This window comes from Fimbriimonadales bacterium (genome assembly GCA_035559795.1).
Taxonomy (GTDB): Bacteria; Armatimonadota; Fimbriimonadia; order Fimbriimonadales; family ATM1; genus DATMAR01.
In genome coordinates this window covers 1-101,860 of sequence record DATMAR010000011.1, presented here as the reverse complement: position 1 = coordinate 101,860, position 101,860 = coordinate 1, and the positions used below count along the sequence as shown (strand labels likewise).

Below are 101,860 nucleotides of genomic sequence, written 5' to 3'. Positions count from 1 at the left end.
GACTCCGCCCGGCCTTACAGCCGGGCGTGGGTGTGCCGCCGTGTCGCGCGGTCCCTCCCGCGGAAACCACCCCGCCCCCCGCCCGCACAAAGGGAAACCCTCGCGCGAACCGGGATGTGGGCGGTACCAGCCGGGTGGCAGCCACCCGATGCCGACTAACCAGTGCTCCACTGGTGAGCAGCCCCGCGGGAGACCCTCGCTCCCGACCGGGACAATCCCTGGACCGGCACGCCACCAGGGGCGCATCCGGCCGGTGCTCCTTAGAAAGGAGGTGATCCAGCCGCACCTTCCGGTACGGCTACCTTGTTACGACTTCGTCCCAATCGCCAGCCCCACCTTCGACCGCTCCCCCCCACAAGGGGTTGGGCCACGGGCTTCGGGTGTTGCCGACTTTCGTGACGTGACGGGCGGTGTGTACAAGGCCCGGGAACGTATTCACCGCAGCGTTGCTGATCTGCGATTACTAGCGACTCCGACTTCATGGGGTCGAGTTGCAGACCCCAATCCGAACTGAGACCGGCTTTTTGGGATTAGCTCCACCTCACAGTATCGCAACCCTTTGTACCGGCCATTGTAGCATGCGTGAAGCCCAAGACATAAGGGGCATGATGATTTGACGTCGTCCCCACCTTCCTCCGAGTTGACCCCGGCAGTCTCCTATGAGTCCCCACCATCACGTGCTGGCAACATAGGACGAGGGTTGCGCTCGTTGCGGGACTTAACCCAACATCTCACGACACGAGCTGACGACAGCCATGCACCACCTGTACACCGGCCTTGCGGAGGCCGTGTCTCCACGGCTTTCCGGTGTATGTCAAACCCAGGTAAGGTTCTTCGCGTTGCATCGAATTAATCCGCATGCTCCGCCGCTTGTGCGGGCCCCCGTCAATTCCTTTGAGTTTTAGCCTTGCGGCCGTACTCCCCAGGCGGGGCGCTTAATGCGTTAGCTTCGGCACGGACGGGGTCGATATCCGCCCACACCTAGCGCCCAACGTTTACGGCTAGGACTACCAGGGTATCTACAGCGCTGTTACTTTCCCCCACCCTGGTCCGGGTGAGGTACCGACCACGACCGAGCCGTCGTGGCGGGCCGCCATCTCTGACGACCTCTCACCGTTACCGGTGAGCTCGGACTGTGTCATCACCCTCCGTGATCGGAGGGGCCGGCGTACAGTCTCTACGGGGTCAAGGATCCCCGTGGTCGCCCATCTTGTACCGCAGCTCGGGGATGAGGAGCGAGCCGATGCATCCTCGGAGCCGTCCCATGCTCGAGCTCGGCACATAGAGGATCCATCGTCCCTTGTTCATCCTTCGAGTCGCGGCGATCTCGAACCTCTCTCTCAACACCGTCCGGAGCAGCTCCACCTCCTCGACCTGGAAACCGTGCGTCTGGAAGGTCGCGCCTCGATGGTCGGCTGCACCGTCGTCCATGAACCAAACGGCGAGAGCCGTCGGCGTCATCCAGCGACCGATCTCCGCCGGGACGATCTTCCGACCGCCGCGGTAGAACCGCCCATGCCACCACGAGAGCTCCGGATGCGTCCGCGTCGCGAACTGCACGGCTGGATACCGGCGGCCCGCGACGACCTGGTCGAACCCGTGGAGCGGCATCGTGACAAGGGCACCGAACGCCCACCGTTTGAACTCAGCGAGAGCCCGGTGCGCGGCCTTGTGCTTCACGTGCAACCGGTGCCACCGCCCATGCTGAGCGAGACACCCGTCCCCCAGCAGGGTCCCTACGAGGATCGATCGCTGCCAGTGCGAGAGGTTCGGGCGACGGGGATCCCGACTTCCCTCGGCGTCGTCCTGCCGCATGCCCTCACCCTACTTCGAGGGTCTGACACAGGATGTTCGCCGATACAGCCGGTTTAGGCACCGGGGTCTCCCCCGGAGAGGACCGATACCGATCCTGTTCGCTCCCCTAGCTTTCGCGCCTGAGCGTCAGGACAGGCCCAGGAGGCCGCCTTCGCCACCGGTGTTCCTCCCGATATCTGCGCATTTCACCGCTACACCGGGAATTCCACCTCCCCCTACCTGCCTCGAGCCACGCAGTATCGAGTGCGGTTCCACGGTTGAGCCGTGGGATTTCACACCCGACTTGCGCGGCCGCCTACGCGCGCTTTACGCCCAGTGAATCCGGACAACGCTCGCCCCCTACGTCTTACCGCGGCTGCTGGCACGTAGTTAGCCGGGGCTTATTCGCCAGGTACCGTCAGGTTTCTTTCCTGGCAAAAGGAGTTTACATCCCGAAGGACTTCGTCCTCCACGCGGCGTCACTGCGTCAGGCTTTCGCCCATTGCGCAAGATTCCCAACTGCTGCCTCCCGTAGGAGTCTGGGCCGTGTCTCAGTCCCAGTCGGGCTGATCATCCTCTCAGACCAGCTACCCGTCGTAGGCTTGGTGGGCCGTTACCTCACCAACTACCTGATAGGCCATAAGCCCCTCTCGAAGCCGCTTGCGCGTTTTAATCACCGAAAGATGTCTTTCGATGACCACATTTGGTATTAATCCCAGTTTCCCGGGGTTATCCCAATCTTCGAGGCAGGTTGCTTATGTATTACTCCGCCGTTCGCCGCTATCTTCCGACCGAAGTCAGAAGACCGCTCGACTTGCATGTTTTAGGTGCGCCGCCAGCGTTCGTCCTGAGCCATGATCAAACTCTCCGTGAAGAATCGTCTGATCTTGGTTTGCCTGTGTTTCAGGCATGAAAACTCGATCTATTGACCGAGGGATTTTTGAACTGCGCTCGAACCGAATCCGATTTTCAAGGAACAATAAGCGCCTTCATTGAAGGCAAGGTTCATTATAGACCACTTCGGGGCGATTGTCAAGGGGGATTTTTTATTTAGCCGCCCTTTATCCCTCTGTTTCAGAGGCTCCCCTCGGTTGGTCTCCGCATAGTAAAAACAAAAGTTGGTTTTTTACAGTTCCAATTTTTATATATGTATGTTCCCAAACAGAGTTCGGGAACGAGGGAAACAAAACAGAGTTTGGGAACGAGGGAAAATGAGAGAAGAAAGAATATGAATGTGTTTTTGTGGCAAAAGGGTCGAGATTTCTACAATTTCGATAACAACTCGAGCCAGCGTTTCCATGCGTCTAGGCGTGCCTTTTTGTTCGCTTCGTTTGCATCGGGAGCCTCGCCTGCGCGCATGAACCCGTGTCCTGCGCCGGAGTAAATCACGGGTTCGTATACCTTCTTCGCTTCTTTCATTTTCTTTTCGGTTTCGGCAATCGTTGCGTTGATACGATTGTCGTTTTCTCCGTAAAAGCCGTAAACAGGACATCGTATCCGCGCGATCGCACTATCATCTTTAGGTCCCGAGCCATAAAAGACGAAAGCGGCGGAGAGGTCGGAGCGTTCGGTCGCAAAAAGGAACGATTGTGTCCCCCCCCAGCAAAATCCTGCGACTGCGATTTTTCCGTTGCAACTCGGCAATTTTTTCGCATAATCGCTCACGGCGTTCAAATCGCTCGTAATTTGTGTTTGCGGCAATGCGCTAATCGCTTCGCGCACTTTGTTCACGTCGGGAAAATCAATGCTTCGACCGCCCCCCGGAGCCATTCCCGAAAGAAGATCAGGTGCTATGGCAATATATCCGTTTTCCGCCAAATGATCTGCGACGGACATCACCCAATCCGTGAGTCCCATGATTTCGTGAATGACGATGATCGCCGGTGTTTTCGCTTTGTGCTCGGGATAGACGACGAAACATTTGACCGTGCGATTTCCATGTTTTACGTCCACCCATTCCTGATGGCGCGGCGATTGCTCGAGCCTTTTCTTCGCCCAATCCTGAGCGAATGCAAAAGGAAGCAATGAGAGAAGGATTATTATTGCGACAAGTTTCATAGTTTTTCCTTACAGTTTTCTTATTCTACGTTAAGAAAGCATATAAAAATTCCTGATAAGCATTTTTCGCAGAAAAATTTTATTTCCCCTTTTTCGCCAACACTTCGACTGCTTTTTTTAGCATAGGGTCTTCGCCTTTCGCGACGGATGCAGGGTCATAAGGGACGGGGAAGTCGGGTTTTCTACCGTTGCCTTCTAAATTTTCTCCATCGATTGTGTATGCGCCGACGACAGGCGTGCGAAGACTACCGCCATCGAAAAGTGACCAACTTCCTGTTCCGATAACCCCCCCTGCCGTTTCGACGCCTACGATAGGACCAATCTTCAAACGGCGAAATCCTTCCGCAAAGATTTCTGCATTACTGAAACTGCGCGCATTGATTACCAAAGCGCTCGGCAATTCGATCGCGTCACCTCGATAAAGGTTTTCGCTAATTCGAATGTTTTCTAATCGGGATGATCGAATCAGCCATGGAGTTTTAATCAGCATTCCGAGCGCCAAATGCGCTGTGTTCCCCCCACCGTTGTAGCGAACGTCTATAACGAGCGCCTTCTTCCCTTGGGGCAGTGTGCGCACCTGTCTCCGAAAGAGGTCATGACTCGAAGAACTCATTGCGCGAATATGAACATAAGCGATTTCTCCATTGCTATATTTATCCACGAGTTCACGAGAATGGGCTACGAATTCCTGGTAAACCAACTCGTCTTGTTGCGCGAAGGAAATCGGTTTAATGGCGACCTTTCTCATCGCCCCCCCAGAGTCTTTGACATCCAAAAAGACTCGCTTCCCTTCTTTGCGAATCAGGAGTTTGTCTATAGGGTTTTGCCTGTCGAGTTTCGTTCCATCTATTGAAACAATCGTATCGCCGATTTGCAAGCGTGTTTCTGGATGGTCTGCGGGAGAGCCCGGATAGATGTGCGCGATTTTATATTCCCCGGTTTTTTCCAAATGTTTCCAATCAGGTTCTACACCCATAATTGCAGGGGGAGCGTCCGTGGAAACGGGAGGCTGAGGGGGGGCTGAGACTCCGACGTGGGATGATTTCAATTCTCCCATCATTTCGCTCATCAGATCGTAGAATTCTGTTCTATCGTAAGCGAAGGGAATCAAGTTTTCGTATTTTTGCTTGATGGCTTTCCAATCTATTCCATGATGGGTGGGGTCGTAAAATGTTCTATCCATCACCCACCAGATTTCTTCGAAAAGTGCGCGCGCCTCGTCAGGGAAATAAAAATCCATTTCGGCACGTATCGTTTTCGCACTCGGTGTTCCTCCCGTCGTGGGAAGAGAGGCGATTCTGGAGGATTCGATGAAATAGATTGTTTTGCCATCCGCAGATAGCGATAAATCCGAGCGAGAGGCGGATGCTGTGGTGAGCGGAGCGAGACTCCCTCCCGTCGCAGGAATTCGATAAATTTGCGAACCCATATCGTCGCGCTTAATCAGGTAAATCGTTTTGGAATCTGCAGAAGGAATTGCGTCGACGACTCCGCCCCCCCTCGTTAGTGCGCGCATACGCTCGAATATTCTTCTCGTGTCGATGGTTATCGTTGCGGGTTTCGATTTTTCAGGCTCTTTCGCCGGTTCGGTTTTTTCGAGCGCTTCCTCTTCGAATTGCACAGGTTCGGGGACTAAATCCACGACAAATAAATCCGACTCGTTCCATTCGAATTCATTAGCGATGAAGAGCACACGTTTTCCATCGGGGGTGAATCGGAGGTTCGAGGCATCACGCGCGACCATTGCGATGCGAGTGGTTTTTCCGCTCTGTGTATCCACGATTTCGACGTTGCTGCCGCCGCGCTCCGTTGCAGTAGCGTAAACGATATGGCGGCTATCGGGTGCCCAAGAATAAGCGCGATTTCCGAATAATGCTCCGGCGAAATGCCCAGTCGCTACGACTTTGGCTTCCCCCCCTTCGACCGGAATCACGCATATTTCATTCGTTCCACGATGAAACGCGAGCGTTTTTCTATCCGGGCTCAAAGAGATTCCGTTTTCGTCTTGCGGAGAGGATACGAATGGTTTTGCGTTTCCTGAGAAATCCAAAGAATAAATGTCGAGATTGCCTTCACGCGAGGTGATGAAAAATAAATTCTCGTCGTCTTTCCATATCGGTTGCGCATCTCTACCAGCGTAATTCGTCATGCGTTTCGTGTAGCCGCCGGCTTCCGGAATAAGAAAAATTTCTCCTCGTAAAGCAAACGCGATTCGTTTCCCATTCGGAGAAATCGCATATTCGGTAACTCCGCTCGTAAGACTCATTTGTTGATAAGGATTCGAGCGTTGATCTGCAGGAACTTGTATTTCTACCTTGCGTGTTTTATTGGTTCGAACATCGTAAATCCAAATCTCGCTATCGTATTCGTATGTAATCGAGTTTCCATCTGCGCTCATGCTGGGATAGCGCACACGGTCGCCTACGTGATTCGTTAGTTTTCTTTTTCCTGAACCATCGGCATTCATTTTCCAGAGGTTCGGTGTTCCGTCGTCGCCCACGTAATAAATCGTTTTATTATCCGAGGACCACATAGGCCACATTTGAGGGGTATCGTCTCGCGTAACGTTTTTTGCGGTTGTCGGGTCAGAGAAATCGGCAATCCATATGTCGGCTGTCGAAGAACCTTTAAGGCCGATTCTTCTCCAGTTCCCCGGAGAGCCGCCGTGGCAATACGCGATTTTGCTTCCGTCTCTCGAAACGGAAGGGAAGTATTCCCATTCCATATCGTCTATCGTAAATCGCAGAGGCTCCCCCCCGTTTGCCGAGACTTTGTGAATATCCATGCCCCCCCATCGTGTCGCTTGGAAGAGGATCCATTTCGAATCGGGCGTCCATCCCATCACATATTCGTCCCCCGGCATGTAAGTAATTCTTTCGAGAGCGCTGCCATCCGCGCGCATTCGGAAAACGTCCGGTGTTCCGTAGCGATTCGAACTGAATGCTATCCATTTTCCATCCGGGCTGAATTGGGGTAGGGCGTCATTTGCAGGGTGAACGGTGAGGCGTTCCGCTTTTCCACCTTCGGCGCTGCATATCCAAATGTCACCTTGGTAGGAAAACGCTAATTTTTTGGAATCCGGCGAAAGAGATGGATAGCGTACACGTTTGACCGGCGAATCCTGCAACGGGGCTTGAGAGAGGGAGAAAAGGACGAAAGTGAGCAGGAAGAGATGCATGGCTATTTATAGCACTCTATCCATTCCATTTTCATTCTTTCGGGGGTTTCTATCGGATAGCGATGACGCTCTCGTAGGCATATGGCTCGAAATATCGAAGAAGGAACAAGAAGAATGTTTTCGGGGGGGCTTTTTCGCAGGGAAAACCCATTCCTTGCCGGCGGGCAGCGTATCGAAGTCTTATTTCGACGCTCTGCGTATAATAAGATTTGGTGGTTATCGATGGTTCTTTCGGGGAAGGAGGAGGACAAATCCTCCGGAGCGCGCTCGCGCTCTCCGTGCTCACGGGTAAGGCTTTCGAGATGGTGAATGTTCGCGCAAAGCGAACAAAGCCGGGTCTTATGCCGCAGCATCTCAAGTCGGTCGAAGCATCGCAACGAATTTGCAGAGCGAAGGTCGAAGGGGCTTCCATAGGTTCAATGCATTTGATTTTCGAGCCTCGAGAGGTGCGCCCGGGCGAATATGTATTCGATATCGGCACAGCGGGGGCGTCCTCTTTGGTGTTGCAGACAATTTTTTTTCCTCTCGCGTTCGCTAAAGAACCTTCGAAGGTCAGCATCATAGGGGGGACGCACGTACCTTGGAGCCCCCCCTATCATTATTTAGAATGGCAGTGGGGATGGTTATTGAAAAAGATAAACGTTTCTTCGACGCTTCGGCTCGAGAGAGCGGGTTTTTATCCTAAAGGTGGGGGAAAAATTACAGCGAATATCGAACCAGTGACTTCTCTCGCTCCTTTTTCTTGTGTGGATAGGGGGGGCTTGAAAAAAATAACCGGCGTTTCGGGCGTAGGGAAGTTGCCGATTTCCATCGCAGAGCGTCAACGGTCGAGCGCTCTTGCGGTTTTGCAGAATATAGATGCCGAGAAAGATATTTCTCTTCTCGAAGTAGAATCGTTTTCCCCGGGGACGTTTATCGTTCTTGTTCTCGAGTTCGAAAACAGCCGCGCATGCTTTTCTGCATTGGGCGCAAGAGGGAAATCTGCGGAGCGCGTCGGTGAAGAAGCGGCACAACTTGCGAAGAATTTTCTCGATACGGACGGAACTATAGACGCACATTTGGCAGACCAAGCCTTGCTCCCGCTCGCCCTCGCAGAAGGAAAAAGTTCGTTTATAACCCCAGAAGTAACGAATCATCTCACTACGAACGCATGGCTCATTACACATTTTTTGCCTGCTTCTTTCGAGATTATGAAGAAAGAGAAGGGTTCCGTTGTAGAAATTGTCGGTTACCCTCTTCACAAGGTTTAATATTCTGAGCGACTCCCCCTAATCATCGAAAGCGTGCCTTTTATTGTTTTCGAATAGTCGTTTTGATCTCCATCTCTATTTCGCCTTCCAATTTGCGAGTATCTTCTAAACGAACAAGCATGCCGGTATTTACGTCCAACCAAACTTTTCCGGATGCAACCGGACTTTCGCTTTCGTACGATATCAATACTTTTCCATTTTCGCTTTTGTCTAACCGGTATCGAAATCGAGTGCCCCATTTTTCGCCGATATGAATTTCTTTATCCTGAAATACAATCACAGGCTCACCAGGGAGAATAGCCCCCCCAGGCAGGCCGAGTGCTTCGAATCCGGAAATAGAAAGCACGTTTCCGTAAATATCGGTCCGAATTTTTCCGGTAGAACGTTTTATCGCTCTTCCGTCCGGAGGAACTGCAAACGGAATATTCGTTTCGAATTCTAAGTTTCCGAATTGCACTTCCCATTCGATTTCTTTTTTTCCCATGCGCGCTACTTTTAGCAGGTAGGGAATTTTATAGAGCATTTTCGGCTTGCCAGGAATAGTTTCCAAATCCATCTTATTCTTGAAGACAGGAAATAGTTCGATATTCGCAACATAACTCGTTATATCTCCTTCTTTTATATTCCACGAATGGCGATAGGAGGCTCTCTCTTTTTCTTCTTTTCTATTTTCCTCCTTGCAATTAATTCCGCAAAGGAGCGTAATAAAAAGTAAGAGAAAAACATTTCGCTTGCCCATTGAAATCGTCATGTTAGGAATTATAGAGTAATATCTTGCGCGACTATGAGAATTACGTATGAACTCTTAGGAAGACCTGAGGTACCCGGATGGGTCGAAGTTCGAGGGGTTGGCAGAATATTAGTTTTAGATGAGCAATTGGAGGAAGCGCTCGAATACGACGGTCAAGTCGCGTGGGAACTCGTCAAAATGACTCCCGAGTTGGAGGAAATCACCGGATGGGAGTTCGAACCGATTCCGCACTATGCTTTAGGCGATGCCATTCCTCTTCCCGAACCTCCTCCTCCGGACGTCGTTCCGGCTTCGAAAACCCCGCCGATTCATTACCCTCATAAAACGGAAGATTTTGCCCCTTGGTTGAAGGAGTTTCTCGCGAATCTTCCTTCCGCAGACCGTTTGCTCAACTTGCCTGAAGAGCAAGTCGAGGCAGTTAAGGAATCCGGGAACATCTTCATCGAGCTTTACGAGAACTCGGACGACGAGCAAAAAATCGAGGAGGCTAAGAAGGCGGCGTTACAGGACCTTCGTAGATTATTGAGAACGATAGACCATCATCCCGAATATTCCGAGACCATTGCTCTTTCGCTCGGGCTCATGGGCAAAAGGCAAGTCACCCCGAAATAAGGGATTAGGTTGCGTCCCCTCGAGATCGGTATTGCGTTAGCGTTATTCTCATCGTACGTAAAAAACTGACCATCAAAAAGGATGTTCTGATTTTGGCTTTCGAAGGGAATAAATTTCATTCGGGGTAATGTTTAAAGCATGGGACTACTTACGATTGGGATTCTTTTTCTTTGCTTAGGCTCACCGCAAGAAACTCCGAAGAACCTCACTTTCGAAGCGAAATTGCGAAGAGTCGCGGTTTTTCGAGATGGTTACGGGTTTTATGTACGCGAAGGAAAGGTCAAATTGGAGAATGGATGGGTAACGACGAATTTCGTGCCCAATGCGATTCGAGGAACCGTTTGGGTTTATCCTTTGGATGCTAATGACCGAATAGATACCGTCATCGTTACGCGCGATAACAAGATCGCATTCGGTTCTCCCGCAGAGATCAAACAGCGACTCTCCGACAAAATCGGACTGAACTTCAGTGTGGTTTTGAAAAATAATCAACGTTTCGAAGGCGCGCTGAGTCGTCTGCTCGACGACATGCTTTTATTACAGGTGGGGGCGGCGTTTACCGCCATTCCTTATGAGCAAATTGCTTCGGTTAGTCTCGTCGGTTTTCCCATTCGCGTAAAGTTCGAAACGAAAGACCCGAACAAGGTTACGGAGGTGGGTATTGCGTATTTGCAAGAAGGAATTCGTTGGGAACCGAGTTATGTATTGACGATTAAAAACGGACAGGCCATTTTGAACCTTCGCGCGACGATGCAAAACACCACGGAAAGGTTAGAAAATACGGATGTGTTGTTCGTCGTCGGTTCTCCTTTCGTGGTGAACCGTGGTCTTCAGGATATGATTGCGTTGCTTCCTCCAGGCGCACAGAAAGAAATTCTCGAAGACAAAGCGCCTGAAGCAGAGAAAGGGGGGGACGCAGGAAGATTGCAAGAGACGAAATCCGCAGCTCCTCTTTCAGGAGAAGAGGCAGGGGAATTGTATTACTATCTGAAACCGAAATTCTCTCTCGCAACGAACGATATAGCTATGGTTTCCATCTTTTCCGAACGCGTAGAAATCTCGCCGCGTTTCGAATGGAATGCAGACGGGGAAGATGTGTTTTATCTTCTCAATATTAAAAATCCCACTCAGCAACCCCTCACGACGGGAAGTGTATTCGTAATCGAGAATGAAAAGCCTCTCGGGCAAGAGACGATAAAATACACCCCCCCGGGAGCGTTTGCGGAGGTTCGGCTTTCGCGCGGAATCGGGCTTCGCGTGAAAAAGCAGGAAGCGGAAATCAAACGAGGCGCTGCGGTAAAGGTTGGAGATTCCATGTTCATTCCAGTTACCATCAAGGGAACGCTTACGGTTTCCAACTTCCGAGAAGACAAAGCCATCGTGAAAATAACGAAAACGGCAAGAGGAAGAGTGTTGGAACTTTCTGACAATGGAATCGTTCGCGAAACGCAGGTATTGCGAGGAGAAGTCAATCCCATCAACGACATGGAATGGACGATCGAGGTTTCTCCTAAAGGGACGAAAGAAGTTACGTATTCCGTAGAAACTTTGATTTATGCGGATCGCGGCGCACCGCCTGTTCCGATAGGCTCGGGCGGATAATTTCATATTGCTATAGATTCGAATGAAAGGAAAGGATTTCAAACTTCCGTTTTTCTTTACCGGGGGGCGCTTTTCCTTTTGTTCTTTGAACGATAAGTTTTTTAGAGCGGGTTATGCGTTCCTCTTATTCGTCGTTGGTCTTTGTTCTTCATTTGCGCAAAACGACGTATTCATTCCATCTCCTTTTCGCGAGGGTGAAACGTCACAGCAACTCCCTCAAGCGAGTTTATACGCACCGTTTTTCGTGAAGAGGATGCCCGAATGGCGCAATCCTGCGGGTGACGTTCCTCGATGGCAAGAAATCGGACCTCTAGTGATCAAAAACGGATGGGGGGGTATGGACAATGCAGGACGAATGACTGGGATAGCGGTTCATCCTCACAATTCTAACATTATTTATGCCGCCGCAGCATCGGGGGGGCTTTGGAAAAGTACGGATCGAGCGAAATCATGGAAGCCTATCGCAGACTTCGAAGCCTCCTTGAGTTACGGAGCGATTGCAATAGACCCTTTCAACCCGAATATTATTTATGCGGGAACCGGTGAGCCTCATTATAGTTTGGACAGTTTCCATGGGACGGGTTTTCTGAAATCACGCGATGGTGGCGAAACATGGGAGTCGCTCGGCGTAGAAACTTTCATCGGACAACGTTTCACCCGCATTATTCCCCACCCGAGACGCAAAGACATCGTTTTCGCCTCGACTACGGGGGGGCTTTATCGGAGCATTGATGGCGGATACCATTGGTCGAAATTGATGAACGGACCGGTAAGTGACTTCATCGTTCATCCATGGAATCCCAATGCGATGATTGCTGCCATCGGCTATCCGTGGGGTTTTGCGCGAAACGGACTTTATAAAAGCACGGATGGGGGGGATACATGGAAAAAACTCACCCGGGATTTGCCGTATCGCGGCGAAGAATTGGGAAGGCTCCATCTCGAACTCTGCCAGGCTTTTCCCAATGTGGTTTACGCTTCGATGTACGGTTCTTCGAGAGGATTGAGGGGTTTGCATAAATCCACCGATTTCGGGGAAACCTGGGTGCGTTTGCCATCTGCGCCGAGTTACGCGGGAGATACCGCATGGTATTACAACTGCATCGCCGTAAGCCCCACCAATCCGAACGTGATTTTTTTGGGAGGCTATTCTACCTTTCGCTCACTCGACGGGGGGGTTACATGGGAGGATAACACTCGTTCCTATGCAGGCGGTCCTATTCATCCCGACCATCATGCCTATGGATTCGACCCGAACGATTCGAACACGCTTTATCTCTGCACGGATGGCGGAATCTTTCGAACGCGTGATTTGGGAAATACCTGGGAATCCGTTTCCTATGGGCTCGGAACGGTGCAATTTCAATACGTGGACGTGCATCCGACAGACCCAAAAATTGCCTATGGCGGAACGCAAGACAACGGCACGAACAAATATATCGGAACTCCCGAATGGCTGCATATTTTCACGGGTGACGGAGGAACGACACGCGTGAATTGGGAAAACCCGAACATCGTCTATACGGAATATATCAATCTTACGATTTGTAAATCTTACGACGGAGGAAATTCCTGGCAGTGGGATGTTACGAGAGGGATAGACAAAAGCGAGGGGACGCTCTTTTACGCTCCTTTTAATCTCGACCCGAGTAATCCCGATGTTTTGGTGGCGGGTACATCGAGAGTGTATCGTAGCGAGGATGGCGCAGGGAGTTGGAAACCGATAAGCCCCCCCTTAGGAGGTCTCGTTTCTGCGGTTACCATCGCTCCGAGTGTTTCTTCGGTGATTTATGCCGGGACGACTAGTGGTAAAGTTTGGGTTACACCGAATTTAGGGGGGGAGTGGTACGACATATCTCGCAACCTTCCTCGTTCGTACGTTTCAGATATTGCGATTCACCCTCGAAATGCACGAATCGTTATCGTGGCATTTTTGGGATGGGAAAAGTCGCGAATTTGGAAAAGCACAGATGCGGGGGGGTCATGGACGGATATAAGCGATAACTTGCCTCAAGCCCCTGTCCGTATGATTGCTTTTCATCCCGAACGTCCTGAGATGATTTTCATCGCTACGGAAGTCGGTGTTTTCGTTTCGACTAAGGGTGGGGGAAAATGGATGCGCTTCGGAAGAGGTTTGCCGAACACACCTGTCTTCACGATTGTTGCGAATTCAAGAACAAGATGGATTACGGCAGGAACGCACGGGCGCGGAGCCTGGAGAATCGAATTGCCGGAATAGAAATTTTTCGGACATGGAAAGTTTTTCGACAGTCTAACCTTGCTGTTCTAACCCCACCCTTTCTCTTTTCTCCACTTGCGATATTTTGCTTCCATCTCCTTTATTTTTTTGATGGTTTCCTCGGGCAACGAACTGAGTTTTACGAAAGGGGCTTTCGGGTCGGAAAGAGAGGTATCAATTACAACCCCCCCTGCGAAGCCGGGCTGCAATTGGAATGTGAAAAAATATTTATTGATAACCGCCGGACGCACCATTTCGGATCGGATAAGATTATATTCCTGGCTTTCTTCTTCGAATTGCGCCAGAAAAGAACTGAAGTTACCTAACGATGAGGTACCTCCGTACAACTCTGTTAATCCCTCCCGAACTATAACCTTTAAGTCGAGAGTCGAGTCGAAAAGAGGTCCTTGTGGAAAGCGTTGCGTGATTTCCCTATCTTCCGCTTGTGTCTCGTCATATCCCCAGCGTTCCTTCTGAAATTGCATTTCTTCTACCACTTCGGGGTCGGGGGAATCTATAAAGAAAAAAAAGTCGAATGCACCTAAGCGAAAAACAACCTCGGAATAATATCTGCGAGCCTGTGGCGGCAACTGAGCGAATGCTATGACCTCTCCACCTAAGAGTGCTTTCCTCGAAATGTTGTTCAACGAATTCCACAATCGCAGTACATAGAGTGCTTGTTCACCAGATGGCCAATGCCATTTCGTAGCGTATCGAATGACTTTAGATTCAGCTTGGCGGTCATTCAATTGAGCAGCAATTGCGGCGAGGTCATCAAGCGCGAGACCGCCTTTCGTGAGCATTGTATCCCGCGATGCAAAAAGAATATTTCGAGGAACGGTAGAAAATCGCGCTAACGCCCATTTTTTATGACGAAGTTTCACCCACTCTCCTTCGAGTCTCCATGTTTGTCCAGAGATGGATGTAAGTTCATCGAGCATCATGCCGGCGTTGTTTTTCGTAGGCTTGAACCAATATCCGGTATCCCAAGCAAGGTCCCCACCTAAGTCATAAAGGTCGCCGATGAGGTTGATTCTTGCGGCGGCGGCAATTTCGCAAAAAGTGTGCGCCCACGGAGCGAGCGGGTCGCGTTTGTTCCCGATAGTGAAAAATTCTTTTCTTATTTCTAATTTGTCACGCTCGCTTGGATGTCTCAAATCTTCCGATTCGATTCGCAGTTCGTCCAAACGGTTCTTTTCGCGAGCTTTGGCTTCGATGGAAGGAGCGTATTTCAGAAACACCTCGTTGAGATAGGCGTTGGCTCGATGAAGGATATATCCTTCGGAATCGAGTAGCGTGATGCGCATATAAGGAAATCTCTCCTCATTCATTTCTCGTTCTCGAAAAATCTCTATCCTTATATTTGCCACATCCTTTTGCGAATAGGAACGCACGCTTCTTTCTTGTAAACGGAGCTCTTGCATTCTCTCTTTCAATAGTTTTCGAATCCCCTCACGCCATTCGATTAAATGTTGAACTGCTGCTTCGATTTCCTTTTGAACATCTCGCAGTGGATGTTGAGCCGGTGACGGACGAAGCGCAAGTACGATGCGAGAACGAGAATCTAATTCGAGAAGTTGCTGTTCCGAAAGGGAACTGAATGCTTTCAACGTTAAATGATTCAAAGGATATAAAAGTTGATATATTCTTTCATATTCATGCCAAACGGAAAGATACGCATTTCGATCCCCTTCGTTGCGAAGAGTTTGCATCCGTTCGTCGAGCAGCTTCAATTCATTCTCTAATTTTTCCTTATCCGCTTTCGCCACTTGTTCTAAATATTTCTTTGCAGCTTGTTGAGCGAGTTTGTAGGGTTCTAAAATTTGTTCTTTTAATAATCTCTGTTCCTTTGCCCGAGACTCCGTGGGCTGAAACAACCTATAGCCATCTCCCTCTTTTTCCCATTTCCATCCGAAATGCTCTGCAATCGTCGAGAGAATTTCTGAAGCGGGTCGCTGTTTTACATAGAGAATGACGAGGTCTCCCCGTAGCGAACCCTCCACGTAAAGTTTCACGTTCACATCATTGGAAATTCGTTCGATTACAGTGCCCAATTGTTCCGCCTCGGCGCGGACATCGAGAGGCTTTTCTAAGCGCGAATCCCCCTGAAATTGCGCCTGGCTCACCGTAAACAAGAACAGCGCGAGCGACAAAACTGCGAGTCGCATATTTCTATTATATAGCGGTTATCTCGCTGTATATCCGCCGTCTATGACTAATTCCGAACCCGTTACGAATTTCGCTTCGTCCGATGCGAGGTAAACGATTCCCCAAGCGATGTCATCCGGCTCTCCCATGTGACCGATAGGGTGCAGTGCGTCTATGGCTTTGCGTCCTTCTTCCACATCCCCCACCGAGCGCAAGTAATTTTCGACCATCGGCGTCCAAATAAACCCGGGATGCACAGAGTTGACTCGAATGTTGTCTTTTGCGTAAAGGAGCGCGTCTGTTTTCGTCATCAAACGAACAGCGCCTTTAGAAGCATGATAGGAAGGAACGTCGGGAGCACTGATAATGCCATAAATCGAAGATAAATTGATGATGCTCCCCCCACCGGACTGTTTCATATAAGGAATGGCGTGTTTCGTGCAAAAGAAGACTCCTTTCGTGTTAACGTTTTGCACTTTGTCCCATTCCTCTTCTGTAAGTTCGTGTGTAGGTTTGTTATCCCCAGCGATGCCAGCGTTATTGACTAAAACATTCAGTTTGCCGTAGTGTTTAAAGATTTCTGCAAACGTTGTCTTCACTTCATTTTCCTTGCTTACATCCATATGCCAATAAGCAGCTTCTCCTCCGTTGGAAGTAATTGCCCTTGCTAATGCTTCTCCCTCTTTGTCGAGAATGTCTGTTATAGCGACCTTAGCACCTTCTTCTGCCATTCGAATCGCCGTCGCTTTGCCGATTCCCAGCGAGCCACCCGTTACGATTGCTACTTTCCCTTCGAGCCTTTTCATGACTTTATAATACTATAACGCAGATGACATCAACTCCCGAGACCGAGTTTTGCTAAAAAGCGTCCTACTGCAAACGCGACCGCGCCAGCTATCCCCCCCACGAACAGCATTTCAAGCCCCGAACGCCATAAACTAAATCCCGTAATCAAAGTCCTAGCCCCCCCAAGTAAAAATAGAGCAATCCCGGAAAGGATGGTCGTCCATAGGAATTCTGTATCCATAGAAAGCGGTACGAACAATCCAACCACGTAGGCAAGCAATGGCACAAAACCTGCTACGTTAAACGCAATGAACGTAGCCAGACCGATCATCAAAGGGTTTCGAATGTCCGGTATCATGCCCAGTTCGTCTACCATCATTGCCTCCACCCATCGCTTTGCGCTTTTCGTATAGATATCCGCAAGGGTTTGAGATTCTTCCTCTGTAAATCCACGCGCTTTGTATGCCTGCACCAACTCTTCTCGCTCTGCTTCCGGAAAATGCTCTACCTCGTGGGCTTCGCGTTTCATTTCCATTTCGTAAAGTTGTCTTTGACTTCTGGCAGAAAGATAAGAGCCTGTCGCCATAGAAAACCCATCTGCAAGTAAATTCGCAACACCCAAGATAATCACAACGTCCGCGCTGAGTCTCGCCCCTGCCACTCCGCTTACCACAGCGAAAGTCGTGATGATGCCATCCAATCCCCCGTAAACCATCTCCCCTACATAGCTCGACGAAGATGCTCCATGGGGTTCTCGTTCGGGGTGTCGGATGCGCTCGATATCGTGCGCGAGTTCCAATGCGCTTAGGTCCTTTCGCCGGTATGCTTTTCTTGCTTCGTCAATCCTTTTGCTGAAACTCATGATAGTCAAAAGTTTCGAAAGTCCTCAATAAAATACCTGATAATCGCTTTTTTCCGAAATCGTTTTTACCTTGAAAATTATTCTCGAGAGATTTCGATATAATAATAAAGCCATGTTTATTGGGCTTGCATTTATATTTAGCATTTCTATATTTCCTGCGCAATTCTCTTCGTTACCCACCGTAAAAAATCCCATCCATCCGACTCGACTTCTGGTCAAACCGAAACCTGGTATTTCTTGGGAATTTACGGAAAAAGTGCACCGAAAAATAGGTGCGAAAATTCTTTTCTCTCTGCCGCAAATCGGATGGCAAATTGTCGAAGTTCCGAAAGGCACACTTCAGCGTTCACGACAAACTTATTTGCAAAGCGGACTCTTCTCTCGTGTGGATTTCGATAAAGCCAAGCGCCTCGCCTATGACCCGAATGACGAATTTTGGCCTTATATGTGGAATTTGAAAGACATCAAAGCGAACCTCGCTTGGGACATCGAGCGCGGAAAACCCTCCGTAAAAGTCGCTGTAATGGACACGGGGGTGCTCGTAACGCATCCCGATTTAGCGGACAACATTTGGGTCAATCCAAACGAAATTCCGAAAAATAAAATAGACGACGATAACAATGGATACGTGGACGATGTGAACGGCTACGATTTTGCGTACAACGATTCTAATCCCGACGACGTTTATGGGCACGGAACTGCATGCGCAGGAATCGTTGCCGCTGTACAAGATAATGCAATCGGAGTTACAGGAGTAGCGCCGTTTTGTGAAATCGTTGCAGTAAAAGCCGCACGAGACGATGGATATTTTTTTGAATCCGCGAACGTTCCGGCGCTCGTGTATTGCGCGGATATGGGATTCAAAGTGATTTCGATGAGTTTTTTTAGCGATGAAGTTACGGCAGCGGAGCGGGATGCAATCAACTATTGTTTCGAAAAAGGAACCCTGCCGGTAGCCGCGGCAGGAAATTCGTCGAGCGTTCTCCCTTATTATCCGGCGGCTTATGATAACACTCTCGCTGTCGCCGCGAACGATAGTTCCTCTACGAAAGCGTGGTTTTCGAATTTCGGTACGTGGGTAGATGTGGCAGCTCCTGGCGTAAGCATTCCCACGACGACGATTGATTATTATTACACGTTCGGTTTTGCAGGCACGTCTGCGGCTTGTCCTCATGCGGCAGGTCTTGCAGCATTGTTATTTTCCGCAAAACAAGACGCGACCCCCCTGGAAGTGCGTGCGGCAATAGAAGACACAGCGATAACGGTAAATCAATATCCTTTCGGCGAATACGTGGCGTACGGATATCTCGATTGTTTTGCGGCGGTACAACGAATTCTCGGACAAAGTTCCGGTTCCAAGCCTGGAAAAATTCTTTTTACTTCACCTGTTGCAGGACGTTTGCTCGCGACGGGGGGGACGAGGACGTTAGGAGTTCCGATAACGATTTATGGGATTGGATTCGAGCCGCCGAACGACGTGAGAGCATTCGTGAACGGGAAAGAAATGAAGATTACGAAGCAAACGCGTTACCAAGTTAATGTCCTCGTCACTGTGCCGGGTGAGTTAGTGCTGAAGGTCAACGATAACGCCATTGGTTCGATATTTATAGATTCGGAGCAAGCGAGGACGTATGCTCCGAGCGATGCGAGTACGCTCGGTGCAATCTGCTCGGGAGGTTTCTTTCAACTTTATCGAAACGATGGAAACTTTTTGGAATGCACGCGTAGAGAAGAAGACGGAATCATTTATCTCGAAATCCCCGTGCGAAAAGTGAACGTATCACGAATAAAAGAACTAGAAATCGACTTCACGAGAAAATACGTAAACACGAACGGAACGGAATACATCGAACTCTACGATTGGAGTACATGGAGTTATCCTTATGGGAGTTTCGTGACGATAGCGACTACCCCTGTCAATTCGTCCGAAAGTTCGACGGTAAAAATCAACCTCACGAATAATCCGCAACGCTTTTTCGATGACGAGGGGACGCTGTATTTCCGAATCACCACATACGGAGCAGGCGCGAATGCGAAAATTTTTGCAGATAGTTTTAGGGTGAAGGTGAAGACGTAGTTTTTTATCTATCGTTGGCAAGAATAGAAAACCCCCTCCATTTAAAGTTCCTCCTCTTCGCTTCGCTCGAAGAAGAAACATATGCGTTCCCAAACAGAGTTTGGGAAGGAGAAAAAAAACATTGATTAGGAACGAGAGAAAATAGTAAAGCATAGAAGGAGCGCCGTAAGGCGCGATAACCGGACTGCTTATAGATTTATATAAGTTGAACTTATTTACATATTTCTTCCGCATGCGAAATATTCGAAAAATATAAAACCGGTTCCCCTTGCGCAAGCAGGGGGAACCTTACGGAGGGGGTCTAAAAAAAACAAATCCAAAAAAATCTAATCTTGACAAAAGCGGAGAACCCCCTCCTTAAAGGTTCCCCCGCTTCGCTTCGCTCAGAAGGGGAACCGGATTATTTATCGATTCACACCAATTTATTTTTACCGAGTTATTTTTACCGAGTTCTTTTTACCGAGTTATTTTTTACAGAGTTTATTCCTACTTGGCATTCCCATAAACAAAAAACGGTTGCGTAAGCAAAGGGAACCTTAAGGAAGGGTCAATCAATAAAAATAAAGGGTTTTAATCACCAAAAGAGAATTCTACAAAGCAGTTTTCTGCATTATCGGTTCATGCAGAAGCGAGGAAAAAAATAAATGCAACCCTAAATTGTTATAAAGTCTTGTTATAAGTCGTTATTAAGACGACTAAAAGATTTCCTCAATCTCTCCACAAAGTCCGGTGCTTCATCTGTATATAACTCCCAGTATTTCATGGCCGCTACGTTCGGAGGGGGGCCATGATGTAAGCTTAGCTTTGCTCTTTGGATAGAACCGTCTTTTCGCAAGCGGAGCAGCAGTCCTTCGAACATAAATCCACTGGCGTCGCAAAAATTAGCAATGCCATCTGCGTAGAACTCCGTTTTTGCTCCATGTACACGACAGACTACGATTCCATGGTTTGGATCTATTTCGGATAAAACCGCTTTCAAGTTTTCAGACCAATCTAACATCGTCTCATATGTATTCGGAATTATTACTTTCTTTTTAGAACATTCGAAATAGTGTTTTGATGCAAAACCTTCAACCGGGTCTGATGGACATAAATGCACGGATTTAGGTGTCAACCCAACTGTGTAAAGTGTTTCTATTCGGAGTGGAAAATGACCATCCGATGTTTCTCGATACAACTCTAAAGCGACACGAAGATTCCGTAAATTGCCAGTGCAAGACACCGTATGAGCACCTTTTTTGCCGGATAAAACTACAGAAAGGATGAGCGCGGTCAATGAAAGAGTAATGAACGCAACTAGAATGATCTCTAAAAGCGTCCAGCCGTTATTTCGATTTTCACAGTTTTTCATAGTTTTTCGTGTTGTGCATATGAATTAGCAAGAAAATATCCTAAGCCTGCTGTCAATAAACCTTGTGCAATGAGACCCAGAATTATCGTTACAATTTCAGTATAGTGAGAGACGTCAATACTGTTGCTGGTTTTAAGTACGAGCACATAACTCCAGAAAAAAATAGCTTCACCCGCCAGCCCTACAATAGAGCACCACTTCGCTTTTGATTCGTCGAGCCAGCGGATGACCAGTAATGCAATGACAAAACTAATTACCGCAGGTAATAAATGCGACATGAAACGAATACGACCTCCCCAGATTCCAACGTAGACAGCAACATTAAAGAACCGAAAAACAGCGGCTGCAATAGATCCCACAACCATACCCAGCAGTAACTGGGTCATACTCGGCCTAATGTTCGTTTCGACTATGGGCAATCTCCTTGCTGGCTGCAAATGTAATCAGGAGCTCCTGGGTCGGAACAAGGAGGTTCTGAAGATGACCAGTTGCAACAATCGACAAACTGCCACCACCCACAGCATTCTGCAAGAATGGTGTTTCCGGGTCTTGCACACTCGTATAAATTCACTATTCTTCTCTTCTCATGTAGAAGTTGTCATCGAACCAGCCTGGGTCACATTCCGTGTTTGGTGCACGTAGTTTGCACCAATACTGATAAGTTGATAATATTTTTCTACAACTTTGGCAGTCAACGGCCGTGTCTCGTGTGGAAGCATAAGCATCTTCTCCTCCCCCGCAGGGTCCACTATTACAACCTCTACTCAAAATAGAAACATCCGGCGGAATTAGAGAAGCCCAAACCCATGCATTGGCTAATAGGAGCACTATGGACAATGTACCGAGGAACTTGATTCTGTCCATTCTCAACCTCCTCAACAAGAGTTCTAAACCTAATTGTACTTTTTTTTTTCAGATAACAACAGTATATTTACCAGGTTTTGAAAATTTAACAATTTTTTGGAAGTGAGGGATAGTGAGGATTCTCTCGGCGTCTCTTTACCCCTCCCGGTTCTCCTTGCGCAAGCAGGGGGAACCTTAGGAGGGGGTCAAAAATAAAGCATTATGAAGAAAATTTGCTCTTCGTTTGGTCACGTGAGTTTGAAAAATTACTTCGTCGTATTCTTTTAACCTTTAGGTGGCTTCACGATTGGAGAGGCTGCGTATGCTGGCATATGCACGAAAACATCACTGAAACCATTCGTGTCATTCGAAACGAGAGCATATGCGTAAGAGGAAAACGCTATATACCTTCCTTTTGCGCTGATTGAAGGTGATACACTGTCACCGTAACTTTCTTTGCCTGAAGAAGATATCGACACTCGGATGGTTAACCCCGTTTGTCTGTCGTGCACAAAGGCATCTGTGGAGTAGTTCGTATCTCCTGAAACGAGGTTGGATGCTTCAGAAGAAAAAGCGACGTATCTTCCATTAGCGCTGATGGAAGGCGCCCAACTAAAATCATTCCCTTGTGCACCCGATGAAGAGATAGATACACGGGTGGTTTGTCCTGTCTGTATGTCGTGGATGAATACGTCTTCCTTACCGTTCGTATCTCCTGAAACGAGATTGGATGCGAGGGATGAAAATGCCACATATCTACCATCTGCACTAATAGAAGGCAAAAAGCTACCCTCATTTCCTTGTTCGCCTGAAGAGGAAACGGATACTCGTGTGGTCTGTCCTGTTTGTCTATCGTGCACGAAGACATCCGAAAATCCATTAGTGTCTCCCGAAACCAGGTTGGACGCATAAGACGTAAACGCTACGTATCTCCCATCCGCACTTATAGAAGACAGCCAGCTAATTCCGTTTCCTTGTTCTCCGGAAGATGAGACGGATACTCGTGTAGTCTGCCCTGTATTTCTGTCATGCACGAATACGTCACCTACATTGTTTGTATCTCCCGAAACTAAGTTAGGTGCGTAAGATGTAAACGCCACGTACCTCCCGTCGCCGCTTAGAGAAGGGTAAACACTCGAATCATTCGCGGGTGTACCTGACGAGGAGACTGAGACCAAGGTAGTGACACCCGTTTGCGTGTCGTGCACGAATACTTTATCGAATAAGCCTGTAGATTCAGAAACGAGGTTAGTTGAGGTAGAAGTGAATGCTACATATCTTCCGTCATCATTGATAGAACACTGCCAACTAAAGTTGTTCGCTTGGGCACCTGCAGAAGAGACAGAAACCCGTATCGTCACCCCCGCTTGTCTGTCGTGCACGAAAATGTCAGCAACATCGTTCGTGTCCTCTGGAACAAGATTCGGCGCAGCAGAGACGAACGCAACATAGTTTCCATCTGCACTAATTGAAGGCTCAAAGCTATCGCCATATCCTTCCTCTCCAGAGGAGGAAAGCGATACTCGCTCGGTCGTTCCTATTTGAACAGCCAACAGACTAGAAGTAGCGAATAAAAAGCTCAATCTCCAAAAATATTTCATCATTTTGTCCTTCTAAAAAATGATACAGAAAAATATCGATTTTATTTTTGAGAGAACAACAATAAATTTACCAGTTTTTGGAGCGAAACGAAGTTTCACAAATTCTCTTTGTTGCCTCCTTGTAAAGGAAGTGACTGTGCTCATAGTCCTTATGTATGCTAAATTAAATCCATGAGACTCTTCGGGTCTGTCCTGCTTCTTTCCATCTTCTCATTTGCCTTAGCCGACGAACTCATTTGGTCGAACATCCAAACAACTCCAGACGACCTTATGAATACCCAAGATGCATGGACGGCGAGCAGAGTGAACGATGATGATTTCGTTTCCTATCGCTGCGCCGCGGACGACTTTTTCCTGAAAGACCCTGTACAAATTACGCGCATTGTCTACTACAGCGTGCCGATTTCCGACCCAGATGTTCTCGGTGGCGATTGGTACATTTTCGATGCAACCTACCCGGAAGGTCCTCCTGGAACCGTGATAACAGGCGAATATGGCCTTAAACTGCTCTTCGAGGACACGGGTTGGTACAACAGCAACTTCGGTACGAACGTTTATCGAAATACTTTGTTTCCGACGAATCTCGTTTTAAGCCCCGGACAGTATTTTCTCGGCTTTCGCACGTGGCAGACCTTCGAGAATGGGGGAGGGAAGAATGGCATTTTGACAACGCGCTGGGCGAATGGCGCTGCTCGAGCCTACTGGAACTTCGGAATCTTGGAAGATGGCACAGCGAATCAAGATTGGGTGGAAATGGAAATCTTCAACGGAATCAAAGACCAGGAGTGGGCATTCGAGGTGTATGGGAACGTCGTCCCTGAGCCGAGTACCCTCGTTCTCGTCGGGTTCGGGGTTTTGAATGTTTTTGTAAAGCGTAAGAAACGTTTCCGGATTGCGAACGAAGAATAGCTTCATCCTCGTCAAAAAGATGCTGCGCCTTATCTACCAGGCGCATGCCACTTGTTCATATTTATTATGCTTGCAGGAGGAATGCAACACATGAAAATTGCTTATCGTAATCATCTCTTACATGTTCTCCCCTTCGCTCTTTCCTTCACTCTAACGTCTCTTTGCTTTGCGCAGGCGGTGGAAGTGGAGACCAAATTCACGAGTGGGAAATCGCTCGCTCGTGCTGTTCTCGACACTCGAACCATCCCGCAGTTCAGCGATTTCCATATGAACATGCTGATGGCGCCTCCGGAAAACCCCTTGATTTGGAAAAAAAGCGTAAATAACGTCCCGCCTTCTAACATCGTCCCAGGCGGAATGCTCTCCGACCCCAGAGCCAGATTAGAAGGGCTTTGGCCCGGAATTCAAATGGACGGCTGGTATCCACCCGACCTCACCCTCGCCGTTGGTCCGGATTACATCGTCGCTACCGTCAACATGAAAATCGCTTTCTTCAAAAAATCGGACGGCACGAAGGTTTTCGAAGTCTGGCTCGGGAATCAAGCGACGAATGGATTTTTCAAATCCGTCGGCGCTTTGGATTTCACTTTCGACCCCAGATGCCTTTATGACAAGAACACTGGCAGGTTCTTCGTCATGTGCGCAGAGGTTTATTCGAGTACTGCATTTTTGGACATCGCCGTTTCCGACGACAGCGACCCGAATGGAGTCTGGTATCTCTACCGAACGAATGCGAAAACCGGCAACAGTTGGGTGGACTATCCGGGTTTAGGGATCAATAGCGAAGCCCTCTTCGTCACCGGCAACCTTTTCGGATTTAGCAGTGGTTTCAACGGTGTCCTTTTCCGCGCATATAATTTGAGCGAACTCCTATCCGGCGCTGCGACCGTAACTTACAAAGATATCGTGAAAAGCAGTGGAACATGGAGCGTCCAACCCGCTGAAAGCAAGTCACCTACGAATATAGAATACTTTGCGCAGGACGGCAGTACCTCCTCCATGAAAATCCATGCGATGGTGAATGCGACAACCTCTCCTGTTCTCTATACCACTACAGTTTCCGTCCCGTCCTTTTCCTATCCGAACAGCAGTGCTCCACAAAAAGGAACTACAGCAGATTTGGATGTTCTGGATGGAAGGGTTTTCAACACTTGGTATCAGAACGGACGACTCCTCACCTCGCACGCTGTTCGCAAAAACAGTTCAACTTCTTATACTGTCGGGCGTTGGTACGACTTCAACCTCGGCGATTGGCCTAACTCCGGAACGGTCACTTTGGTGCAGTCCGGAAACGTTGAAGCCGGAAGTGGAATCTATGTTTTCTTCCCAGCAGTCGCATTCAACGACTTCATGGATATCGGGATGGTCGTTGCAAGGTCATCCGCGAATGAGTATCCGAGCGTTTGGGCGACGGGAAGAAAATCCACCGACCCATCCGGAACTATGGGTTCGTTGATAGAACTCAAAACGGGTGCTACCTACTGGAACGGATACCGCTGGGGTGACTATTTCGGAATCCAAGTAGACCCATCCGATGGCTTGACTTTCTGGGGAGTCGGAGAATATGCCGACTCGCCAAGCGCATGGAAATCGTGGATTGCGAGTTGGAAGGTCGCCGAATACCGCAAACTCACCGTCGAGGCGAAACTGCGAGACGGAACGCAACTCAATATCCCCATTCAGTGCACTACCGACGGGTATGGAAACGGTGACGGAACGACACCCTTCACGCGCACCTATTACGACGGAACGAACGTTACTCTCACCGCACCTTCCTCGTATGGCGGCTATAAGTTCTTGGGATGGAAAGGCACCCTCGGACCTGCAGTGGGTACTCCGAATCCCAACTTCAATGTAACGATGAATGCCGACAAAACTGTAACGGCGCTTTATCGCTGAGTTTAGGTCATGCCGTTATCTCGAACCCCCCTCTAAAGGGGGGGTTTTGTTATTCGAAAGTAAAAACGCCGTTTCTCTTTCGCAAGCAGGGAGAACCTTTAAGGGGGGGTCTATAGCTCAACAGCAGGAGCTGTTGAGGCATCAAATTTATTCATTTTTGCAAAAGGCTACATATAAGTTCACTATTCAAAATCGGTTCCCCTTGCGAAGCAGGGGGAACCTTACGGAGGGGGTCTTTCTATGTAGCCTCAACAGCAGGAGTGTTGAGGCATATAAAAGAATTAAAAAAATTGACACCTCAAAAAGAAGTGCCAATTAGTTGCAACTTACTTAAACGGCTTAGATTACTTGCGTCGCAGACTAGCGGCAAGCGCGGCGAGACCAGCACCCATAGCGAACAATGTGGCGGGCTCGGGGACGGCACAGCCTTCTATCTTGAAGGACATGTCGAAAGCGTCGCCAGCCCATTGACTGGAGTAGCCAAAGCCATCCACGTATGCTTCGGAGCCGTTCGGATTACGGAAGTTAGCGTTGTACCAGGCGTAATTATGTTCGCTGTAGTCGGTAGCCCGGAAGAGCAGCCAGTACGTTCCTTGTGGAAGCTTGAGCCCTACACCATCGCAACCGGGTGAAGGGTCGAACTGAAAGCCTACTGCCCAAGTATTAATGCCATAAGGACCCATCGGTCCTTCGCTGATATCGGTGTATTTGAAAGTAATTATCCTCGAGCCACCGAGGTCTTCAGGAGCGGTCCAGATATCCACATAGTATTCATCTTCCCATTGCTTGGCGTCGCCAAAGCGCTCATAAGTTTCGATTCTATCGATTTCCCAATACGGGTCAGGAATCGTAAAGTCGTCATAGAAAGATAAAAGATCTATCCAGCCCCAAGCGCTATTGCCGGTGCCTGGGTCTTGGTAAACGAGTTGCGCATTGGCTACAGTACCAAGTGCAGCAATTGCAAAGAGAAGGATGGGTTTTCTCATTTCTCCACTCCTTTTCATTAGATTAGATTTCTTTAGATCTCCAACCGCCTGCGGAGCAGGTCTATGGCAATTAATTTGCTAATTATACAACGAGTTTCTCAAAATGCAACCCGAAAAAACGAAAATTTTTTTAAACTTCGTAAAAATCAGTATTTTTTACTGTGATTAATTTTACTCTCGTTCCCATACTTGTATTTTTTTATGCCTCAACAGCTCCCGCTGTTGAGGCTTTTTTACCCACGTGTAATGGGAACTGATTTGTTTTGAATGTATCGCTTATATGGAAGTAAAACTATCGTGAATCTATGAATAATTATCGCGCCTTACGGCGCTCCTATACTATGGAACGATCGTTACGGAGGGCTCGGTGTCGTTCGAAAAATGATTCGTCAAATTCGTAACTTGATTCGTCAACGGGTCCAATAACGCGATATCGAAAATTCCGGGTTTCACTTCCATAGCGAAAACGATGAACAAACCATCCGGTGTAAAAACGGGGTCGTCTTCCAAATCTGCGGTGAACGTATGGCGCTTTACGTTCGTCCCATCGCTGTTCATCGTGTAAAGGTCTACCGGTCCGTTTCTATCGGAAATGAATGCGATCGTGTTTCCACTCGGGCTGAAGTCGGGCGAATAATCGTTCTTGTCGTTGTCCGTCAATTTGCTCGGGTTCGTGCCGTTTACGTTCATCTGCCAAATTTCGAAATCCCCGTCTAAATCGTTTTCGTAAATGATTTTCGTGCCGTCAGGGCTGAATTGTGGTCCGGTTTTATTTCCCTCGTTCGTCGTCAATTGGAGAAATCCGCCGCTGTTTATCGTGTACGTGAAAATCTGCCACGTCCCCCCCACATTTCTGGAAAACACGATTTTATCACCCCCCGGACTGAAGGAAGGATCCATCTCAGGTTCGGGAGTGAAGGTGATTTGCGTGAGTCCCGTCCCATCTGCATTCATCATGTAGACGTCTTCCGGTCCATTGATATCTGCAACGAAAACGAGTTTCGTTCCGTCAGCGCTTAAAGCGGGAGTGGAATAAAACGCTTCTTCCGTCGTGATTTTTCGCAAATTGTTCCCATCGGAAAACATCGCATAAATCGCATTGATTCCGTATCCATACAAATCGTCTCTATCCGTCAAAAAGTACACATCGTATAAAGTATTCGAAATGACAGAAACATTGGCTTGAACGGTTTTATTCGCTTCGGGTTCCGCAAGACGCACGACGGCGACTCCGGCGGCAATTCCCGTGAATAGCCCATCCACAGTAATATCGCCGTATTGCCCCCCCGAAACTAAAGACCATTTCAAAACACCGTCCGGCAAAAGAATCGTTTTCCCCGCGCTGTCTTCCGCATGACCCGTCAGTTGTTTCTGCTCACCGACATCAACGATGAGCGGCTGACCGTCAATTTCCAAATGATGAATCGTCGTATTCAAGTCTGCCGTGACATTTTCCGTCGTGGTTTCGTTGACGAGGATTTGCACGCCGATGTTTGCGCTCGCTACTTTCGAACCTTGCGCGTTTTGTTCTGTAAATGCCTCCACGATTAATGTGTGTTGGCCAGCGGGAATTTGTTCTGCGAAAGCGGCAGAACCTGTGTAGGCATCGTCGCTCGTTCGGTTGATAACCAGTACTTCTGCGCCGCTCTTGAGATTGAGGGTCGCTTTTAAACTTTCCGCGTAAGTCGGGACGAAACGCATATTTTTCGCAGGCCAATCCACCTCGATGGTAAGCATTCCGAACCCAGCGCTGTCTCCAGAACTTCCAGAACTCGTCCCCCCTCCTCCGCAACCTGCAAGGAACATGGAAATGCACGATACGAAACAGACGGTCTTGCGCGAAAAGAAGGGCATCCCTATCAGAAATCGGCAGTAACGGTATTTTCTTCAGGGAAAGTTTTCGGAGAACACAAATGTTGGCATCATTGCGGTTTCTTTACATCGCAGAGAACGTGGGATAAAAAATAAACCGGTTTGCGTAAGCAGGGGGAACCTTACGGAGGGGGTCTAAAAAGTCTCTTCCTAGTTAGGAAACGAGAAAAGGACTGACTTCCGGTAATGCTTCATGGAATTGACATCCGTGAGATGGAATTAAAAAATTGACACCCCTCGGGAGGGGTGTCAATGAACTGCTAATTACTTAGCGCTAAGACTACTTGCGTCGCAGACGAGCAGCGAGCGCAGCGAGACCAGCACCCATAGCGAGCAATGTGGCGGGCTCAGGAACGACAGAACCTTCCATCTTGAAGGACATGTCGAAGGACTGACCAGCCCAAGACTCGGAATAGCCGAAGCCATCCACGTATGCGCTGGAGCCGTTCGGGTCGCCGACATTCGCGTTGTACCAGAAGTAGCCAACGCCAGAGTCGCCAGCCCAGAAGCGAAGCCAGTAGGTTCCAGGTCCTAGCTCGAGCGGAACCGGGAGATCAAAGCCGACTGCGAATGTCTCAAAGCCGTATCCACCAATCGGGCCAACACTGACGTCGGTGTGAGTGTAGGTACCACCTACCATGACGCCGCCAAGATCCGATGGAGCTGTCCAGATGTCTGCACGATAGGTGTCGCCGAAGGACTCCGCATCGCCATAGTACTCGTAGGCTTCGATTCTCGTAATTATCCAACCCGGGCCGGTGTTGAAGTCATCATAGAAACTAAAAGCGTCTATGACGCCCCATGCGTTGTCACCAGTACCGGGGTCTTGATAGATGAGTTGCGCATTGGCTGCTGCGCTAAGTGTAGCAATTGCACAGAGAAGGATGAGTTTTCTCATTTCTCCACTCCTTTTCATAAGTTTAGATTTCCTAAGATTTCCAGCCGCCTGCGCAGGTTATTGGCAATTAAGCCCGCATGCCAGCTGGCTATCTACATTATACATGAGATAACACAAAATGCAAGCCAAAACATGAAAAATTTTTAAAACCTAGTAACTGTACTATTTTGGCTTATGCTTCATTTTCTTTTCGACTGAGAGTTGCGAAGCCACCTTAAAAAATTAGGAATGCCCCAAAAAGGGGCATTCCAACTATAAGTGCTACCTTAGCGCAGAAACTTACTTGCGTCGCAGACGAGCAGCGAGCGCAGCGAGACCAGCACCCATAGCGAGCAATGTGGCGGGCTCAGGAACGACACAGCCTTCCATCTTGAAGGACATGTCGAAAGACTGACCAGCCCAGGATTCGGAATAACCGAAACCATCCACGTATGCGCTGGAGCCGTTCGGGGCACCGACATTCGCGTTGTACCAGAAGTAGCCAACGCCAGAGTCGCCAGCCCAGAAGCGAAGCCAATACGTTCCAGGCTTAAGGACGAGCCCTTGGCCATCGCAACCAGGTGTCGCATCGAGTTGGAAGCCGACTGCGAATGTCTCGAAGCCGTAACCGCCAATCGGACCTACACTGACGTCGGTGTGGGTATAAGTCCCAGCGACTATTGAGCCACCTAAGTCCGAGGGAGCAGTCCAGATGTCCACTCGATAGGTGTCACCGAAGGAATCTGCATCGCCGTAGTATTCGTAAGTTTCGATTCTGTCAATTTCCCAACCAGGGCTGCCAACGGTGAAATCATCATAGAAACTAAAAGCGTCTATGACGCCCCAAGCGTTGTCGCCGGTGCCGGGATCTTGATAGATGAGTTGCGCATTAGCTGCAACACCAAGTGTAGCCAGTGCACAGAGAAGCGTGAGTTTCCTCATTCTCCACTCCTTTTCTTTAGATTAGATTTCCAGCCGCCTGCGCAGGAATTTGGCAATCAAGCCCGCATGCCAGCTGGCTGAGTACATTATACATAAAATATTCGAGAATGCAAGCAAAACTGAAAAAAACTTTTAAAACCTAGTAACTATACTGTAATCCAGGTTCTATTCAGTAAAAGAGGAAAAGAAAACTTTCAAAAGAGAAAAAATTCTTCTTAGTTTTATATTTAACACACTATGCTTATTTGATGAACTCGCATGGATCAGTAAAAAAGATGGAAATAGAACCTGCGAACAACGATGGAAGCTAATAAATCCGATTTCCCCTTCGGGGGAGCAAGAAGGGAAACCTCAAGGGGAAGGAGCTTATATTAGGGGAGCAAGAAGGGAAACCTCAAGGGGAAGAAGCCTGTATTGAAGATAGTATCAGCCCGGAGAGAAACCAGGTCGTCCACAAGGCGATGTATGCCAGGGAGCCGGCGGTTGCAATGCGGTTTACGAATTCTTCGTCAGTTCTCCTGTACCACTGAAGCACCAAATAAGCAACAGCCACAGTAAAGAACTTCACGAGGGCAAAAACCCATGTGCTGTGCTCTAAAAGGGGACGCATTAAGGGATTCAACTCGACAATCGACCCGGTTTGATAAAGAAGCGCTGTAACGATAAGGTCAACAAGCGCTATTGATGCTAAAACCGCCATCGGCTTGGTAGGCGCTCGCAGCATATATACATTCTTAGCAAATTTCATTCCAAGAGTAGGTCCTCCATATTCCCGAAGGAATCCAAACGATGATCGTTTTATAATGCGCAACCGCCTAATTCCAGCACCGCCTCCGCAACATCTTCGCCCACTTTCCAATCCCCATGCGGCTCGAGATGTTCATTAGTCCCCAATCGCGAGTTCAATTCGATGATTCGACTCTGCGCCCAGGCATCGCTCAAAGCGATAAAGTATTCTCCTGCCATTCGTAAAAAGTTCGGGACCTCATTCTTCAATCTTGCATTCACCGCCTGCTGAGCATAAAGAAGGAGAATCAAATCCGCCATCGCCCCTTTGATTTCTTGTGTATCCTTACGCTCGCTCGGTGTCCCTTTATCGTCCGAAAAGACCTCTGCCACGGCGCGCTGAAGAAGGTTCGAAACGACACCACTCAATGTTTCTCTAACTCTGCCGCCGCTCGCGTAAAGCCCTTTTCGGAAAACCCGGTCGAAAACGAATAAACGGTTGATTTCGTTCGTACCTTCGTAAATGCGCATTACTCGCGCGTCTCGATACAATCGTGCAACAGGAAACTCCTCTGTAAATCCGTATCCGCCGTGAATTTGCAAAGCCTCGTCCACACAAAAATCCAAAACCTCTGTGGAGAGAACTTTCACCAACGAACACTCGATTTGATACTCCTCAGCAGCCTGGCGGTATTGCTCTACTCCTTTGGGTGAATCTACGACAACTTGGGCGAACACGTCATCGAGCAACCCGGTTGTGCGGTAAAGAGCGCTTTCTACCCCGAAAATCAACGCAGTCATCCTTGCCAACTTGTCCCTCACCAGTCCGAAACTGCTGATGCTTTTCCCGAATTGCTTTCTTTCTTTTGAATAATTCACCGCTTGCCGAAGGGCTTCTCGGCACTGTCCCAGCGCCATCCCCGCCAACTTACATCTGCCGATGTTCAAGACATTGAAAGCGACTTTATGCCCTTCGCCCTCTTTATAAAGAAGATTTTCTGCGGGCACTTTGGCGTCGTCGAGCACGAGTCTCGCCGTCGAACTTCCTTTCAAGCCCATTTTGTGCTCTTCACGGCTCACCGAAACTCCCGGAAAGTCTCTTTCCACTAAAAAGCACGAAAACTTTTCTCCGTTTATTTTCGCGAAAGTCATGAATAAATTCGCCCATTTCGCATTGGAAATCCACATCTTCGTTCCATTGAGCGAGTAAATGTTCCCTTCACGAACCGCCTTCGCACTCAGGCTCAAGGCGTCTGAACCGCTGTTCGGCTCACTCAAGGCATATGCCCCCATCCAATCCCCATTTACAATGGGTGGAAGATATTTCTGCTTCTGCTCTTCGTTTCCGAACATCACTAAAGGCGCTTGACCAACACCCGTGTGAACCCCGATCGTTGTACTGAAACTCCCGTTCACGCTGAGGGCTTCTAAAATGCGAACGGCGACGGATTTGTTCAATCCCAATCCGCCGTACTTTTCGGGAACGTCTACCCCTCCGAACCCGAGTTCGCATGCATTTCGCACCAAACTGGGCATAAGCCCCTCTTCTTGCTTGTCTAATCTCTCCAATAAGGGCAAAACCTCGTTCTCTGCAAAAGCCTTCGCCGTATCGAACATCATTCGCGCCGAATAGTCGAATTTCTCAGGTGAAAACACCTCCTCTGGCGAGTCATGCAGAAATGACCCTCCTGGCACTAAAGGGTTGATTCCTTCTCGAACTACTTCTTTATTCGATGACATCGAGGTGCTAATTATAGAACTCGCTTTACGCTTCGCATGTGGCGAAACGATATAAGGGATACAATTTCTCTAAATGGAGCGAAATTATTGGCTTTTCAAATCGGAGCCATCGACGTATTCCTTCGATGATTTATTGAAGGAGGGCTCGGCTACTTGGGACGGGGTGAGGAATTACAAAGCGCGCAATTACATGAAGAACGAGATGAAGGTAGGAGACCTTGTTTTTTACTACCACAGCAGTTGTGAAGAACCCGGCATTGTGGGGATTGCAGAGGTGATCAAAGAGGCGATACCGGATGACAGCCAATTCGACCCCAAATCCGAATACTACGACCCTGGTTCTAACCCTGAAAATCCGCGCTGGTGGATGGTCACCATTCGCGCAGTCGAAAAGTTCCCACGTCTCGTTTCCTTGAAAGAACTTCGTAATACCCCCGGACTCGAGGAAATGGTGATTTTGCAAAAGGGGAACCGTTTGAGCATAACTCCTGTGAAAAGAAAGGAATGGGAGATTATTCGAAGTCTTGCAACGAAAAAGTTTTGAAAAACATAGTTCACTCTCGATAAGGAAGCATTTGCCCACTTCCTAATCTGCATGTTTTCGCCAAAAAATCGGTTTCCCTCGCACAAGCAGGGGGGAACCTTTCGGAGGAGGTCTATAAAAGAGCATAATTTTTGATAAGAAAAGAATTTCACTTCCAAAACGGTACTCTCTTCGTTCCGCTCGAAGGGAACTGGCTGAGAGTCGAGCGAAAGGTGATAACTTCGTCCCTTATCCTTGTAAACTGGCGTCAATGGTTTTCGGAGATGCAGTTTTCTCGCTCTTGGTGGCGGCTTACGCAACTGGAGGGGTCATTCATCAAGAAGAAAGTTTTCAACAGCGTCCGCGTTTAGTCATCGGAGGAGTTGCACTGGAAGCGGATGTCATAGATTGGACGAGTGAACCACCCATCCGGCGATTTTCTGGAAATGTCGTGGCGACATACGAGGTAACGAAAATGACAGCAGAAGAAGCGGAGGTGAACGAAGAGACCAGAACCGTTACGTTTCGCAAAGGTGTGCGGTTGACAGATCCTGTCGGGGAAGCATCGGCTGAACGAATCGTTATGGAATTCGACGAACATCCAGAAGGTGGGGGCAGAGAGAGATGGATTATGAAGCGAGCGATAGCGACAGGCATTACTCTTCACGCACATGAGGCGAGGCTGAGTGCAGAGGAAATCGAAATCCTTCCGAATGTTTGGAAAATGAAAAACGCTTGGGCAACTTTATGTCCGGGGAAAAAACCCGATTTTTCGTTTTGGTTCAAAGAAGTCGTTTTGCGTCCTGGGAAAAGCATCGAATCGAAGCAGACGAAAGTTTATTTAGGAGATCTTTTCTCTTCTTATTTACCTGCGTTTCGTGTCGGATTAGACCCTTCGCAAACGGGCATTCAAGCACCGACGCCTGTATTTACGGAAGGGTTTGAATTGGGCTATCGCTGGAGAAATGTTTTTGCGATAGGTAATCAGGCGTCGTTTATTTACGAACAAAATTCGAGAACTTTCGACCATGTTCCCTCTATCAACACGCAAGTCGCTTTCAACTCACGCCCGAGGCCTGAAAACGAATTGGACACGATGATTTCGATTTACAATCCCGATAGTGAAAGGTTTTACGATGGATATTTCGACCACATTGGCGTTCCGAATCCTGAACGTGAAGAAAGAGTTATCGGACGCGAAGAAGTGGCGTTTTTTGCGGGGAGAACAACGAATTTTTTCACCGTTGCAAGACCTGGTGCTTCTCCTGCATTGGACCGCGATTGGTATTTCGGCATAGATGCATCAGGGCGAGTGGGGGGTTTTCCGATTCAGGGCCAAATTCGTTATGGAGAGGTGCATCCTCGTTTGAGCAATGAAAGGCACGAAAGAGTGGAAGCTTATACGACGATTTTGTCTCCAAAAATCGAATTGGGTTCGAGATTGAAATTTGGAATTCGTGCGGATTTCGCCGGATATTGGGGAGAGGGTAATCATTATGTTTGGGTTCGACCTTTGGGGGGATTCACCTATCGCTGGAATGAGCAGGTGCAAACATCTGTTGGATATTTTTCTGCGTGGGATACAGGTACTGCGTTATTCGATGCCGATAGGCTTTATTCGACGAGTGGCTTGCATCTTCGCTTCGATTTCGATTTTCCGGCGACGGATTTTTCCGTGCTTTTGAAATACGATTTCGACCGAAAGAGTTGGTATGACGTGGAATTTACATTAGGGCAAGTGGCGCACTGCATCCGTCCGTTCGTGAATTATCGTAAGTTCCCCGGTCTTTTGACGTTCGGATTCCAAATTCGCGCTGAGAAGTTATTCGAATCTCTTAGGCGAAGGCGTCCGATACGTGAAACTGAAAGAGCGTCATCACAAAATTAAGAAAAAAAACCGGCATGGAAAAATCTTGCCGGTTTGAAAACAACAAAAAGCCCGAGCCGCTGCCTTTATGGATCAGGAAAGGCAAGCGGCTCGGCGCACGAATCAGAATCCTCCCATTGGAGGCATTTCCGGCATCACAGGAGCCTTGCGGGCTCTTTTTCGTCTTCCTTTGGCCGCACCTTTTTTAGCAGCCTTCTTTCGGCCGCCTTTTTTGGCTTTGCCGGCTTTTTTCGCTCGCTTTCGCGCTTTTTTCGCGCCGCCACGAGCCTTTTTGCGGCCACCTGCGCGCCGAGCCCTTGCAGAAGACTTACGTGCACGTCCCGCTGATGGTCGTCGTGCGCGAGTTGTCCGTTTTCGGGCTCGAGCGGATGAGCGTTTTCGTCGAGCAGCGCTCTTGCGCTTCTTCCCGCGCGATTTCGTCGCTCGGGATTTGCCCGCTTTCTTTCTGCTTGCAGCAGCCTTTCGCGAGCGTTTTACTTTGCGTGCCATGTTTTCATTCTCCTATTTTCAAACCCGTTTGGGTTTTTGATTCAGAGCATGGTGCTCCGATTCGATAAAGACGATGTAGATGCACAAAAAGATGCATGTTTCGTCTTCATCATCATTATTTTTCCAGATTTTTTCGAATTTTTTATTGCGAAAGGTCATTTTGGGAAAAAAATCACGCGAAAAACCACAAATTGTGGTTTGAAAACACATTGAAATCGCTTAGAACTGCGATGTGTGCTTTGCGAAAAGGGTTCTTATACTTTCGAGAAGATACAAAGAACGTCTCGAAACGGGGGGATGGCAGTGAATCGCAACACTGAACCATCCGATTTTCGGGTTTCTTCTTTGATTTTTTCCCCCGTTTCGGGGTTGATCCATTGACAACGGACGTTTCCGAGGTGTTTGAATCGAATCGAAACCTGTTGAGTCGTTACATCGGGGGGCGTTGAGATGTATGCAAATCCGCCGGATTCGTCGGCGATTGACCAAATTATCGCTTCCGATTCGTTACTCATCGAAGATTCCCATTTTCGAGTAGACCAATTCGTTTCTCGGATGAGCGACGAAAAGGGCACGATTGCCTTCTTGAGCAATTCTTCGTTGCGGATTTCATTTTCAGGGATGACGATTCCTCCGAACGCGCCTGATAAAAATGAAGACCATATGAAAGTTCGCAATGCGAGAGGTTCTTTCGGAAGGGAATTTGCAAAGACGAGGGTGGGCTTTCGCGCTATTTTGTTGGCGTCGGCAATCTGTGTATAAATTTGTCTTCCGGCTTGGATTGCATCCTTATCCGACTCGATAATAAAGGAACGGAAACCGAGTTGTTTCAATTTTCTCGCCTCTTGGGATTCCGGAAAGGTCGTGAGTGGTAACCCGAAGGTGTGAATTCCGATAATTTCGTTGCCGATTTCGCGAAGCCAATACGCCGGTGCTTCTATGCCGTCGAAGATTTGGAAACCCAAAATATTTTGATGGTGCTGGAGAAGATTGATTTGATATCGAAGACGACGTTTGAATTGGACTCTCGCTTTGACATCTGTCCAGAAGTCGTCTACCGAATTGCAGGGACCTCCATTTTTCTTGTTGTAGGGATTTTGTTCCCATCTGTTCGTCCATTCGTCACCGGTGGAAAGGGTTATGAGTAGATAGATTTTGTGTTTTTGAGCGATTTCGCAAAGACGATCCAGCCGCCAAGCATTTTTCAGATTGTAGATTCCGAGGCCTCGATAATCTGGCATTGCCGAGGTGGGGGTCCATTCCAACCCGAGATTTTCTGGCGTGAGGATGACTCGACAACAATTAAATCCTTTTTCTGCTAACTGTGCGAATCTTTCTTCGATGTCGGTGAGCCCCTTTTTGCCGAGCGGATTTAATGTAACCCCTATGGGGATGAAGGTTTGTTTTTCGAGCATAAAGGTCAAACTTTTTTCGGGAATGGAAATGAAAGGCGGAGCGTTCTTTCTTGCGACTTTTATTCCGATTTTCGGGGCTTCGATGGCACGAGTCATGTCGGATACTTTGATAAAAATGTCAAAGGAGCCGGTGCGCCATGGGGCAAACCGAATTCTCCAAGTGGGTTCGCCAATCGGTTTGAGAATCTCCTCGTCGTTTTGGATTTGGGCTTCGTATTCTTGAAAGAAAATGCCGTTGACTATGGAATAGGTATCGTTCTCGGCGATGATTGTGGCTGTGACATCTGCTTGCGTAGGGTCGAAGGGGTTTGACCATGTTCCGGAGAGTTCGAAGCGAATTTCGATAGGTTGATAGAGGGTGTGTTGCGAGGGGGGGTTAATAGTCAGATTGCGTATTTCGAGAGCACTTTGCTGCGGGAAAAAGAGGATTAAGGGTGAAAGAAGAAATGCAAGCATAACAACCTCCGAATTTTGGATTACGCTTCGACCGGCTCTCCTAAATAAGCCTCGATGACTTTGGGATTATTTTGAATCTCTTTCGGCGAACCATATGCGATTTCAGTGCCATGGTCGAGTACGACGATTTTTTCGCAAATGCCCATGACGACTTTCATGTCGTGTTCGATAAGAAGAATAGTTTGTTGGAATTCATCGCGAAGTCGTCGAATTTGCTCCATGAGCGTGCTTGTTTCATAAGGATTCATTCCTGCTGCTGGTTCGTCGAGGAGCAAAAGAGTGGGGCGAGTCGCCATCGCTCGCGCGATTTCCAATCTTCTTTGATCCCCATAGGGCAGATCTTGGCTGCGCACATTCGCTCGATGTTCGAGATTGAATGTTTTTAGAAGGGACATCGAATATTCGACGAGTTCTTGTGTTTCTTGAATTGCGCTCGGAAGATAGGCGATGGCTTCGAGTAGGTTCGTCTTGTGCCGAAGATGAGCAGCGACGACGACGTTTTCCAAAGCCGTCAACGCGCCGAAAAGACGGATATTTTGGAAGGTACGGCAAATTCCAAGGCGAGCGATCGTATGGGGTTTCAATCCTACGATAGAACGTCCGTTGAAGCGAATGTCGCCCGAAGTGGGTCTGTAGATGCCGGTAATCATGTTGAAACATGTAGTTTTTCCTGCACCGTTCGGACCAATCAGACCGAAGAGGTCTTTCGGTTGGAGTTCGAAACTCACGTTGTTGACCGCAACGAGACCGTCGAAACGGATGGTGGCTTTATCCAAAACGAGAAGACTCATACAGTGATCACGGCGGTCTCTTTTTTATGACCGAAAAGACCTTTTACCCAACTCCAACTGAATTCATGATGACCGAAAATTCCTTGCGGACGAGAGAGCATCATGACGACGAGAAGAACTGCGAAGAACGGGAATCGAAGTTTGCCTGCTTCGTACTCTACTCCGGAGAAGAGTTCTATCGTAAATGGAATTTGTGTTAGCAAGTTTTTTATAGGCAGAGAGAGCAGACAGATGATTGCAATGACGGAAAGGATAAATCCGAAAACAGCGATGTTCGGTACACGTCTTCTTGTAAAGAGCAAGGCGGCGAGAAGCCCGATGAGGGCTAAGGTTATCGAGATTTGAGAAATTTTAGGGATGTGTTGCGTCCAAATCCAGTAAGCGGTATATGCCGCTCCGATTAATCCGATAAATCCGATGATGCAAAGAAGAGTTTGTTGAAGAGAAGCACGTTCCAAACGGAAACTTCGGAAGATTTTCGGAGTGAATAGCAAGATAATCACGGCGGCGATGATGAATGCGAAGAAGGAATATGCGGGAATTTTTGGCAAATCGCGCAACGATTCCGGCAAAAGTGTAAGAAAGAAGCCAGCCATGGCTGCGCCCGTGATGCTTCCCGTTCCCCCGATGACGACCATTGCTAAAATCAAAAAGGATTGGTCCATTTTGAAGTTATTTATCGTGATAAAGCCCTCGTAATGTGAAAATAACGCTCCTGCCATTCCTGCGATCGCGGCGCCGATTACGAACGCTGTAACTTTCGTTTTCGTAGTGTTTACTCCCATAGCGGAGGCTGCCAATTCGTCTTCTCTTACTGCAAGGAATTGAAGACCGTGAGCGGTTTTGAGAAGATTTCTACTTACTGCGATACTGAAAATCAATAACAGCAACACGAACCAAACCGGAGTGATTTTCAAAGGGACGCTCAATCCATAAGCTCCACCCAAAGCGTTTTGATTTTGGATCACGATTCGAACGATTTCACCGAATCCGAGAGTCGCAACGGCGAGATAATCTCCTCTCAATCTCAAAGATGGCAATCCGACGATGAAGCCGGCAATACCTGCTGCAACTGCGCCACATAAAATCATCAGTGTCAACCATAGCCAGTTCTCCAAAGCGAAAAGGTTGTGATAATGAATCGTGAGATAAGCGGTCGTGTATGCTCCAATTTGATAGAAGGCTGCATGACCGATTGAAAATTGTCCGGTAATTCCATTAATCAAATTGAGACTAACGGATAATGTTGCGAAAAGTGCGCTAAGAACAATTAGACGGTTGTCGAGGTCACCTAACCTCGGCGATAGTTGAGTATGGAATAGCCACAAGAAGACGAAACATGCAACGAGACTTATTAATCGCACGAGAAGAATTTGCGGAACGCTCGTTTGCTTCGTACCTAATGCTGCTACGCTCATGCTTTTTCGACTCCCACGCTACCGAGCAATCCATTCGGTTTGAATAAAAGAACTGCAATCAAAACCACGAATGCGACAGCATCTTTGTATCCCGCATATCCCACCCAAACGACCATCGTCTCAGCGACTCCCATCAAAAATCCACCGAGCACTGCACCGGGGATGTTTCCGATTCCGCCTAATACCGCTGCAACGAATGCTTTTACGCCGGGGATAAGTCCATAAAATGTATCTAAAGGTGTTCCAAGCGCTGTGGCATTCATCATCCCCCCCGCACCTGCCAATCCAGAACCGACAATGAAAGTGATGGACACGATTCGATTAACATCCACACCCATGAGAGCGGCGGTATCGAAATCGTGGGCAACCGCTCGCATTGCACGACCTGTACTCGTTCGTGTTACTAAAAACCAAAGCAGCAACATGAAAATCAAAGAGACGAAAAACATTGCCGTTTGTCCGCCGCTGATGGTGATGTTTCCCAATAGAGGGAGATTTTCGAATGTATATGCTTTAAATGGGTTTACGCTTTCGGAGATGGATGGCTGCGGGGAAGTTTTGAAAATCAGCAATCCTCCTTGCTGCAGAAGAAGAGAAACTCCTATTGCAGTGATAAGAACGGAGATACGGGGGGCGGAACGAAGCGGACGATAAGCGACTCTTTCTATCGTAACTCCCAAAATGGCGCAAATCACCATGCTGTTAAAAAGCATTAAGAGCAGAAGTACAGCAGGATGAAATTTCGTTTTGTCGAACCATCGTTCGGCGGTGTAGTAAGCGACATATGCACCGACCATATAAACCTCGCCGTGAGCGAAGTTAATCAGACGTAAAACGCCATAGACCATGGTGTAGCCTAAGGCGATGAGGGCGTATATCGAACCTAATTGCAGTCCATTGATGATTTGTTGATCGAGTGACGCCCAATCCATTCTTATAATTAAAGTTCAGCAGGTCTCCCCGGGAAAATCAGTAGAGACCTGCTGGATTCGAACATATCTATTGATTATGCTTTCTTTTTCAAACCCGGGTCGAACCATTCGTAGCGCTTGAAAGGAACCCAAGCAGGTTTGCCGTTTACAAGTTTCGCTTCCAAGACCAACCCTGGTTTCTGTGCGTTGCCATCCGGACCTATCGTGATCGTTCCCGAAACTCCTGGGAAGTTCTTAGTTTCAGCAATGGCGTCACGGAGTGCGCGAGAATCGAGGCTTTTTGCGCGTTTAAGTGCGTCTAAAACCACTCCCGCAGCATCGTATCCGAGGGCGGACATTGCATTCGCGGGTTCTTCGCCGTATTTCGCTTTGTACTTGCTCACGAACGCTTTTACCTCAAGGCGGTCTTCCAGGTTGCTGTAGTGGTTGCTGTAATATCCACCGATTATCCCTTCACCGCCTGCCTGCAGAAGTTCACGAGAATCCCAACCGTCACCTCCGAACATCGGAACATTCAATCCGACCTCTTTACGCTGGCGAGCGATAGGTCCTATTTCGGTGAAGTATCCGGAGCAGAAAAGCCCGTCAGGATTGGCGGCTTTTATATTGGTGAGTTGGGCTTTGAAGTCGGTTTGTCCTTTTTCGTAAAATTCTTCCGTGACGATCTTGCCTCCGAGTCTCGTGAAGTACTCCCGAAACATTTCGGAAAGACCGACGCTATAGGGAAGTTTTCTGTCGGTTAGGATAGCGACCCTTCTTAGACCCAAATCTTCGTAGGCGAATTTCGCCATCATCGCTCCCTGGAAGTCGTCCGTGTAGCAAACACGAAAGACCATATTGCCGATATCCGTTATGTCCACCCGCGTAGAGCCTATCGAGACGATGGGAACACCTTTTTCTTGAGCCACTTGAGCAGAAGGTGCAGTGACGCCACTCGCAACTTCTCCGAGAACTGCAATGACCTTCTTTTCAGTAATTAATCGTTCGGTTGCCGATTTGCCCTGCTCGGGTTGACCACCTGTGTCCTCTACAAGCAAGACGACTTGTTTTCCGTTTAATCCACCTTCTGCGTTGAATTCATCGACTGCGAGTTGCGCCCCGCGGACGGATTCCTCGCCCCAGGGCTTCTCAGAGCCGGAAAGGCTCGCGATAATTCCGATGGGAATCGTGTCGCCTTCGACTTTATTTCCAGGTCCTGTAGATTCAGGACGTACGGTTGCTGTTGTCCCGCTTGTGGCGGATTCTTCGGTTTTGCAGCCCCCTAACCATGCAAAAAGAACAAAGATGGAAAGTAACCCAGAAAGCGTAAATATCCAGTGCTTGCGACTTAGACGGTTCATAAATCAACCTCCTGAATTGTGCACGAGTTGCCTTCGCTTCTTTTAGAGGAAATGTGTGCGAAGGGCGGAAAATAGTATAGCGTGAAACTGATGATAGGATGAGACTCAGAAGTTGGCAATGGTGGGCGATTTCTCTATATAATATAGAGACTATGCCAGCAACAGCACAAGAACTTGTCTCCCAAGCAGTAGAGTCATGCCAAAAGGAGAATTACGATGATGCCTTGAACCTTGCCAGAGAAGCCCTCGAGGTAGACCCACGTTATGGAGACGCGTACAGCGTACTCGGGATTTGCTTTGCAAAAAAAGGGCAACCGGAGCAAGCCGCGGAAGCGTTCAAAAAGGCGATTCAAAGCACCCCTTATAATGCAAGTGCCTACTATAACCTCGCTTATTTCTATTACGAGAACGGCAATTTTACGGATGCCATGACGATGGCACAGGAAGCTGTCCGCACCGATCCGAAGCATAAAAGGGCAATCCAATTGATCAAAGTCCTCGAAGACAAACTCCATGTAGAGGTCGCACCTTACACGACATCTCTGGGGGACCAGAGAGGTTCTGCTTATCAATACAAGCCTGAAGGCACCGAAGAGAAGGAACTTTCGTGGAACGATATCCCTCCCTTGGAAGCGCAAGAGAAACCCGAAGGAAAAAAACAATAGGTGTAGGGACGTAACCGCGTTATAATTAACGTGTCATATCTTTCAGGTGAGTGTTTTTGTGATTCCCATTATCATCGTTGGATTGTTGGCTAATCATGGACAAGTAGATCTCAAATCGTCCATCGAAGCGCCATTCCGAGAGACCGACCATGCAATTATCATTGATGCGGTCGTGAACGGAAAGCGAGCGAGTTTTATGTTAGATACCGGGTTCGGCGGTTGGCTCGTTCTTAGCGACCAAATCAAAGTGGGAAAACCTTCGGGCACTGCTCAGTTGAGAGATTTCGTAGGCACGTTGTCGGCTACGACTGTCGAACTCAAAAGCCTCGAAATCGGTGATTTGAAAATTACCAAGCCAAGTGGAGACATCATCCAACAGCCATTAGGCGATCTTACTCTGAGTTACGGGACGCATTGCGACGGGATTATGGGGCTTTCCCCCCTCAAGGATTACGTTACTGAAATCAATTTCGAAAAGAAGAAACTCATTTTCCATCCGAAATCACTCGACATCAGCAAAAAAACTCCGGACAATCAGAAAACCTTCTTATTGAAAATGGAGCCGAGGGGATTCAATTCCATCGAGTTGCGGTCAGAAGTAAATGGTCATCCAGTCTTTATGGCTTTGGATACCGGGAATGCTTTTTATGTGACGACGCACAAGGAGGTTTTAGAAAGGGTGGGTCTTTGGGACCCTAAGCAAAAACCGAAATACGTTTTCGAAGCCTGGGTTGCATCGGGTCCGGTGGATACGTTTTATGTATGGATCAAAGAGGCGAAAATTTTCGGTGTGCCCGTCAAGAACTCGATATGGGATGTGATTGACCTACCGAGTTCGAGCGTGGAGGATGATGGCACGGTAGGTTTCGGCTTCCTCAAAAACTTCAACATTATCATGGATTTCGAGCGCAGATATGTATGGCTCGAGAATTTTTCTGGCAAGGTAGCGAATGAGCCGATTGGCGAGCCAGGAATTAGAATTGGATACAGTGATTCGGGAAGGTTCGTAGTGCGTCATGTTTACCCAGGAAGCCCTGCAGATTTAGCGGGGATAAAGGAAGACGATGTCGTTTTGGCAGTTGACGGAAAGAGTTTATCCATGGTTAAGCCAAAAGAGATTCGGAACCTTATCCAAGGCACACCAGGTTCTAAGGTGAAATTAGCCATAAGCCGGGAAGGGATGCTGCAGCGTTTCGAAGTGGAGAGGGTGATTTTAGCGAACGGTAGCCCAGGCTAAAGCCCTCGCGGGTTTCTCTATCTCCAAGAAGTTTCTCTATTTTCGTTTTTCTTCGAAGGTTGACTTGTCCGATGTTCTGCCTATAAGATAGTAGACATATTTCTACTATTGGCAGAACGACTATGTACAACCCTATTCATGACGAAGCAGACGAGATATTACAAAAGGCACCGAGAGATGGTCAGTACCCTTATTACATCACGGCGACCTTCGAAAGGAGGCTGAGAAAGGAGCGGCAACGGAAAGCCAGTCTGGACGAAAACCAACTCTTGGAAAACCCTCACCCGTCATCTTTTTATTTGCAGGAAAGAGACATCGTACGCACGATTAAGAGCGCTGGCTTGACCGTTAGGCAAATGGAAGTGTTTTTAGCACGTGTAACGGGTGATTCATGGGTGGAAATCGGAAACCGCCATGGCCATACGAAACAAGGCGCGCTTCAGATTTTCAAACAGGCGATGAAAAAGATCCGGAGGGCGATACGGATGAACCCGTTTCGAGGATTGCACAAAGTGTATCGAGAGGAAGTGACGCGTTTCGCTCCCTCGCGAATCGGGAAGGGGAAGTAAGTGTATATTTTTATCCCCCCCTGCTTACGCAGAGTACCGATCTTTTGTTTATCGTTAGTTGTAGCGTTCCCAACCAAAGGTTGGGCACGAGTTGTAAATTTATAATAATTGGGTTCCCCTTCGAGCGAAGCGAAGAGGGGGAACCTTTTAAGGAGTGGGTTTTATGTTTTTGATAGGGAATTGAGGTGCTTATTTTTTTTTCGACCCCCTCCGTAAGGTTCCCCCCCGCTTACGCAAGGGGAAACGGTTTTTTATGGTGCTTTTGTTTAACAATTATGCTCCTTTCGATTATTGTGTTTATCGATTATCATAATCATTCAATTTCAAAAAGAACATCCACGCGAAGTTGGACTGTTGCTCTACCTGCACTTAGTTCTGTGCCCGAGGTTACTGCTTCCGGAGTTTCGATTACGCGCTGCGCTGCAAGTCCGTAATCGTAATAGGGAGCGGCTTCCGATATGTGTTTCGGTTTACCGACTTTGACACCCAGCAGTGAAGCCATTTCTTCCGCTTTACGTTTTGCGACCTCTATTGCTTCTTTGCGCGCTTTACTTCGTAAATCTTCCAACTTTTCTACGGTGTACTGCACGTTTCCGACGTAATTCGCACCGGCGGAGACTGCGGTGTCTATGACATCGGGGAGTTTATCGAGGTCATGAACGCGTATTTCTGCAACATTTCGGATTGTCCAAACGACTCTTCCTGAAGGAGTTTGTTGCGTGCGATGGAGTGAATATTCGACGGTGCGAATGTCGTCGTCTTCGATGCCTTTCGCTCGAATCGCATCCAACACTTTTCGCATTACGGTGTTGCCTTGGGCGTGAGCGGCAGATGCTGTTGCACTCGTTCCGACGTAACCGAGGTTAACTGTAGCGATATCGGGTTCTGCGCGCACGATTGCGGTTCCGAAAACCCGAATCCCTTCTTCATTTTGAAAGGTCGCTGCAACTGGGTTCTGCGGAGTTTGACAACCGGATACGAAGAGGAATGTTATTAGGAGAAGAATATATGTTTTCATGGATTGCCTCCTTAAAGTTTGGATTTTGGCAGTTTTTTTGGGGTTTTCGATTTTTCAAGAGACCCCCTTTTAGGTTTTCGAGTCGGGATGGTTTTTCCCCTTTATTCGCAAGGGGACAGGTTTTGTTTATCGATTTGAGTTACCGACCAGAGGTTAGGAAGATCATTCGTTCCCAAACAGAGTTTGGGAACGAGGAAACAAGGAAAAAAAGTGTGCGTTCCCAACTGGAGGTAGGGAACGAGAAACGTCTGAGTTTGGGAACGAGGAAAATGAAGCGAATAAAATGTGAAGAGTGTTACCGTTCGGATTCCGGGGGGGAGATAGAAGTGAGAGTCAATTCCTCGAACATACCCATTTTGCGATACTTTTCGTAGCGGTTCGCTACTAGTTCCTCGGGGGAGAGGGAGGAGAGTTCGCCGAGGTGTTTGATTACTGCTTTTTCGATATTTGCGGCGGTTTCGTTGGGACCTCGATGCGCCCCCCCGAATGCCTCCGGGATGATTTCGTCTATAATTCCCAATTCCAATGCGTGTTGCGCTGTGAGTTTCAAGGCAGATGCGGCGCGGTCGCTCGCTGCGGGTTGTCGCCACAGAATCGCGGCGCATCCTTCAGGCGGTATCACGGAATAAATCGAGTTTTCGAGCATGAGGACTCGATTGCAAGCACCGATACCTATAGCCCCCCCGCTTCCTCCCTCGCCGATAATCACTGCAATCGTCGGGACGCGCAGTCCGAACATTACGAACATTCCCTCTGCAATCGCTTGGCTGATTCCGCGTGATTCGCTCTCTACTCCCGGGTCTGCGGCAGGCGTGTCAATGAAAGAGAGAACGGGAAAACCGAAACGGTCTGCCATTTGGAAGAGGCGAATCGCTTTCCGATATCCTTCGGGTTTCGCCATTCCGAAATTTCGATATTGTCTTTCTTTTAAATCCCGTCCTTTTTGATGTCCTACGATTATGAAAGATATGCCGTTTATTTTGCCGATTCCTCCGATAAGCGCTTTGTCATCTCCATATCTGCGGTCTCCGTGCAATTCGATCCAGTCCGTAACGATGGCACGAATATAATCGAGAGTGTATGGCCTCGTTTCCGCACGTGAAATGAGTGTTCTTTCCCAAGGGCCGATGCGGCTGTATTTCAATTCGAGATAGGCGTTTCGCTTTTTTTCGAATTCTTGGATTTCGCGTTCGAGTTGTGAGGCGCGATCAGGGGGGGCTTTTGCTTGAAGTTCTCGAAGGCGGCGAATGCCTTCTTCGAGTTCTAAAAGCGGTTTTTCCCATTCACGCCATGTTTTTGCCATATTTATACTTTCGTTACGTTATACGATGTATGTACGGTGTCTTTCTTTTTTCGTGTTGCTGAAATGGTCTAAAAGTTTAATGAGCGTCGGGCGAACATCTTTGCGTTGCACAATTTTGTCGATCATTCCTTTTTCGAAGTTGAACTCGGAAGTTTGGAAGTTGTCGGGAACTTTCGATACCCCTGCTTGCGCAGAGACACGAGCACCTGCGAAACCGACAAGCGCACCGGGTTCTGCGAGGATGATATCGGCGAGGCTGGCGTAACTCGCTAAAACCCCTGCCATAGTCGGATCGGTAAAGACGCAGATAAAAGGTATTCCCGAATCGCTCAAGCGACGGCAAGCGGCGACAGTTTTCGCCATTTGCATTAGGGAAATGAGACCCTCCTGCATTCTCGCCCCCCCACTCGCCGTGAAGATGACAGCAGGAACGCGTTCTTGATAAGCCATTTCCAACGTTCGTGTGATTTTCTCCCCCGCAACGGAGCCCATGCTTCCTCCCATGAAACGAAAGTCCGAGACTGCCGCCGAGACATCGTGTCCGCCAATCTTTCCGTATCCTCGAACGATGGAGTCGTACCTTCCGGTGGTCTGGGTGCCTCTTTCGAGTTTCTCTTTGTAATCGGGAAATTCGAGTGGGTCGGTCGAGCGAAGTTCCTTATCGAGTTCATGGAAGGTATCGGGGTCGAAGGTGATTTCTATGCGCTCCTCGACGGTCAGCCTATGATGGTGACCGCAGAAATTGCACACGCGAAGATTTCGGGAAAACTCCTTGCTGAAAAGCACCTTTTTGCACTTGTCGCAGCGTAGAAAGACTTCCGGTTTGCTTTGCATAGGCGGCTTTTTGCTCCAGAGAAATGTCTAAAGACATTCTACACTCCCCAGTACGAGATGGCTAAAAATTGTGAACGTCCAATTTCCTCGCCGTATCGGGTTTTCTGGAGGCTTGTAAACATGCTACTTGCTCCTTTTTTGTAGGATTTACCCCTGATTTTAGAGAAAAAAGTACATAGGACCCCGAAAAATGCCGATATTTCTATAGATTGCCATTTTCCAGGAAAGCGTCCGGAAAAACTTATGAACGAACAATTCGAGCGTATCGGGGAGTTACTCGTCAAAAAAGGGCTCGTAACTCAAACGACATTGAACGCAGCGTTAGCGGAGCAACATAACTCCGGCAAGCGCATCGGCGAAATCCTTATCGAGAAGGGGCTCGTAACCGAGTTCCAGGTAGCCCAGGTTCTCGCAGAGCAATACGAAGTACCCCTTGTCGACCCTTCCAGTCTGCGTCCTGAACCTGCTGCTCTTGCCCTGTTGGACCCAAAAACGGCACTGACTCAGGCTGTGTTGCCATATCGTTTCTCGCAAGGGGAGCTGGAATGCGCTATCGCAGACCCTTTGGATGTGGAGGCTACTGATCATTTAGTTCAACTCACCCGGTGCAGGCTACGGCTGTTCGTTGCCCCGAGAGGTGCTTTATTAGAAGCAATAGAGCGCGCTTACAAAGTCGAACATGTGATATCGGAGACACCCAAACCGCCGGAGCGATTTACTGATTCAGTGGAAAAAGGCAACTTCTCAAATGTTTTCTGGCTCGATGCATTCGACAAACAGTTAGATCGTCCTGTAAGTTTGCTGGTTACTTCTGCGAAGACTGGGGAAGTGCCTCATTTGTATTCGCGTGTTCGCACTCTTTCCCGTTCGCATTCGATTCAAGTTGCGACGGTTTATGACTGGTTCGAAGAGCGTGGGTATGCATGGGCTGTGTTGAGGAGAATCGATGGTCGTTTGTTAGAACAAATTCAACGTGAGAATGGTCCGCGTTCTGTTGCAGAGGCTGCACAGTTGATTGCGAGCATTGCGGAGGCATTAGGCGCTTTGCGTGTAGGGAACGAGCCTGTGTCGTTGGTTTGTCCGACGAATGTAGTCATCAACGACCAGAAGGAAGTTTCGTTAGTACCCTTCGTAAAGCCTTCCGATATGTATAAAAGCCCTGAAGAATTGGGGGGGCTACCTGCGGATGACCGGAGCCATGTTTTTTCGTTGGGAGTTTTGCTTTATGAATGCTTAGCAGGTGTCAATCCGTTTTATCGTGGAAATCGCGAGGAGATGCTCGACAGGATTTTTACCGGAAAATTGCAAACTTTTAATTCTCTTCCCAATGCGATGCAGTTCGTTTTGAAGAAATGTTTGTCTCCAGACCCGACGAAGCGCTTTTTTGCTCCGATTAATTTGGCTCAGTCGCTCAAGAGTTACAAATGGCTCGATAAATCTGCCGAGGCGACGCGCACCGTCGTTCATACGAGCGAGGATAGAGATGAATTGCTACGGGCGATTTCCGAGCCTTACGAAGAGCGAAAAGTACCGATATGGAAACGTTTGTTCGGAAAGAAAGTTGCTTGAAGAATTATAAAAAATGCGCACGATAGCCATTACGAGCGGGAAAGGTGGTGTTGGTAAGACCAACATTGCAGCGAATTTAGGAATTCTCTTTGCAGAGCGAGGAAAGCGCACAGTCGTTTTCGACGCCGATTTGGGTCTTGCGAACTTAGACGTCGTGATGGGAGTTCGCGCACCTTTTACGCTTCAGCATGTCGTAACGGGCGAGAAAAGTTTATTGGAGGTCGTTTGTGAAGGTCCGCGGGGCGTACGGTTCATTGCAGGGGGCTCTGGAATAGAGGATTTATTGAATTTAACGGGTCCTCAACTGGAAGGCTTTTTGAGCGAGTTGGAAGGATTGACGAAAACTACCGACATTTTGATTTTCGATACAGGCGCTGGAATAGACGACAAAGTGATGACTTTTTTGCGCGCAGCAGATGAGACACTTTTGATCACTACACCAGATCCAGCGAGTGTTACGGATGCGTATGCGACTGCGAAGTTACTGTTTATGGTGAAACCGGATGCGATTGTTCGTGTTTTGATGAACATGGTGATCGACGAAGCGCACGCGCATGCAGTGTTTGCGAAGTTGAATGCGATTTGTAGACAGTTTTCTGGGAAGAGCATGTTCTATGCAGGTCACGTTCGCCATGACCCTCAGATGGCGTTTTACATAAGAAAACGTGTTCCGTTTTATGGTGCGCAACCGAGGTTGAAAGCATCAATGGATTTGGCGAATGTGGCATCGCGTTTGATGGGCGAGGTTCCTGAACCGCAGGAATCGGGCTTGGCGGAGAGGCTGAGAGCGCTGTTCGGATTCGGTTTGAAAAAGAGCGCGTAAGGGAGAAAGTTATAAAGCTTCTTGAAAAGCGTTTCCAACCAGAGGTTTGAAATGATGCCTCAACTGCTCCTGCAGTTGAGGCTTTTTGATTTTGTGATATTTCCGAAGAGAATTAGAAAAGAGAAACCCCCTCCTTAAAGGTTCCCCCTGCTTCGCAAGGGGAACCGGTTTTTTGTTGTTCGATTTTTTTAGTTATACAATTTACTTCCCAACTAGAGTTTGGGAACGAGAAAGATTCTTGTGAAATGATGCCTCAACTGCTCCTGCAGTTGAGGCTTTTTGATGTGTGATATTCCGAAGAGAATTAGAAAAGAGAAACCCCCTCCTTAAAGGTTCCCCCTGCTTCGCAAGGGGAACCGGTTTTTTTGTTATTCGATTTTTTTGTATGGAACTCTATATTTGCGTTGCCAACCAGAGGTTGGGAACGAGAAATTCCATTGAGTAATACAAGAAACAGTTATGAAGCTTCCAAAAAAGCGCTCCTAACCAAGAGGTTGGGAACGAATAAAACCCAACGAGTGAGACTCCTTTTAACTAAATGTCTAAGGGGATTCGTAAAGGAATGCGGAGGGAAGGAGTTGGTTTTGTTTTCCATCATGAACCGCATAAGAGCCACCTTTATAAATTCGCCCCCCCGCATATTCTCCGTTCTTATTAACGGCATAGAAATTCACATCGAAATTCGGTTTGCCGCGCGAATAGAGAAGTCTGCGGTCGACGGTTTTTTTGCAAATCCGCTCTAAAACATCGAGAATTGCGTTCTCCGGTGATAATCCTCGTCGCATATTTTCCACGACGATTCTGCTGCCGCATTCTAAGATTACGGCTTCACCGCGGCCGGTCGAGCCGCATGCGCCGACATCGTTATCTACATATAAACCCGCACCGATAATGGGTGAATCACCGACGCGTCCGGGAATTTTGAATGCGAGACCGCTCGTCGTCGTAACTCCTGAGAGTTCGCCCTTTTCGTTGAGTGCCAGACATGTAATCGTTCCGGTGGGTCTTTCGAAACCGATTTTTCTTTCTTCATCACCAATCCAATCGTCTTTGTCGGAAAGATTTTCTTTCCAGCGCAGCCATGCTTGCCGTGCGCGTTCTGTAAGCAAGTTTTCCTCTTGGAATCCATGTGCTTTCGCAAAGTCCAATGCTCCTTGACCTACGAGCAAAATGTGGTCGGTGCGTTCGAGAACTATTTTTGCGACTTTGGATGGTGTTTTGATTCCTTTGAGAGAAGCGACAGCCCCTGCTCGATACGTTGGTCCGTGCATTACGCAGGAGTCGAGTTCGACTTCGCCTCTTTCATTAGGTAAGCCGCCATACCCGACGCTCATATCGTCCGGGTCTTCTTCGACGATGTTGACTCCGGCTACGACTGCATCGAGTGTGTCTGCTCCAGCTTTGAGCATCTCCATCGCTTTTTCCGTAGCACGAAGACCATTCGCGCTGGAGATTGCGACGGGCATGCCTTTTCTTGTTTTTGTTTGATTTGCGAGGAGGGACCCGAGAGGATTCGCGAGAGTCGCCGAGGTGATAGCGAAGAGGAAGTCTCTGCGTGTTATGTCGAAGGTTTTCATGGGCTTATTTTGCAGAATATGAAAACCAGAAAGATTTATCGCGCCTTACAGCGCCCCTACATTTTTTTTTGCGCATTACGGCGCTCCTACGGTTTTTGTCGCGCCTTACGGCGCTCCTACGGTTTTTATCGCGTCAGGCGCTCCTACGGGTTTGGGGGGATGACGCATTCGGGATGCCATATACTGTCGCGTTGGCGAGCGATGGCGAAGAGATGGTTGTTTTCATCCAAAAGTCCTATCGTGGTTCGATTCGGAAAGAGAGGGATACGTAGAGGTTGTCCGTTTCTGGCTTGGATGATTTGGTGGCGTGTGAGTTTTATCATGGGCATCGGTGCGAGAGCCTCTTCGAGCGGTATGAGTTTTTCTACGCTAATTTCATCAAGTTGGCAGGCTTTATCGAGGGTGAATTCACCCATTCGCGTGCGCGTAAGTGCTGACAGATACGCTCCGCATGACAATTTGAGACCGAGATCATGGCATAGAGTTCGCACGTAGGTTCCTTTCGAACAAACGACACGAAAAGAGGCAACGGGGGGGTTATAGTCGTTGATTTCGAAATGGTAGATCGTTATTTTTTTGGGTTTTCTTTGAACTTCTTCGCCTTTGCGGGCTAATTTGAATAAGGGAGTTCCTTTGAATTTTACAGCGCTGTACATGGGGGGGATTTGGGAAATATCTCCGAGGAACGATTTTGCTGCTTCTCGAATCATTTCGAGGGTTACAAAATCGTAATTTCTTTTTTCTATGATTTCGCCTTCTGCATCTTGCGTGTTCGTGATCGCGCCTAACGTCATCGTTCCGATATATTCTTTCGGGTCAACGGGAAGGTAGCGAATAAATCGGGTTGCGTATCCGACTGCAATGACCAAGAGACCTTCGCTTATCGGATCGAGCGTTCCCGTGTGTCCTACGCGTCGAGTGTGGAGGGCGCGGCGAACTTCGTCAACGACGTCGTGAGAAGTTAGATTTTTCGGTTTGTTAATCAGAAGAATGCCTATGGGGGACATCATTCCGGGAGTAAGGAGGACAAAGCAGGGATAATTCGTTGGATAGCGTCCTCCATGGTCGTGTAGAGAGTGCATCCTGCAGCGTTTTTATGTCCCCCCCCATCGAATCGGCGGCACACGTCGGCAACATCTATGTCTCCACGTGAGCGAACGCTGACACGAATTCTTCCGGGCTTAGGTTCTCTGAAGAGTAGATAAACTTGCGCATTTTCGACGGTACCGATGTGGTTTACGATGTCTTCGCTGTATTCATCGGGGCAACCTATTTCGGAGTAATCCTGAAGGTTAATCCAACTATAGGCTAAACGTCCGTTTTTTAGCAAAGTGATTCTGCTCAAGGCTCTACCGAGGAGGTCGAGGGCTTGCTTAGGCTTTTTACCCCATATTTCGAGGCTGATTAGAGGGAGGTTTGCACCGAGTTCCATTAGATTCGCCGCGGCGCGAAGGCAGTCTGGCGTGGTATTTCCATGACGAAAGTTGCCGGTGTCCGTAACGATTCCTGTAAGGATGCATTGTGCCGCGGTAGTCGTGATTTTGTATTGTAACTCTAAGAGTAATTCGTAAATCATCAAGGCTGTCGCTGCGTACTTCGGACTGATTAGTTGTATGCCAGGGGGGGTTTCGTAAGTTATAGGATGATGGTCTATGATGGCGAAATTTTTTGCTTGTTCTACGAGTGGACGCACGCTTCCTAATCTGGAGAGGACGTTGAGGTCTACGACGACGGCGAGGTCGAAGACGGTATTTCCAAAGCGATTCAATGCGTCTTCACCGATAATAAATTTTTCCCATCTCGAAAGAAAATGCAGATTTTTCGGAACAGGGTCATGACAAACATAAACAACGTTTTTATTTTTCGATTCGAGGATTTCGCCTAATGCGAGTGCGGATGCAATCGAATCGCCATCGGGGCTCATATGGCTTGCAAGAAGAATCGAGGAAGCACTTTCGAAAAGTTTTTGCAGGCGAAGCGCTTCTTCTTTCGGAACGTGCGTCATATGAGAAGATAACTATACCGAGTTTTGTTCATGGGATGTTTTTGCGGCTGCTCTGATTTTCAGATTGAGCATTTCTACGGTGAGGGAAAATGCCATCGCGAAATACGTGTAGCCTTTAGGGATTTCGAAACCGACACCTTCCGCGACGAGATTCGCACCGATGAGAACGAGAAAGGCGAGAGCGAGCATCTTCAGAGTCGGATGGCGGGAAATGAAAGTATTCACTTGTTCCACTAAAAGGATCATGAAAAAGACTGCAATGATGACTGCTGCAACCATAATTTCGATTCGTCTCACCATGCCAACAGCGGTAATTACGGAATCGAGAGCGAAGACGACATCTAAAATCATGATTTGTATTATTGCGGACGAGAACGTGATGGAAGCAACAGGCGTCGTGAATCCTTTTTCTGCGCCTTCTAATTTCGAATGAATTTCGGTCGTTGCTTTTCCGATGAGAAAGAGCCCCCCCGCTAAAAGAATCAATCCTTTACCCGAAGTCGTTATTCCCAGAATGGTAAATGGGGTAGTAAGATGCAATACCCAAGTGATGGCGAAGAGAAGTGCGATTCTTCCGAGAACGGCGAGTGCGAGACCGAGTCTTCGTGCGCGCGGTTGCTGTTCTTCGGGTAGACGCGAGGTTAGGATGGTGATGAAGACGATGTTGTCTACCCCGAGGACGATTTCCATTGCGACGAGAGTGAAAAGACCTATCCAGGTTTCGGGTTGGGTGAGCCAATCCATGGTGGGGGGATTTTACATAGTAAGGGAAGGCAATCGCGCCTTGCGGCGCTCCTACGTTTTTTATCGCGCCTTACGGCGCTCCTACAGTTTTTACAGGTGGAGGAGTTTGGAGGCGGATTCCATGTCTTTATCGCCGCGTCCGCTGAGGTTCACCAGGGCTATCGAATTCGGTTTTAGGTCGAGGGAGTCGCGTTTATTCGGCATGAGGAGTGCGAAGGCATGCGCGCATTCGAAAGCAGGGATGATTCCTTCTAAACGGCTGAGCCAGACGAAGGCGTCGAGTGCTTCTTTATCGGTTACTGCATAGTATTCCGCTCTTCCTATATCTTTGAGGTATGCGTGTTCGGGTCCTACTCCCGGATAGTCGAGACCCGCAGAAATCGAATGAGTTCCTACGACTTGGCCGTCTTCGTCTTGCATAAGATAACTGTAACTTCCATGCAGAACACCGGGTAAACCCGCGCAGAGGGGGGCGGCGTGATGCCCTGTTTCGATTCCTTCCCCCCCCGCTTCGACGCCTATGAGTCTCACTTTAGAGTCCTCTATGAAACCGTGGAAGAAGCCGATTGCATTCGAGCCCCCCCCGACACAGGCGATGCAGGCATCGGGCAGTTCACCTTCCTCTTCTAAAATTTGTGTGCGCGCTTCTTCGCCGATGACCCGCTGAAACTCTCGCACCATCAGAGGGTAGGGATGGGGACCCACACACGAACCGACAATGTAATGCGTATCGTGCACATTCGTAACCCAATCGCGCATTGCTTCATTAGTGGCGTCTTTCAATGTTTTCGTTCCGCTCGAAACAGGAATTACGGTCGCACCCAACAATTTCATGCGAAAGACATTGAGTTGTTGACGGCGGACGTCTTCTTCGCCCATGTACACGACGCACTCCAATCCGAACATCGCGCATGCGGTCGCTGTAGCAACGCCATGTTGTCCAGCGCCCGTTTCGGCGATAATCCGTTTTTTTCCCATTTTTTTCGCCAAAAGGGCTTGGCCAAGGGCGTTATTGAGTTTGTGCGCACCGGTGTGGCAAAGGTCTTCGCGTTTAATCCAGATACGAAGACCCGTTTCTTCGCTCATGCGTTTTGCAGGGGTGAGAGGAGTGGGTCTGCCGATAGTATGGCGATAATGCCAATGAAGTTCATCGAGGAAGGCGTGGTCTTTTCGTGCCTCTTCGAAGGCTCGTGTGAGTTCTTCGATGGCAGGGATGAGCGTTTCGGGGACGTATCTTCCGCCGTAATTTCCGAATCGTCCTTCGCGTGGTTGTGTCTGGATTTGCATGCTCGTAACTGTAAGGTTACCTCTACCTTCGACTACAACCATTCCCACATAACTTCAATCGGAATGAGGCGAGGGTCTGAGGAAAGAAATTCTTCTGAAGCGTCGCGAAGTCTTTCCAAAGCGGGGCGTGATGTCCCTACGAGAGCGAGGGCAATCGTTCCGGAGCGGATGCGATTTTGAAAATCCACTTCGGAGACGCTGAGTTGGAGTTTGTTTCTTGCGCGACGAATCATGCTTTGCAGAATGGAGCGTTTATCCTTTAGCGTTTTCGCGGAAGGAATTTCGTATGTTACTACCAACAATCCTACATGGATTCCCATATGGCATTTTATCGCGCCTCACGGCGCTCCTACGTGTTTTATATTTTAATCAAGTGGTTCGACCTTTTTGGTTTTTTCACTTTCGGGCAGGAGGATTCCGGGAGTTACTTTATATCGTCGCGCTCGAAAAAGTTTTAGGGATGGTTGGTCTATTTCTGCGTAATCGAGGAGAGATAACGGTTGTGCGATAAAGTTTCTGATGTGATGTTCTCGCGCGAGACGAAGCGCTCGCACCCCTATTTCGAAATACTTCGGAGCGAGAGCAAAGGGAAGTTCTTCGGACTCGATGAGTTGCAGAGTATTGTCGTCGGAATCTACCGGGAAAATTGCTTTTGCTTCAAAAAGTCGCGCTTTATTCAGGGCATCGAGTCCTATACACACTACGACATCTGCCCAGGCGACGTCTTCTTTCGAAAGTTCTTCGCTCTCTCGGAAGCGTGTTTTGAATTCCCGCCAATTCCTCGAACGTTGAAAGACTGCGCCTTCGATGCGGTCTGTCTTTATGGGTTCTCTGCCGAAAACGAATAAGACATTGCGAAATCGGGGAAAGAGTTGCGTCGCGCGAATTTTCCATAGATAAGCGAGGCGTTCGGGTGACATTCCTATGTGCCCGACTCTTTCTGCGCTTGCATCGTCCACGCCGACGGTTATCATTACTCTATTATTTTTAGATAAAGCGCTTGCGACACTCGCGATAGGTTCTCGACGCAAAAAGACGATGCAAATTGGTGTTCTTTCGGTTTTGGGAATGGATAAAGCGGCGGAAATTATAGAACTAGGATTCGTTTCTTCGTATTCACGGATGATGTAATTCACATGGAATTCTCGAGCAGCGAACTGGAAGCCGTCTTTAATTTCTTTTTTCCATTGTTCGTTTCCGGCGGGAATGACGAGGCCATAAATCGGAGGTTGTTTGGGTCCGATTTCTCTGCCGCATCCAATGAGGAGAGGCATAAGACAGAGGAAGAGACATATCGGAAATCGTTTCGCGCGAATAAGGGGGGGCTTTGTCTTCGAATTCATGATAATAGTTCCTCGGCGAATTCTTCGGCATGGAAAGGTTTCAAATCTTCGAGTTTTTCACCATAGCCGATTAACTTTATGGGTATACCCAATCGGTCTTTGATGCTGAGAACTGCGCCGCCTTTCGACGTCCCGTCCAATTTCGTTATGACTACTCCTGTGAGTCCCGCGACTTTGCGAAATTCCTCTGCTTGACGGATTGCGTTTTGTCCGGTGTGTCCATCGAGTACGAGAAGGACTTCGTCCGGTTGTCTTCCTAAAGCCTTTTCAGCGACGCGAACGATTTTTTCGAGTTCGCTCATGAGGTGGGTGCGTGTGTGTTGGCGTCCTGCAGTATCTGCCAAAACGTAATCTGCACCTCTGGCTTTCGCGGCTTGTATCGCATCGAAGACGACCGCTCCCGGATCCCCCCCCGGATTTCCTTTGACGATATCTGCAGTTGCACGTCGTGCCCAGATTTCGAGTTGTTCGATTGCCGCCGCACGAAACGTGTCTGCTGCAGCAACGATAACTTTTTTATTTTGCTTTTTTAGAAAATGGGCTAATTTCGCTATTGTCGTCGTTTTTCCCGAGCCGTTTACTCCTAAAAAAAGATAAACCGTGGGGGGGGTAGAATGTACGCGGAGGGAGCCTTCTTCCGATGCGAGTTTTTCCGTAAGCAATCGTTTGAGTTCGCTTCGGAGTCGTTCGGAATCTGTTATGTGTTCTTTGCTCGTCTTTTCTCGAAGAGCAGTGAGAAGTTCGTCTACGAGTGAGACGCTCATGTCTGCGGAAATTAGAGTTTCTTCTAATTCGAGGAACAAACTTTCGTCAACGGTTCCTCTTTGGAAGAGGCGTTGGAATTTTTCGCGCAGCCCTTTGAAAATGCCGAGCGGCATGATTTAAGGAGTATAGCGCTGCGAGGGAGGTGGACCTTGGACGAGGTAAAGCCTCGCTTCGGAAACGGGTTCGCCATTGTAAAGGACGTCGAGGCGGTAAGTTCCCGGTTTTTGGAAAGTGAATCCATCTATTCGAAAGGCATGAAACATCGTAGTAGGGCGTGCATCGACTGCCTTAGGAACAGGGAAATGCCCTTCTACTCCCATAAGTTCCTTACCATCTTCGTCGATAAGGACCATTTTGATTTGCGCTTCTCTCTCTGCTTCGAAGGGGCTGAATTCGAATTCGACGCAAATGAAAAAAGTGGGATGGGTGAGAGGGAATTCCATTCCTCCGATTGTGTCGAACATGCCGATGAGACACCCTTTTCCGCCCTCCATCCGGCATGCGTAATCACAGAATTTGCAAAGCAAAACTCGCATGCATTATTTTGGCATGCTTTATCGATGTTCTTAGATTTTGATGGAGTTTTTTGCTGATAACGCTGTGCGATTCAATAATTGCAAAGACGTGGTTATCGAAAGGCTATAAAAACGAATTCCACGGACAATGGTCGTTTATCCATGTTTCGGCTTTGAAAGAAATTTGTGTTCTCGACGACTTATGTCCGTGGAAAAACATCGTCATGCACGGTTTATGTTTTGCTATGTTTGACGATGATGTTGCCGTGGATCACGGCACCTGATGCTTCGAAAACGACGTTACCTTCTTTATTGAATACACGAATCGAAAAGAAGTCCGGTTTGTGTTCGGGAGTACCATCCACAGCGAGCACTTCGACAAAAACGTGCTTGTCGTTGAGCATGCCTTCTCCTGCAGTGTGGACAGCATTTTTTTCGAATATCGCTTTTTGCACCTTGGCATTGATAGCAATTATGCCTGTGTTCGTTGCAGCGTGAAATTGCACGCTGCCCCCAACGACATCTCCGATGCGTGCCGCAAGTAAATCGAATTTTTTATATTCGCCTATCGTTCCATTTCCGAGTGCGGCATGGGTTTGCGCGAAGGCTGAAAGGGAAAACGCAGCGATCGAGATTAGGAACAGCATCTTTTTCATCGTTTGGCTCCTTTTTTTAAAGTGATTTTATTTTTTCGCAAAATTTCTTTTCGTTTCGAAAAAAGTACGAAAAGAGCTCGAACCCCGAGGAGTTTAGTTATTTCCCCCAAGGGAGAATCCATAGGAAATCATAAGTTATGACGATGCGAAAAGCCTAGTGTTCACTTGGTGCGATTTTGTTTTTTTAGTTCTTGAATCAGTTCGAGTTGCATCGAGGTTACGGCTAAGTCGCTTTGGGTGCGTTCGAGGACTGCCCGTAGCGCATCTACATTTCTTCGCAGGTTTGCCATGAGAGCGTCAGGATAATCGAACGTGACGAGTTCGTCGTAGATGTCTTCCATATCGTCAGCAAGTCTTTTCGCTTCTTCCGGGTCCCCCCTTCTAAGCACGTCGAGCGCATAACGTCTGCACTCACTCGCTGCTTCCGATAGACCATTGAGATAGGCTTGCGGGAGGACACCGAGAGCGAGCGGGGTCGGAAGAGGTTGGTTTTGCACGATAGATGTAAACAACGCCGCTTCAGCGTATTCTTTGAGTGAATCTTGGAAGTAGGGAGCATATAAGATTCCCGGATACTTCGCGAGTGTTTTTGCGACGCGTCTCGCTCTTGTTTCGGCTTCTTCTAATAATTTTTTTGCGTCTTCGAAATTTCCCCGATGAACGTGTTTAATTGTTTTTGCGCTGAGTTGGATAATTTTTCGTGCTTCGGCTAATGCTGTTTCTCTTGCCTCGTGTTGTTCGGCAATTTCACTTCGCAATTTTTCAGCGATTTCTGTGAGTCGTTTTGGCATTATGAAATGTATCCTATGAAATACATCCTAATCTGTTTAGGCTGGTGAACTCGGGCTCTCCGATGATGATATGGTCGAGAAGCGGGATTTCGAGTAATTTTCCCGCTTCGACGAGGACACGAGTAATTTCGATGTCTTCGGGACTCGGTTTCGGGTCGCCACTCGGGTGATTATGCACTGCAATTACACTAACAGCACCTTCGCGCACCGCTTCGCGAAAGAATTCTCTTATGCCGACCATAGAGGAAGTTATCGTTCCTATATGGACTGTGTGACGGCGGAGAACTCTGTTTTTTGCATCGAGGAGAAGGGCACAAAAATGTTCTCTTCGTTCGCCGCGCAAATCGGCAAAAAGTTTTACAACGTCTTCCGGTTTTTCGATAGCCACTAGGTCTCCGATTCCTGCATCTGCGGTTCGACGTCCGAGTTCGATAAGACTATAAAATCGCGCTGCTTGAAAACCCTTCACGCCGCTATCCGCGAGTAAATCGGGTGGGATTTTGGGTATGCCTCTTATTCCGCCTACTCTTTGCATGAGTTTTCGTGCGATGGAGATTGCGGATTCTAAGTCTTCCTCGGATTGGCAGATTCCCATTGCCAGCAGTTCGATTGCCGAAAGAGCGTTTACACTCGATTCACGTATGCGGTCGTATGGGGAAGTCGCCATTTTCTGTAAAAAGGTTATAACAAAAACTTTCTTGGAGGATACCTTCCGGCTAAAATCGATAGGAACGAAGAGAGGGACAAAAGTAGAAAGATGTCTTGTAAGGTTGCTTTAATTGGTGGCACAGGGATGGAAAGTCTTTGGGAGAGGGCAGGAGATCGGCTGGAAGTTAGCACGAATTACGGTTCTGTGATGGGTAAGAGGTTGATTTTGGAAAGTGGTAATCATGCGATCGTGTTTCTTCGTCATGGAATCGAGCACAAGGTACCTCCAGCGAAGGTTTCTTATCGAGCATTTGGGAGTGCATGTCGAGACATGGGAATCCAGTACTGTCTCGCTACCGGTGCGGTTGGAAGTTTACGAGCCGATTGGGGGGTCGGTGAGATGCTCGTTCCCAACGATTTCATAGATTTCACGAAGCGTGCATCGGTTTACGAAGACGAAGTTCTTCACACGGATTTCAGCGATCCTTTCGATGGAACTTGCCGAAAGGCTTTGTTGGAAAGTTGTGTCGAATTAGGATGTTCAGTGCGTGACGGGGGGGTATACGTGGGAATGCCCGGACCGAGATACGAAACTCCCGCGGAAGTAGTGGCTTTGCGAAAATTGGGTGGGGATGTGGTGGGGATGACGATTACCAGCGAAGCGATTGCAATGAAGGAATGTGGCGTACGATATGCCTGCTTAGTTCTTGTCACGAATTTGGCTGCAGGTTTGGGGAAAAAATTGACTCATGAGGAAGTAGAGGCACGCATGCTCGAAAATGGTTCTCTTGTTATCTCTATTTTAATGCGTGCTGCGGAGAGGTTGTGTGGTGAATAGTTTCGATTCTACATTCGATTTGGAATTGGCTTTGTGTTTGACTCCGGAAATCGGGAGCGCGAGTGTATCGAAAATCCTCGCGAAAAACGCACTTCTCGGGGTTCAACCTGAAGAATTTCTTCGTTTGAGAGAAGAAAACTTGATTAAGGAATATGGCTTGCGGGAAAGCGCGGCTAAGGCTATTAGCAATCATGATTTTTTGGAGAGAGTAGAGAATTTTAAAAAGAAGGTGCGAGGTAAAAATGTGGTCCTTACTACGCAGCGAAGCCCGATTTATCCGAGAAGATTGGAAGGGTTTTGTCAACCTCCACCTGTGTATGTGTTTCTTTACGGAAACTATGCGGCTTTGGAGGGGAAGACGTTTTGCGTGCTTGCGAGCAGAGATGCAAGCGAGGAAGAATTAGCGAAGGTGGAAAAGAGCGTGGAGGCGGGGGTTCTCGAGCCGATGAATTTGGTGAGCGGTGCGAATACGAATGTGTATCGGAGGGCGGCCGTCGTTCCTTTGCGGTGGGGAGCGCCAAGGATTTTGGTTTTGGACCGTGGACTGTTCGCTGCATTGGGGGATGGTTTGGATAGGGAGCCTTTTACCGCAGCGCGTTTGTGGCGATATCGTTTCGACCCGAGTGTGGACTTGGTGGTTTCTCCGTTTCGTCCTGATGACAAATATGCGCCGATAAATAACAGGAAGCGTGACGAATGTGTGGTCGGGCTTTCCGATGTCGTGAGATGGGTTTATTTGCGCCCGGGGGGGAATATGGAAGGGTTGATAGATAGGGCACGAAACGTCGGGAAGATTGTGGAAGGGGTGGGATAATTTTTTAGTGCTCCGCGAGCGGTCTTTTCAAACAGGGTTTGGGAACGAGAAGTCAAGAAGAAGTAAAAGAATAGAAGCGGTTTGTTTATAAATATCGTTTTGCACGAACAAAGACTTCTTTCAACATTTCTGCTGTAAGTTTTCCTGTAAAGGTGTTTTGTTGGCTCGGATGATAGGAGGCGATGACGATGCGGCTGTCAGGCAAAAGATTTTCAATGCCGTGAGCGAAACGAGAGAGCTTGACCTGCAAGCGTTTGCCGACTTCACGATATGCGAGAGCGCCCAAAGCCACAATGACTTTCCAAGGTGTTTTTCGTAGTGTCTCTATTAAATAATCCGAGCAATTTTCTATTTCCGAAGGAAGGGGCTTGTTTTTGGGCGGGGCACAACGGCAGATTGCGGTAATCAAACAATCTTGGAGTACGAGTCCGTCGTCAGGAGATTCCCAAGTGGGTTGGGATGCAAAACCCGTGTCATAGAGGGCTCGATACAGCCACTGTCCGCTTCTATCACCGGTGAACATCCTTCCGGTGCGGTTAGAGCCGTGCGCTCCCGGGGCTAACCCTACGATGAGGAGCCTGGCTTTCGAATCGCCGAAATTCGGGACGGGTTTGGCGTGGTAGTTTTCCGTGCGAAAAGCGGCGCGTTTTTCTCGAGAAATCTGTTCGCAAAATGACCGCAAGCGGGGACAGCGACGGCAAAGCAACACCCGTCTATTCTGCCTTTCGAGCCAGGAAAGTTCACGGGAGTTTCTCTTCGAGCGCAAGGTATACTCTTGTTTTGTCTTCAAATCCCGTTATTTTAAGTATGAATTCGGAACAGCCAATGCCGCTATCGTGTTGATAAATAAAGGGAACATCCAGCGGAATTAACTATGAAATTGGATACTATTTTTCGCAAGTGGTTCGATAGAAGTGAGGAGGAAATCAAACGACTCATGCCCATCGTGGAGCGGGTCAATGCACTCGAACCACAGATGCAAGCGCTGAAGCAGGAAGATTTCGCACGGAAAAAAGAAGAATTTATTCAGCGACTGAAGGCAGGGGAGACGTTAGACGACATTCTTCCTGAAGCGTACGCATTGGTGAGAGAAGCCAGTCGCCGCACACTTCATATGCGTCATTTCGACGTGCAAGTATTGGGCGCAATCGTATTGCATGAAGGAAAGGTCGCAGAGATGAAAACGGGGGAAGGGAAAACTCTCGTTGCGACGATGCCGCTTTATTTGAATGCATTGACGGGTCGCGGAGTCCATCTCGTTACCGTAAATGATTATCTTGCACGCCGCGACGCGGTTTGGATGGGACCGATTTATCATTTGCTCGGAATGTCGGTGGGAGTCATTCAAGGGCAGTCTCCGGAATCGGATGAATTGGGGGGGAGTTACATTTACGAGCCTGGCTTCGAGCATGACGATCCGCGATATGTGCATCTGCGTCCTGTAAGCAGAAGGGAAGCCTACGAATGCGATATCGTTTATGGAACGAACCACGAGTTCGGATTCGATTATCTTCGCGACAACATGGTGTTCGACGAATCGGAACTCGTCATGCGGGATTTATATTATGCAATCGTAGACGAAGTAGACAGCATTTTAATTGACGAAGCACGCACACCTCATATTATCAGCGGTGCTTCTCAAGAACCCGTTGAAATTTATCGTCGAATCGATGCAGTCGTTCGAAAATTGAAACCGGGTACACGCGAAGAAGAGAGCGATTGCGATTACATCGTAGACAAGAAAAACCATTCTGCGTCTTTGACGGAAAGAGGTTACGACCGGGTCGAAGAGTTATTGAACATCAGCAACCTCGCGGATTATCCGGATTACATGCATTACATCAATGCTTCGATTAAAGCCTATGGGCTTTTCGAAAAGGATGTAGATTATGTCGTCAAAGATGGACAAGTGATTTTGGTAGACGAAAACACAGGGCGCTTGATGTTCGGCAGAAGATTGAGCGAGGGGTTGCATCAAGCGTTGGAGGCGAAAGAAGGCGTTCCCATACAGCGTGAGAGTCAAACGATTGCCGTAATCACGTTCCAGAACCTTTTCCGATTGTATGAAAAGTTGGCTGGAATGACGGGAACTGCGAAGACGGAAGAAGACGAATTTCTCAAGATTTACGGTTTGAGTGTGGTCGTCATTCCGACACATCGAAAGATGATTCGCGTCGACCATCCGGATGTGGTTTTCAAAACGGAAGAGGCGAAGTTGCGCGCGATTGCTCAAGAGATATTGCGCCTTTATACGAAACAGCAGCCTGTTTTGGTGGGGACGCGTTCTATAGAAATGTCGGAGAGACTTTCCACGAGATTGATGCCGGATAACTTACAAAAGATGCTCCTGGCGGAACGAATAAAAACCGAATTAGAAAAGAAAGGACTTTCTAAAAAAGAAAAGCAGGAGCATTATAAAGCGATTTCCACGCCGATACCCGAAGCGAAACTCAAAAATTTTGCTCAAGTCGCATCGAGCATGGGTTTACCGACGAATCCTCTAAGTGCGGAAATGATGGATTGGTTTTTGGAGCATCATCAACTTCCCGCAGAGAACAAAGAGTATTTAGAGGAGGCGTTGAAACACGGTATCCCGCATAATGTTTTGAATGCGAAATATCATGAACGTGAAGCATTAATCATCGCAGAAGCGGGTCGCAAGGGAGCCGTGACCATTGCTACGAATATGGCTGGACGCGGTGTAGATATTTTGTTGGGCGGCACGGTTCAGACGGATGAAACAAAACGCTCGAGTGGAAGCGACGGGTTCATGGCGGAAACTTTCGAGTCGTATCGTAGAGGTGGAAAACAGCGTGCTGCCCCCCCATTGCCCTTGGATGACCAAGAACGTGCGGCGTTAGCAGAAGAAGTGCGCAAATTAGGTGGGCTTTATATTCTGGGTTCGGAACGGCATGAAAGCCGCCGCATAGATAATCAGTTGCGCGGGCGTTCGGGACGTCAGGGAGACCCCGGAGAAAGCCGATATTTCGTGTCCTTAGAGGACCAACTTTGGAAGATATTCAACCCGCGCATGCTCGAAAATCCGCTTTTGAAAGCATGGCCCGAATTCGAACAAGTAGATGCGAAGTTTTTGAGTTCTATGATCGAAAAGACTCAGAAACGAATCGAGATGCATTTCTTCGAATATCGAAAGCATGTGTTGGAATACGACGACGTGTTGAATGCGCAGCGCGAGTTTATTTACAGCATGCGGAGGGAATACGTATTAGGAAAAGACGCTCGCCCCACCATTCAAGAATATATCGACGAGACATTAGAAGAAGTCGTTCATCGTCATAATCCTGCATTTTCGGAATACGAGAAATGGGATTATCATACGCTTTTCCGAGATTTGACGATGATTTTCCCTGCGATGGATTATGGAACTCCGGAAGATTTGGAGGCATTGAAAGACGAGGAAACCATTCTCGAAACGGTGAAGCGATGGGCGCACAATGCTTACGAGGCGAGGATACGCGAAATCGGCGACGAGAATTTCCGCCAGCTCGAGAGGTTTCTTTTATTGCAAGCCATCACGCAGAAGTGGACAGAACACTTGCAATTGGTTGAGCGATTGCGCGAAGGAATCGGACTTCGTGGCTACGGGCAAGTTGACCCGTTGATTGCATTCAAAAAAGAAAGCCATTCGATTTTCGAAGATACGCTACGTGGCATTCGAGAGTTGGTCGTAACCCGCATTTATCGTGCGACGATCCAGCGCCAACCGCAAGTAGCCCCCCCGTCTCCGCGGATGGAAAGAATAGATGCAAAAGCAACGACCCGAACGGGGAACGGAGAAATCGATTGGTCGAAAGTCAAACGCAATGACCCATGCCCTTGCGGAAGCGGGAAGAAATTCAAGCACTGCCACTATCGAGAAGTTGTCGGCGGTTAGTGTAAGTCGAGTCCTTGCTCCTTCTTTCCCAAAGCGAGAAAAATGAACGTCGAAAGCCTTTTACACTATCAAGAGCGCTCCTTTGCAAAGAGCCCATGGCATAGTTTGATGGGTGCATTGAAAGGAATCAGCGAAGAAGTTTTCTTTTGGGTTCCACCTAAACATCACGGGTTTCCATGGATGGACGGTTCGATTCGAGATATCGTGTATCATGTTACAGGCGATAAATTGGTGCAAATTAGCACTGCTTTCGAAGGAGGAATCGTGACATGGGACACGTTGAAAAGTGAATTGGAGAAAGAAAATATGGAAACGATGATGAAACAACTCCAGGAGGCAAATAATAAGGTCGTAAATAAGTTACGGGATTTGAGCGACGAAGAGTTGCCTTTAAAAGTAAGCACGTGGGGCGGAAAAAGAATGACCATTATGGAGTTTTTTTTGATGCTCATCGAGCACGATATTTATCATGCAGGACAAATCCGATATATCCGCAATATCGCCGAATAAGCGCGTCGAAGTTTATTTACTCGCTGCGGGAAAAAGCGAGAGATTAGGTGTCAATAAACAACTCCTGCGTTTAGGGAGTGAAACGATTTTGAGCCATATGGCGCGAAAATTTTTCGAGGCAGGATTGAAACGGGTTCGTGTTATCGGAAGAGTGGATGACGAATTGCTGGCACGTGAAGCGTTCGAATTGGGTTTGCGCTACATTATTAATTTACAACCGGAACTGGGCATGGTCGGTTCGATTCTCGAAGCATTAGACGACTGCCATTCTGAATGGATGGCTTTGTGTCCCGCGGATATGCCCTTACTCGAGGTGGGAACTATCGAGCGATGTGCGTCTATGCTGGATAAAGGCTATTCGGTAATCCAGCCAATTTGCGAGGGAATACGGAAACACCCTGTTTTTTTGAAAGATAACACTTGGCTTTCTTTACGGGGGGCGATTAGGGATGGGAAGACATTAAGAGATTTTTTGATGACGCAGGATATTTATACGGTACACACCGAAAACTGTAAGCAATTTCGAGATGTGGATACTTTGGAGGATTATCGGGAGATATTGCGGGAATTCGAGAAAAATTAACAGAGAGAGTTTTTTTCGACCCCCTCCGTAAAATTTCCCCCTGCTCGCGCAAGGGGAACTGATTTGGATTAGAGTTTTTGAAACCATTGCTTCTTATTATTTTTTGCAATTTTTGATGTGTTCTTCTTATGCCCTCTTTTATGGTTTCTGCTTATGCAAGAGGAATCAGTTTTCGTTACTTATATCAAAGTTCCAAGGAGTCAGAGGTTATTCTTCAACCCCCTCCGTAAGGTTCCCCCTGCTCGCGCAAGGGGAACCGTTTTGTTTTCGATTATCGTGAAAACACGACTTTGAAAAATGTTTATCGCATAATTTCAAGGGTCAGAGGTTTATTCTTTGACCCCCCTCCGTAAGGTTCCTCCTGCTTGCGCAAAGGGAACCGATTATTTATTACAGCGTTGCTTATCGGTACGGTTTTACTTATTAGTTACTTCTTATCATTAGTTGCAGTTTCTTTGCCGTTACAGTTTTTTGCGTGTCGTTCTGATGACCTTTTCCTCGAAAGGTTGCCTGCTTACGCAAGGGGAGTTGATAATTTGTTACCGTCTTTTTTAGTATGTTATTGGGAATGTAGTGAACTGTGAAAGGTGTTAATTGATAAGGGTAAAATCTTCGGGGAGTCGGCGGAGTAGCTCAGATGGTCAGAGCAAGCGGTTCATACCCGCTGGGTCGTCGGTTCGAATCCGACCTCCGCTACCATTTTCTAACTTCTTTTTTTTTGCGTATGCCGAACGCTGCTTACCGGCTGGAAAAGGTGATTCTCGGGGCCGAGGGGTAAGAGTTTCGAGAAACCAGTTCTTTGCGAATTCCTCTATCCGATTGGAAGACCCTGTAAACTGTGACCGCAAAACCGGGGTTTCCCGGATGTGCTGTTCGGGAAACAAAGGAGGAGGACTGTAAGGAAAATTCCTTCGGAACGTTCACTTTGTGAATCTCGTGAACGATTTGGATTTTGCAATTTAGAGGTTTTTTGCCGAGGATTTCGAATTGCAGTCTTTCATTCGTTGTTCGATTTTTAATGAGAATGGGAAAGGGATAAGGGTTTTTGAAACGGAGGTCTATATTTTCGAATGCGACAGCAGCGTCACGACCGGGGGGGACATATTCAGGAGCGAAACGGTGCTGATTTCTTTCGATGATTTCCAACCCTGCGAGAAGCGCAGTGTTATATAAGGTCGTAGAAGTTTGACAAACACCGCCTCCCCATGCTTTTATCATTTGACCATTGTAACTCACGGGTGCTTTTCGATATCCTTCGTAGCGAGACCATGTTCCCACAGTTTTGTTGAATGAAAAAACTTTACCCGGTGGAATTACCACGCCATCGAGTTTCTGAGCGGCAAGAATCGAATTATGTTTTTGTGAAAGTGTTCTTCCTTGCAGCGATGTCGAATATGTCGCAATGCGCACCCAAGAGGGTTTTTGTGTTATCAAACCGAATGACCCGAATATCGTCGGGACTAATAAAATGCAAGTTAGGATGATTCTTTTCATGTTCATGGACGTATTTCGAAGAGCGTGCTCGAGGATGTCGCCCGAATGCTCGGGTTATACATATTGCTGATGCTCGCTGGAAGAGTGCGATATTTTCCGATGGTTTCTGCGCGAAGGGTGAATTCGATTTCTTCTCGACCGTATCGAAGAGACCTTGCGAGGTATACGATTTTATCGTCCAGTATATCAATTCCCGAATACCAAAAATGCCATTCGTCCCAGAATTCTTTTTCCTCGATTTCGCATCCTGCAGGAATTGGACATTCTATCAAAGCAAATTCCCCGCCATAAGGAGCATCAATGCGCAAAACGACTCGAATGAGTTTCCCTTTTTCGATGCTTTCTATAGGGTTTTTGCTCGGAAGTAAACGCAATGTTCCTTCTTCGGTTCGGCGTGGCTCAAGTTCGTAAAACGCACGCTGAATTTTAAGACCGTTGTTACCCTCGATCGGCGGAAGGGATTCTCTCGGGAGTAATTGTTCCAGTTTCGCCGAATAGTAGGCTTTCCCTTTTCCTTTTAGACGAAAATGGAGCGTATTTTCTCCGTCTTTTAGATTCGATATAGGAATCAAAAATCGTAAATCGCGCATTCCGATATTCAAGCGATTAATTCGTAAAGAACGATATATTTTCCCGTTGATTTCGATATCTAATGTGTAATCCGGTTCTAATTCTTTCGTTTTGTCTAAATAATTCACGATTGCAAAAAGGGTGGACGCTGTGTCTTTCGTGCTCCACCAATAACCGAATCGGCGTTTCAGCATTAGCCAACGGAGGATTTTCGGCAATACGGGGTGATTCGGGTTGATGTCGGTTATCGCTTCGGCAGCCATTGCGGTGAGTTCCGCGCCCCAGTAAAAAGGAGTTTCAGTATCCCAATGTACGGAGTCCGGTGATCGTGAGGCTTTTTTCAATATGGCTTCCAGAAATTGGTTTTGTTGTCGTTTGTAATTTTCTCCTAATGCGATGAACATGCGGAGAAGGAGAATGTCGTCGTGAACGCTTCTCGGCTCGTTCCAGGGAATCGTGTTTAATTTTTTTATCACGAAATCCCTTTCCCCGTTGCGTGCAAGTGCATTCAATAGTTGAATATGACTGGTGAAATATTTTGTAATGGGGGTGTTCTTGTTTTCTATCCAAGATTTTGCAAAGAGGATTCCACGTTTTAGACTATCTTCTGGTGGTTCGTATCCAACACTTCTTGCGCGCGCGAAACCTTCGAGCACCAATGCAGTCATTTCCGGAGAAGAAGAATCGTTGTCTGCCCATCCCCATCCTCCGTCCTCATTTTGGAGAACGCGAATGCGAGTAAAACCTTTTTCGACGATATCAGGAACTTTTGCGAAGGTCTCTGGGTCGAGTTTGGAAAAGGTAGGCAAATGAGCGGAGAAAATTACCGCGGGAAGGAAACTATTGAGAGTCTGTTCGATGCATCCGTACGGATAATAAATGAGATAGGGAAGTGTTTCCAATGCCACAGAGGCGAGAGTGGGTGAGAGGGTTACTTCTAATCCACCGGAAGCTTTATAAGCATTCGGGTTTACGCGAAATGTCAAGGTTTTTTCAGTCGTTACTGCGTCACTCTCGAATTGGATGAGTTGTTCACCGAACGGCAAAACAGGAAGCGTTAGTTCCATGCCGTCGCTTTTGCCGTTATCGGATATGGCAGTTGTTGTGAGTTTGATGTTTCCAGGTGAATTCGTGTTAAGATACCAACTTACAGTCTCTGGGGTTTTCGTAGAAACGTTTATGATTTTTTCTTTGCTTTCTTCAATTCGAGCGTTTGTTGCGTCGAGTCGAACGCGCACATTCGTGTCTGAGCCGGTTGCATTGTGCACGACGACTCGAATTTCCGTTCGGTCACCTTGTGTGAAGAAGCGAGGCGCTTGCAGACGCACCATGAGAGGTTTACGCACGGTAACCAATTGTTTTGCAGAACCCACCGCTGTGTCTGCGGTTGCTGCCTTTACTGTTGCGCGCCAGGAGGTGATGTTGTGAGGCAGATTTATTTTTACCGTGGCAATTCCTCGAGGACCGGTGCGTATAAATGGAATCCAAGCGGCAGTGTCGAGGAATCGCCTTCGTATTTCCGTAACGATATCTCCTTTATCTTCGTCACCGAAATAGATCTGAGGAAAAGAATAACCCGTATTTACGTTGTTATATCTTATCGGATAAAAACCATCGTATATGTTTCTGTTGTCTTCTAGTATCGCGAAGATAGATTCGTCAACGACCGCCAAGGAGCAGTCTGCGTCTACCGGTTGGTTATTTTCATCTAAAGTTCGAATAGTGTAGGTGGCTTCTTCACCTGGCTCATAGGTTTCTTTGTCGGAATTTATTTCGACGCGTATGGTTTTTTTCGGGTCGTAAGAGAGAAGCCGGTCGTCCGATTCGTAAAAAGTTTTGTTTTTGACGTAACAAACGGAAATATAGGCATTGGGGAGAAGTTCTTGCGTGATGGGGAATTCGTAAACGTTGGTATTCCCTTTCAGAAGCACGATTTCTTTGCGGTAAACCCGTTCACCTTCGAGTGTTACCAGGGCATGCACCCCCGCATGTTTCGTATTGATAACCGCTTTTGCGTTTTCCCCCGTTTTGTATTTGGGTTTATCCAGTGTAACCTCGAGGTCTTTGTAATTGTAATTCAGCGTTTCGTTTTCACGAGCGACCCATATCCACACCTCGTGAACGATGATGTTTCCTCGGTTGTCTTTGGCTGTAGCCTCTATACGTAAGCTTCCTGAGCGTGGAGGGGTGATTCGGAGTTCACTCGTACCATTCTCTCCTGTCGTCGTTTCTGAAGTTCCTATATTGGTTGTGGTCGATTTCGATTTGGGTGTCCAGTCTTCATAATAATAGTTTATTTGCACAGGGACGTTCGGAACTGGCTTGTTATTATCTAATCGAGTTGTTTCAACGTAAAGTTCGATGCTCTCTCCTGGTGCGCAGACATAAGTCGTAGGTTCTACATAGAGCGCAAACGCACCGCGAGAGACTAAAAGCGAGCCTGTTCCTGAAAAAGACTTTCCCCCTTGTTCTTCGACGACTGCATCAATGGTATATATCCAATCTAAAGAACTTTTTTCTGGTAAATCATCCGTTTCGATGCTGAATGTGGCTTTTCCATTTTCATCTGTAATTCCTTTCAAAAAGATAAACTGCGAGCCGGCACCGCGACCGTAATAACTAAGATAATATTCCGCTTCTTCTTCGGACTCCGCAATGTTTCCCCAATAATGGTCACGGTAAAGATACGCACTAACTTGTGCCCCCACCACGGGACCTCCGAAGTAGTATTCAGCAGAGACGGTGAAGGATGCTTTGTCGCCGCGGACGAAATAAGGCTTGTCTGGTTTTACAGTGACAGAGAATTCCGGTTTGCGATATGCGGCTACGGGGATAGTTATGGCTTCTTCGAAACCTTCGAATTTACAACTCAGAGTATATCCGCCTACGAGTCCTTCCGGATTCGTTTCGAAAGAACCTGCAAAAGAGCCCATTTCATTCGTCGTAACTTGGTAACGTTCCAGAAGGTAGTTTTCGGGGTCTCGTATTTCGATTTCCAAAGTTTTGTTGTTCGCAATTTTTAATTGCGAACCTTCGATGCGGCGGAGGATGCCTTTGAAATGAATCGTATTTCCTGGACGATAAATAGGACGGTCGGTGTAGAGGAATGCACGATACTTGTCTTGCTTTCCATAGGAGTAACTTGTAACCAAAGCGCGCGAGTTTCCGTATTGCGCCGTAAAAGTGAGGTTTTCGTCGTTCGTTCGGTAGTTCGTTTCGAGGATGCCATTAGCGTTCGTTTTTCCTAAAAGATGCAGCGATTTTCCGTTTTTTATATAGATATTCGCTCCTTCGATAGGTTCTCCCGTTTTCAAGTGGCTCGCATAAGCCAAGAGACTGCCGCGAATGTTTTTCGTGACGAGGGCGATTTCCGAAACGAGAATATAAGTGCCGTTTCGAATTAATCCCGTGTCTGCCTCTATCCAATAAAACCCGTGGGACAGGGGGGGTAAACGAAATTCTTCTTGAAAAACTCCCTCGATATCTCGAGTTGTTAGTGGTTGCTTGATTTCCCGCAGTTTTTCGAAGGAGGGATCTTTGTCTGGAATGGTTTTTCCCCACCGACCGACGGGCCATAAAACGGACTCGAGCCCGCCCGCTTCGACGATTTTATCGAAACGAATCTCGTAAATCTTCAATCGAAGTTCGTTCGTCGGATCGAACCCTTCGAAAAATATCTTCGGTTCTTCTCCAGGGAGGAATACGTGTTGTGTTAAATTGACTTCGAGAAACGGGTCGCTCGGTTCGAGTATAAGGTTCAGTTCGTTTTCTCCCTCTTCGATGTTCTTAAAGGGGATGTCTAACGAATGCGCTTTCGTGACGACCTCGATGTGATAACTACCGGACGGGATTCTCGTGAGAACGAATTTTCCTTCCGAATCGGTGCGAATCGTTTTCGTGGGGGGGATACGGCCTTCGATATCGAAATCGGGTGATAAAACCACACGTGCTTTCGGCATAGGTGTACCGTTGGGGAGTGTAACGATTCCGTGAACGGTGGATAGAGGTGTGTCGTCTCTAATCCCCATTCCGAAAAGAACAGCGCTGATGATCGAAACGATAATAATCGCTGCTTGACGTGACGCTAACCAATTTTCGAATGGTTGAACGCTCTTCATGAACTTTTCTCCATACGTTTGGCTTTGGGAATCTGCGTGAGCCATTTCGCAACGATTATAAGAACGAGCGCAACAGCCGCAAAATAAGCGACGAGGCGGATTTTATCTTCTCGTTCCATGCCGAAATAATTTTGCAAAAGGGGGAGGCCTAAGATAACACTGCTTGCAAGTGCAGGGGTAATTGCAAGAACCGTTATTCGCTCCGTGCCTTTGAACAGGAGCACGATAGGCGAAAGTGCGTTTCCTACGATAAATCCGACTGTTCCACGTTCGTCCATCACGAGCATCATCACGCTGATCACGGCGAGCAAAACGACGATGGTAAAGAGCGCTAACACGGCTAATGCCCAATTGCTGAAGCGTGCGCGTATGTTCGCCCCCCATTCTAAAAGTGCAATGGGTAAGAGAATCCCAATCAACAATCCTAAAATACTGTAAGTGCTTTGTCCGATGGCTATTGCTTCTACATCCGAACTGTGAATTTCCATGAATACACGATAAAAGAGAATCCCGACGGCGATTCCGAATGCGAGCAACGTGCGTTTCACGGGAAAGTTCGCATACATCATGCCAGCACTCAGCAACATGACTGTTATCCCATAATCCTTCATTAACCCGAACGCAACAGTTATTCCTGCAATCCAAAGCAAGGCTGCAAGACCGATAAGTCCAGAATGCGCTTCGCCTTTTTCGTATAAAACCCAAGCAGAAAGCGCGGCTATAATCACGCCGCTTACAGCAACTGCGGTAAAGACCAAGTCACTTACATAATATTGTCCGATAAGTAGCGAACCGACTGCAAAGAGCAATCCGAAAAGAACAGCGCTCGCGCCGGGTACAGGTTCGAATTTAAATAATTTTGCAAATGGTTCTGCAAAAACATTCGCCAATGAAACCGACAACAACCCCGCCATTAGCAAGATGAGCAAAGCAGGGACTTCATGCTCCTCATCTTTTGCGAATGCGGGAAGCAACGAAAAAGCGAAAAGTGAAGAGTAAAAGGTGGTGATAGTTCCCCAATTCGCTTCGTGGCTTTTATCACCTATTGCTAAAAGCGCTGCCGCAAATCCGGAGCCTAAAGGGATATAAAGGATGGCTTTCCAGAATTGGGTTTCGTGAATCGGGAGCAAAAGTATGATGGCGGAAGGGAATAAGGCTAAAGCGTAGGGAATGAGCGATTTCCTTGCACGCCCCATTCGCACTTCTGCTTCATCGGCGAAAACGATGGCGAGCACGCCGAGGAAAAATGCGAAGGCACTTTGCCATTCTCCTGGAATTTTACGAAATCTTTCGATGGTTAGAGCCGCTGCGACGAGGACGACACCGATCAACAACGTGACTCGCAACGACCAAGACCCATAGAAACCTTGCCAAACCCAAAAAGCCTTGGCAGCCGTTCGTGTCCCTTTGCCGAGCAAGAAGTCCACTATGCAAACGAGAAACCCGACCGCAATTGCGTAGAGAGGGAGCCAAGAGCCCATTGCTGCCTCCGAACAAGATTGCTTATAGTTTAGTATATTTTTTAGAGAAGCGACCCAAGCGCCTTTTCGAAAATTTCCAATTCATGTGGAAGACCTACACTGATACGCAGGCAATTCGGTGCTCCGAATGTCGAACCGGGGCGGACGATAATGCCTTTTCGTAAGAGCGCTTCGTAAATCGGTTGAGTAGGTCTTCCGAAATCCGCCCAAACGAAATTCGCATGGCTTTCGTAAACTTTTGCGTTGTATTTCGAACAGATTTCCGTGAGTTTTTCAATCGCTTCGCGGTTCGTTTTTTTCGAGCGCTCTAAAAACTCTTTATCACCGAGGGCTGCGAGCGCTGCGATTTGAGCTAAAGAATTCGCATTGAAAGGCATTCGTATTCGATGTATCGCGTCCGCAAATTCGGGGGGGAAAAAGCCGTAACCGATACGAACGCCAGCGAGCCCGTACGTTTTACTGAGTGAACGAAGTCCGATAACTTTTGCTTTATCGGCGCGATTTTCTCTCACCCATTCGAGCGAATCAGGCATTTCCGAATCTTCCACGAAATCGAAATACGCTTCATCCAAAACGAGAACTACGTTTTTCGGTAAATCATCGATAAAACTTCGCAGTTCTCTTTTTCGTACGATCGTTCCGGTGGGGTTATTCGGGTTTGCAATCCACACGATTTTCGTTTTTTCGTTGACTTCTCTCGCCATCGCTTCGAGGTCGTGTTTGCCATTTTTGTCTACAGGGACTTTCGATGTCGTCGCTCCGACGAGAGTCGCAAGTGGCTCGTAACGGCTGAATCCAGGATCTGCCATGATTTGATGGTCGCCCGCTTCTAAAAAGATTAATCCGATGTAATGAATCAATTCATCGCTTCCCGAACCTAAAACGATTTGTTCGATGGGGATATCGTGTTTTTTCGCTAATGCTTGCCTGAGTTCGAATCCGGATGCATCCGGATAACGATGAATTTCCTTTGCTGCTTTTTGCAACGCCTCTACCGCTTTCGGTGACGGACCGAGGGGGTTTTCGTTGCTCGCGAGTTTGATGATTTCTCCGGTAATGCCGAATTCCCTGCGGAGTTCTTCGATAGGCTTACCCGGAGAGTAGGGAGTGAGTTTTCGGATAGTTTCTTTGACTGACATAAAAGACAAGTCCACTCTACCGTAAGTTGCGTTCGATAAAAAGACGCCTGATACCTGAAGGGTTTCGCAAATTGAGCCGATGATTCCCTGTGGATACACCAAGGGGGTGTCGCTATGCATATTGAACTTAGCGCTATCCTCCCGTCGTTGCCTCAACGGCGCCCGACGGGACAGGAAGCACCGCAAAAGGCGACCTACCTGCTTGGAAAAGTGAGGGAGAACGTAAAGCGTGATGATAATGACCAAGGTCAACAAAACACGGTCGAAAAAGCGCCTGCTTCCTCTCCGAACAGGTTGGTCACATCAAAAATTACGAGAAGAGCAAGTATAGGAAAACAGTCGGACCCTGGGGCTGCTGGGATAGAGCAGAATGCTGAACAGCGATTGCCGGACAGGGGATACCAAGAAAAACCGAGCATCCCGCTTCTCGGAGTGCCGTTTTTCGGAGGTATCGAACTGCCGTTCTATCTTTCAAATACGCCAGTTTCGGCTGCTATTCCTCATACCGCGATAAGAGATTCGGCTGAGCAACGTGAGGTGAATTCATCGCCAGCGAATCCAGGAGATCCGCATCGTCCGGTGGGGATGAAATCGGAAGATGGAGAATCTCCGAGGGTAGCGATTCCATTGATTCCCAGCAGGCTTTTAATTCGCATGTCTGGAAATCCTTCGACTCCAGAGGGGGGGCGAAATCTTCCGAGCAGTCCGAATCAAAACGAAGTTCCGGAAATTGCAAAGGATTTGATCAATCGGCTTCGTTCCCATATCGAGGGTGAAACGCCAGAAACATCGCACGTTCCGGAAAACGTACTGCGCTCACGCTCCGAAAGAGGCGGCACAGAAGAAACGATTGTCGAATGGGTGTCGCGATTGATTCGCGAAGGCGTTCCTCATCGAACAGTGCTTCGTGCGTTGCGAAGTTTATTCGAAGCTGAGCAGCAGTCGGAGACTCGCGCGCCTTTATCCATCGCACCAGAGAATGCATTGGATTTGCATAATATGTGGGAGCGTATCCGAGGGCGACATACGCATGCCGAAAACATCGAACGTGTCGAGCATCGAGAGAATGAACCCATAAAAGCATTTATTTCCGAACCCTCGATAATTGACTTCGATGTGGAACAAGAATCTGTCGAAAGACCGGCAACACCGCGTTCGGAAAACGGCATTCGTAACTCGATGCCCGGCGAAATTTCACCGCATGCTGTTTCACCTTCGACACCAGACAATCGTCCTATGCAAAGAATCGAGACAAGACCTTTGCTGAATACGGTCATCGAACGCTTGCAAGAAATGTTGGAAAGCAAGCGTGAAAAGACAATTACGATTCAACTCGACCCACCCGAGTTGGGCAAGTTGTCCGTAACAGTTCGAACACAGGGTCATCGTGTCGAGACGGAAATACTCGTCTCGCATCCCGATGTTCGCACGGTGTTGGAAGCGAATCGCGAGCAACTCGTTCATGCTCTGAATAGCCGAGGACTTCACTTGGGGGGGATGCATATAGGCGCTCAAGCGAATCCTCATCGAGATTCGATGCCATTTTCGGTAGCACCGGTTCCTCCCGTTTGGCGGCATGAGGGAATTTCCACAGCAGAAAATCTGCGACCAAATTCGTTGGTTTGGTTTCGCACTTCGGGATTGGATTTTAGCGTTTAGGAGAACGACATGCAAATTCAGAACATTTCGAGCGATGCCTTCATTCCGGAGTTGCCGGAGAAGAAAAATGCGTTGGATGCGGATGCTTTCTTGCGTTTGCTCGTCGTTCAACTTTCCACGCAAAATCCGTTAGAACCGATGAACGATAGAGATTTCTTCGCACAAATGGCGCAATTGGGAATGGTGGACGGCATTGGACGTATGCGAAAGGGAATGGAACTTGCGCAGGGCGCTTCGTTCATCGGAAAAGTCGTCGAAGTGCTTCCGAACGATAGCGGTGGGGAAATCGTTCGAGGTGTCGTCGAAGCAGTGGAGATGAGAAACGGGAATGTGAATGTCATCGTCGGCGGAATGCCGTACGGTCTCGAACAAGTGATTCGAATAACTATGTGATTCCGAAAGATAACGAGGTTTCTTATGCGCGTAAACCCTAAAATTCAACAGCTCGTAGAACAACAGCAAGTCCAACGGACGAAGCGAACTTTCGAAAAACCTTCGAAAGGACTCGAATTCGCGGAAATTCTGAAGAACGAGTTGAATCTCAAGCTCTCCGGTCATGCGCAGACGCGTCTCCAGAGCAGGGGTATCGAATTGAATCGCGATGAATGGGAGCGAGTGAAAAATGGAGTCGAACGCGCAGCAGAAAAAGGTAGTCGAGAATCCTTAGTGATGTTGGACGAAATCGCCTTCGTGATCAGTGTGAACAACCGCACGGTGATTACTGCTGTTACGAAGGAACAACTCAAAGAAAATGTATTCACGAATATAGATAGCGCAGTGTTCGTTTAGGCTGGACTCGGTTCGGTGCACGGGCTGGGGGGTCTCCTCATTGCGCTATTAAGAACAATCGAGGAGGTAAATGAAATGCTTCAAGCATTATTAGCCGGAGTCTCCGGCATAAAAGCGCAGCAAATGCGCATGAATGTCATTGGAAATAACTTAGCGAACGTCAACACGACGGCTTTCAAAAGCAGTCGAGTGACTTTCGAAGAAATGATTGCGCAAAGTATCCGGGGGGCAACGCGTCCATCGGAGGGGGGGCTCGGAGGAACGAACCCCCTTCAGTACGGGCTCGGAGTTTTGATCGGTAGCACGGATATGAACCTCGAGCAGGGATATCTCCAAACAACGGGGCGAAAAACCGACCTCGCCATTCAAGGTAATGGTTATTTCCTCGTGGGAAACGGCGAGCGAATCGCCTACACTCGCGATGGAACGATCGATTTGGACGCTTTCGGCGCGCTCGTGCAAACCGCAACAGGCGAAAAACTGCTCGGTTGGGTGGCGGACGCTTCCGGAAATATAGACACCACCACACCTTTGAGTGCGAATAGTTTTCTCACGATTCCTTTAGGGCAGTTGCAAGCCGTTCAGGTTACGACGTCGGCGAAATTTGCCGGAAACCTCGGAGCACTCGCAACACCGACGGATTCTTGGGAAGTTACTTTCCGAGTCTACGACAGTCTCGGGGGGGCGCACGACATCGAAATCACGTTTTCGAACCATCAAGTTCCTCCTTCCGGCTCACCCCCACCTGGTGCGGTTTCGAGTTGGGATTGGAGCGCAAGCGAAGGTTCGACTCTCGTGGGGAGTTCAGCAACGACTGGACAACCACTCTATTTCGACGCGAACGGGGCACTCATCAATCAAGGCGCTTCGCAAATCATTTCTATAACGCCTTCGAACGGTGCTCCTGTGTTTAATGTAAATTTGAATTTCGATGCGATAACGCAGATGGCTGCCGATTCGCAAGTGGTCTTAACAGACCAAGATGGGTTTCCACCGGGAGTACTCGTTGATTTCAGGATTGGCTTGGATGGCACGATCACGGGGATCTTCGCAAACGGGTTGACCAGGCACTTGGGACAAATCGCTTTGGCGCAGTTTCCGAATGCCGCAGGATTGGAACGCATCGGAAATAACTTGTGGCAGGCATCGGAAAATTCTGGGCTTCCCGTTATCGGACCTCCGCGTTCAGGAGGAAGAGGCGTAATCCATGGAGGCTTCTTGGAGGGTTCGAATGTGGATTTGGGAAGCGAATTCACGGAGTTGATTATCACCCAGCGTGGTTTCCAAGCGAACACAAAAATCGTGACGACGGTTGATGAGATGCTTCAGGAACTGCTGAATGTGAAACGGTAAGGTTCCGAGGTCTGGGAAGAGTGGTGACGAACTCGATTCGTCACCACTATGTCATCCTTACAATTCTGGTTCCCCCTGCTTGCGCAAGGGGAACCGATTTTTTTGATTTATAGACCCATAAAGGTTTAGACCCATAAAGGGTTCACCTGTACGCAAGGATGAGCCATTTTACGTTGTTTATTTTTATGGCGTAAATTAATCAGATGACATCCAATTTATTCCATTGGATTAATCTTCCATTTGATTAATCACAGTCATCCGAACAATTTTATCCCCCCGCTGAATTTTCGGAAGGAGTTCGAGTCCTTCCACTACTCGTCCGAATGCCACATATCTTCCATCTAAAAATCGCTGATTTCCGATGCAAATAAAGAATTGGCTATCGCCACTGTTTTCATCCTTTTCATCGCGAACGAGTCCGAGCGTGCCGTTCAAAAACGGAACGTTATTTTTCTCGAAAGGAACTTTCTTTCCACTCCCCCCCGTGCCGATTCGCTCGTCGTCGAGAGGAAGTGTTTTCGTCAATGGATCCCCTGTGACTGCGATAAAAGGTCTCGGCTTATTCTCGACTCGATGGAAACGCACGCCGTTGTAAAAGCCCTTTTTTACGAGGTCAAGAAAATGTTCCACCGTTTTCGGGGCTTCCTTCGGAAAGAGTTCTATCACGAGTTTTCCCCGGTTTTCGATTTCCATGCTCACCCGGGGGTTCGCTTGCGGGGAAAACAGAAGCAATAATGCAGGTACGAGAGAAATCATAAAATCCCTAAAAATTATAGACGAACCAGAGATGGCAATCATGACTATAGCGGCCAATAAGGGAAACTTAAACCCCCGTAGGGTTGTCATAATTGCGGTAGTTTCTGCATGACCACATTCGCTTTCGTCCTCCATCCCATTGACCTCCACAGGGACGTGGGGCGTAAATATCCTTTCGCTCGTTTCCTCCCGACCCCTGTCATCGAAGCGCTACTCAAGCACAAATCTCCTCAAGTCCTCAGCGAAATACGAGGAGTTCGTTCCATTACGGGTAAGGAAACCAAGGGCTGGTTCATCGGATGCCCACTCAGTCCCAGGATGATGAATAGACTCCCTTTGGAGTTCGTTTACGAAAAAATAGTCCAATCTTGCGAACTTGCTGCAAGGCAAGGGGCGAAAATCGTTGGATTAGGCGCGTTCACTGCCGTGGTCGGCGATAGAGGGATAACCGTAGCAAAGCGGAGTCCCATTGCAGTAACTACCGGAAATAGTTACACGATCGCGAGTGCAATCGAAGGTGCCCTCGAAGCGGCTAAGTTGTTAGAAGTGCCTACCAAAGAATCCATTCTTGCCGTAGTCGGTGCAACGGGTTCGATTGGAAGAACATGCGCGATTTTATTGGCTCCCGAATTCGCGCATATGGTTTTGATCGGGCGCGATTTCGAAGCGACTGCAAAAGTGGCTTCGGAATTAGGGCACTGTGCAGAAGCGACAACGGATATTCGACGCTTAAAAGAAGCGGATGTCGTGATTACAGTGACGAGCAGTGAAACTGCGATTATTCAGCCGGAACATTTAAAAAGCGGTGCTATCGTATGCGACGTCGCTCGACCACGCGACGTGAGCGTGCGAGTTCGCGAAGAGCGAGACGATGTTTTGATTATAGAAGGTGGGTTGGTGGAAGTTCCCGGTGATGTGGATTTCGGATTCGATTTCGGTTTTCCTCCGAAAACCGCTTATGCCTGTATGGCTGAAACGATGATTTTGGCTTTGGAAGACCGTTGCGAAAACTATACGCTCGGCAAAAACGTTTCGGTCGAACAAGTTCGCGAAATGCAAGATTTGGCGAAAAAACATGGATTTCGGCTTGCCGGATTTCGAAGTTTCGAAAAAGAAGTTTCGCAAGAGACGATTGCACGCGTGAAACGCGCTGTCGAGCGAAGAACGAAAGTTTCCGCTAACATTTAGTATTCGTATGAAAAGGATAAAGAGATGATTACGAGCCTACTTTTGTTAGTTACATCTTCGTTCGTTTACCAAATTCCAGAAAATCCTGTCGAATATGCCGTGAAAATAATCCTCGACGGCTATTTGCCGATATTGGGGGGGATAGAAAACAAAATAAAAGTAGATTTAGGCTTGGAGATCAGACCGAACGAAGCGAAAGAGGATAAACTTCAGGTGCAATATTCTTTGAAATCGTTCGATTTGGCATTGAAAGACGGGGAATCCGATAATTTCGTCTCTATGAAACTTCCTTTCGAAGATGTGAAGGAATATTTTCCCGATTCCAAAGTAACCTATACGAAACAGGGAAAAATATTAGCAACAACAGCACCGGATGCGAATATGCCCGTACAGCTTCCGGGTTTGCATTCTCAGCATCTCCCCGATATAACCTTTTTGCTTTTGCAATTTCCGGAAAAGGAGATTATAGAAAACGAAAAGTGGACTTATACGCGAAAGTTCGGAGATTCGGATGTGCGTTACGAGGTCGTTTACAAAGGCAAGGAGGAAAAGGGTGAGCGCTTCGATGTCGAACTTTCGCAAAGTTACGAGACCTTAGAAGACTTGAATAACAACCCGGTTTCTGCGCGAGAGAAGGCGGAATATCTCGTAAAAACGACAGTCAAAGGGAGCGGGGTCGTGTACTTTTCTGGGCTTTCAGGCGTAATATCTTATGCGGAAATTCGCGCAGAAGCGAACTCCTCGGTGGAGTCTCTAAAAGGAGCTTCAGAAAAGCCGAGAAAGTTGATAACGACGTTCGTATTGGAAAAGAAAACTCGTAAAATGTTTTGACAGAATTGTGCGTTCCCAAGCAGAGTTTGGGAACGAGAGAAAAAAATTAAAAGAGAACAAACAGCGAAGTAGAAGGTGAGAAAATGAAACAAATAAAAAAATACGTTCCTGTAATTTTATTTGCAATTGCATCGCTTGCATTCACATTTCAAGAAATTCTCTTGCGGCGTGAACTCAAAGAAAACACCAAAGAGAGTTATCAATTCGACCTCTCCGGTTCGCAAATGATTTCCATGCCTTCAGCCGGTGTGGTGGATATGCCGATGAAATTCACTTCAGGGATGAAAATGCGATTCGAACTGGGAAATGTGGATAAAGAAAAAAAAGAAGCAGATGTTCGGATGGTTATCTCGGATTTGAAATTCGACGTCGAAGGAATGCCCCCACCACCTATGGGAGATGTGCCGAAGGAGATAGAAATCAAAGGGAAGTTGGATGAACGCAATCGTATCAAAGGGATAGATTTCAAAAGTTTTCCTGCCGAGTATCAAATGATGTCGGGCGTGAGTTCCAACATAGGGTTTTGGATGATCGAGTTTCCCGAAAAACCCGTGAAAGAAGGCGATAGTTGGGAAATCAAATATCCGTATCCGCTTGCGCCGAATAAGGAAATTACTCTGAAAGCGACCTTTAAAGGAGATAAAGACTACAAAGACAAATCCGTGCATTGGATTACCATCGAGGGAGAGGTGATCATGCAAGGTGACATAGCGGAAATTTTCAAGGACAATCCCCAAGCAGCGATGGTTGGCAAGATGCTCGTGGATGCGAAATATCAACTTACAGGGGAAACTCTTATCGAGAAAACTTCCGGAAAAGTTCTTCATGCAGAGTACAACATGAAAGGAAAACAGAAAATGGACATGGTGGACATGAATCAAACGATGGAGATGAACGGGGATTTCAAAGCAATCGTCACGTATCTGGAAGAAAAATGATTGCGCTGCCTTGGATTACAGGTGTGGGGCTCGGTCTCACACCTTTTCTTTTATCTCCTATCGACGCGGCATTCCAAGGGCATGATATCCACCCGAAGCCACCAGAGAATACCCTTCTTTATCGGATACGCGGGAGTGTTTTTCGTCGTTATTTGGGGGGGGTAAAAGCGAAAGAAGTGACGTCAGCGACTCTTTTGGGAAACTTTATCGTAAAGCCTTTAGGAGAGAATGAAGTCGAGGGTTTCTCGAAGGATTTGTCGCTAACGGAAGAAGGTAAACCATTGCCGAAAGGAGAGTCTATTCTCGGTTGGGGGGGCAAATGGCGCGTGAGTTATGCGGATGGTTCTTGGTTTTATACGTTCAATGGCAAGCCCCGAATCCCTCATTTTCTCAACTTGCCGCTTTTTCCTTTGGCTTGGGCGTGGACGAAGAACGCAGAAAAACTGAAAGTGGGGACGAGCATCGAAGTACCTTTCGATTTCCCGGTACAAACGTTTTTAGAAGACGACCCGGTAGGCAGTATCCCGGTTCGTTTCGTTTACATTTTCGATGGCGAAGACCACACCGTCCCCTTTCCCGCGTTTCGATTTAGAATCGCTACGAATCTTGACTTCGACCACCTCGTGCAGCACCCCGAAGCGAAGGGTCTATCTTTGCGGGGAAGGATAAGCGTCGTAGGGACGTTGATTTTGGAGAGGAAGACTGGAATTGTCGAAAAATCCGAGGTCACCTGGAACGGGCATCTTATGTTATCGGGACCCGAATATCCCTTCGGATTTTCGAAAGCGGAGTTTTCTTCGACGGTTTCCTTTCAGAGAGAAAAAACGTAATATTAAACGGTAAAACAATCTTTGATGGCGAAGACTACAGAAACGAAGGATTTAAAGGCGTTAGAAAAAAGAGCGAAGGAACTTCGCGACCTCATCAATTATCACAATTACCTCTACTATGTTTTGGACTCGCCAGAAGTTTCCGATGAACAGTGGGATGCGTGGTTCGCCGAACTAAAACGAATCGAAGAAGAACATCCGGAACTAATAACGCCAGATTCTCCTACCCAAAGAGTCGGAGCAAAACCGAGCGAAAAATTCGAAAGCCATCGGCATATTGTTCCGATGTTGAGTTTGGACAACGCTTTCAATGAAAAGGAATTCGAAGCCTTTTATAAAAGGGTTACTCGTGCGCTCGGAGTTCCCGAAAATACCAAGTTAGAATTTTCGGGGGAGTTGAAATTCGATGGTCTTTCGCTTTCGCTTACTTATGTGGAGGGAGTTTTGCAAACCGCAGCGACACGTGGGGACGGTGAAGTCGGAGAAAACATAACACCGAATGCGCGCACGATAAACACGATTCCTCTTCGCTTGCTGACAGAGGCACCAGGCACGATCGAGGTGAGAGGCGAAGTCATCCTCGATAAAAAAGAATTCGAACGAATCAATAAAGAAAGAATAGAAAGAGGCGAACCCCCTTTTGCAAATCCGAGGAATGCCGCTTCCGGCTCTTGCCGTCAGTTAGACCCGAGAATTACGGCATCGCGCAAGCTCTCTTTTTGGGCGTGGGGAATCGGCGCTACGGGGGGGCTGAAGTTTTCGACGCAGTGGGAACTTTATAACTGGTTGAAGAAGGCTGGATTCCGTGTCAGCGAGTTTACCCGAATATTGAAAGGGCTCGATGAGTGTTTGAAATTTATAGAAGAATGGGAGAAGAAAAGAGAAAATTTGAATTACGAATGCGATGGGCTCGTTTTCAAAATCAACGATTGGGATTTGCAGAATCGTTTAGGATACACATCTCGCGGACCGCGTTGGGCAATAGCCTATAAATTTGCATCGAAGCAAGCCACGACGAAACTCAAGGAAATAATTTGGCAGGTGGGTAGAACGGGAGTGCTTACACCCGTTGCCATATTAGAACCCGTTCGCGTGAGCGGAGTTATCGTAAAGCGGGCGACTTTGCATAATTACGACGAATTGCTGCGGCGCGATGTGCGTCCAGGCGATACCGTAATCGTACAAAGGGCAGGAGAGGTGATTCCAGAAGTTGTCGGTCCTGTTTCGAAATCGGGGCATCGAGGAAGCATTCCAAAACCTCCTGAAAAATGCCCGGTGTGCAAAACGAAACTGACGAAGAGAAAAGCCGGTGAAGTTGCTTTACGTTGTCCTAACAAAAATTGCCCTGCGCAAAATTCCGAGCGTATTATCCACTTCGTCTCTCGAAACGGGATGGACATCGAAGGGTTGGGCGCAAAGCATATTTTGCGTTTTATGGATTTGGGATATATTCAAGATGCGGCAGACATTTATCACTTGAAAGAATACAAAGACGAATTGATGGAATTGGAGGGGATGGGAGAAAAGAGTGTTTCGAATCTTTTGAACGCAATAGAAGCATCGAAGAAAAGACCTTTGAATCGTTTTTTATTCGCGCTGGGAATTCCTTACGTAGGTGAAGCAGCGGCGTTCGATATCGCGAAGCATTTTAAAACTCTCGATCGCATAAAGAAAGCCACTTACGAAGACTTCTTAGAAGTACGGGATATCGGACCGAACACTGCGAAAGAATTAGTCGAATTTTTCAAAAGCGAAGAAACCAAGCGTCTTTTGAAGAGATTAGAGGAAGCGGGGGTGAAGCCGCAACCCATCGCTGCAGAGGAAGAAACGAAAACTCCGTTTTCTGGAAAAACTGTTGTCTTTACAGGCAAGTTGGAAACGATGACGCGAGAAGATGCTGAAGCTTTGGTGCGAAGGCTCGGCGGACGCGCGAGCAGCAGTGTAAGCAAAGAAACGGATTTGGTCGTTGCCGGACCAGGCGCTGGGTCGAAACTGGACAATGCTAAAAAATACGGTGTGAAAATCATTGATGAAAAAGAATTTCTCAAGATGCTCGAAGAAAGCGGTGTTCGAAAGTGATTTTCGTTCCCGACGAAGAATTGGATGTAGGTTTGTGTGTTTGTAGTGGACAAGTGTTTCGCTTTCGCAGAGTCGAAGACGGATGGATCGGGATAGACGGTTCGAGCATTATTCGAGCGAGAAAAGTTAAAAAAGGCTGGGAGTTAGAATCTTTTCCGGATAGGAATGCGGCGTATCGTTTTTTTCAACTCCATCGAAGCTCAGCGGAAATCGCAGAAAAAATAATTCGCATCGCACCGGAACTCAAACCGTATGTCGAATCGCATCGAGGTTTGCGCGTATTGCGTCCCGAGCGAGCGGATGAGACACTTTTTACCTTTCTATGCACGCCGAATAACAACATCAAACGCATCATGGGATTGGTCGCTAAACTCGCAGAATATGGCGAGGAAATAGAAAATGGAACAGAGTGGTTTGCCTTTCCGACTGCGGAAAGAATTGCAGAAATTCCAGAAAGCGAACTGCGCGCCAAAGCATTCGGATATCGTGGACGAGTTTTGCCATTGGTTGCGAAAAAACTTTTGCAAAAACCACGGAATTGGTTGGAAGGTTTGAAAAGTGTTCCTTACGAAGAAGCGAAAGCATCGTTATGTGAATTCGAAGGGGTGGGACAGAAGGTGGCGGATTGTGTGTGCTTGATTGGTTTAGGACATGAACGTGCCGTTCCAGTAGATACGCATCTATGGAATCGTGCAACCGAACTTTATTTTCCCGAATGGAAGGGGAAAAGCCTCACCGAGAGACGCTACAATGCGATTGGCGAACTGTTTCGTGAGCGATTCGGAGATTTGGCAGGGTGGGCGCATCAATATTTGTTTTATGATAGAATGCTTGCGTTTCGCACTCGAAACAGAGGTGTAGTTGCTCGCATCGGATGTTGATGAGTTTATGATGATTTCTGTTTTTTGTTGTTTATTCGCATTCGGGCTGACTCCGTCCTCTGGGCAATCTTCGCTTCTTTGCGAACTCGAAAATTCGCATGTTACGGAAAGCAGCGGAGTGGCCGCATCTCATCGAATGCGAGGGATTTATTGGACCCATAACGATAGCGGCGACGGACCGAACTTGTACGCATTCGACGAAAATGGAAAGGATTTGGGAACATACACCTTGCAGAATGCAAAGGCGATAGATTGGGAGGATATGGCGAGTGCAAAAATCGGAGGAGTTCCCTATTTGTATATCGCCGATGTCGGAGATAACGCGAGAATTCGAAAAGAAATAGTTGTATATCGAGTTCGCGAACCCGAGGCGAAACCTGGGATTCACACGATAAGAGAATTCGACACATATACATTGAAATATCCCGATGAGGCGCATGATTGCGAAGCGTTAATCGTGTCTCCGAAGGAAGAATTGATATTAATTACAAAAGAAAGGGCTGGTCAACCTGGTGTTTATATGGCTTCTCTAAAGGATTCGAAACATTCTTATACTCTGGAAAAACTCGGTGAATTGAAAATGGACAACGCGGTGCGAGCGAACCGTTTAGTTACAGGTGCGGACATGAGCCCGGATGGACAATTTGTCGTTGTTCGTACTTATTTCGTGGCATATCTTTACGACAATTCGAAAGGACGCTGGTTCGAGAAAGCGCCTCGATTGCTACGAATTCCTTTCGAGAGACAAGGTGAGGGAATATGCTTCGATGTTTTTAACAAGAAGAGGTTGCTGACGACGAGTGAGGGCAAACCATGTCGGGTTTCGGTTATCCCGTTGCTTTTGAAGTGAATTTACCGCTCTTTTGAGATTGCCGAAGCCTGTTTTATTGTCCTTTTTCTTCCGTGCTTTTAGGTTCAGCGCCGAGGCTTTCGGCTAAAGAACGGATGTCGCCGATATCGCCTTCTTCTACTTCTTCTGCTTCCTCGGGTAACTCTTTTTCCTGCATGCTTGCGAGAGCAGAGATTGCAGTTTTCGCCCATACGGGTTCGCGCGTCGTTTTTACTTGAATGTTGCGATAAGCAGGGAAGCCACTACCGGCGGGAATCAACCGACCGATAATCACGTTTTCTTTGAGTCCGACCAATTCATCGGTTTTGCCTTTCACGGATGCTTCTGTCAAAACGCGCACCGTTTTCTGTGCGGATGCAGCGGAAAGGAAGGAATCCGTCGTGAGAGCCGCTTCGGTGATGCCTTGAATGACGGGATCTGCCGTTGCAAGTCTCGGAGTGCGTCGCACGAATTCGCCCGTGATTGGATCTTCTGCCTCGATCTGTTCACCTGCATCGATCATCGCTTGAATGCGCTCGTTTTCTCTACGAAGCGCGAAGCGGTCAACAATCTGCCCTGGTAGGAATTTCGAATCTCCAGCATCTCGAATCTTCACTTTGCGCAGCATTTGTCGGCAGATGATTTCGAGATGACGGTCGTTGATATTCACACCGTTCGATTTATAGAGAGACTGCAATTCTTTTATGAGATATTCCTGTACCGCGCGGATGCCGCGAAATTCGAGCAAACCATTCAATTCCATCGGTCCTTGCGTGAGCGGATCGCCCGGTTTCACGATGTCTCCTTCTTTGATGAGCAAGATTCTGCGTTTCGGAAGAAGCAAAATTTCGAGAACTTTAACTTTTTCGATTCCGAGCTTCGCGAGGCGTTCAATCGCGGATTTCGTGAGTTCAGTGCCTGGCTGAAAGAGAACTTCTTTCGTTTCCGGATGTCGGATTTCTTCTGCAATCGGTTTTCCAGGAAGTTCTTCTGAATCTATGGGAAGTTCTCCTTTGATGACTACCCATCGTCCGAGTGCGCCACTTTCGATTTTTATCACTTCACCGCCGTATCGAGAAATCACGGCTTCGCCTTTCGGGGCACGACGTGCTTCGAGGAGACGTTCGACGAACGGGATTCCTACGTAGTGGTAAAGCGAATGTTCTACTAATTCTCGTGCCAATTGGCGGTTCGCCGTACTTACGCGGGGGGGCTGATCCGTCTTTTTCGCTTTTGATTTAGCGCCTTTTGCGGGTTTTTCTTCGCCGTTCTTTTCTTTCCCCATGAGTCCTTCGATCACGCTTTTTTGTTCACTCACGAAATCGGGCCAAGTTTCCAAAGCGGATTCATCACGCACGATGTCGGCTTTCATTTCTTGGTGAAGCGTTCCGTACATTCGTCCGGCTTGGGTGTATCCAGTGAGAACCGTTCCGAGAGCGACGCCACCGTGGTGGAACGTTCTCATCGTTAACTGGCTCAGTGGCTCGCTCATCGTTTCCGCTGCAATGACTCCGACTGCGAGCCCTTTTTCTGCCAATCTCGATGTTGATAGGTCCCATCCGTAGCATTTGCTGCAGATTCCTTTCTCGAGGTCGCATGTGAGAGGACTGCGGATAGTAACTTGCAATTCGCCATGTTCGCCGATTCGGAATCCGGCTTTGCGATAGGTGTTTTCTAAAGTACTTATGACTTTTTTCGGGTCTTCAGCAGTTTTCGCTTCAGAGCGCGCTTTATAGTATGTTTCGCTAATTTGTTCCAATATGTCGGCGGTCTTGTCATCGATAACTTCATTGGCTGCGACTATCTTTTTCTTCTCTTTATTGCGTGGGTCGTAAATGTCTTCTACTGCTGTTCTGCCTCGCACTCTTTCTCTAAGGGTTTCGATGACGTCGTTGTCGCTTTCGATTCGAGATACGTATACACCGGATGTCGTTCCACAATCTTCTGCGTTGATAACGACATCGTGAGAGACGTCTACCAATCTTCTTGCAATAAAGCCGGAGTAACCCATAAGAAGGGCTGTGTCGGTTACGCCTTTTCGAGTACCGAACATCGAGACGAAGTATTCGAAAACGCGCGAACCGGCGAGAAGCCCGTTTCCACCGACGATATCGGTAATCGGCTGGTTGAAGTTGTTGCGGAACATTCCACGCGTCGCCATTAACTGCACGAGTTGTTCTTTCGAACCTCGTGCACCGGATTCGACCATCATGCGCAATGGGTTGAACTGACCCATTTCGTTGATAATGCTTTCACTCAAATCTCCGAAAGTGTCTCCCCAGATATTCATGAGGTTACGGTCGCGTTCGTTGCGTGCGATACCGCCGAGTTCGTATCTGTTACGAACGACGCGTGTTTCTTTTTGGCTGTCACCGATTTTCTTTTCGATGAGTTCGCCCAATCGAGAAGCAGCCCGAGACCTCGCGTAAGTTTCGGAATAATGGGTGGGCATAACTCCCTGTCTCCATTCTTTAGCCATAGTGGCGATGAGAGAGCGGTCGGATGTAGGAGCAGAGAGGGGGTCAACGTCGGCGACGGTGATTGTAAAGCCATAACGCGTTGCCCATTCGAAACCGAGTTCTTTTATACGGTCGAGCATTTCGACGACGGCTTGTGAGTCGAGTTTTTCTTTTGCTTCTGTGATCAAGCGGGTGATATTGCGTTTGGACATCTCCACGTTAATCCAATCGTCGTGATATTTCAGAGGGAATGGAAGGATTTCGTGGAAAATCATTTGTCCGGGTGTCATTTCGCGAATGACGGTTTCGTATTCTTGTGTGCCGTCTTCTTTTGGAGGACCAACAGGTCGAGTCAATCGAACGAAAACAGGTGCATTGAGAGGAATGCGTACCGAAATATCCGGATGCGTGGCGAGAGAAATTGCTTCTTCTGGTGAAGAATACGTTCTGGGTGGAGGATTTTGTGTCGGATTTTTGCGATGGGCTTCGAGCGCGGCATGAAACTTTTCTTTTGCTTCTCGATGAACCAAAGTAAGTCCGTAACAACCCAACACGATGTCTTGCATCGGAGTCATCGTGGGTTGCCCGTTTGCCGGGCTGAAAAGGTTGTTAGAACTCAGCATGAGGATGCGCGCTTCTGCTTGAGCCGCAACACTAAGAGGAACGTGCACTGCCATTTGGTCGCCATCGAAGTCAGCGTTATAGGGGGGGCAGACCAAAGGATGAATTTGGATCGCTTTTCCATCTACGAGCACGGGTTCGAAGGCTTGGATTCCGAAACGGTGCAAAGTAGGAGCGCGGTTGAGCAGTACGGGATAATCTTTGATGACTTTTTCCAATGCGTCCCAAACTTCGGGATGCATTCTATCAATCATTCGCTTTGCAGTTTTGATGTTCGGTGTTAGTTTTTCTTCCACCAATGTGCGCATGACATAAGGCTTGAAGAGCTCGAGTGCCATTTCTTTGGGAATGCCGCATTGGTGAAGTTTCAGATGTGGACCGACGACGATGACAGCGCGCCCAGAATAGTCAACTCGTTTTCCGAGAAGGTTTTTGCGAAATCTTCCTTCTTTGCCTTTGAGCATATCGCTCAAGGATTTGAGCGGACGGTTGTTGCTCCCCACGACGGGGCGGGAGCGACGACCGTTATCAATAAGTGCATCTACGGCTTCCTGGAGAAGGCGTTTTTCGTGATTGATAATCGATTCAGGTGCACGGATTTCTTGTATTTTTCTAAGTCGGTTGTTTCGGTTGATGATGCGGCGATAAAGGTCGTTCAAGTCTGAGGTTGCGAAGCGTCCGCCGTCGAGTTGCACCATGGGTCGCAATTCCGGAGAAATAACGGGAAGATTTTCCAAAACCATCCATTCGGGTTTGGCTTTCGAATGGAGGAATGCTTCTACGATTTCGAGTCGCTTGATTGCGCGAGCACGCTTCGGACCAGTCGTTGTGAGGATGATATGTTTGAGTTCTTTTGCAAGCGGTTCGAGAGCCACGCGACTGAGAAGTTCCTTAACTGCTGCAGCGCCGATTTCAGCTCTTAGCATGTTAGAGAAATTCCGACCGAGACGGCGTGTCACTGCCTGAAGCATTCGAACGACGGCTCGATATTTGTCTTCCTCGATGAGCATATTCGGCTCGAGTTTGTATAGCACTTCGAGCGCGACGTCCATCTCTTTGATGCGGTCGTTTGCGTCTCTTTGTTCTGCTTTGATGCGGTCGTTGACTGCTTTCGTGCGTTCTCGGATAGTCGCTTCGTCGTATTCGTCTTTGTTTTCCTCGAGTTCTCGTGCTAATTCCTCGCGGATTTCATGCTCGAGTTCCTCGGCTTGTTGTTGTATTGCGAGTTTTTCGTCTTCTACTGCTTTTTCGATTTCATCGCGCGCTGCGTCGAGGCTTTCACGGTCTATTTCAATCACGATGAAACTGCCGAAGTAAACGACTTTTTCCAAATCGCGCGGAGAAAGGTTGAGTAAAAGCGCGATGGGAGACGGAACACTTTTGAGATACCAAATGTGACACACCGGAGCGGCTAATTCGATATGTCCCATTCGCTCGCGGCGAACACGAGAGCGTGTTACTTCGACTCCGCATCTTTCGCAGACGATTCCTTTGTATTTGACTTTCTTGTAACGTCCGCAGTGGCACTCCCAGTCTTTGACGGGACCGAAGATACGCTCACAGAAAAGACCGTCACGTTCTGGTTTGAACGTGCGATAGTTAATCGTCTCCGGTTTTTTGACTTCGCCGTGAGACCATGCGACGATGTCTTCCGGACTTGCGATGCTTAAACGAATTTTGTCGAATATAGATACATCAGGCATAGTTTGTTTGACCTTTTTGTTTCTTTTTGCGAAGGCAATAGAAGGTTATTATAAAATTCATATTTTGTTTTCGTGTTATGTTTAGAAGAATCCTACGGAGCGAGCGAGTTTCATATCGTCCGCTGCAGAATATTCTTCGAGGTCTTTCAAATTGATTTCTCGATTGTTCTTATCCTCGACAGTTACTTTCAGGCCGAGGCTCCGCAGTTCATTGACGAGAATTTTGAAAGACTCTGGGATTCCTGGTTCTAAAATCGTTTCTCCACGTACGATGCTTTCATAGGTTTTTACGCGGCCTATCACGTCGTCGGATTTAATCGTGATGATTTCTTGGAGAGTGTTGGCTGCGCCATACGCTTCGAGAGCCCACACTTCCATTTCTCCGAATCGTTGTCCGCCGAATTGGGCTTTTCCGCCCAATGGTTGCTGGGTTACGAGCGAATAAGGACCGATGCTTCGTGCGTGAATTTTTTCTTCAGCGAGATGTTCGAGTTTGAACATGTACATAACGCCGACAGCGACCGGGAATTCGAACAATTCTCCCGTAGCTCCATCGCGGAGCAAACTTTTGCCGGTTCGCTCATCAATACCCGCACGCACCCAAACGTTGTGTCGGATTCGTTCGAGGATGGAACGGTACACGCTTTCAGGCGCTTTGTACGGTGGTTCCTTTTCGATTTCTTCCGAAGACATCTCCGGTTCAGGATTCATTTGCGTTACGCTTATTACCGGCTCGGCTGCAACTATGCTCGAGATTTCTTCGAGTCTTCGTTTTCCTAATTTTCGAAGAGCGTTTTCGATTTCTTCGAACATTTCCTCCACCGAAGCGTTACGACGGAATTTCAAATTGAGTTTGAGTTCTGAATTCACGTATGCTTGCAGAACGTTTTGTCGGTAGCTTTCTGCGACATGTTTCAGTTCTTCGAGTACATGTCGCGGGGATGCTCCTTCGAATGCTGGTGCAAGAAAACGAATTCCGAATTCTTTTCCAACGAGCCCTAAAAGGGCTTCGAGCATTTGCCCTGCATTCAAACGGCTCGGAACGCCGAGAGGATTGAGAACGATATCCACCGGAGTGCCATCTTGCAAGAAGGGCATATCTTCTTCGGGAACGATTTTGCTGATGACTCCTTTATTTCCATGCCGACCAGCCATTTTGTCGCCTACTGTGAGTTTTCGTTTTTGAGCGACATACACTTGAACCGTCATATTCGTGCCGGCTGGAAGTTCGTCACCAGGGATTTGTTCGAGTTCCCCCCCGGTTACTTCGCTTACCATGCTTTCTCGTTTCTTTGCTTCGTAGAAGATTTTTCCGGTTTCTTTACAGCGGTATTTATAGCGGCTGAATACTTTCACATCTACGACAGTTCCTTGTTCTCCGTGTGGTAGGCGTAAGGAAACGTCACGAGTCTCTTCGGCTTTCTTTCCGAAGATTGCGATGATCAATCTTTCCTCTGCAGTCAGTTCGACCTGACCTTTCGGTTGGACTTTGCCTACGAGAATATCGAGAGGACGTACTTCTGCGCCGATTCTGACGATTCCACTTTCGTCTAAATCCTTGAGTGCTTCTTCCCCCACATTGGGAATGTCTCTCGTGATTTCTTCAGGTCCTAATTTCGTATCTACCGCTTCTACATCGTGGCGTTCAATATGAATCGAAGTAAATACGTCTTCTTTGACCAACCGTTCCGAAACGACGATAGCGTCTTCGAAGTTGTAGCCACGCCACGGCATGAAGGCGACTACGAGATTCTTTCCGAGAGCCAATTCACCGTTGTCGCAAGTCGGTCCATCGGCGATAGGTTGATTCGCGAATACTTTTTGGCCAGGAATTACGATAGGTCTTTGTGTAAAGCATGTGGATTTGTTAGATTGGCGTCCGTGTTCTAATAAATAGGAATCTACTTCGCCGTTTTCCGTTCGGATTCGGATTTCGCGAGCAGTGACGGATTCAACGATTCCGTTACGAAGTGCATGGACGGATGCACCGCTGTCTCTTGCGATTCTTGTTTCGTATCCCGTTCCTACGATAGGTGCTTCCGAGCGCAGAAGGGGAACTGCTTGTCTTTGCATGTTTGCGCCCATCAACGCACGAGCACCGTCGTCATGATTGAGGAAGGGGATGCAAGAGGCAGCGACGGATACGATTACCGGGGAGGCATCCATAAGTTCCACTTCGTCTCGGGGAACTTCGGGGAATTCTCCTTTGTATCTCACCATTACGTATTCGTCTTTGAATGCACCCTTGGAATCGAGGGGAGCATCTGGGGGGGCGACTTTCTTATCGTCTTCGTCTCCTGCTACGAGATAAATGATTTCATTCGTAACCCTTCCGTTCTTCACGACTCGGAACGGAGCATACAAAAACCCGTCATCGTCTACTTTTGCGTAGACCGTGAGCTGTTTCATCAATCCGACGTTCGGACCTTCTGGAGTCTCGATCGGGCAAATTCGTCCATATTCGCTGAGCTGCACTTCGCGTTGAGCGTCCACGACACCCGCGCGAGTAGACCCGGGGGGGCGCTTTTCGGGAAGGGTCGAAAGACGTCGCTTGTTCGAAAGAGCGCTCAATGGATTCGTTTGGTCCATGAACGTGCTGAGGTGACTGCTGGCGAAGAAACTTTTTATGCTCGCCGTTACAGGCTTCACGCTCAGGATAATTCCTGGCAGGAGATTCTCTGGTTCTGTGCTCGTCATTCTTTCGCGCGCGACTTTCTCCATTCGCGCTAATCCGACGCGCATTTGATTCAGAAGTAATTCCCCGATGGATTTAATTCGTTTGTTTTTCAAATGGTCGATGTCGTCTCCACTTGCTTCACCATCGAGAAGTTTCGTAAGGTGAATGACCATTTGGACTAAATCTTCGATGGTGACGTGGCGAACGTCGTCGCTGATGTCCAAATGAAGGCGACGATTCATCTGGTGGCGACCGACGCGTCCGAGATCATAGTTTCTCGGATCTAAGAAGAGCGCATAGATTTGTGCTTTTGCATTCTCTTCGTCTTGAGTTTCACCCGGTCGTAGTTTGCGATGAACATCCCGAAGGGCACTACGAACGTTATCTGTCGTGTCGTGTTCTAAGGAGGCATCGATGAAAGGATTGACTTCGAGTATTCTGAGTTTTTTTAGTTTCAAACTCTCGATTTTTTTAGCGGTATCGAAATCTATTTTTCCTAACTTCGTAATAACGAGTTCGCTCCCGTCTGTTATTTCTTCGAGGGTTCGTTTACCGACGATTTCTTCGGCAGTGGGGTTTTTAATTTCGTGAGTTTTTCCGAAGGTGAGCAAGATGTTTTCGTTCGTGTTCGTGCGAGCGTAGCACCTTACTGTGAGATTTCTGGCGGCTTTCGGCAAGTTTTCTATGAGTTCTTCGGTGATAAAGGTGTCTGTGTCGGCGAGTATCTCTCCGGTTTGCGGATGGACGAGCGGCTCGGCGAGATAGCGATGAATCGCTTCTTCGATGGGTTTGGTAATGGGTTGTTTCGTTTGCTCGAAGGCAGAGAAAACTTTGAGGAGTTGGGTTATCGGGATTTTCTTACTTTGGTTTAGCGGCACCCAGAGGACAAAATTCGGCTCGGATTCCGAAATTTCCATCCATTTGCCTTGGTTCGGCAGCACTTCCGCTCTGAGTGGAAGGCGGTGCATAAGAACGTGTCGAAGTTCCCACTTCGTGGCTTGCTGAGGTTCGTCGAAGAAATACACCCCAGGGCTTCTACCGAGCTGGGAGACGATGACCCGCTCTCTTCCATTAATAATAAAAGTGCCGGCGTCAGTCATTAAAGGCAAATCGCCGAGGTACACCTCCGATTCGATGACCTCTCGATCTTTGCCTCCTAAGCGAACCTGTACTTTGATAGGCGCTTCGAACGTGACGTCTCGCGCTCTACACTCGTCTACGGTATACTTTGGCTCTCCGAGGTAGAAGTCTACGAACTCTATGAAGTTCGAGCCGGTAAAATCGTATATCGGCGAAAAACTTTTTAGAAGTTCGGGAAGACCCTGTTCAAGTAGATTTTTGTACGAGTTGAGTTGAAGTTCGATTAGATTGGGAATTTCTAAGACATGCTCGGTATTTGCCGAAGCCTGTCGGACAACCTTCATTAATACCTCCGCGGTGCAATGACAAACTACCAGCCTACCCCTTGAGTGGAAGTGTTGTCAAGGGGTTATCTAAATTTTTTTATTTTTTATGGGTTACGAATGAATGAACAGCTGGATTGGGTCATAAGTGGCGAGGGGAGATAGCCATCGGGAAGGTTTAACCAGCCAGAGGAAGGTTGTCTGCTTGTCTATAAATAAGGTCAGGCAAAAGCAGGTTGCCTCGCCCAAAATTGCCATAATCTGATGATGATGAAGGTTTGGGCTACTTTGGGGGTGATTTTGCTCAATGGGGTTTTGCTCAACGGAGGAGCTGCCTTTGCAAAGCAATCGGCGGCGGAGCAGAATTGGGGACCCTCGATTCGGGTTCATCTAAAAAGCCTCGGGACGGCGAAAGAGGTTTTCCTTTCATCGAAGGAGGGATTCGAAATTTACGATGGGGAGACTGGTGAGACCCTTGCGCGATGCGAGAATGGAAAGCAAGAAAGGGTTAGCTTCGATGGAGGGAGGTTGAAAATCGGGGAAGACTCGACGAAATCGGAACGCAAACTTTATTCCATGGTAGATATACGCGCTAAGAACGAAATTATAGAAGTTCGCGCTTCTTCGATAAAACGAAATTATAGGGGAGGGATTCGAGTCGTAGTAATGGGAGATTCCCTGCAAGTCATTAACGAGTTGCCTGTGGAATTGTATTTGCGAGGTGTCGTTCCTTGTGAAATGCCATTTACTTGGTCTAAAGAAGCGTTGAAGGCGCAGGCGGTCGCCGCACGAACCTTTGCCTATAGCCGGATGATCCACGAGAGAAAAACGCCTTACGATTTGGACGACACGACGAGTTCTCAGGTGTATCGCGGTTACGACGTAGAAAAAGAAAGCACGAACGAGGCGATATCGGAGACGGCGCATCTGGTATTGATCCATCAAGGCAAGCCGATTTCGGCTTTGTATTGCGCAGATTGTGGGGGGGTAACGGAATCTGCTTCGGAAGTTTTTTCTAGCGACGTTCCCTATTTAGTTAGTGTGCTCGATGCAGACGTAAACGGAAATCCTTTCAATGCGGTTTCGAAATACGATAGTTGGAGTTTATTATTGGGGGATAAGGAATTGTTATCCTTGCTCGAGAAAAGACAAGTTGCAATCGGTATGGTGCGAGAAATCGTTATCGTTCAGCGTTCTTCGTCCGGGAGGGTGAAAGAGATGCTTTTGCGAGGAGAAAAGGGGGAACAGACTTTAAGGGGTGTAGATTTCAGAAACCTTATGGGTGTGAACAAGTTACGGAGTACGCTGTTCGAAGTGAATCGAGTCGAAGATGGGTGGCAATTCGAGGGCAAGGGATGGGGGCATGGCGTAGGGATGTGCCAGGTGGGCGCTCAAAGCCGAGCGATGGCGGGCTATGATTTCGCGGAAATTTTGTCTGCTTACTATCGAGGGGCGGAGTTGAAACAAGCAGAAGTCGCACTCTTCGAGCCGCTATCTCGCCGCAAGATTAGTCGAACTCAGAATCGAGATAAAAGATTGCCGAAGAAGGGAGGATAAGGTAGTATCGAGTCGTACTCGTGATGCTATCTCGTTCTCTGATACTTTTAGTAAGCAGTCGTCCGTGGTTCGAACGTTTTATACGGAATAGCAGAATCACCCAGCCAGTTGTTCGAAGATTCATCGCGGGAAACAAACGCGAAGACGCAATTCGAAGTGCGGAGGAGTTGGTAAAAAAAGGATTCACGGCTTCTCTGGATTATTTGGGGGAGCATACAACGCGACACGAAGAGGCGGAGGCGGCGTTTCAGGAATATATGCATCTGGTAGAGGATATCGCTCGTTCTCCGTATGGGGGGGGAAGTGCACCTGAAAAAATCAATGTGTCGGTGAAATTATCGCAGTTGGGACACGATTTCGAAGAGGCGGAGACGAAGAGGCGTCTGATTACTCTTTTGGACGTCGCTGCTCGTAACGGGAATTTCATTCGTATAGACATGGAATCGAGCCCGACAGTAGAACGAACGCTGAGATTAGTGCGTGAGGTATGGCCCGAGAGAAAGAATGTGGGGGTGGTTTTGCAGGCGATGCTTCATCGAACAAAACAAGACATCGAAGAGATGATAGGAATGGGGATACGTGTGCGTTTGGTAAAGGGTGCTTACTTAGAACCTCCCGAGGTTGCACTGCAAAAAAAGCGGGATGTTGATGCAGCATATCTGGAATATGCAAAGAAATTGCTTTCGAAAGGGAATTTTCCAGCGATTGCGACGCACGATGAACGAATTATCGAGCAGGTTATCGGATATTGCGCGAAGAACAATATCGGGAAAGAGAAGTTCGAATTTCAGATGTTATTCGGAGTGAAAAGGAAATTGCAGGCAGAGTTGGTCGAGAAGGGATATAACTTACGGATTTATATTCCTTACGGAATGAGTTGGTATCCGTATTTCGTTCGGCGTTTGGCGGAGAGACCTGCGAATTTGTGGTTTTTTATAAGAAGTTTGTTCGGGAAATAGTATTCCTGGTGTCGGGTTAGGGGTCCGGTAGAAGTAGAAGTGTCGGTTAGGAGTTCGATTGAAGTAGAAGCCTCAACTGCAGGAGCAGTTGAGGCATTACAAGCAGTTGAGGCTTACAAATCGCGCTTTACGGCGCTCCTACAGGTTTTATTCGCGCCTTACGGTGCTCCTACGGTTTATTTATAAATAAATTTCCAGGATGCGTTGTCGAGTTCGATTGCAGATTGAAAGGAAAGAATCGAGAAGACGCTATACCAACTCACTCGTGCCTTAATTTCACGTGTAAGCGGTTCGATGAATCGGTTTATGTCTGACGTTATGCTTACCTGAGTCGTGTTATCGCTCGATGTGGTCGTGGATAGGGATACGAGTTGGTATTTTTGGGTTTCATAGTTGTAGAGTTCTATTGTCTGTACGAGAGGCTTGAAGCTTTTCGATTCTACGAAGAATTGCAGTTCTGTTAATGTCTTCGTGCTCGGAGGGGGGGCAACGGAGAAGACTTCGATTTGCGCATCTCCGGCAGCCCTTCCCAGCATTGTTTGAAAAATCATATAAGAGTCATCGCTAAATTGAATATCTGTAAGCGTGCCGTTGACGAGTTTTCCTGCTTTCAAATCGAATGATTTCGGAATGACAGGATCTTGGTATGGGCGTATGCGGTAAATTTCTCCGGTCTCGAAACGCAGAAGATATAAATATCCATCGTTTCCGATGGTCATATCCACGATGATTCCCCAATTGTCTCCGACTTTATTCAGGTTTCTTTCCTCAGAGTTGTCAGCGACTTTATCGGCGAGTGCTCCACCGAGAACGAAACCGTTTCGATTCGTATTGACCTCGAAGAGATAAAGTCCTCCATAGTTGAATTCACCGATTAGGACATTTCCGCGCTCTTGCGGAGAGAATTTATAACTATCTAAAAAAACGAGTTGTGTGACACCTATGGGTTGAAGCCATGAAAACACAGGGTCATCGTAATACGCATTCGGCAGATAGACGAGGTCATTTGCATCGTAATCCGTATAATTGTTTTCTGCATATTTCGAAGCCCGAACATCGGGTCCGCAGATTTTTAGCCAACCTCCATTGAATCCGGAACCTATGATATCGACTTCATCATATTGGTCAGGACCATTGTCTGTTGCCCATATTCTTCCAGTATAAGGGTCAGTCGCGATGCCGAAGCAATTTCGCAGACCATATGTGTAAAGACTTTGAATTTGAGGATTACTGTTATTGTAAAAAGGATTATCCCGAGGAATTTCTCCCGTGAAAGAGATTCTATATATCCCACCTACTCCAGCGACATCCGTTTCGCTCGTGTTCATTTCGATTCGTGGGTTTTCGAATCCTCCTCGCAAAAAATCTCCATGGGTGATATAAAGATGTCCGTCCTTCCCGACGGTGAGTTTTCCACCGTCATGTGTCGGTCCATTTTTTTGATCGGGGTCGTAAGGGAAAGTTATTAGTGTATTTAGGAAATTTAATTTTTCGCCGTCCCATGAGAAAGTTTCTACGCGATTGTCGATCCAATTTCCTCCGTCTTTGCCGATTTGGTCGTTTTTCGAATAAAAGAGCGCTACGACACCATTGGTTATGAAATTCGGATGCAGAGCGATTCCCAGTAATCCTTGCTCTGCGTTGTTGGAAACATCGAGGTCGAGGGCTATCGTTTTATTGCCTTCTTTCAGATGAATGACTCGTCCAGTGTGAATTTCGAGCACGAGGAATTCTTCTTCACCTATGCAAGCGAACGAAGTAGGGAAAATGAATCCGGAGAAATAGGGCTCGTAATAATAATCGTTTAAATATAAATTTTGCGAGAATGCGTTTCCTGCGAAGATAGTAACGCAAAGAAAGACAGATACTCTAACCATACTTGTCTCCTTAAAAATAACACTAAGGAATTGTTATTCCTCAAAAAGCATAATCGGACGTTCAGTTTGAACTTATATCGGCTGATCATATTCATTTCTATATCCGCAATCATGCGAGGTTTTCTATTGATACACGAAACGCCAAGTAGCCTCGTCTACGAATATCTCCGAAGGCGGTGAGGTGGCGGTGGCGATGCGTGTCCACGTTATTCGTGCGCGAATCTCTCTATCCGAAGATTGAATGAATCTTTCTATATTCGAAGTGATGACCGCATCGGTAACTTTATCGTTAGCACCTGCAGTTCCGCTCGAAACGGCTTCCCAG

General features: G+C 47.9%; 78 protein-coding genes, 1 tRNA gene, 1 rRNA gene and 2 pseudogenes. 35 read left to right on the top strand and 47 right to left on the bottom strand.

Annotated elements, in window-relative coordinates; all coding sequences use genetic code 11:
* Window positions 1–264: 264 nt before the first annotated feature.
* The 3 genes from VNK96_07040 to VNK96_07030 form a co-directional block, all read right to left on the bottom strand.
* A 16S ribosomal RNA gene (locus VNK96_07040) occupies window positions 265–2,668 on the bottom strand.
* Between the two features lie 389 nt (window positions 2,669–3,057).
* Complete coding sequence (locus tag VNK96_07035) at window positions 3,058–3,852, bottom strand: dienelactone hydrolase family protein (protein HWP31459.1); 795 nt, start codon at window positions 3,850–3,852, stop codon at window positions 3,058–3,060.
* Window positions 3,853–3,931: 79 nt separating this feature from the next.
* A complete protein-coding gene (locus VNK96_07030) occupies window positions 3,932–7,030 on the bottom strand; it encodes a S41 family peptidase (GenBank protein ID HWP31458.1) in 3,099 nt (1,032 codons plus the stop codon).
* Between the two features lie 212 nt (window positions 7,031–7,242).
* On the opposite strand from VNK96_07030, the gene rtcA reads away from it, so the two are divergent.
* Window positions 7,243–8,280: an RNA 3'-terminal phosphate cyclase gene (gene rtcA, locus VNK96_07025; protein ID HWP31457.1), complete on the top strand. Its 1,038-nt coding sequence runs from the start codon at window positions 7,243–7,245 to the stop codon at window positions 8,278–8,280.
* Between the two features lie 40 nt (window positions 8,281–8,320).
* On the opposite strand, the gene VNK96_07020 is transcribed toward rtcA, so the two are convergent.
* Window positions 8,321–9,031, bottom strand: a complete 711-nt coding sequence (locus VNK96_07020) for a hypothetical protein (GenBank protein HWP31456.1) — start codon at window positions 9,029–9,031, stop codon at window positions 8,321–8,323.
* Window positions 9,032–9,064: 33 nt separating this feature from the next.
* Between VNK96_07020 and VNK96_07015 the strand changes: the two genes are divergently transcribed.
* The 3 genes from VNK96_07015 (at window position 9,065) to VNK96_07005 (ending at window position 13,484) form a co-directional block, all read left to right on the top strand.
* The gene (locus tag VNK96_07015) at window positions 9,065–9,643 is read left to right on the top strand and encodes a hypothetical protein (protein HWP31455.1); all 579 of its coding nucleotides are present in this window, start codon (window positions 9,065–9,067) and stop codon (window positions 9,641–9,643) included.
* 138 nt (window positions 9,644–9,781) lie between these two features.
* Window positions 9,782–11,245, top strand: a complete 1,464-nt coding sequence (locus VNK96_07010) for a hypothetical protein (protein HWP31454.1) — start codon at window positions 9,782–9,784, stop codon at window positions 11,243–11,245.
* Window positions 11,246–11,267: 22 nt separating this feature from the next.
* Complete coding sequence (locus VNK96_07005; GenBank protein HWP31453.1) at window positions 11,268–13,484, top strand: hypothetical protein; 2,217 nt, start codon at window positions 11,268–11,270, stop codon at window positions 13,482–13,484.
* 47 nt (window positions 13,485–13,531) lie between these two features.
* Here VNK96_07005 and VNK96_07000 read toward each other — a convergent pair whose 3' ends face one another.
* From VNK96_07000 to VNK96_06990, 3 genes are read right to left on the bottom strand one after another with little or no spacing between them, the layout of a single operon-like run.
* Complete coding sequence (locus VNK96_07000; GenBank protein ID HWP31452.1) at window positions 13,532–15,652, bottom strand: hypothetical protein; 2,121 nt, start codon at window positions 15,650–15,652, stop codon at window positions 13,532–13,534.
* Window positions 15,653–15,670: 18 nt separating this feature from the next.
* Window positions 15,671–16,438 (bottom strand): glucose 1-dehydrogenase, encoded by a 768-nt coding sequence (locus tag VNK96_06995; protein ID HWP31451.1) that lies wholly within the window; start codon window positions 16,436–16,438, stop codon window positions 15,671–15,673.
* Window positions 16,439–16,467: 29 nt separating this feature from the next.
* Window positions 16,468–17,280, bottom strand: a complete 813-nt coding sequence (locus tag VNK96_06990; protein ID HWP31450.1) for a VIT1/CCC1 transporter family protein — start codon at window positions 17,278–17,280, stop codon at window positions 16,468–16,470.
* Window positions 17,281–17,392: 112 nt separating this feature from the next.
* Here VNK96_06990 and VNK96_06985 point away from each other — a divergent pair, with 112 nt between their 5' ends.
* Complete coding sequence (locus VNK96_06985; protein HWP31449.1) at window positions 17,393–19,357, top strand: S8 family peptidase; 1,965 nt, start codon at window positions 17,393–17,395, stop codon at window positions 19,355–19,357.
* A 673-nt stretch (window positions 19,358–20,030) separates the two neighbouring features.
* Here VNK96_06985 and VNK96_06980 read toward each other — a convergent pair.
* From VNK96_06980 to VNK96_06970, 3 genes are all read right to left on the bottom strand, one after another.
* Entirely contained in the window at window positions 20,031–20,708 is a 678-nt protein-coding gene (locus tag VNK96_06980; protein HWP31448.1) for a type II secretion system protein, read from the bottom strand.
* The gene (locus VNK96_06975) at window positions 20,705–21,094 is read right to left on the bottom strand and encodes a hypothetical protein (protein HWP31447.1); all 390 of its coding nucleotides are present in this window, start codon (window positions 21,092–21,094) and stop codon (window positions 20,705–20,707) included. Before VNK96_06975 ends, VNK96_06980 begins: the two co-directional genes overlap by 4 nt.
* A 741-nt stretch (window positions 21,095–21,835) precedes the next feature.
* Window positions 21,836–23,155: a hypothetical protein gene (locus tag VNK96_06970; protein HWP31446.1), complete on the bottom strand. Its 1,320-nt coding sequence runs from the start codon at window positions 23,153–23,155 to the stop codon at window positions 21,836–21,838.
* 168 nt (window positions 23,156–23,323) lie between these two features.
* Between VNK96_06970 and VNK96_06965 the strand changes: the two genes are divergently transcribed.
* The gene (locus tag VNK96_06965; protein ID HWP31445.1) at window positions 23,324–24,061 is read left to right on the top strand and encodes a PEP-CTERM sorting domain-containing protein; all 738 of its coding nucleotides are present in this window, start codon (window positions 23,324–23,326) and stop codon (window positions 24,059–24,061) included.
* 81 nt (window positions 24,062–24,142) lie between these two features.
* Window positions 24,143–25,960 carry a hypothetical protein gene (locus VNK96_06960; GenBank protein ID HWP31444.1) on the top strand — a complete coding sequence of 606 codons (1,818 nt, stop codon included), beginning with the start codon at window positions 24,143–24,145 and terminating at the stop codon, window positions 25,958–25,960.
* Window positions 25,961–26,304: 344 nt separating this feature from the next.
* On the opposite strand, the gene VNK96_06955 is transcribed toward VNK96_06960, so the two are convergent.
* The 6 genes from VNK96_06955 to VNK96_06930 form a co-directional block, all read right to left on the bottom strand.
* Window positions 26,305–26,946, bottom strand: coding sequence for a PEP-CTERM sorting domain-containing protein (locus VNK96_06955; protein HWP31443.1), 642 nt, complete (start codon window positions 26,944–26,946; stop codon window positions 26,305–26,307).
* Window positions 26,947–27,285: 339 nt separating this feature from the next.
* Window positions 27,286–28,800 carry a hypothetical protein gene (locus tag VNK96_06950; protein ID HWP31442.1) on the bottom strand — a complete coding sequence of 505 codons (1,515 nt, stop codon included), beginning with the start codon at window positions 28,798–28,800 and terminating at the stop codon, window positions 27,286–27,288.
* A 298-nt stretch (window positions 28,801–29,098) separates the two neighbouring features.
* Window positions 29,099–29,734 (bottom strand): PEP-CTERM sorting domain-containing protein, encoded by a 636-nt coding sequence (locus VNK96_06945; protein ID HWP31441.1) that lies wholly within the window; start codon window positions 29,732–29,734, stop codon window positions 29,099–29,101.
* Between the two features lie 261 nt (window positions 29,735–29,995).
* A complete protein-coding gene (locus tag VNK96_06940; GenBank protein ID HWP31440.1) occupies window positions 29,996–30,637 on the bottom strand; it encodes a PEP-CTERM sorting domain-containing protein in 642 nt (213 codons plus the stop codon).
* 394 nt (window positions 30,638–31,031) lie between these two features.
* Complete coding sequence (locus tag VNK96_06935; protein ID HWP31439.1) at window positions 31,032–31,385, bottom strand: DUF5658 family protein; 354 nt, start codon at window positions 31,383–31,385, stop codon at window positions 31,032–31,034.
* A gap of 50 nt (window positions 31,386–31,435) precedes the next feature.
* Window positions 31,436–33,103 carry an acyl-CoA dehydrogenase family protein gene (locus VNK96_06930; GenBank protein HWP31438.1) on the bottom strand — a complete coding sequence of 556 codons (1,668 nt, stop codon included), beginning with the start codon at window positions 33,101–33,103 and terminating at the stop codon, window positions 31,436–31,438.
* 73 nt (window positions 33,104–33,176) lie between these two features.
* Here VNK96_06930 and VNK96_06925 point away from each other — a divergent pair, with 73 nt between their 5' ends.
* Together VNK96_06925 and VNK96_06920 are read left to right on the top strand one after the other, a co-directional pair.
* Entirely contained in the window at window positions 33,177–33,647 is a 471-nt protein-coding gene (locus VNK96_06925) for an EVE domain-containing protein (GenBank protein HWP31437.1), read from the top strand.
* Window positions 33,648–33,897: 250 nt separating this feature from the next.
* Window positions 33,898–35,514, top strand: coding sequence for a hypothetical protein (locus VNK96_06920; protein HWP31436.1), 1,617 nt, complete (start codon window positions 33,898–33,900; stop codon window positions 35,512–35,514).
* Window positions 35,515–35,616: 102 nt separating this feature from the next.
* On the opposite strand, the gene VNK96_06915 is transcribed toward VNK96_06920, so the two are convergent.
* The 6 genes from VNK96_06915 to VNK96_06890 all read right to left on the bottom strand — a co-directional run bounded on the left by VNK96_06915 (window position 35,617) and on the right by VNK96_06890 (window position 42,355).
* Window positions 35,617–36,003 (bottom strand): hypothetical protein, encoded by a 387-nt coding sequence (locus VNK96_06915; protein ID HWP31435.1) that lies wholly within the window; start codon window positions 36,001–36,003, stop codon window positions 35,617–35,619.
* A 254-nt stretch (window positions 36,004–36,257) separates the two neighbouring features.
* On the bottom strand, window positions 36,258–37,874 hold the full coding sequence (locus tag VNK96_06910; protein HWP31434.1) for a hypothetical protein: 1,617 nt from the start codon (window positions 37,872–37,874) through the stop codon (window positions 36,258–36,260).
* A 20-nt stretch (window positions 37,875–37,894) separates the two neighbouring features.
* Window positions 37,895–38,665: an ABC transporter ATP-binding protein gene (locus VNK96_06905; protein HWP31433.1), complete on the bottom strand. Its 771-nt coding sequence runs from the start codon at window positions 38,663–38,665 to the stop codon at window positions 37,895–37,897.
* A complete protein-coding gene (locus tag VNK96_06900; protein HWP31432.1) occupies window positions 38,662–40,083 on the bottom strand; it encodes a branched-chain amino acid ABC transporter permease in 1,422 nt (473 codons plus the stop codon). Before VNK96_06900 ends, VNK96_06905 begins: the two co-directional genes overlap by 4 nt.
* Window positions 40,080–41,015, bottom strand: coding sequence for a branched-chain amino acid ABC transporter permease (locus VNK96_06895; GenBank protein ID HWP31431.1), 936 nt, complete (start codon window positions 41,013–41,015; stop codon window positions 40,080–40,082). Before VNK96_06895 ends, VNK96_06900 begins: the two co-directional genes overlap by 4 nt.
* Before the next feature lie 74 nt (window positions 41,016–41,089).
* On the bottom strand, window positions 41,090–42,355 hold the full coding sequence (locus tag VNK96_06890; GenBank protein ID HWP31430.1) for an ABC transporter substrate-binding protein: 1,266 nt from the start codon (window positions 42,353–42,355) through the stop codon (window positions 41,090–41,092).
* A gap of 152 nt (window positions 42,356–42,507) precedes the next feature.
* Here VNK96_06890 and VNK96_06885 point away from each other — a divergent pair, with 152 nt between their 5' ends.
* The 3 genes from VNK96_06885 to VNK96_06875 all read left to right on the top strand — a co-directional run bounded on the left by VNK96_06885 (window position 42,508) and on the right by VNK96_06875 (window position 44,826).
* Window positions 42,508–43,020 carry a tetratricopeptide repeat protein gene (locus tag VNK96_06885; protein HWP31429.1) on the top strand — a complete coding sequence of 171 codons (513 nt, stop codon included), beginning with the start codon at window positions 42,508–42,510 and terminating at the stop codon, window positions 43,018–43,020.
* Between the two features lie 46 nt (window positions 43,021–43,066).
* Window positions 43,067–44,257, top strand: coding sequence for a PDZ domain-containing protein (locus VNK96_06880; GenBank protein HWP31428.1), 1,191 nt, complete (start codon window positions 43,067–43,069; stop codon window positions 44,255–44,257).
* A gap of 122 nt (window positions 44,258–44,379) precedes the next feature.
* The gene (locus VNK96_06875) at window positions 44,380–44,826 is read left to right on the top strand and encodes a hypothetical protein (protein HWP31427.1); all 447 of its coding nucleotides are present in this window, start codon (window positions 44,380–44,382) and stop codon (window positions 44,824–44,826) included.
* Window positions 44,827–45,139: 313 nt separating this feature from the next.
* Here VNK96_06875 and VNK96_06870 read toward each other — a convergent pair whose 3' ends face one another.
* The 3 genes from VNK96_06870 to accD form a co-directional block, all read right to left on the bottom strand.
* Window positions 45,140–45,844 carry an SIMPL domain-containing protein gene (locus VNK96_06870; protein ID HWP31426.1) on the bottom strand — a complete coding sequence of 235 codons (705 nt, stop codon included), beginning with the start codon at window positions 45,842–45,844 and terminating at the stop codon, window positions 45,140–45,142.
* 295 nt (window positions 45,845–46,139) lie between these two features.
* Window positions 46,140–47,147, bottom strand: a complete 1,008-nt coding sequence (locus VNK96_06865) for an acetyl-CoA carboxylase carboxyltransferase subunit alpha (GenBank protein HWP31425.1) — start codon at window positions 47,145–47,147, stop codon at window positions 46,140–46,142.
* A gap of 18 nt (window positions 47,148–47,165) precedes the next feature.
* Window positions 47,166–47,981, bottom strand: a complete 816-nt coding sequence (gene accD / locus VNK96_06860; protein HWP31424.1) for an acetyl-CoA carboxylase, carboxyltransferase subunit beta — start codon at window positions 47,979–47,981, stop codon at window positions 47,166–47,168.
* Between the two features lie 243 nt (window positions 47,982–48,224).
* Between accD and VNK96_06855 the strand changes: the two genes are divergently transcribed.
* Both VNK96_06855 and VNK96_06850 read left to right on the top strand, forming a co-directional pair.
* Window positions 48,225–49,550 (top strand): protein kinase, encoded by a 1,326-nt coding sequence (locus VNK96_06855; protein ID HWP31423.1) that lies wholly within the window; start codon window positions 48,225–48,227, stop codon window positions 49,548–49,550.
* A gap of 13 nt (window positions 49,551–49,563) precedes the next feature.
* Window positions 49,564–50,373 carry a MinD/ParA family protein gene (locus VNK96_06850; GenBank protein HWP31422.1) on the top strand — a complete coding sequence of 270 codons (810 nt, stop codon included), beginning with the start codon at window positions 49,564–49,566 and terminating at the stop codon, window positions 50,371–50,373.
* 542 nt (window positions 50,374–50,915) lie between these two features.
* Here the strand turns inward: VNK96_06850 and VNK96_06845 are convergent.
* The 12 genes from VNK96_06845 to radC form a co-directional block, all read right to left on the bottom strand.
* A complete protein-coding gene (locus VNK96_06845; protein HWP31421.1) occupies window positions 50,916–51,839 on the bottom strand; it encodes a N(4)-(beta-N-acetylglucosaminyl)-L-asparaginase in 924 nt (307 codons plus the stop codon).
* A gap of 254 nt (window positions 51,840–52,093) precedes the next feature.
* Window positions 52,094–52,957 (bottom strand): tRNA pseudouridine(55) synthase TruB, encoded by an 864-nt coding sequence (gene truB / locus VNK96_06840; protein HWP31420.1) that lies wholly within the window; start codon window positions 52,955–52,957, stop codon window positions 52,094–52,096.
* On the bottom strand, window positions 52,957–53,955 hold the full coding sequence (locus VNK96_06835) for a bifunctional oligoribonuclease/PAP phosphatase NrnA (GenBank protein ID HWP31419.1): 999 nt from the start codon (window positions 53,953–53,955) through the stop codon (window positions 52,957–52,959). Before VNK96_06835 ends, truB begins: the two co-directional genes overlap by 1 nt.
* 12 nt (window positions 53,956–53,967) lie before the next feature.
* Entirely contained in the window at window positions 53,968–54,699 is a 732-nt protein-coding gene (locus VNK96_06830; GenBank protein ID HWP31418.1) for a TerC family protein, read from the bottom strand.
* Between the two features lie 90 nt (window positions 54,700–54,789).
* Entirely contained in the window at window positions 54,790–56,028 is a 1,239-nt protein-coding gene (gene trpB / locus VNK96_06825) for a tryptophan synthase subunit beta (GenBank protein HWP31417.1), read from the bottom strand.
* Window positions 56,019–56,306: a DUF503 domain-containing protein gene (locus VNK96_06820; protein ID HWP31416.1), complete on the bottom strand. Its 288-nt coding sequence runs from the start codon at window positions 56,304–56,306 to the stop codon at window positions 56,019–56,021. Before VNK96_06820 ends, trpB begins: the two co-directional genes overlap by 10 nt.
* 45 nt (window positions 56,307–56,351) lie before the next feature.
* Window positions 56,352–57,329, bottom strand: coding sequence for a hypothetical protein (locus VNK96_06815; GenBank protein HWP31415.1), 978 nt, complete (start codon window positions 57,327–57,329; stop codon window positions 56,352–56,354).
* On the bottom strand, window positions 57,326–58,207 hold the full coding sequence (gene ftsY, locus VNK96_06810) for a signal recognition particle-docking protein FtsY (protein ID HWP31414.1): 882 nt from the start codon (window positions 58,205–58,207) through the stop codon (window positions 57,326–57,328). Before ftsY ends, VNK96_06815 begins: the two co-directional genes overlap by 4 nt.
* Before the next feature lie 3 nt (window positions 58,208–58,210).
* Window positions 58,211–58,630: a hypothetical protein gene (locus VNK96_06805; protein HWP31413.1), complete on the bottom strand. Its 420-nt coding sequence runs from the start codon at window positions 58,628–58,630 to the stop codon at window positions 58,211–58,213.
* A 212-nt stretch (window positions 58,631–58,842) separates the two neighbouring features.
* On the bottom strand, window positions 58,843–59,265 hold the full coding sequence (locus tag VNK96_06800; GenBank protein ID HWP31412.1) for a hypothetical protein: 423 nt from the start codon (window positions 59,263–59,265) through the stop codon (window positions 58,843–58,845).
* Window positions 59,266–59,426: 161 nt separating this feature from the next.
* On the bottom strand, window positions 59,427–60,056 hold the full coding sequence (locus VNK96_06795; GenBank protein HWP31411.1) for a hypothetical protein: 630 nt from the start codon (window positions 60,054–60,056) through the stop codon (window positions 59,427–59,429).
* A gap of 13 nt (window positions 60,057–60,069) precedes the next feature.
* Window positions 60,070–60,723, bottom strand: coding sequence for a DNA repair protein RadC (gene radC, locus VNK96_06790; protein HWP31410.1), 654 nt, complete (start codon window positions 60,721–60,723; stop codon window positions 60,070–60,072).
* Window positions 60,724–60,813: 90 nt separating this feature from the next.
* On the opposite strand from radC, the gene VNK96_06785 reads away from it, so the two are divergent.
* Together VNK96_06785 and VNK96_06780 are read left to right on the top strand one after the other, a co-directional pair.
* A complete protein-coding gene (locus tag VNK96_06785; protein ID HWP31409.1) occupies window positions 60,814–61,542 on the top strand; it encodes an MTAP family purine nucleoside phosphorylase in 729 nt (242 codons plus the stop codon).
* Entirely contained in the window at window positions 61,535–62,356 is an 822-nt protein-coding gene (locus VNK96_06780) for a DNA-processing protein DprA (GenBank protein ID HWP31408.1), read from the top strand. The genes VNK96_06785 and VNK96_06780 overlap by 8 nt, the downstream gene beginning before the upstream one ends.
* An 85-nt stretch (window positions 62,357–62,441) precedes the next feature.
* Here the strand turns inward: VNK96_06780 and VNK96_06775 are convergent, their stop codons facing one another.
* Window positions 62,442–63,146, bottom strand: coding sequence for a uracil-DNA glycosylase (locus VNK96_06775; GenBank protein HWP31407.1), 705 nt, complete (start codon window positions 63,144–63,146; stop codon window positions 62,442–62,444).
* A gap of 84 nt (window positions 63,147–63,230) precedes the next feature.
* Between VNK96_06775 and VNK96_06770 the strand changes: the two are divergent.
* The 6 genes and pseudogenes from VNK96_06770 to VNK96_06745 all read left to right on the top strand — a co-directional run bounded on the left by VNK96_06770 (window position 63,231) and on the right by VNK96_06745 (window position 68,043).
* Window positions 63,231–64,703, top strand: a pseudogene (locus VNK96_06770) (accessory Sec system translocase SecA2).
* Window positions 64,677–65,387 (top strand): annotated as a pseudogene (locus tag VNK96_06765) (hypothetical protein). Before VNK96_06770 ends, VNK96_06765 begins: the two co-directional pseudogenes overlap by 27 nt.
* Window positions 65,388–66,251 (top strand): SEC-C metal-binding domain-containing protein, encoded by an 864-nt coding sequence (locus VNK96_06760; GenBank protein ID HWP31406.1) that lies wholly within the window; start codon window positions 65,388–65,390, stop codon window positions 66,249–66,251.
* 42 nt (window positions 66,252–66,293) lie between these two features.
* Window positions 66,294–66,761: a DinB family protein gene (locus VNK96_06755; protein HWP31405.1), complete on the top strand. Its 468-nt coding sequence runs from the start codon at window positions 66,294–66,296 to the stop codon at window positions 66,759–66,761.
* On the top strand, window positions 66,721–67,344 hold the full coding sequence (locus VNK96_06750; GenBank protein ID HWP31404.1) for an NTP transferase domain-containing protein: 624 nt from the start codon (window positions 66,721–66,723) through the stop codon (window positions 67,342–67,344). Before VNK96_06755 ends, VNK96_06750 begins: the two co-directional genes overlap by 41 nt.
* Window positions 67,345–67,966: 622 nt before the next feature.
* Window positions 67,967–68,043, top strand: a tRNA-Met gene (locus VNK96_06745).
* Window positions 68,044–68,082: 39 nt separating this feature from the next.
* Here VNK96_06745 and VNK96_06740 read toward each other — a convergent pair.
* From VNK96_06740 to hisC, 4 genes are read right to left on the bottom strand one after another with little or no spacing between them, the layout of a single operon-like run.
* Window positions 68,083–68,838 carry a VanW family protein gene (locus tag VNK96_06740; protein ID HWP31403.1) on the bottom strand — a complete coding sequence of 252 codons (756 nt, stop codon included), beginning with the start codon at window positions 68,836–68,838 and terminating at the stop codon, window positions 68,083–68,085.
* 2 nt (window positions 68,839–68,840) lie between these two features.
* On the bottom strand, window positions 68,841–73,526 hold the full coding sequence (locus VNK96_06735; protein HWP31402.1) for an MG2 domain-containing protein: 4,686 nt from the start codon (window positions 73,524–73,526) through the stop codon (window positions 68,841–68,843).
* On the bottom strand, window positions 73,523–75,007 hold the full coding sequence (locus VNK96_06730) for a hypothetical protein (GenBank protein HWP31401.1): 1,485 nt from the start codon (window positions 75,005–75,007) through the stop codon (window positions 73,523–73,525). Before VNK96_06730 ends, VNK96_06735 begins: the two co-directional genes overlap by 4 nt.
* A gap of 41 nt (window positions 75,008–75,048) precedes the next feature.
* Window positions 75,049–76,266, bottom strand: a complete 1,218-nt coding sequence (hisC, locus tag VNK96_06725; protein HWP31400.1) for a histidinol-phosphate transaminase — start codon at window positions 76,264–76,266, stop codon at window positions 75,049–75,051.
* On the opposite strand from hisC, the gene VNK96_06720 reads away from it, so the two are divergent.
* The 4 genes from VNK96_06720 (at window position 76,261) to VNK96_06705 (ending at window position 79,947) form a co-directional block, all read left to right on the top strand.
* Window positions 76,261–77,805 (top strand): flagellar hook-length control protein FliK, encoded by a 1,545-nt coding sequence (locus VNK96_06720; GenBank protein ID HWP31399.1) that lies wholly within the window; start codon window positions 76,261–76,263, stop codon window positions 77,803–77,805. The genes hisC and VNK96_06720 overlap by 6 nt on opposite strands.
* A gap of 9 nt (window positions 77,806–77,814) precedes the next feature.
* Window positions 77,815–78,198, top strand: coding sequence for a flagellar hook capping FlgD N-terminal domain-containing protein (locus tag VNK96_06715; GenBank protein HWP31398.1), 384 nt, complete (start codon window positions 77,815–77,817; stop codon window positions 78,196–78,198).
* A gap of 24 nt (window positions 78,199–78,222) precedes the next feature.
* Window positions 78,223–78,594, top strand: a complete 372-nt coding sequence (locus VNK96_06710; GenBank protein HWP31397.1) for a TIGR02530 family flagellar biosynthesis protein — start codon at window positions 78,223–78,225, stop codon at window positions 78,592–78,594.
* 75 nt (window positions 78,595–78,669) lie between these two features.
* The gene (locus VNK96_06705; protein ID HWP31396.1) at window positions 78,670–79,947 is read left to right on the top strand and encodes a flagellar hook protein FlgE; all 1,278 of its coding nucleotides are present in this window, start codon (window positions 78,670–78,672) and stop codon (window positions 79,945–79,947) included.
* Between the two features lie 228 nt (window positions 79,948–80,175).
* On the opposite strand, the gene VNK96_06700 is transcribed toward VNK96_06705, so the two are convergent.
* Complete coding sequence (locus tag VNK96_06700; GenBank protein ID HWP31395.1) at window positions 80,176–80,703, bottom strand: peptidylprolyl isomerase; 528 nt, start codon at window positions 80,701–80,703, stop codon at window positions 80,176–80,178.
* Window positions 80,704–80,811: 108 nt separating this feature from the next.
* On the opposite strand from VNK96_06700, the gene VNK96_06695 reads away from it, so the two are divergent.
* The 7 genes from VNK96_06695 to VNK96_06665 all read left to right on the top strand — a co-directional run bounded on the left by VNK96_06695 (window position 80,812) and on the right by VNK96_06665 (window position 88,300).
* On the top strand, window positions 80,812–81,891 hold the full coding sequence (locus VNK96_06695; protein HWP31394.1) for a hypothetical protein: 1,080 nt from the start codon (window positions 80,812–80,814) through the stop codon (window positions 81,889–81,891).
* A gap of 24 nt (window positions 81,892–81,915) precedes the next feature.
* On the top strand, window positions 81,916–82,722 hold the full coding sequence (locus VNK96_06690) for a hypothetical protein (GenBank protein HWP31393.1): 807 nt from the start codon (window positions 81,916–81,918) through the stop codon (window positions 82,720–82,722).
* 83 nt (window positions 82,723–82,805) lie between these two features.
* The gene (locus VNK96_06685; protein HWP31392.1) at window positions 82,806–83,660 is read left to right on the top strand and encodes a hypothetical protein; all 855 of its coding nucleotides are present in this window, start codon (window positions 82,806–82,808) and stop codon (window positions 83,658–83,660) included.
* Window positions 83,657–84,490, top strand: a complete 834-nt coding sequence (locus VNK96_06680) for a hypothetical protein (protein ID HWP31391.1) — start codon at window positions 83,657–83,659, stop codon at window positions 84,488–84,490. The genes VNK96_06685 and VNK96_06680 overlap by 4 nt, the downstream gene beginning before the upstream one ends.
* A gap of 24 nt (window positions 84,491–84,514) precedes the next feature.
* Entirely contained in the window at window positions 84,515–86,569 is a 2,055-nt protein-coding gene (gene ligA / locus VNK96_06675) for an NAD-dependent DNA ligase LigA (GenBank protein HWP31390.1), read from the top strand.
* Complete coding sequence (locus tag VNK96_06670; GenBank protein HWP31389.1) at window positions 86,566–87,450, top strand: DNA glycosylase; 885 nt, start codon at window positions 86,566–86,568, stop codon at window positions 87,448–87,450. Before ligA ends, VNK96_06670 begins: the two co-directional genes overlap by 4 nt.
* A gap of 7 nt (window positions 87,451–87,457) precedes the next feature.
* A complete protein-coding gene (locus VNK96_06665) occupies window positions 87,458–88,300 on the top strand; it encodes a hypothetical protein (protein ID HWP31388.1) in 843 nt (280 codons plus the stop codon).
* Between the two features lie 34 nt (window positions 88,301–88,334).
* Here the strand turns inward: VNK96_06665 and VNK96_06660 are convergent, their stop codons facing one another.
* Together VNK96_06660 and rpoB are read right to left on the bottom strand one after the other, a co-directional pair.
* A complete protein-coding gene (locus tag VNK96_06660) occupies window positions 88,335–93,062 on the bottom strand; it encodes a DNA-directed RNA polymerase subunit beta' (protein HWP31387.1) in 4,728 nt (1,575 codons plus the stop codon).
* Between the two features lie 81 nt (window positions 93,063–93,143).
* The gene (rpoB, locus tag VNK96_06655) at window positions 93,144–97,163 is read right to left on the bottom strand and encodes a DNA-directed RNA polymerase subunit beta (GenBank protein ID HWP31386.1); all 4,020 of its coding nucleotides are present in this window, start codon (window positions 97,161–97,163) and stop codon (window positions 93,144–93,146) included.
* Between the two features lie 246 nt (window positions 97,164–97,409).
* Between rpoB and VNK96_06650 the strand changes: the two genes are divergently transcribed.
* Both VNK96_06650 and VNK96_06645 read left to right on the top strand, forming a co-directional pair.
* Entirely contained in the window at window positions 97,410–98,699 is a 1,290-nt protein-coding gene (locus tag VNK96_06650; protein HWP31385.1) for a SpoIID/LytB domain-containing protein, read from the top strand.
* 23 nt (window positions 98,700–98,722) lie between these two features.
* Window positions 98,723–99,658, top strand: a complete 936-nt coding sequence (locus tag VNK96_06645; GenBank protein ID HWP31384.1) for a proline dehydrogenase family protein — start codon at window positions 98,723–98,725, stop codon at window positions 99,656–99,658.
* A gap of 176 nt (window positions 99,659–99,834) precedes the next feature.
* Here the strand turns inward: VNK96_06645 and VNK96_06640 are convergent, their stop codons facing one another.
* Window positions 99,835–101,535 (bottom strand): PQQ-dependent sugar dehydrogenase, encoded by a 1,701-nt coding sequence (locus tag VNK96_06640; protein ID HWP31383.1) that lies wholly within the window; start codon window positions 101,533–101,535, stop codon window positions 99,835–99,837.
* A 123-nt stretch (window positions 101,536–101,658) separates the two neighbouring features.
* The coding region (locus VNK96_06635; protein ID HWP31382.1) for a hypothetical protein at window positions 101,659–101,860 on the bottom strand (202 nt) is incomplete at its 5' end.

What these genes read in the sequence shown, in the direction of transcription:
- VNK96_06940 (HWP31440.1), bottom strand. Translation starts at nt 30,637, where the DNA reads ATGAGGAAACTCACGCTTCTCTGTGCACTGGCTACACTTGGTGTTGCA.
- VNK96_06995 (HWP31451.1), bottom strand. Translation starts at nt 16,438, where the DNA reads ATGAAAAGGCTCGAAGGGAAAGTAGCAATCGTAACGGGTGGCTCGCTG.
- VNK96_06870 (HWP31426.1), bottom strand. Translation starts at nt 45,844, where the DNA reads ATGAAAACATATATTCTTCTCCTAATAACATTCCTCTTCGTATCCGGT.
- VNK96_06710 (HWP31397.1), top strand. Translation starts at nt 78,223, where the DNA reads ATGCGCGTAAACCCTAAAATTCAACAGCTCGTAGAACAACAGCAAGTC.
- VNK96_06955 (HWP31443.1), bottom strand. Translation starts at nt 26,946, where the DNA reads ATGAGAAAACCCATCCTTCTCTTTGCAATTGCTGCACTTGGTACTGTA.
- rpoB (HWP31386.1), bottom strand. Translation starts at nt 97,163, where the DNA reads ATGAAGGTTGTCCGACAGGCTTCGGCAAATACCGAGCATGTCTTAGAA.
- VNK96_06830 (HWP31418.1), bottom strand. Translation starts at nt 54,699, where the DNA reads ATGGATTGGCTCACCCAACCCGAAACCTGGATAGGTCTTTTCACTCTC.
- ftsY (HWP31414.1), bottom strand. Translation starts at nt 58,207, where the DNA reads ATGCCGCTCGGCATTTTCAAAGGGCTGCGCGAAAAATTCCAACGCCTC.
- VNK96_06680 (HWP31391.1), top strand. Translation starts at nt 83,657, where the DNA reads ATGATTGCGCTGCCTTGGATTACAGGTGTGGGGCTCGGTCTCACACCT.
- VNK96_06800 (HWP31412.1), bottom strand. Translation starts at nt 59,265, where the DNA reads ATGAAAAAGATGCTGTTCCTAATCTCGATCGCTGCGTTTTCCCTTTCA.
- VNK96_06815 (HWP31415.1), bottom strand. Translation starts at nt 57,329, where the DNA reads ATGAATTCGAAGACAAAGCCCCCCCTTATTCGCGCGAAACGATTTCCG.
- VNK96_07010 (HWP31454.1), top strand. Translation starts at nt 9,782, where the DNA reads ATGGGACTACTTACGATTGGGATTCTTTTTCTTTGCTTAGGCTCACCG.
- VNK96_06785 (HWP31409.1), top strand. Translation starts at nt 60,814, where the DNA reads ATGTCTTGTAAGGTTGCTTTAATTGGTGGCACAGGGATGGAAAGTCTT.
- VNK96_06865 (HWP31425.1), bottom strand. Translation starts at nt 47,147, where the DNA reads ATGGCAAAAACATGGCGTGAATGGGAAAAACCGCTTTTAGAACTCGAA.
- VNK96_06795 (HWP31411.1), bottom strand. Translation starts at nt 60,056, where the DNA reads ATGCCAAAACGACTCACAGAAATCGCTGAAAAATTGCGAAGTGAAATT.
- ligA (HWP31390.1), top strand. Translation starts at nt 84,515, where the DNA reads ATGGCGAAGACTACAGAAACGAAGGATTTAAAGGCGTTAGAAAAAAGA.
- VNK96_06735 (HWP31402.1), bottom strand. Translation starts at nt 73,526, where the DNA reads ATGAAGAGCGTTCAACCATTCGAAAATTGGTTAGCGTCACGTCAAGCA.
- VNK96_06705 (HWP31396.1), top strand. Translation starts at nt 78,670, where the DNA reads ATGCTTCAAGCATTATTAGCCGGAGTCTCCGGCATAAAAGCGCAGCAA.
- VNK96_06640 (HWP31383.1), bottom strand. Translation starts at nt 101,535, where the DNA reads ATGGTTAGAGTATCTGTCTTTCTTTGCGTTACTATCTTCGCAGGAAAC.
- accD (HWP31424.1), bottom strand. Translation starts at nt 47,981, where the DNA reads ATGCAAAGCAAACCGGAAGTCTTTCTACGCTGCGACAAGTGCAAAAAG.
- VNK96_06885 (HWP31429.1), top strand. Translation starts at nt 42,508, where the DNA reads ATGCCAGCAACAGCACAAGAACTTGTCTCCCAAGCAGTAGAGTCATGC.
- VNK96_06920 (HWP31436.1), top strand. Translation starts at nt 33,898, where the DNA reads ATGGTTTTCGGAGATGCAGTTTTCTCGCTCTTGGTGGCGGCTTACGCA.
- VNK96_06965 (HWP31445.1), top strand. Translation starts at nt 23,324, where the DNA reads ATGAGACTCTTCGGGTCTGTCCTGCTTCTTTCCATCTTCTCATTTGCC.
- VNK96_06910 (HWP31434.1), bottom strand. Translation starts at nt 37,874, where the DNA reads ATGCTTGCATTTCTTCTTTCACCCTTAATCCTCTTTTTCCCGCAGCAA.
- VNK96_06850 (HWP31422.1), top strand. Translation starts at nt 49,564, where the DNA reads ATGCGCACGATAGCCATTACGAGCGGGAAAGGTGGTGTTGGTAAGACC.
- VNK96_06970 (HWP31446.1), bottom strand. Translation starts at nt 23,155, where the DNA reads ATGATGAAATATTTTTGGAGATTGAGCTTTTTATTCGCTACTTCTAGT.
- VNK96_06895 (HWP31431.1), bottom strand. Translation starts at nt 41,015, where the DNA reads ATGGATTGGGCGTCACTCGATCAACAAATCATCAATGGACTGCAATTA.
- trpB (HWP31417.1), bottom strand. Translation starts at nt 56,028, where the DNA reads ATGGTTGTAGTCGAAGGTAGAGGTAACCTTACAGTTACGAGCATGCAA.
- VNK96_06935 (HWP31439.1), bottom strand. Translation starts at nt 31,385, where the DNA reads ATGAAATTTGCTAAGAATGTATATATGCTGCGAGCGCCTACCAAGCCG.
- VNK96_06760 (HWP31406.1), top strand. Translation starts at nt 65,388, where the DNA reads ATGCTCGAAAATCCGCTTTTGAAAGCATGGCCCGAATTCGAACAAGTA.
- VNK96_06645 (HWP31384.1), top strand. Translation starts at nt 98,723, where the DNA reads ATGCTATCTCGTTCTCTGATACTTTTAGTAAGCAGTCGTCCGTGGTTC.
- VNK96_06690 (HWP31393.1), top strand. Translation starts at nt 81,916, where the DNA reads ATGATTACGAGCCTACTTTTGTTAGTTACATCTTCGTTCGTTTACCAA.
- radC (HWP31410.1), bottom strand. Translation starts at nt 60,723, where the DNA reads ATGGCGACTTCCCCATACGACCGCATACGTGAATCGAGTGTAAACGCT.
- VNK96_06975 (HWP31447.1), bottom strand. Translation starts at nt 21,094, where the DNA reads ATGACCCAGTTACTGCTGGGTATGGTTGTGGGATCTATTGCAGCCGCT.
- VNK96_07005 (HWP31453.1), top strand. Translation starts at nt 11,268, where the DNA reads ATGAAAGGAAAGGATTTCAAACTTCCGTTTTTCTTTACCGGGGGGCGC.
- VNK96_06845 (HWP31421.1), bottom strand. Translation starts at nt 51,839, where the DNA reads ATGCCCGTCGCAATCTCCAGCGCGAATGGTCTTCGTGCTACGGAAAAA.
- VNK96_06855 (HWP31423.1), top strand. Translation starts at nt 48,225, where the DNA reads ATGAACGAACAATTCGAGCGTATCGGGGAGTTACTCGTCAAAAAAGGG.
- VNK96_06980 (HWP31448.1), bottom strand. Translation starts at nt 20,708, where the DNA reads ATGAAAAACTGTGAAAATCGAAATAACGGCTGGACGCTTTTAGAGATC.
- VNK96_06900 (HWP31432.1), bottom strand. Translation starts at nt 40,083, where the DNA reads ATGAGCGTAGCAGCATTAGGTACGAAGCAAACGAGCGTTCCGCAAATT.
- VNK96_06835 (HWP31419.1), bottom strand. Translation starts at nt 53,955, where the DNA reads ATGACGCACGTTCCGAAAGAAGAAGCGCTTCGCCTGCAAAAACTTTTC.
- VNK96_06740 (HWP31403.1), bottom strand. Translation starts at nt 68,838, where the DNA reads ATGAAAAGAATCATCCTAACTTGCATTTTATTAGTCCCGACGATATTC.
- truB (HWP31420.1), bottom strand. Translation starts at nt 52,957, where the DNA reads ATGTCCCCCATAGGCATTCTTCTGATTAACAAACCGAAAAATCTAACT.
- VNK96_06820 (HWP31416.1), bottom strand. Translation starts at nt 56,306, where the DNA reads ATGGGAATCCATGTAGGATTGTTGGTAGTAACATACGAAATTCCTTCC.
- VNK96_06700 (HWP31395.1), bottom strand. Translation starts at nt 80,703, where the DNA reads ATGATTTCTCTCGTACCTGCATTATTGCTTCTGTTTTCCCCGCAAGCG.
- VNK96_06890 (HWP31430.1), bottom strand. Translation starts at nt 42,355, where the DNA reads ATGAACCGTCTAAGTCGCAAGCACTGGATATTTACGCTTTCTGGGTTA.
- VNK96_06915 (HWP31435.1), bottom strand. Translation starts at nt 36,003, where the DNA reads ATGGCACGCAAAGTAAAACGCTCGCGAAAGGCTGCTGCAAGCAGAAAG.
- VNK96_06755 (HWP31405.1), top strand. Translation starts at nt 66,294, where the DNA reads ATGAACGTCGAAAGCCTTTTACACTATCAAGAGCGCTCCTTTGCAAAG.
- VNK96_06695 (HWP31394.1), top strand. Translation starts at nt 80,812, where the DNA reads ATGACCACATTCGCTTTCGTCCTCCATCCCATTGACCTCCACAGGGAC.
- VNK96_06875 (HWP31427.1), top strand. Translation starts at nt 44,380, where the DNA reads ATGTACAACCCTATTCATGACGAAGCAGACGAGATATTACAAAAGGCA.
- VNK96_06990 (HWP31450.1), bottom strand. Translation starts at nt 17,280, where the DNA reads ATGAGTTTCAGCAAAAGGATTGACGAAGCAAGAAAAGCATACCGGCGA.
- VNK96_06750 (HWP31404.1), top strand. Translation starts at nt 66,721, where the DNA reads ATGCAGGACAAATCCGATATATCCGCAATATCGCCGAATAAGCGCGTC.
- VNK96_06715 (HWP31398.1), top strand. Translation starts at nt 77,815, where the DNA reads ATGCAAATTCAGAACATTTCGAGCGATGCCTTCATTCCGGAGTTGCCG.
- VNK96_06950 (HWP31442.1), bottom strand. Translation starts at nt 28,800, where the DNA reads ATGCCCTTCTTTTCGCGCAAGACCGTCTGTTTCGTATCGTGCATTTCC.
- VNK96_06660 (HWP31387.1), bottom strand. Translation starts at nt 93,062, where the DNA reads ATGCCTGATGTATCTATATTCGACAAAATTCGTTTAAGCATCGCAAGT.
- VNK96_07030 (HWP31458.1), bottom strand. Translation starts at nt 7,030, where the DNA reads ATGCATCTCTTCCTGCTCACTTTCGTCCTTTTCTCCCTCTCTCAAGCC.
- VNK96_06720 (HWP31399.1), top strand. Translation starts at nt 76,261, where the DNA reads ATGCATATTGAACTTAGCGCTATCCTCCCGTCGTTGCCTCAACGGCGC.
- VNK96_06650 (HWP31385.1), top strand. Translation starts at nt 97,410, where the DNA reads ATGATGAAGGTTTGGGCTACTTTGGGGGTGATTTTGCTCAATGGGGTT.
- VNK96_06985 (HWP31449.1), top strand. Translation starts at nt 17,393, where the DNA reads ATGTTTATTGGGCTTGCATTTATATTTAGCATTTCTATATTTCCTGCG.
- VNK96_06665 (HWP31388.1), top strand. Translation starts at nt 87,458, where the DNA reads ATGATGATTTCTGTTTTTTGTTGTTTATTCGCATTCGGGCTGACTCCG.
- VNK96_06945 (HWP31441.1), bottom strand. Translation starts at nt 29,734, where the DNA reads ATGAAAAGGAGTGGAGAAATGAGAAAACTCATCCTTCTCTGTGCAATT.
- VNK96_06930 (HWP31438.1), bottom strand. Translation starts at nt 33,103, where the DNA reads ATGTCATCGAATAAAGAAGTAGTTCGAGAAGGAATCAACCCTTTAGTG.
- VNK96_07000 (HWP31452.1), bottom strand. Translation starts at nt 15,652, where the DNA reads ATGCGACTCGCAGTTTTGTCGCTCGCGCTGTTCTTGTTTACGGTGAGC.
- VNK96_07035 (HWP31459.1), bottom strand. Translation starts at nt 3,852, where the DNA reads ATGAAACTTGTCGCAATAATAATCCTTCTCTCATTGCTTCCTTTTGCA.
- VNK96_06905 (HWP31433.1), bottom strand. Translation starts at nt 38,665, where the DNA reads ATGAGTCTTCTCGTTTTGGATAAAGCCACCATCCGTTTCGACGGTCTC.
- VNK96_06960 (HWP31444.1), top strand. Translation starts at nt 24,143, where the DNA reads ATGCAACACATGAAAATTGCTTATCGTAATCATCTCTTACATGTTCTC.
- VNK96_06925 (HWP31437.1), top strand. Translation starts at nt 33,177, where the DNA reads ATGGAGCGAAATTATTGGCTTTTCAAATCGGAGCCATCGACGTATTCC.
- VNK96_06730 (HWP31401.1), bottom strand. Translation starts at nt 75,007, where the DNA reads ATGGGCTCTTGGCTCCCTCTCTACGCAATTGCGGTCGGGTTTCTCGTT.
- VNK96_06685 (HWP31392.1), top strand. Translation starts at nt 82,806, where the DNA reads ATGAAACAAATAAAAAAATACGTTCCTGTAATTTTATTTGCAATTGCA.
- hisC (HWP31400.1), bottom strand. Translation starts at nt 76,266, where the DNA reads ATGCATAGCGACACCCCCTTGGTGTATCCACAGGGAATCATCGGCTCA.
- VNK96_06805 (HWP31413.1), bottom strand. Translation starts at nt 58,630, where the DNA reads ATGCGAGTTTTGCTTTGCAAATTCTGTGATTACGCATGCCGGATGGAG.
- VNK96_07015 (HWP31455.1), top strand. Translation starts at nt 9,065, where the DNA reads ATGAGAATTACGTATGAACTCTTAGGAAGACCTGAGGTACCCGGATGG.
- VNK96_07020 (HWP31456.1), bottom strand. Translation starts at nt 9,031, where the DNA reads ATGACGATTTCAATGGGCAAGCGAAATGTTTTTCTCTTACTTTTTATT.